The organism is Bradyrhizobium sp. 61, assembly GCF_023073075.1.
Lineage (GTDB): Bacteria > Pseudomonadota > Alphaproteobacteria > Rhizobiales > Xanthobacteraceae > Bradyrhizobium > Bradyrhizobium barranii.
The window spans coordinates 1-89,842 of sequence record NZ_JADPIU010000005.1 but is presented as its reverse complement, the minus strand read 5'-3'; the positions used below and the strand labels follow the sequence as shown (position 1 = coordinate 89,842).

Here is an 89,842-nt window from a genome sequence, read left to right as displayed (position 1 = left end):
GATGTGGCGGCCAGGCGTTGACCACGGACAGAAGCATGAGTTCGGCGGCGTGACGTTCACTCGGGAGGCTTGACATCATCGGGCCCATTACAGAAGGGCATGTACTCATTAACTTGCAGATGTCCGAGCTTCAGGGCTAAGCGGAAATATTGAGATCGATCAGAGTATACCGGTTTACCTGCTTAGGCTCTTAATCTGTTCCCTCATGATGCAGATCGAGCCCTGAATGGCTTTGAAGATCAAATGCATGCAGTTGTTGCCGGTCTAGAATGTTGATTTCGCGATGGTTGACCTCCGTAAACTCCAGTACGCCCGCCCGACGCAATCGCGACAATGCGCGGGAAACAGTTTCGATGGTCAGCCCAAGATAGTCCGCAATATCACGGCGCGTCATTGGCAGCGCCATCACAGCGGTAGCGCTGCTTCGCTGATCCATCTCTGCTAAAAAGGCCGCGACCCGTTCGACGGAATCCTTGCGGCCCAGAAGAAGCATGTGATCTTCAGCATGTTGCAGATTTTGGGTGGTTAGGCTGAGTAGTTCTCTCGCGAGGACACTGTCACTCTGGGCAACCTCATCAAGCCTTTGGCGGCTCAACAGCCGAACGGTGGTCCGAACTACAGCTTCTGTCGTGAACCGGTGCAAATCTCCGTTCACCAATCCGAAGATGTCCCCAGGCAGATGAAATGCGCCTATCTGTCGCCGCCCATCGTTGAGCATTTTGTAGCTCCGAGCGGCGCCTCGCTTAATCTGGTATATGTACTCGGCAGAATCTCCCTCGGCGAAGATTACAGTGCCTTTCTTGTAGGTGAACTCGCTCAGGCAAACGAGCTGATTTGAGCTACTCGATATACCAAAATCACCGAGCCTGGTTGGCCGATGAGCACCATCGCTGGAAGTGCGCATAAACATGGACGCCCCCAAACTTGAACCGCTTTAATTTTCGAGCCTAATTCATGCCTGTCCCCAAGGTCATTGTACCAAAGGGCATGAGGCAATTTGTGCGCTGTTTGAGATTTAGAGAACAACGGGGGGTCTTAAGCGTGCTCGCAGTCGCAATATGAGAAATGAGATTTACGCGCGCTACCTCGCGAGCGATGTCGGCTGATGGGCCCTTTTGCGACCTCGGGCTAGGTCCACTCTTCCGCAGCTGTTGGGGGTTGAGCGGACATCAGTCGGCCAAGCCGCTTAATGAGTACACGCCCTTAGTAAGCGGTCTATTCAGCAGTACCTTCTCCAATTTTAGAGTCAGCTGTTCTTCACCGGGCGGCGTCAGCTTCACGTAGGTGCCGCTTTCATGCTTCGATAACCAGCCGCGCTGAATCGCAAATTTCAGCCCGGCGCCGAACTCGCTGCCACTGCCCTTCAGCTTGAACAAGAAGGGCGCGTTGATCCTCTCGATATAGATTCGGCCGTCCTGTATGGCCTCGACGCTGGCTGCGAGCTCGACGAGCTTGCGAGCGGCCGCCTCCGGATCTGCATAGGGTCGTTCTTCGGTGTGCTTCATAGGCGTGTCCCATTGGCCGCCTGCGCGGCGGTGATATGTGCGCGGTGCTGGTAGCTCTCCGCCGGTCTCCAGCTGTCGAATGTGGTCCCGCAGACGCAGCGCATAAGCGTGCTCCGGATCTCGCTGTCGAGCTTCTCGCTCCGCGCCCGCTTGGCCGCCATCGCGGCGCGCCAGTCGCGGTCTTGGCGCCATTCGGCGAAGGCATTGTGGGTGATGTTCGGCTTTAGATCCGACCAAGCGGTCTCGAAAGCCTCGCGCGCGGCTTCGAAGGTAGCGGCTATGCCACTCCGCCATGTGCTTGGCTCCATGCCGGGATAGAAGCCGACCGACCAACCCCATTTATCGGCGTGCACAGGCACGCCGGTGCGCACGCCGATCGCGCCGATGCGGACGTCGGTAAAGTAGATATGCCAGGTCTCCTCATGCGGATTGTCGGCGCGGCGGCGGGTGAGGGCGGTGTTGATCATGGCGACAGGACAGGGGCTAGCCGAGCCTTGAGCCAGTCGCTGGGGCTTGCGCGCGGGTTTGGGCCGAGCCCAATAGGTTGGTCAATAGGCTGCCCAGAAGCCGCCGTACCGATGCGCAGCGGTTCTGGTCGTTTTGAACCCCTCGCTACCGCTTTCTTCGCTAGGCATTTTCAATTGGTCCATTTTCGGGGAATGAATCTTTGCGCAATTATTGCGAGTTGGCCCAAGCCATTCGTGCAGCTTCAACCCTCATTGCGGCCTTCTTGTCGTTCGTCATCCGCGAACGCATGTTCATCAAAGGAGATTGGAATAACAAGAAAAATTATTGCTACTAGCCTTCATCACGTAAATTTTTTCATGACCTCAAGCCCTGCAGCGATGCCGGGCTTTTCTTTTGGTCCGGCGCAAGGATAGGTCGTCTGCCATCCCGTATGATTCCGCGAGCGGCGAAAGCGATCAGCCAACGATTTCCGCAATCTCGATTGGCGCCTTCGCCGCGCAAAGGGCGCGACCAGTGCGCTATGGGTCACACCCGGAAGAACTCGGCCTGAGCATATCAAGTCTGCTTCACCCCCAAGGAGCGGACATCTAGCGGACATGCTGGGTCGACCGCTAAGGGCCACAAGCGGGAGGAGAGGGAATAAGGAACGCCAGTCCGGCCGCGGATTTAAGGACGAAGGCGTTGGTCGCTAGTGGCGCGCTAACAGCTCGCTTACATTTTCCTCACTGGCAGCTTATTGTTATGGTTTCCGAGGGTGGCCCCGGAGAGGGAATGCAGCTTGCGGTTTCTTTTTGAGGATTACGCATTGGATACCGACAGGCGCGAACTGCAGCGCGCAACAGACGTGGTTGTTGTCGCACCCCAAGTGTTCGATCTGCTCGAATACCTGATCCGAAACAGAGAGCGCGTCGTCAGCAAGGACGACCTCATCAACGCCATCTGGAAAGGTCGCATCGTCTCGGATGCTGCGCTGACGACTCGCCTCAATGCCGCCCGGAGCGCAATCGGGGACACGGGCGATAAACAGCAGTTAATCAAAACATTGCCGCGCAAAGGTTTCCGCTTCGTTGGTGCAGTGCAGGAAGCCCGGAGGCCCGCAAATGAGACGATTGGCCCGGTCGAGCGAACAGGCGACACGCCGCCGCGCCTATCCATCGTCGTGCTACCCTTCGCGAACCTGAGCGGAGATCGTGAGCAGGACTATTTCGTGGATGGTGTAACCGAGAGCTTGACCACGGACTTGTCGCGCATCAGTGGTTCATTTGTAATCGCACGGAACAGCGCCGTCTCATACAAGGGTAGAGCAGTCGATGTACGGCAGGTCGGCCGCGAATTAAACGTTCGCTACGTGCTCGAAGGCTCAGTGCAACGCAGCGGCAATCGGCTTCGGATGAACGTGCAGTTGATCGATGCCCAGAGCGGTCAGCATCTTTGGGCCGAGCGCTTCGAGAAGCCTGTCGGCGACCTGTTCGATATGCAGGACGAAATCGTGTCGAGGCTCGCCGGTACATTAGGTGCCCAGCTCATCGAGGCTGAGGCGCGACGAGCCGAGCGTACGCTGCATCCCGATGCGATGGACTTGTGCTTCCAGGGCCGGGCCTGGTTGATGAAGGGGATTAGCCTTGAATGCGTGACGCAAGCGCGGGGCTTCTTCGAGCGCTCGCTGGAGTTCGATCCCGGCAACGTCGAAGCAATGATTGGTCTGGCAAATGTTGATACGGTAGTTGGAGGTAGCTTTACGACGGATGATGGGCCCGCGCGGCTTGCGGCGGCCGAGGCGATGGTGAACAAGGTATTGTCGATTAGGCCGAACAGTGCCTCAGCCCACATGGCTCGGGGGTGGGTCCAGACCTTTACGAACCGGGCCGCCCAAGGCATCCGTGAGTTCGAACTTGCGTTGGCGCTGGCTCCGAATTTGGTCCACGCTCATGCTGCCCTTGGTTTCGCAAAATCCTACATAGGTCGCGCTGCCGAGACCGAAGGCCATATACTCGAAGCTTTACGGCTCTCTCCTCGCGACGTTTTCGCCTACCAGTGGGCGTGTTTTGCGGGCGTGGCCAAGCTGCTGCTTGGTTCAGACGTCGAAGGCGTCAGTTGGCTGCGACGAAGCACCGAGGCGAACCGTAACTTTCATCTCGCTCATATATCGCTCGCCGCTGCCTTGGCCTTGACCGGCGCGCTCGATGAGGCGCGAACTGCTGCGAGAACGGGACTTGCGCTCAACTCAGGTTTCACCATTCGTCGCTTGCTCGCAGCTCAACAAAGCGACAATCCAATTTACCTTGCCGGGCTGCAGCGCTTGTGTGAAGGCTGGCGCCTCGCTGGCGTGCCGGAAGGGTGACGAGCGCTCGGGTCAGAAGTCGACTTCAGCGCGTTCCTGACCTACGTCGGCTTTGGGTCACAAGCGGCTGTCCAGCTGGTGTCAGACCAAAGCCGACAATACGGCGATTGAGACAGATGATAGCTAAGGGCCAAGGCCGAATTACACTGTGACCAACGCAGGGATTTCCGACCGTGTGCCGCGTCTCCCATTTGTCAGCGCCGTTGACGGTAATTGCCCGGAATTGCTGTTCCGCGAACTATTGGGTGGAGTCCTTCCAACCAATCATGATGAATGTGCCTTCGCAGAACTGGTCATGGTGATTGAAGTTCGGCGCATGTGTGACCGGCTGCATTAGCGGTGTCGTGGCGCGCGATGTGGACTCCCGAGGTGAATGGCGACGTTGAAGTTAGCGCCGCCTGCACCTCCTTCCTAATGAACCAATGGCCGGCTACAGCGCGACCGGCGACGGTGTCGTCATGCTGGCGGGAGCGCGGCCGCGGATGGCATTTGGTCCAATGGCGGCAGCAGTTGATTGGCTCGACGCCTACCGAGCTGGCGATGTCGAAGCGATCGTGCAGATGTACGCCGATGGCGCTGTGACCGAATGCGCTTGCGACGGCGTGACCATCGTAGGCCGCGAGAGCTTACGCTCCTACTGGAAGCGCCGCTTGAAGGAATACCCAGCGTCGGGGCTTGATGATCTACAACCTAGCGAAGACGGCGCGACGATCTTCTATGTGGCTCGCGATGGCATCGTCAGCGCAACCCTTGAATTTGATGACCGCGGGCGCATCGCCGTCCTCCGTTGCGGGCCCATGAAGCAGGACCGCCTCAGTCGGCCGCCTCTTTTAGGGCGTGTTCTCATAAATCCGCGATGTCCGCCTATTCGCCAACAGCGGCACAGATTCCGCAATGCACATCTGGCCGAAGCTACCGGATGCTTGCGATGAAACCTTACGCCTCATTGCCGAGGTGCCCATTTCCTTGGTCCAATGGCTCCTGACTTTCATTTAGGGACTTGCCTTGAACAGTTTCCAGATAGGCGTTCATTTCGTGACGCTGGCGGCGGCGTTCGCGCTCGCCGTGCCGATTGGGTGGGACCGCGAAAAGCGGGCGCGCAGTGCGGGGCTCCGTACTTTTCCGCTGGTCGCGCTGGCCAGTTGCGGCTTCATCCAGGCCAGCGAACATCTCTTGGCGTCCTCGCCCGACGGGATGGCAAAGGTCATCGAAGGCCTAATCACCGGCATTGGCTTCATCGGCGGCGGCGCGATCCTTAAGCAGGGCAATATGGTACAGGGTACCGCGACCGCCGCGAGCCTGTGGGCAACCGGCGCGATCGGAGTCTCGGTCTGGCTCGGCAGCTACGATGTCGCGGTGACGATCGCGCTGTTCACCTTCCTGACGCTCCGGTTGTTAACTCTCGTCAAGGAAGAGGACGACCTTCAGTGACATATTTCTAAAACTGCCTGGACATCGCCGCATGTGTTCGGTTCTTCACCTTGATCCATTCTTTTGTGCGGCCGGCGATGTAGCGGCGATCGCGGCGTTTCGAAACCAATCCTTCAAGGCCCATTGCACAGGCAGCCTTAAAGAGGTCCGGCCCGACCTCTCCGCCCGCAAACGGTGCAACAAAGATGCCGTCCGGCCGGACGCGTAACAGGCGCGCTAGGTTGGTCTTGCGCATAGTCAACGGCAGCTGGCGCAGATCCTCGCCGCCAAGCGCCATAAGAAAGGGCCGCATTGCCGGTTCTGACCCGAAGCCGACCATCTTGTCCTCAGGGGCCCAAAACGGACGTCCATTCGTTTGCGTCGATCTGACACCAAGTCCGCGGGCGAGACAGAGGAACATCAATTCAGCGCGCCCGTTGAAGCCTTTCATCGAGAGGAGGCCAAAATGAAGGCGGCCACAATTCTGGTTCTCGGTTCCCTCGCCATTGGCTCAGCAGCGAGAGCAGACCAACCCGGACCTGACTGGATGCCGATGGAGCAAGTGAAGGCCAAGGTCATGGAGTCGGGCTATTCGCAGGTCACTAAGCTTGAAGCCGACGACGGCCAATGGGAGGGCGAAGGCATCAAGAACGGACAGAAGATGGAATTCCATGCCGACCCTAAGACCGGCGTGATCGTGCGCGAAAAGCCAGACCACTAGCTTTGAGAAGATGCAAGGTGGGTGGCCAGTTGTGCTTCGCATTCTGGCCGCCTCCCTGGGGGCATTACAGTATTGACGCATCAGCATCTGGCCCGAAACGACAATCGGGATCGCATTGCAAATGCGCACCAAGGATGTCACCAAGGCCGCCGCGCTCTGCATGCTCAAGAATGGTCTTGCAAGCTATAAGGAAGTCGCCGAGCTTTCCGGTCCATCACGGCAACTCATTCGCATTTGGGGCGGGAAGGTTGGTGCATCGGGAGCCCGAAAACGATATCTGAAGAAGGTCTGGACCCGCGCTAAACGGTTGCGCGGTTGACCGCTGGGTTCGAGGCCCGCAGTTGCGAGCGCGTGATCTACTTCGGAAACAACTTGTCCCGGATGTAGCGCGACGTGGGCGTGAGTCTGATGCCGCGCGGCTTGCGCCAAGACGCTTTGTCGATCTCGTTCTTATCGCCGATCCTCAGGGACCCGGACGCCTTCTTGGCCACAAAGATCGCGTCGCTCATCTGTCGTCCGGATTGACGGTTTCTTCCCTTTACCTCTTTCCAGAGCTTCACTGGCCCAAGTTTTAACTTCGGTAGTTCCTCGGTGATCTCGCGGCGTAGACACTTCCTCTCACTTTCACCCGCACGCTTACGGCCGCCCGGAAACGCCCAGCGCTTATCGCGCCGTCGTCGGACAAGAAGTACTCGCCCATTCTTCGCGGCAACAAGTTTCGAGGATTTAGCCATCTTCCTGCGAATCGATTTCACAATCCGACATCAGTTTACAGCGGGGTTCGCCCCGCAGTGAAGAGCATCGTTTCCCTATGATTGCGGAGCAATCGGTTTACGTCCAAGTCGCTGGTTCGCGCTGGGCCTGACGACTGGTCGCTGTGCGTATCGGGCGGGTGAGCGCCGAGGCGGCTCGCCCCTATCGGGATCATCATCGTGTGGACCCGCCAATGAAGTCGCCAGCGACCGTTCGGCGCTACTGCGATCAATCCCGGGCGGAGAATATCCACCGGCGCAAGGCTTGAGCCGGTGGGGCGTGGCGGTCCCGGTGTCTCAGCTCCTCCCAGCCCGGCGCTTGGGGCCGCTTTAGGGCGTGCACTCATAAATCCGCGATGCCCGCTTATTTCCCAACCGCGGCGGAGAAGAGGACATTGCACGAGGTCCGTTAAGGGCCCACAAACCGACATCCAATCAAATCGACCCGAGCACGATCTGCCATAAGTGCCGAATTCGGGAGACCCAATTGCGGGGGAGGAGGGTGGTGCGTTTGGCAGCGTCGGTGCTTAATCGCACGGTCCCCCCAACCCGCCTTCGGCGAGCGAGCAAGCCCGCCATAGCGTTGGCGTTGGCGGCAACCTGAGCTGGGATTGCGCTCTGACGAGGGCTAATGCGCTAAGAGAACGGGGCGTACCGAAGCGTTCTTAAGGATATGGCGCGTGGCCCCGCCCAGAAACATCTCGCGTAGGCGGCTATGGGAATAGGCGCCCATGATCAGCAGGCCGGCTTCATGCTCTGCCCCCACCGCGAGCAGCGTATCACCCACCGAGCGCAATTCCGGTGCAACCACCTGCGCGGTCGCATCGATGCCATGACAGCGCAAATAGGCAAGCACCTCCGCCTGCGAGGCTTGACGATTGCTGCCGTCCCGGTCAACGCTTATGACCCGCACTGATTTGGCAAGTTGCATGAACGGTATGGCAGCCGAGACCGCGTGCCAGCATTCCGGGCTCTCGTCCCAGGCGATCATCACGCTGTCGGTCAGATCACTCTGCGGGCGAGCCGGCGCCAACAGCACGGGGCGACGGGTCCGCAGCAGCGATTGCTCGGCAATGGCCATGAGCGATTCCATCACGCTGGCGCTTGCGGCGACCATTAGGTCGAAGGCAGCGGCCCGTTGCACCGCGATTTCCACATACGATCCCTCGGCTTCGCGCCAGGATGCTGCGAGCGGGCGGCCGGGCTCGTCGCTCGCCGATAGCATCGGGATGCCGACTACCGCGCAGGCCCGCGCGAAAACCTCACGCGCATCCCGCGCAGTTCGCTCCCGTTCCTCGGCGTGCCAATTTACCGGGACGGTCGCCGTTCGTCGTCCCATTTCGGTGGCCATTAGATCGGTGGCCATTAGGTCGCGCGTGACTGGCGGCGGCTCACTGATGAACAGTGCCTGGACGTGAGCCACCAGCGCCTTGGCGGCAGACAGGGCCGTTTCAATTTGACCGGTGAGACCGGCTGAGCCGGGAAGTGGAACCAAGATTCGTTTGATACTCATGAAGAGCCTCCTGCGATGCCGCGGTTTGCGACGACAGACGGCATATGTGTGTTGAGTGTGTGTTGAGCCGAAAGCGAAATCGCGATACCGCCTAATTCATAAACTCCCGGAATCACCCCAAGGTTCCGGAGACCCGCAGGTGTGCCGGTTGCCGACTTTGGTCGTCGATGTCCGGTGTGGTCAGAAGCCGACTTCGGGCCAACGGCCGGGATACGGCTGCTATGGGCCTTGGCGGATGATGCGGCCGAGAAGGCGCGTGGCGAAGGAACGACTCTCCGAAGCCCGAATTGGCTCTTTGAGATAAATTGGCCCGGCGGTCCTGCCCTTTGTGCCTCCTGCGCAAGGCAGGACCTGCGCTCTGGGAGATTTCATGATGGCCCACCCAACCGAGGAGCAGATACGGAAGCGCGCGTTCGAGCTGTGGGAGCAGGCGGGCAAACCGGAAGGACGCGAAGACGAGTTCTGGGACCAAGCGCAGAGGGAATTACAGGGAGCAGAAGAGCGTGGTGACCCCAACAAAGGGGCCGACATTTAATAATAATTCCGTTGTCGCCCTACGCTGGCACCGCACCAGTCTTAGTGCGCCGCGCCCTCGGCGTTAGCCGAGCGGGAGCATGCTCCGACCGTGCGCTGAGGTGGGTTACTCGAACGTGCATGCGTCGCATTTGTTAGCGGCCACCCGTCTCGCGCAAATGTCCGAGTTGGGTCAAAAGGCGAAATTGCCGGACTTCTTTGCATAGGTCCGCTTTATCTCGAGAAGCGGCAATATGAGTGCACGCCCTAATCCCGTATTCGTGTCAAAACTCTCTGGACATAGCGGGGTGTGTTCGGTTCTTCATTTTGATCCATTCCTTTGTGCGGCCGGCGACGTAGCGGCGATTCCGCCGTTTCGAGACTAATCCCTCAAGGCCCATGCCGCAGGCTGCTTTGAAGAGGTCCGGCCCAATTTCTCCGCCCTCAAACGGTGCGACGAAGATGCCATCGGGGCGGCCGCGTAGCAGGCGCGCCAGGTTGGTCTTGCGCATCGTCAACGGCAGCTGACGTAAGTCTTCGCCGCCGAGCGCCAGAATGTCGAACGCATAGAGCTGCACCTCGGCGCGAGTGCAGGGCGTTGAAGTCTGAGACGCCGTCGACGCCGAGCACTACGGCTTCACCGTCGACGACAAATTGCTCCTCGCGGTTCTTCAACGCTGCCTGGAGGATCCAAGGGAAGCGGTCGGTCCAGTTGTGACCATTCTTGGTGAGCAGCCGAACGTCGCGGCCTCGCCGTTCTACGCGCAGGCGTTAGCCGTCGTATTTGATTTCGTGGATCCAGTCGGGCCCGGCCGGCACCACCTTAGCGGCGGTCGGCAGGCAGAATTCGAACTCTTTCGACATAGGCGACAGATAGGCGCGGCTTCCTAGATTGCGAATCCGGAACCGCCCTAAATCGATTTCGGCTTGACTGGTAGCGTCAGGTGTAAAAATACTCGCGCAGCGTGCTGTTCGCCGGGAGGCGCCGGATGGACTGGATCGCTTATACGGTCATCGGGCTGCTGCTGCTCTTTGTGGCAGGTAAGTTGTTTTGGAAATGGCTCAACCGAGGGATCTGGCGGAGTTAACGTTCCGAAACGACGTCAGTGCCGCCATCCGTTCTTGTCGACCTCGACCCGAAAGCCTTCCGGTATCCGCGGCACTTCACCTTCGCCAGCAGTCTTGCAGGCGGGGCAGGGTGTGCCAGCGCCGCCACAGGTGCAGGCGCGTGGGCCCTCCCAGGGACGGTCCGGGTGGTTCTCGCAAACCCAGCCGAGATCGTCGCAGTTGACGCACGTCGTGGTGCCGGCGCCGGCCGCCGCCGGCTTGTCCTCGCTGGACATCAGGCGACCCCGTGCAAGGGCAGCGCGAGCTGCATGTCGAAGCGCCTTGTGGCGTTGGCGGCGACGAAGTCTTGCAGTGCAGACGAGACCTCGGCGTCCGTGTCGGCTGCGCGCTGGGCAAGTGCGTCGGCGACCTCGGAAGTCGCATCCCGCGACCACCCCTCGACGGCATTGAAGGATACAATTCGGATCGGATAGGCGTACTGGCCGGACAGGAGATTTTGCAGCACGCCCTCGAGGTCGGTGTCGGCTTCATCCGTCTCACGCCAGGCGCAACGCGCGCGCGCGCCGAAGTCTTCAAGCACCAGATAGATGTCACGGTCGAGGCGATCGGTCGGCACGATCGAGGGCGAGGAACGCATACGCTACTCCGATACGACAAGGGCGAGAGACGGCCCCGGCTCCAGGTGGGTCAAGGGGTTAGGCCGGGGCCGCTCCACCAGCAGCGACGACTCAAAAATTCGGGCGCCGTTGTAGTTCCTGTGCTAGCCGATGGGCCGTGCCGCGCCGAGCCGATCGTGCGGAACGTCGCAGCACAGGCCGCAGGAGCTGTCTTCAGGCGGCGCCCTGCGGCCTCTCATTTGGCACTTTCTTTTTGCCCCCGCATTGTACGCGATGGACGACGCTGATTTTGTCAGATACCTGCATCAAGCGCAGAATTGCTTGCATGAGGCTGAAAGGGCGACACGTGAGGTCGACAAGGAGGCGTGGCTGAAGCTTGGGGAGGAATGGATGCAGATGGCGCGCAAGGCTCGAAGGCAGAGCCCGTCAGAGCACTAAGCCACGCGGGCGTCTCCGGGCCCAAAGTTCAATCTTAGGAACTGAATCTGGCTGCGCCAGTTGTGGATTCGTTTTTTAACAAATCCAGGGGTGCGCCATGGGAGAGCGCCGCAGAGTGAAGCAAACCCGTTCCCTTGAAGAACGAATGGCCGAGCAGGCCGCCAAGCTCAAAACGATGGCCGATCGGTTGCCGGCTGGGGCCGAGCGCGAGGCGCTTCTAAAGCGAGCCAGGATCGCCGAGATCGGCGCCCATATAACTGACTGGCTGCGCTCGCCGGGCTTGCAGCCACCCAAATAAAACTTCGGAACAAGCGTTCACTTTGATACTTAGGAGCATCGACACGTCACGGTGATTCGATGCTCCAAATGATTTTGATAATGTCAGGGCTCGGGACTGCGCTGATCGGCATCATCGTCATCATATTCGAGTGGCGCGCGTTGGTCGGGCACTGGCGCCTCAAGAGGCGACCGCCTGCAAATCTCACGATGGACGTGAATAAGGCTGAGGTGGGGGCCTCCTATTTGCGAGACAGCAGATCTTCACCGAACGGCATCAGCCTCACGTAGGTGCCGCTTTGGTGCTTGATAACCAGCCGCGCTCGATCGCGTGTTTGAGCCCCGCGCCGAACTCGCTGCCGCTGCCCTTCGGCTTCAACATGAACGGTGCGTTGATCCGTTGGCGAGCGCGCCGCTGATCGCAGGTCGGGCGACGCTAATTAGTTTCGACCAAGTGAGGCCCGCGCCGGTTCACGCTGGCGGGCCTAGCACTCCCGGCGCTCTAATCCGCAATTGGATCGGCGGCCGGGAGCATTGGGGCTGGAATCGACATGCCGTGCCATGTCGACCCTCCAAGTGACAATACGTCGAAAACCGGATTCCGGTAGTTGTCCGGACTCCATTTTCGGAACGGGGTGTTCTACTGAAGGAACACCGGCGCGATTTGAGTACCAAGTTTTTTCGTTATTCCGGGAATGCCGCAGTGGGGCTGGAACCACGCTGCGGCTTTTCCCATTTGACCGCGCGTCACAGGTCACGCTTCAGGCCGGCAAGCCGACCACATCGTACTCAAAGGCCACGCCCTCCGGATCGTTTTCATCGAGCCAAACCTTGGCAGCTTCCTCGGTCGCGAACACCATCAGCTCTTTGCCTTGGTCGTAGATCCAGACGGTCATTGATCCCTCTTCAGCTTGCGCCGGCCCCAATGGGGCTCCTTTCCCTTCGGGTTGAACCCCGGGACGTAGTGGCGGTCCAATGCCCGCAAGACCCCGATACGGGCAAACATCGTCGGGCCGCCACCTTCCGCCACCAGGATCAAGGTTTCCATCGCCGCTTGCCACTCCGGTACGGCGTGCTCTTTCTTCGGCAGCGTGGCGATGTACTCGCCAGCGTCGAGCAGCGTCACCAGTACGCGATCGCCGATCGTGATCGGATCCTCGAAACGCCGACCCCAGCCTCGTTCGGTCATTCCTTCCGCTTCAGATCAGGTCCCGCGGCACCAATGGCGCGTTCAACCTCATCGGCCAAGATTGTCAGATGCTCGGCCAGCTTGGTGAACAGTTCTCGCTTCTTTGGTTCAGTTGCCAGATCACGGATCAAGGCGCACTCGGCAGCATCCGTGCGGAGCTTTTCCAACTGAGCCTGCATGTCTTTCATAGCGATCGGTCCCGTTCCCGACCTGAAACTATACCGCTTTGTACAAAAGCGGACAGAACTGATTGCCGGTTTTTTCCTATGCTCATGACCACCTGGCGACCCCATTAACGCCAAGGTAACCTCCAAACGGCCGCGGCACCTTAGTCTTTTGCTGGGGCCGCTTTTGCGCTGGTGCCGATCAGCCGGACATAGGTCCCGCTCTCGTGCAGCTCGAGCCAGCCGCATTCAACTGCATACTTGATGCCGGCCCCAAACTCCGAACCACTGGCTTTTAGCGTGTAAAGGAAGGGCGCGTTGACCTTCTCGATGTGGATGCGGCCGTCCTGGACAGCCTCAGCGCTCGCTGCGAGCTCGACGAGCTTGTGCGCGGCCGCCTCCGGCTCAGCATAGGGTCGTTCTTCGGTGTGTTTCATCGGCGTGTCCCATTGGCCGCCTGCGCGGCGGTGATGTGTGCGCGGTGCGGGTAACTCTCCGCCGGTTTCCAGCTGTCGAATGTGGTGCCGCAGACGCGGCGCATCAGTGTGCTCCGGATCTCGCTGTCGAGCTTCTCGCCTCGCGCCCGTTTGGCCGCAATCCCGGCCCGCCAGTCGCGATCGTGGCCCCATTCGGCAAAGGCAGCGTCGGGGATGGTGATCCGCAGCTCGGTCCAAGCGGCCTCGAAGGCCTCGCGCGCGGTTTCAAACGTGGCGGCTATTCCTCTCCGCCAGGTGCCTGGCTCCATGCAGGATAGAAGCCGACCGACCATTCCCATTGGTCGGCGTGCACCGGCACGCCGGCGCGCGCGCCGATGGTCCCGATGCGGACGTCGCCGGAATAGATGTGCCAACTCTCCTCGTGCGGATTGTCGGAGCGGCGGCCGGTGAGGGCGGTGTTATTGATCATGACGACAGGATAGGCGCTCATCGGATGCCGAGCCAGCCGCTGGTGCTTGCCGGAGGGACCAGGCCCGGACCCAATAGGTTGTCAATAGGCTGCCCAGGAGCCGCCGTACCGATGCACAGCGGTTCTGATCGCTTTGAGCCCTCGCTATCGCTTGTCGTTCGTCATCCGCGAACGCGTGTTCATCAAAGCATATTGGAATAAGGGGAAAAATTATTACTACTAACCTGCATCACGTAAACGTTTTTCATGACCTCAAGCCCGGCATCACTGCCGGGCTTTTCTTTTGGTCGTTTGAGGCAAGCAAATCAAACGTGCAGCTAAAAAGGCGGCAGAGTAAATCAGCGCCGCGCTCCCGCAGGGCAAGCGCCAGAGTGGGTTAAGCTTCCATGTGGCCCGCTTCGCCGGAACGGAGTTGATCGCCTCGCGGACCAAGCGCGTGGCGTCTATGCGCCCGCGCCTGATTGACGCTATCCTCACCGAGGAACCAAGCGTCGGCGAGCTCCGTTGATCGAACTTAGTCGTTCAGGAGGAGCGCCATGGACTGGAACCGCGTTGAAGGCAACTGGAAGCAGATGAAGGGCAAAGTGAAGGAACTGTGGGGCAAGCTTACCGACGATGATCTTGATGTGATCAACGGGAAGCAAGAGCAACTCGAAGGGAGATTGCAGCAACGGTACGGCTATGCCAAGGATCAGGCGCAAAAGGAAGTGGATGAATGGTACGGTCGCCAAAAATGGTGATGACGGACATTGCTGGTTGAAATCCGAAGGGCCGCTGTCTCTGAGCAGCGGCCCTTGTTCATTACTAAAGCGCCCGGAGTAGTCGGTATAGTAAAGGTCGTGAACTGCTTTGCTGCACCATTACGCCTCGCATTCCACCGTGGAAGCAACCGCGGCGCCCGCTGCCTGCCTGAGGATGTTCCGAAGGCCGAGGACGCACTGGCCAGGCCGTAGACTAGTTTGGTGGGTGGCGAGTGTTCGGTCAGGGACGCTGCCGAACACTCGCTCTAGGCGATCCGCCTACCGCTTGTATTGGTTCACCTGCTGCACGATCCAGCGGCGGGGCCGACGCGGCGCGTCCCCTGAAGAGCATGCGCGAAGCCTTTCTTTCTCATCTTGCGACCTTGAGCACACGCGAGCGGCAAGTCTTTGAACTGGTCATTCGCGGCAAAATCAACAAGCAGATCGCCAGCGCTCTGGGCACGACCGAGCGCACGATCAAGGCCCATCGCTCTAATGTAATGACGAAAATGCAGGTTCGGTCGTTGCCGGAACTTGTTTCTCTTTCGGAACGGGCTGGCATTCTTGCATCGGGCGGGCCAGACCAGTTAGCAGAATAGGAAGTAGGCCCAATCCCCAGCCGAGCTCGCGCTCGTAGGGCACCGAGCAGCACGAGCCCGCCCATCATGACGACTATGCCGCGCGCGAACCGGCTCTTCACCTCACCGCGCCGAGGAGCTCGGGGCGTGACACCAGCACTGCAGCCGCGCCAACCAGCAGCAGCATCGACGAGACCATGATGGCGATCCACCTCCTATCATCCATGGACGCCAATGCACGCGCCGTCTCGTCGTTCCAGTTACAGTGCGGACAATCAAGGCAGGTGGAGATGTCCGATGGGTGTGGCAGGCTTGCGCTTCGCGCAATTGAAGAGATCGCTCCGTGTTCGAGCGGCCCTTGTCGGCCTGCTCCCAGAGTTGCCGTTTGTCTGCCGTGGTGGTTGCAGTCGGCTCGACGGTCATGATCCTGATCAAGCTCTGCGAGGATTTGCCGCCGTGAGGCGGGCCGACCGCCAAGGCGCGCTCATGCAGCCCGTACGCCGGTCGTCCGGTCGGCGCGATCAGACAATTTCGATCGCGATATCGTTGCCAGGCCCCACCCAATCGAGTGTGGTCTCACTTACATGAATGCGACGCTCCACCACACCTGAAACAATAAGCCAAACCTCAGGCATTTGGCCTTCGCCAATGACCACCAACGCATCTTTATTTGGGAGTGCCTTCAACGTCTCAATTAATTCTCGTACGTTCATGACGACCCCCGTGCTTCAACTTCGCTGGGGCACAATCACCATTCGTCCATGCTGGCACTTTGATCGCCCACTAAAGGGGGAGGTCTGCACGTTGCAATTGATCTGCGTCAATTTCGGAGGGGCGGCCTGCACTGGTATGCTTGTCGGTTCGGGTCTCTGACAAACGGGGGAAATTGGGAGCGGGTTCGACCGGCCACCGGAATTTCAGTGGCCGCCGGTGGCCCACCTGGGATATGCTCAGTCCCGAGCTATTGCAGAGGTCATAGTGATCAACGGTAGCGTTCCTTTTTTGAGCCCGCGCGAGAAGCGCATCTTGCGGCGTTTAGCCCGAGGCTACTCTGATCGTGCCATTGCGGTTCAGATCGGCGGAAGACCAATACAAGTTGGCGAACAGCGGAAACGCCTGCTGCAGAAACTGCAAATCAGTTCCCAGTCTGAAATTGCAGAAGCCGCCGCGCAGTGGGCGTCTTGGCCATCTTACAAATTCACTACGGCCGTCGACGAGGCCGAAGCATCGCCTCCTAAACTTCGGCTTCATCAATACCGGTAAGGATATTGCCCCGGACAAATGTACTGTCCGTAGCTGTCATGTCCGGCCGGTCCTGCAACTGCAACCACGGACAATCACCGTCGCGCGGTCTCCACATAAGCCCGCGCCCTTAGAAGGACCCCGGAGGGCCAAGCCGCGCTATCGCGCGTCGCCGCGTATTAATAGGCGCAAATATAGTTTCCGTACGCATCGTAGCAACTGCGGCGGTACGCAGCAGCGCCAACGGCGGCCGCGCCTACCGCTGCCGCTCCGACACCGTAGCCCCGATAGCCGTAGCCGCGATAGCCGCCCCGATAGCCGTAGCCCCGGTAGCCTGCGCCGCGCACTGCAACAGCGCCGCCGCCCCGCGGTCCTCGAACTGCGACCGCACCGCCGCGGTAACCGCCGCCACCCCGATAGGCACCTCCGCCGCGCCGAGCCTCAGCATCATCGGGGATCAAGCAGGCGATGAGCAAAACGAAAGCGGCAAGAGGAGCGAGAATATAGCGGAGCATGACAGAAACCCTTCTATGAAGTCCTTAAGTCCCGCTCGCGAGATTGCGGCTCTCTCCGCGCAGGAGGTTGATGTAGATCAATCGAACCTGCGCACTGCGGCGCCTACGCTATGTTCCCGCACCTGTCAGGAAAAAGAATGGTCGCTTCCGAAGCGCGATCACGTTCGGCCGCCGTGTTCGGTGCGCCTTTTGACCTCTATCGTGGCGGTCACGCGCAGTATTGGACCAAACTCGTCTCTTGCCTCGACTTCGATAGGTCCTGTGCCAGCACCACAAATGATGGTTTCTCCTAATAATTCGCGCGCTAACCGTTCGACGGCCTTAAGGTCCGCAAGATCGATACCCTCATGATCAATAACGACGGCCGGACTGCGGTAGTCGAAGTAAAACCTTGGCATGCCGCACCAACTTGCACTGCCGGGCCGGGTTCCTAGTTTTCCCGGAGGCCTGGCAATGCCTCTGGTCGAGCTGCCTGGATTTTTCTACAGCCGACTGCCGAGTTTTCCCGGAGGCTTGGTGATGCTCTACTTGAGCTGACGGAACTAAGTTTGCGCGCGGCGGCTTCGGGCTCGGCGAAGGGGCGTTTCTCGACGTGTTTGTTCATGCGCCGATCCCCCGGTGAACGGTGTAGATGTGCACCTCGTACGCAATCGGGATCGGCTCGCCGCAGAAGCACCTCGACCAACCGTTGGAGTTTTGCGTCGGCATCCGGCAGCGCGGCTGAGACTGCCGTCGGGAAAGCCGGCGGCCGATTTAAGTTGTCTCGGATTGATCTGTCGCAAATGCTGACACCGGACCAAAGACTATATTGAGACCCGTTTATGGAGCTCTGCCATGATCATAGAGCGCTTATCCCAAGAGCATCTCAACATTGAGAAGCTGCTGGCCATCCTCGAGCGGGAACTCGAGGTATTCGACCGCGGCGACCGTGCTGACTACGAGGTCATTCACGCGGTTATCAGTTACTTCGAAGTCTACCCAGAAGTTTATCATCATCCTCACAGGAAGACTTGGTATTTGCCAAGCTGAGGGCACGAGATCCGGCTGCTGCTGCGAAGGTCGGCGATCTAGCTCGCGAACACGAGAAAGGGGCCCAACTTTTACGCCGCGTCGCTCAGGCGGTCGACAGCGTTCTCGCGGAACGTGGGATTCTGCGCGAAGATGTGGATCTTATCGTTCGGGATTTTATCGCACACGAGCGCCGTCACATGAGGATGGAAGATCGCGATTTTTTTCCCGTGGCACTTAAGGTTCTCAAGCCTCAAGATTGGACTGAGATCGCTTCGGCCGCAACGAGTCACAATGACCCGCTATTCAGCGACGTTGCCGAGGAGCGGTTTGACACGCTGCGCGCATATACTGTGCGGCTTGAGCAGGAGGCTGACGCGGAGCGTAAGTAATCGCTATGGCGTCGCGCCGTGCATTGTGCCGCGCGACGCTGAGGACGCTGAGGTCAAGCGTAAGGGAGAGTCAGAATTGAGCTGCGCCTTTGCTTGCGCGCTCACATACGCTTGCGGCCCGAAGCAGGAGGCTATGATGCCGCTCCACGCCGACAATCTCGAATCGACTATGCGCTATGCATTGCTGACAACGCGTGCTATAGCCCTCTGTCCTTTCCATCCCGAGGTCATGATCCGCGTCGGAGACAGCGACGCCGAAACACATGCTTATTACCGCGCCAGAAGCATCACCAAGCGTGATGGCACGTGCTGGGAGCGTGAAGATCTCATGGAGGAGATTGTGCGCCAACTCACGGATGCGGCCGACGGCGTGTGTCCTCGGTGTGCGCAGCTGGTTGCTTCCCATAACTGACGGGCCGCGCCGTCAGGACACCGGAAAGGGAAAACCGAGGCAAGGAATCTTAGTATTGGCTAGCTGACAGCACTTCGGTACACCCTGATGCCCGTTCACGCTGGTTGGCTTTCGGCAGGATCGCGGCAAGACAAACTTCACGATGGCCGGCCTTCATGGAGACGCGCGAAGACTACTTGCTCCGGCTGGCGAGTGTTTTGGATGTTCTCGCGATGGACGAGCGGCTGATAGTTCGCGGCCGATACATTGAGCGCGCGTTCGGCGGTACGCGTGCCCTCGCGATTGCAGAGGCAGGAGTCTTCGCCCGCGCGCATGGCTGCACGTTTCGTTACGACCGCATCAAGCGCCAAGGAGAGTTCACCCGTGCATATCCGGCAGGCGGCAGGGCGTGAAGTGGCTCGTCGAGAGCGCGGGTTACTGCTGGTCGTTGGGTGCGGAAAAGCAAGTCCGGCGGCCGGTTCACGCTGGCGGGCCAGAACTTCAAGTAAGCATCCAGACGGAGAAAACGACACAGAGGCAGCTTGCACCTATGAATGCGAGACCCAAAAAGAAGCGCTCGGCAAGGTCCATTTCCATGGCGTTCCCCTCCGGCTGCCCGCGATAAGTAACATTCAATTGTGATCCGAGGTTCCCGCGTTATCGCGTGGAACTTGTGTTCACTAGGGCACAGACCACGGAACTGCCCGCGCGTTAGGCTGCAACAACTCAAACCCAACGGTTAGGACCCGTAAGATCGAGGTGTGTCATGCAGCGACGCCGTCGTTTTAAACAAACTGTGTCCCTCGAAGAACGTCTTGCCCAAGAAGCCGCACGCTTAAGAGAGCTAGCCAAGAAGCTCCCTGCCGGCTTCGAGCGAGAAGCTCTCCTTCGCAAGGCCAGACAGGCCGAGACCGGCTCGCACTTGAGCGAGTGGTTGAGATCACCCGGACTGCAGCCGCCAGAATAGGAACACGCGAACATTTCTTCTATGCTCTCCCTCGAATGAGGGCGGCTTATGACCCGGTACTACTTCGACATCCGGGACGACACTGGTTTGTACCCGGAGGAGGAAGGTCTGGAAGTCGACACTCAGCAAGAGGCCGAGGTCGAAGCCGCTAGCAGGCTGTTGAAGAACTCAGCCGCGTTCGCAAACGAAGCCTGAATCGTCGCCATTATGTATGTAGAAGTGGCCGACGAGCCTGCCCGCAGCGCCGATCATAACCCATCCGCGACCGCAGGCCGGGTCATTCTCGTCGTGTCCTTCCCATGAGAACTCCGCGCAGGCCGAACCGTCTCGCGCGCCGTAGCGGACGTCGAGAAAGCCCTTCAGCGCTCCGAAGGCAATTTCGCCGTCGGACTTACCCTCGAAGGTGAGATGCGCCTCTTCGACAAGATCGAGGAAGTCGCTGTCCCAGTTGTCCATTTCGACGATGCGCCAGCGGCCGGCAAAGGCCTTGGCGAAGCCGGGTACCCTGGCCATCAGCCGGCCTCCGCTATCAGCTTCGGCAGCCGCACCAGATTGATTGGCGACATCGCCGCCTATATCGAAGAGCTTCTGAGGGCGGCCAACAGGGCTGAAAGCGAGCGACGTCAGCCTACGTAGGCTTCGTCAACCTATACACATCACCAGGCTGAAGGTTAAGCTCTTCGAACATTCGCTGCTGCTCTGCGGTGATCGGGACATCCAACACTTCCGCGGTCCAGCCTTCTGGAACGGCAGCGAGAACCATGTCAGCGCCTGACTCGGTTTAGCGAGTGCGATCCAAATTTGCGTTGTTGTGTCGTCCACCGTCATTTGAACGACCGAAAACGAACTGCCAAACGACTCTGCCATTTCGTTCAATGCGGCAACTAGCGCCCTGGTTTCTAATCCGAGGCGACTCGATCTCGCTTTGCCGGTCCTCCTACCTGCATATTCTCCAGCGCGGTTGGCGGCTGCAGACCGGGAGAGGTCAACCATTCATTGATGTGCGAGGCCGTTTCGGCCTGACGGGCGCGCCTGAGATATAGCTCGCGCTGGGTGCCGGGCGGCAATTGCGCTGCAGCCTCCCTGAACCGCGCAGCCTCCTCGGCCAATCTCTCTTCAAATGTTTTCGTATGCTTGGTTCGGTTGCGACGCTTGATGGTCATGGCTCTACTCCCTTCCGGTGAAGGCGGGAGCGCTGACCGGGCGCTCTCGTCATCGACATGTTGACCCATAATCGTCAGGTTGGCGCAGTGTTCCAACCGCACACGGCCTCCCGCTTGGCGCCAGCCGGTAGCAATCCTGCGGTCTGGCGGGCGCTCTACTTCCCGCCGTTCATGGCGTGCGTCATAGGGGCTGGGCCGCCTCGCAAATGCCTTAGCTTGGCGGGCCTTCACCGGCGCGCTCTCGCACCTCAGCTTTGGTGATTGCCTTCGTCAGCGCCTCCCAGGCAGCGCCATGGAAGGCTGTCTTGTCGTCGCCATCGTATTCGAGCTGGCGAAGGGCGATGCGACAAGCAGCGAGCAGTTCGCGCTCCAGCGCCGTGAGATCAGCCATTGCGGCGCTCCCTCACGCTGTGTGCACTGGGTGTGCACAAGGCAAAATTGCTTTTCGACGGAGCGAGGAAAATCAAAGCTAAGTCTTTGATTTGGCTTGGTGAGCGCGCTGGGGCTCGAACCCAGGACCCCGTGATTAAAAGTCACGTGCTCTACCGGCTGAGCTACGCGCTCCCATGGCCGCTGATGGCTTTCAAGATCGATCGCCATCGTCTTCGGACATTCGAGAAGCATGTCTTGCCGCTGCCTCAACTGGCGTCGCGGGGAAAAACCGGCTGTTTCCGGATCATGCTTTCGGCCCGCGCTGTGTAGGGGGACGGGGCGCTGAGGTCAATAGCGCGAGTGGCGGCCCAAACTCTTGGCGGAGGCGGGGATTCGCTCGCGCTTTCCGCCGCTTAGGCCAGAATTTTCAACTCGATTGGCGGCCCGCTATCCACGCCGGTGGCTTGCCGGCGCGGAGGTTTCACCCGCGCCGAGAGGCCGTTCGTTCGTCAGTTCGCTTCCCGCCGGACCTCGCTCGGCACCGGCTGCGGCGTGCCGCCGGGGGTCGGCAGGGCGCGACGGGGCGCAGGCCGATCAGTTCGGCGGTGCGGATCGCGCTGTCGCGCCAGAACTGGAACGAGTTGATGCGGCTGAGCTCGAGGATGGCGATCGCGACCGCGGCCAGGAACGGCAGGCTTTGCAGCACCAGGACGCCGGCGAAGATGTAGATCTCGGTGATCTGGCGATAGCTGTTGGAGGCGATCAACACGCCGGCGCCGATCACCAGCAGGGTGCCGATCACGGCCTCCCAGAATGCCTGGAACTCGATCGACATCCTGGACAGGCCGCCCTTGGAGGTGCGCGCGAACGCGATGTGCTCTGTGATCAACCCCTGCGCGACCGCGCGCGACACCGTCCATTGCACGCTCATCGCCGCGATCATCGCGCCCATCATCTGGCCGGGTTTGATCGCGACGCGCGCGCGGTACATCGACAGGAAGTGCGCGAGCGAGACGATGAAGGCGCCGATGATCGGTAGCGTCAGGATCTTGTCGGGGATGGCGATGTCGGCGAAGGCGACGATCGGGACCCAGACGAGGTTGAGCAGCGCCACCACCACGCCGAGGCTCTCGGCGCCGAGCCAGTTCAGCCAGCCCAAGCCATATTCGCGCTTCTGGTCGGGCGTCAGCCGACTGCGGCCGGGCAGGAAGTTCCGCCAGTGCTTCTTCACGATCTGGAGGCCGCCATAGGCCCAGCGGTGACGCTGCTTCTTGAAGGCCTCGTAGGTGTCGGGCAGCAGGCCCTGGCCGTAGCGATGATTGGTGTAGTGGGTGGTCCAGCCGAGTTGCTGGATCGCGAGGCCGAGATCGCTGTCCTCGCAGATCGTGTCGGACGACCAGCCGCCGGCCATGTCCATCGCGGCGCGGCGGATCAGGCACATCGTGCCATGCACGATGATGGCGTTGGCTTCGTTGCGCTGGACCATGCCGATGTCGAAGAAGCCGGCATATTCGCCGTTCATGATGTAGTGCATGATCGACAGGTCGCCGTCGCGATGCTCCTGCGGCGCCTGCACGAGGCCGACGCGCGGGTCGGCGAAAGCAGGCACGAGGTCCTTCAGCCAGTCGGGATCGACGACATAGTCGGCATCGAGGATGCCGATGATCTCGGCATCGACAGCGGTGCGGTCCATCGCGATGCGTAGCGCGCCGGCCTTGAAGCCCTGCACCTTCTCGGCGTTGATGAACTTGAAGCGTTCACCGAGCGCGCGGCAATGGTCCTGGATCGGCTGCCAGAAGGCGGGATCGGGCGTGTTGTTGATGATGACGACGCATTCGTAGTTCGGATAGTTCAGCCGCGACAGCGCATCGAGCGTCTGCTTCAGCATCTCGACCGGCTCGAAATAGGCGGGGATGTGGATCGAGACCTTCGGGTAGTAATTTTCGGGAACGTTCTCGACCGGCTTGCTCTTGGAGAGCAGCCGCTCCGGCGGCCGGCCCAAGGCCACCGCCGCGATCTCGTCGACGCGCGCCATCGCGATGAGGACAAGGGGAACAAGCAGGATCATGCCGAGCGTGAGCGCGAAGGCCGAGCCGAAGATGAAATAGTGGTCGTTCCAGAACGCGAACACGGTCGCAGCCCAGGCGCCGACGCCGTTGGCGGTCGCTGACAGCAGGAACGCCTGCCTGGCGGTCGGCCGCTCCAGCCGCAGGATCGGCAGCGACAGGAGGATGCCGACCAGCAGCGCAATTCCCATCAGCTTCCAGTAGTCGGGGTTTTCGACCGGGCCGGTCCAAGCGAATTTCGGCTCGCGGCTGGCGTTGAGGATGCCCCAGTACGGGCCGACGCCGCCCTCGAAATATTTCCAGGGCTGATCGATGGCTTCGACGATGTTGTATTCCATGCCGATGGCTTCGGCGCGGCTGACGAAGTTGCGCAGGGTCAGCGCCTGCTGGAACGGACCGGGGTCGGCGTTGCGCAGGTTGTAGCCCTGGCTCGGCCAGCCGAATTCGGCGATCACGATGCGCTTGCCCGGGAACAGGTTGCGCAGCAGGTTGTAGCGGTCGACGGCCTGGTCGACCGCCTGGTCCGAGCGGAAGTTTTCCCAATAGGGCAGCACGTGGGCGGCGATGAAGTCGACGTTGGAGGCAAGGTCGGGATTGTCGCGCCAGATGTTCCAGATCTCGCCGGTCGTGACGGGCACGCGGACCGAGCCCTTCACCTTCTTGATCATGTCGATGAGGTCTTCGACCTTCTGCTCGCCGCGGTAGATCACCTCATTGCCGACCACGACGCCGACGACGTTGCTGTTCTTGCGGGCGAGCTCGATGGCGGCCTTGATCTCGCGCTCGTTGCGATCCTTGTCCTTGTCGATCCAGGCGCCGACGGTGACCTTGAGGCCGAACTCGGCCGCGATCGGCGGCACCAGCTCGACGCCGCCGGTGGACGAATAGAGACGGATCGCGCGCGTCATCGTCGACAGCGTCTTCAGGTCGGCGCGGATTTTCTCAACGGTCGGAATGTTGTCGATATCGGGGTGGGCCGCGCCTTCGAACGGGGCGTAGGAGACGCTGGGCAGCAGGCCTTTGAAGTCGGGCGCGGGTTCCCTGTCGCGCAAGACTCCCCAGATGCCGGCGTGAAGCACGGACACAAGCAACAGAACGGCGGCGACAACGCGCATCGCGGCTAAACCAAAAGGGGCTGAGGTGGCAGGGAAGCGGATCCGACCCCGAGATCCGACCGAGTCCGCGGCAAATGGAGCATACCTCTGCCGCGCGGTTTCACAACTGTCATGGCCTCATGACCGTATGAGGGCATGACAGTTTCGGAATGAGCGGCAGTGCCAACCGCTTCTATCGCCGATCGTTCCTGAACGGCGGCTGAAACGATCGCGGCTATTTCGAGGGCGCCGGTGTCGGGCTTGCCGCAGGCGCGGGGCTCGCGGCCGGCTGCGGGGCCTGCGAATTGCCCGTGGCTGGCGCCGCCGGCTGGGAGGCGCTGGCTGACGCCTGCTGCGGCTGGGATGCCGGGTTGATCCAGCAGGCGTGCACGCGGCTGTCCAGGGTCTCGGCGACCTTGGGATCGATCTGGCCGCCAAAGCGGGTCAGGCAGCGGAAGGCGGCCTGGATGTGGCCGCCGGGGCAGCCGAAGCGGTCGTAGAGGTCGAGATGGCGGAACGCGGTATCGAGGTCGTCGCGCCACATCAGCCGCACCACGCGCCGGCCGAGCCAGACGCATTCGGGGTTGCCGGCCGGGCCGTTGATGACCTGGGCTGCTTCGGCGAACTCGTCGGTGCGGCGCTGGTTCTGGGCGGCGTCCTTGGCGGCGGCATCGGCGGGCTGGGTGGTTGCCTTGCCCTGGTCCGGGGCGGGCGTGCCGCTCTGGGCGGAGGCGCCACCGAGACCGACCATCACGACCAGGGAGGAGACGGCCAAGGTGGCGGCGAACTGCCGCAGGACCGCATTTCGTAACTCGAACACCCGTTGCCGCATGAATTCCCCAATATATCAGCTGACCACCCGCGCCAGGACCTCGCGGACTCGCCGGTGATGGCGTCCAAATGGGTCCCCAATGCGGCGGCAAAGTCCTGCCGAGTCCATGACCTGAATTTGAAATTTTGTCCAGCAAAGTCACGATCCTAGGCCTCTGTCGAACGGCCGCAGGTAAATTCCTCGGGGGAGGGAAGGATCCATCCCGGACACACCCCTTGGCAGATGGCGCGTGAGCAGGTAATCGACGGCACCTCGCGGAGGACGGAACCGATTTCTCTTCGTACGCCACTGGCGCTTCTGCTCGTTTCACTGGGTGCGATTGCTGCCGTGTGGTGGTGGCTGGCCACGCCAATCACGCTCGCGCGCGCCCCGATCGACCCGGCCGACAAGGTCCAATGCGTCTCCTATGCGCCGTTCCGCGGGGAACAGTCGCCGCTGAACGCGTGGACCCATATCGAGGCCGACCAGATCGAGCAGGATTTGCGCCAGCTCAAGGAGATCACCGACTGCGTCCGCACCTATTCGATGGAGAACGGGCTCGACCAGGTGCCGGCGATCGCCGCCAAGGTCGGCGGGCTGAAGGTGCTCCAGGGCATCTGGCTCTCCAGCAACCGCGCCAAGAATTTTGAGCAGGCCGTGCTCGCCGTCCGCCTTTCCAAGGAATTCCCCGGCATCATCACCAGCGTCATCGTCGGCAACGAGGTGCTGCTGCGCGGCGAGATGACGACGGCGGACCTCGTCTCCATCATCCGCTCGGTGAAGGCGCAGGTCAGCGTGCCCGTCACCTATGCCGACGTCTGGGAGTTCTGGCTCAGGAATCGCGAGGTCTATGACGCCGTCGACTTCGTCACGATCCACATCCTGCCTTATTGGGAGGATGTTCCGGTGAAGGCGAAGTTCGCAGCGAGCCATGTCGAGGCGATCCGCGAGCGCATGGCGGTCGCGTTCCCCGGCAAGGAAATCCTGATCGGCGAAACCGGCTGGCCCAGCGAAGGGCGCATGCGCGAGGGCGCGCTGCCGTCGCGCACCAACCAGGCGCGCGTCGTCTCGGAAATCCTGGGCCTGGCGAAAGCGAACAAGTTTCGCGTCAATCTGATCGAGTCCTATGACCAGCCCTGGAAGCGCAAGCTGGAAGGCACCGTCGGTGGCTATTGGGGCCTGTATGACTCGGTGCGCCGGAACCTGAAATATCCGCCGGGCCAGCCGATCAGCAATTTCCCGTACTGGAAATGGTACATGGGCGCCGGCATGGGCCTCTGCGTGCTGGTGTTCGCGGTCGCCGGCCTCACGCTGCGCAGGCGGCCGTGGACGCCGCGCTTCTCGGCCTGGCTCGGCGTCGCGATCTCGGCGACGTCAGCGGGCACCCTGCTCGGGATCGGCGCCGACAAGATGTACTATGAGAGTTACGGCATCGGCGGCTGGCTGCACTGGGGCGCGCTGCTTCTGGCCGGCATCCTGTCGCCGATCTTCTGCGCGCAGGCGATGGTGATCGGCCGCAGCCTTCCGACCTTCCTCGATCTGCTCGGCCCGCGCGAGGGCCGCAAATGGTCGAAGCTCACCGCCGTGCTCGGCCTGACGCTGGCGGTGACCGCGGTGATCGCGGCGCAGACCGCGCTCGCCTTCGTGTTCGACTCGCGCTACCACGACTTCCCCTACGCCTCGCTGACGATGGCCGTGGTGCCGTTCGCGGTGCTGATGCTGAACCGGCCGCAGATCGGCCAGCGTCCGATGGCGGAATCGGTATTCGCGGGCCTGCTCGCGCTGGCGGCCGCCTATGTGCTGTTCAACGAGGGCCGCGAGAACTGGCAATCGCTGTGGACTTGCGCGATCTACTTGCTGTTCGCGTTCACGCTGTGGCGGGCGCGGGCCGAGCAAATCCAAGAATGAACAGGCCGATCGCAAGGCCCGACAGCACGACATTGTAGAGCACGATGCCGAGGCCGGCGGCGACGATGCCGACGGTCAGCAGCACGATCGACGGCCGCATCAGGTTCAGCGTCGCAACCACCAGCGCGACGATGCCGAACACCGAATTCTTGAACAGCACCGTCGAGACCGAGCGCGCCTTGCAGATCAGCGTCTGCAGGCCGGCGTCACAGGCGAGGCCGACGGTCGAGTTCTCGATGCCGAGATAGCGCAGATAGATCGCATAGCCGACGGACACGAAACCGACGACGATCAGGAACTGCACCTGGTAGGGCGTGAGGCGGAAGGGCTTTTTTGTCATGGGCGCAATATGGTCGGGATGACGGGAGGGGGCAACAGGCGAGGTGGATATTTCTGATCGCTTGCGCTGTTCGACGAGTCATTGGTCGACGGCCATTGACGCTCCAATTTGATGAGAGGCCGCAGTGATCTAACTCGTACGCGTCCCTACCGCCTGAAGAACGACGACAGCGTCGATCCCGTCGAGGCCGTCTCCGGCTTCGCCGGTGCGGCCGGCGGCTGAGGCGCGGGGGCAGGCGCGGGCTCCTCGCGCTTCGACGAGCGCTTTGAGGAGTAGCTGCGGCGGCGCTTCTCCGGTTTGGCGGCGGGAGCGAGCGCTGGCGCAGTCTCGGCTTGCGGGACGGCGTCCTGGTTCTTCTCGGAGTTCTTCTCCTGAACCCGGTCCTGAGTCTTCTCTTGTCCCTTCTCCGCTCCGCCGCGCATCGACAGCCGCTGACCGTCGAACACGGTGGTCTCGCAATGGCGGTCGTTCTCGGCGAGGCCCGCGCAGAGCTTTGCGGCAGCGGCGGCATTGATCAGCGGGCCGGCCCCCAAGCGGAGCTGCATGCCGAGGCCAGCATTGCCTTCCTTGATCATGATGATCGGCCGCAGCGCCGCGATCTCGGGATTGGACTTGGTCAGGCCGCGCCAGAGCGCGCGCAGGCCGTCGAGCGAGTTGGCGCCGCCGAGGTCGATGGCGAAGCGCGTCTGCTGGACAGCGATTGCAGGGGCCTCGCTCTCGGCCGTCTCCGGCGGCTTGGCTGGCGCCGCGGCGACCTCGGTCGGGGCGGGCGCCTGTTCGGGCTTCTTCTCGGCGGCCTTCTCCGTCGTCTCGGGCTGCGTCAGCTTCGATGCGGCGGGATCGGGTGGCGCCATGATCGACTTGGATGGCACCAGCGGAAGCATCGGCAGTGCCGACGTTGTCAGCGGCGACTGCGATACCAGCGAGGCCATGGCGGCGTTCTGCGGCGGCGGGATCAACTGATCCTTTGCGGCCTCCTTCACAGCGTCTTTTGTCGGCTCCTTCGCCTGGTCCTTCGCGGTTGCCGCGCGCGGCTTGTCACTTGGGGGAGCCGGTGTCGAGGCGACCGGCGCGACGGTCGGCGCCGCGGGCTGGGTGTCAGGCGCCGGCGCGTCCTTCGGCTTCGCGCTCTGCTTTGCGATGGCGCCGGTGACGGAATCCATCCCTTGCTCGAGCATGGTGACGCGCGAATAGAGCCGGTCCCGATCGGTGTTCAACGTCTCGATGGCGGAGGCGAGGCGGCGAGCGTCGTTCTGGCTCTCCTTGGTCAGCATCTGGAGCCGGTCGGCCTGGCGCGACAGATCGGCCGACGCAACCTGGTCACGGCGCCAGCCGAGCTGGGCCTGATTGGCCATCACGGCCATCACGACGGCGCCGACGGCAACCACGCCCCACGCGCCCAGCCGCCACATCATGCTGTGGTCGACCGCGCTTTCCTCGGCCAGAAGTCCGGAGAACAGCCCGCCGGTCTCCTTGGCCCCGAAGGCGTCCGCCAGTGGGTCGGAATCCTTTGCCATGAACGTTAAGTGCCCAGCCCCGAACTGCTTCCCCGAATCAATCAGGGAACATTAACAGGAAAACCCCGTCGCACTTGAATTCCGGGCGTTTGCGGGGGTAGCAAGGCGACAGCTCATGACGGCATCGGCCTGCCGCCGCCCGTTGATTCGGCCAAGTTTGACAGGATTTCGATGACCGCCCGTTCCAGCCTCACGATCGTACTCGCCGCCGGCGAAGGCACGCGCATGCGATCGAACCTGCCGAAAGTGCTGCATCCGGTCGCCCACCAGAGCCTGCTCGCGCACGTGCTCGCCGCCACACCGAAGGGAACCGGCACCTCGCTCGCCGTCGTGATCGGCCCCGACCATCAGGCGGTCGCGGACGAGGCGAAACGCATCCGTCCCGATGCGCTCACCTTCGTGCAGGCAGAACGGCTCGGCACCGCGCATGCGGTGCTGGCGGCGCGCGAGGCGATTGCGCGGGGCGCGGACGATCTGCTGATTGCCTTCGGCGACACGCCGCTGATCTCGGCCGAGACCTTTGCGCGGCTGCGCGCGCCGCTCGCGAAGGGCGCAGCAATCGCCGCGCTCGGCTTTCGCGCCGCCGATCCCACCGGCTATGGCCGCTTCATCGTCGAGGGCGACCGTCTGGTCGCGATCCGCGAGCATGCCGATGCCAGCGCGGAAGAGCGCAAGATCGATCTGTGCAATGCCGGCCTGATGGCGATCGACGGGCGCTGTGCACTCGCGATCCTCGACAAGATCGGCAATGCGAATTCGAAGGGCGAATATTATCTGACCGACGCGGTCGGCGTCGTTCGTGAACAGGGATGGGAGGCCGTCGTGATCGAGACCAGCGAGGACGAGGTGCGCGGCATCAACACCAAGGCGCAGCTCGCGGAGGCCGAAGGCGTGATGCAGGCGCGCTTGCGCAAAGCGGCGATGGAAGCAGGCGTCACGCTGATCGCGCCCGAGACCGTTTATCTGTCCGCCGACACCGTGTTCGGCAATGACGTCACCATCGAGCCGTTCGTGGTGATCGGTCCGGGCGTGTCGATCGCCGACGGCACGGTGATCCATTCCTTCTCGCATATCGTGCAGACCACGCTCGGCAAGAACGTCTCGATCGGCCCCTATGCGCGGCTGCGACCCGGCACCTCGCTCGGCGACGGCGCGCGCATCGGCAATTTCGTCGAGACCAAGGCCGCGACGCTGGAGGCCGGCGTCAAGGTCAACCATCTCTCCTATATTGGTGACGCCACCATCGGCGCCAATTCCAACATCGGCGCCGGCACCATCACCTGCAACTACGACGGCTTCAAGAAGCACAAGACGATCATCGGGCAGGGTGCCTTCGTGGGCACCAACTCCTCTCTCGTCGCGCCCGTGAAGATCGGCAACGGCGCCTATATCGGCTCGGGCTCGGTGATCACGCGCGATGTGCCCGACGACGCCATGGCGCTGGAGCGCAACCAGCAGACCATCCGCGAAGGCGGCGCGGCGCGCTATCGCGAGATGAAGACCGGCGGCAAGAAGCCGGAAAAGAAGCCGGAGAACTGAGCGCCAACTGCGGTGTCCTCTCGCTTTGTGCGCGATCTCTTCAGTTTTCTGATCGACACATTCGTCACGGGGATGGGGCGACTGCTGCTACGGGAGATGAACGAGTACGATCCGCCCGAGATTTTGGCCCTCGTCATCGGGCTGGCGTTCTGGGCGCTCCTCATTTTCCTCGTCCGGGCCGTGATGCTGGGGTGGTAAGGCGCGCCGCTATTCGTCGTCGGAGAATTCCGAGAAGATCGCGCGCGTCAGGCGCCAGCCGCGCGGCTTGGCGCGTTTCGCAGGTTCTCCGGCGGCGTGCTTGACGAAGACGGGCTTGCTTTCCTTGCCGCGCTGGGGCGGCGGCCAATGCGCAAGGTGCGTGCCAGTGGTCTCGCTGGCGTGGGCATACATCGATGACAGGCCTTTGCGGCCGGACGAGCTTTTCATGACCTTACTCCCTGGCCGGGAATCGTTGGTCAAACTTATTGACAACAAGTTAATTCGCGCGGTTTAAGGCCGGCCAATTCGACGCAGTCGAAGCCGGATGCGAAACGGTGCTGTCTCAATCAGCAATAATTATTGAGTATCTGGTTCCTTAGGAACTTCGCTAAAGACCGAGCGGATCGTTTAGGCGATTTTTCGACGATTTGGGGGATATTGATCCGCATGTGCGGGATTGTCGGCATTCTCGGGCGCACGCCGGTTGCAGAGCAATTGGTGGATTCGCTCAAACGTCTTGAATATCGCGGCTACGACTCCGCGGGCGTCGCCACGCTCGAAGGCAAGCATCTCGAGCGCCGCCGCGCCGAGGGCAAGCTGAAGAACCTGGAGAAGCGTCTCGAGGCCGAGCCGCTCAAAGGCACGACCGGAATCGGCCACACCCGCTGGGCCACCCACGGCAAACCGACCGTCAACAATGCCCATCCGCACGCGACCGAACGCGTTGCCGTGGTCCATAACGGCATCATCGAGAATTTCCGCGAGCTGCGCGAGGAGCTCGAGAAAAAGGGCACGGTGTTCCACACCGAGACCGACACCGAGATCGTGCTGCATCTCGTGGACGATCTGCTCACGCGCGGCAACAGGCCCGTGGAAGCGGTGAAGCTGACGCTGGCGCGGCTGCGCGGGGCCTTCGCGCTCGGCTTCATCTTCGCCGGTGACGACGACCTCATGATCGGCGCCCGCAACGGCCCGCCGCTCGCGATCGGATATGGCGATGGCGAGATGTATCTCGGCTCCGACGCCATCGCGCTCGGCCCGTTCACCGACACGATCAGCTATCTCGAAGACGGCGACTGGGTCGTGCTGACGCGCAAGGGCGCCACGGTCTTCGACAAGGACGGCCACGCCGTCCAGCGCGAGAAGATCAAGCACGCCGCCTCGACCTCGCTGGTCGACAAGGCCAATTACCGCCACTTCATGGCGAAGGAAATTCACGAGCAGCCGGAAGTGGTCGGCCACACGCTGGCGCGTTATGTCGACATGGCGACCGAGCGGGTCTCGCTGCCGGTCAAGCTGCCGTTCGACTTCAAGAGCATCCAGCGCATCAACATCACCGCCTGCGGCACCGCGAGCTATGCCGGCTTCGTCGCGAAATACTGGTTCGAGCGCTTTGCGCGCGTGCCGGTCGAGGTCGATGTCGCCTCCGAATTCCGCTACCGCGAGGCGCCGTTGCGCAAGGGCGATCTCGCCATCTTCATCTCGCAGTCGGGCGAGACCGCCGACACGCTGGCCGCGCTGCGCTACGCCAAGGCTGAGGGCGTGCACACGGTGGCCGTCGTCAACGTGCCGACCTCGACGATCGCGCGCGAGAGCGAGACCGTGCTGCAGACGCTGGCCGGTCCCGAGATCGGCGTCGCCTCGACCAAGGCCTTCACCTGCCAGCTCATGGTGCTGGCAAATCTTGCGATCGCGGCCGGCAAGGCCCGCGGCGAATTGTCCGACGAGGACGAGACCAAGCTCGTTCATGGCCTTGTCGAGATCCCGCGCCTGATGTCGGACGCGCTCACCACCGAGCTCCAGATCGAGAAGCTGGCGCGTGAGATCGCCAAATCGCGCGACGTGCTCTATCTCGGCCGCGGCACCAGCTTCCCGCTCGCACTCGAAGGCGCGCTGAAGCTGAAGGAGATCTCCTATATCCATGCCGAGGGCTATGCCGCCGGCGAGCTGAAGCACGGGCCGATCGCGCTGATCGACGAGACGATGCCGGTCGTCGTCATCGCGCCCTATGACCGCGTGTTCGAAAAGACCGTCTCCAACATGCAGGAGGTTGCCGCCCGCGGCGGCAGGATCATCCTGATGACGGACGCAAAGGGCGCGGAGGAGGCGACCGTCGAGTCCCTCGTCACCATCGTCATGCCCGACATGGCGGCCGCGTTCACGCCGATGGTCTATGCCGTCCCCGTGCAGCTGCTCGCCTATCATACGGCGGTCATCATGGGCACCGACGTCGACCAGCCGCGCAACCTCGCGAAATCGGTGACCGTGGAATAGGCGGAAGGGATCAGGCCGGAACGCTAGGTAGTCTTCCAAAACCTGCTAGAAGACCCTAGCTTGAGTGCAGCGACCGACCTGGAACCCGAATGACCCCCCGCGACGACGCGCCTGCGCCGCTTGATCCCATCCCGGAACCGCATACCGGCCTGATGGGCCGCTTTCGCAATTATTTCCTCACCGGCCTCGTCGTGACGGGGCCAATTGCCATCACGCTGTATCTGGTCTGGTGGTTCGTCACCTGGGTTGACGGCGTGGTGCGGCCGTTCGTGCCACTGGCCTACCGGCCCGAAACCTATCTGCCGTATGTCGTTCCAGGTTGGGGACTGATTGTCGCATTCTTCACGCTGACGCTGGTCGGCTTCCTCGCGGCCAATCTGATCGGCCGGACGCTGGTCGATATCGGCGAGACCTTCCTCGGTCGGATTCCGGCGGTGCGCGCCATCTATCGCGGCCTGAAGCAGGTGTTCGAGACGCTGTTCTCGGGCAAGGGCTCGAGCTTCCGGAAAGTCGGCCTGGTCGAGTTTCCGTCGCCGGGCATGTGGTCGATCGTGCTGATCTCGCAGTCGCCGAACGAAGAGGTCGCGCGCAGCCTGCCGGGGCAGGAGGAGCATGTCTCCGTGTTCCTGCCGTGCTCGCCGAACCCGACCACGGGCTTCTTCTTCTACGTGCCGAAGAGCAAGATCGTCGAGGTCGACATGAGCACCGAGGACGCCGCGACGCTGATCATGTCGGCTGGCGTGGTGCAGCCGGGCTCGGCGCCCGACCCGAAGAAGGCCGCCGCGCTCGCGGGCATGGCGAATGCCGCGCGCATTGCCAACGCGTCCGCGCTCCAGCCCCAGCCCGCGAAGGTGGAGTAGGGCCATTCCCGTTTCGGATGGCCGCATTCACGCAAGCACTTTCGTCCTCTGCTAGTCTTCCGGTTGAATCGAGCGCCTCGCTCGGAATTCGACCTGGAGTGCATGATGACGAAGACCATTGCGATCCTCGCGCCCGGCGCCATGGGCAGCGCCGTGGCCCGCCGCCTCTGCGAAAACGGTGCGCGCGTGCTGACGTCGTTGAAGGGGCGCAGCGAGGCGACGCAAAAGCGCGCCGCGGATGCCGGCATGATCGGCGCCGAGGACGACGCGATCGCGGAGGCCGACATCATCCTTTCGATCGTGCCGCCGGGCGAAGCCGTGGCTTTGGCCGAACGCCTGGCGGCGCTGATCGTCCGGCGCGAGAAGAAGCCCATCGTCGTCGACTGCAACGCGGTCAATGTCGATACCGTGCAAAGAATCGAGGAGATCATCGGCTCGGCACAGGCGCCGTTCGTCGATGGCGGCATCATCGGCTTCCCGCCGCAGCCCGGCGGCAAGAGCCCGGCCTTCTACCTGTCCGGCGAGTACGCCGGGGATCTCGCGGTGCTGAAGAATCTCGGGCTCGACGTGCGGATTGTCGAGGGCCCCGTCGGTGCGGCCTCCGCGCTGAAGATGTCCTATGCAGGTATCGTCAAGGGCCTGGCCGGCATCGGCTCGGCCATGGTGGTCGCGGCCACGAAAGCGGGCGCGGCCGATGCGCTGCGCGACGAGCTCGCGCTGAGCCAGCCCGCGGTCCTGGCCCGGCTCGAAGTCGCGCTGCCGGACATGATCCCGAAGGCCTATCGCTGGGTCGCGGAGATGCGGGAGATCTCGGGTTTCCTCGGGCCCGACCATCCGGCGAGCCAGATCTACGAAGGCTTTGCGCGCTGGTTCGAGCACCTCGCCGCGGACGCGAATGGCGAAGCGGTGGATGCGGCACTGCTGAAGGCGTTCGCAGCGCGTGTCGCGCAGAAGAAGGCCTGACCGTCCAGTCCGACGTCACGGCAATGGATCACTCGCCGTGCACTGAAACCGATTCCAGAAAACCCTGGATGTCCCGGTCGCGTCTCAGGCGCACGACCGGGACATCGGGGCCATATTGAAGGCGCTCGGCCTCGATCACAGGCACGCGCTCCGTGTCGTAGCGCCACGCCTCCTTCATCAGTTTCCAGTCGAACTGTTCCGGACATCCCTCGGGAAGATCGGGGCGCGTCGTGTCGCGATCGAACGCGGAGCGCCAGAGAATGCGCCACTCGCAGAGCCAGCGCGGGCGGTCGATGACGACCAGGGTGTCGGCACGCGCAAGCGTGAGATCGAAGGCGAGCCCCGAGAAGCTGCCGTCGATGACCCATGCGTCGCCCGCGATCGCCTCCGCGACGCGTAGACGGAAGCTGGCCTTGTCGGATGGATTCCATCCCGGCCGCCAATAGAGCACGTCGAGATGCACCACGGGCAGTCCAAGCTTCCGCCCGAGATTTCGAGAGAGGCTCGTCTTTCCGCTTCCCTGAGAACCGACAACGATGACCCTGCGCATGAGCGCAAGGTTTCATAAAGTCGACCGCGGCGAAAGGGTGAGTCTTCTGAACCGGCTCTATCCACTTCGTCATTGCGAGCGCAGCGAAGCAATCCAGCCTGTCTCCGTGGGAAGATTCTGGATTGCTTCGCTGCGCTCGCAATGACGGGGAGGAGACGCCGCACGCCCCGTCTGCTATTGTTTCTGCGGAGACAGATGGATGCAATCGGAGTTCGAATGAGAGTGCTGGTGATCGGCGCAGGCGCGCTTGGAGGCTATTACGGAGCTCGCCTGGTCCGAGCAGGCGGCGACCTGACCTTTCTGGTGCGAGCGAAGCGTGCCGAGCAATTGCGGCGGAATGGACTGCAGGTCGTGAGCCCGCATGGCGACTTTGCCGTACAGCCGAAGATCATCTTGGCAGACGATCTCAAGGAGACATTCGACGTCGTGCTGGTCGGGGTGAAATCCTACTCGCTCGACGATGCGATGGCCCAGTTTGCCCCGGCCGTTGGCGCCAACACGATGATTCTGCCGATACTCAACGGATTGAAACATATCGACACCTTGACCGCGAAGTTCGGTGCTGCGCGCGTCCTCGGCGGCCTGGCGAACGTCAGCGCCGGGCTCGACGCGGATGGTCGTGTCGTTCAGTTCATGGCCAATCAGACCATCGTCTTCGGCGAGACCAACGGGGCGCTGAGCGAGCGTGCGCTCGCGCTGGAAACACTGCTCCATGTCCCCGGTATCGACGTGCGCGCCAGCGAAGCGATCATGCAGGACATGTGGGAGAAGTTCGTCCAGCTCAGCACGCTCGCCGGCATCACTTGCCTGATGCGCGCAAGTATCGGCGACATCCTGGCGGTGCCGAACGGCGAGCAGTCCATTTTCCGGCTGTTCGCGGAATGCTGTGCCGTTGCAACGGCGTCGGGTTTTGAGCCACGCGCCCCGTTCATCGAGTTCGACCGGAAACTGTTCACTACCCTGGACTCGCCGCTCAAGGCTTCGATGCTGCGCGATATCGAGCGTGGTTCGGTCACTGAAGCGGAGCATATCCTGGGCGATATGGCCAATCGCGCCCGCACGCTCGGTATCGATACGCCGCTGCTGGATTTGGCCCGCGCGCATGTGGCGGCTTATGAGGTCGGGCGCCGAAGAGCAGCAGGTTAACCCGCCCCGATCAGCGGGATCGCCTCGTCCCGCTCATAGAGATACAGCAGGCACCGTAGCGCCTCGCCGCGCTCGCCCTTCAGCTTCGGATCGTCCTTGAGGATCCGCAGCGCCTCGTCTCTAGCCTGGGTGATGAGCTGGCCGTGCACCTCCGAGCGCGCGATGCGGTAGCCGGGCAGGCCGCTCTGGCGCACGCCGAGCACATCGCCTTCGCCGCGCAGCTTCAAATCTTCCTCGGCGATGCGAAAGCCGTCGGTGGTCTCGCGGATGACCTTCAGGCGTGCCTTCGACATCTCGCCGAGCGGCTCGCTGTACAGCAAGAGGCAGGTCGAGGCTTCCGAGCCGCGCCCGATGCGGCCGCGCAGCTGGTGCAGCTGGGCAAGGCCAAACCGTTCGGCGTTCTCGATCACCATGATGGTCGCGGCCGGCACGTCGACGCCGACCTCGACCACGGTGGTCGCAACCAGAAGCCCGATCTCATGGGCGGCGAACTGGCCCATCACGCGGTCCTTCTCGGTGCCCTTCATCTGGCCGTGGACGAGGCCGACGCGGTCGCCGAAACGCTTTTGCAAGCTCTCGAAGCGTTTGGTCGCATTGGTCAGGTGCTCGGTGCCTTCAGCCTCGGATTCCTCGACCAGCGGGCAGATCCAGTAGACCAGCTTGCCCGCCTCCAGGGCCCGGCCGATGCTGTCCGTGACCTCATTGAGGCGGCTCATCGATATGGTGCGGGTCTCGATCGGCTGGCGGCCGGCGGGCTTCTCGCGCAACTCGGAGATGTCCATGTCGCCGAAATAGGTCAGCACCAGCGTGCGCGGGATCGGCGTCGCACTCAGCACCAGCACGTCGACGGCGGCGCCCTTCGAGGTCAGCGCGAGGCGTTCGCGCACGCCGAAACGATGCTGCTCGTCGACGACGGCCAGGGCGAGATCGCTAAAGATCACGTCGTCCTGGATCAGCGCGTGGGTGCCGACGAGGAGATTGATCTCGCCGGCTTCGAGTTGCGCCAACAGCTCGCGCCGTTCCTTGCCTTTCTCGCGGCCGGTGAGGATGGCCACGCGCAGCCCTGCGCGCTCCGCGAGCGGGGCGATGGTCTTGATGTGCTGCCGCGCCAAAATTTCCGTCGGCGCCATCAGCGCGGCCTGCTTGCCGACTTCGGCGACGGCGGCGGCCGCCAGCAGCGCCACCACGGTCTTGCCCGAGCCGACATCGCCCTGAAGCAGGCGCAGCATGCGCACGGGTTGTTGCAGATCGTTCGCGATGGCGGCGGTCGCTTCTCGCTGCGACGACGTCAATGCATAGGGCAGGGCGTCGATGATCTTGTTGCGCAAGTGACCGTCGCCGGCGTTGCGGACGCCGGCCGGGCGGCGCAATTGCGCGCGGATCAGGGCCAGCGCGAGCTGGCCGGCCAAAAGCTCGTCGAAGGCGAGGCGCGACCAGTAGGGTTTTTCGGGCAGGATGTCTGTCAGCTCGACCGGCTGGTGCACGCGGCTGAGCGCCTCGGTGACCGACGGAAAACTGCAGCGGCGCATCACCTCCGGGCTGATCCATTCCGGCAGGGCGGGCAGCTTCTGCAGCGCTTGCGCGACCGCGCGTCGCAGCGAGCCGAGCGCCAGACCCGTGGTCAGCGGATAGACCGGGTCGATGCCCGAGAGCTTCGAGATCGCCTCTTCGTCGAGCACGCGGTCGGGATGCACGATCTGCGGGATGCCGTCATACATCTGCAGTGTGCCCGAGACGTAGCGCTTCTCTCCCATCGGCAGCAGCTTTTCGACATAGCCGGGCTTGGCGCGGAAGAAGGTCAGCACGACGTCGCCGGTGTCGTCGCTGGCATAGACGAGATAGGGCGCGCGGGCGTTGCGCGGCGGCGGCGGGCGATGGCGATCGACGGTGACCTCCAGCGTCACCATGGTTCCCTGGACGGCGTCGCGGATCTTTGGCCGCGCGCGGCGGTCGATGACCTGGCTCGGCAAATGCAGCAGCAGGTCAACCAGGCGCGGCGTCTCATTGCGGCTGAGCAGGTACTGCAGCAGCTTGTCCTGCTTCGGACCGACGCCGGGCAGGCTGGTCACGGGAGCAAACAGCGGATTGAGCAGGCTGGGGCGCATGAGAGCGAATCTAGGATCGTTTCGGCCCGTCATGCCCGGCTTTATGCCGGGCATCCACGTCTTTTTTCGTGGCGCTCGCGCGGGCAGCGGGCCATGCCAAATCGAGGGCTGACAGGGGCGGTCCGAGTGGCTATATCACCCCGGCCCGGCACGTCCGGGCTTTCTGCGTTTGACTGGATCTGAGACATGACGGGAACGACACGATCGAGCAATGGGCTGGACGATCGCCGCAAGCGGCTTCTGTTCCGCTGCTGGCACCGCGGCACGCGCGAGATGGACCTGATCCTGGGCCGCTTCGCGGATGCCGAGATCGGCAATCTGTCCGACGACGAGCTGACCGAGCTCGAGACCCTGCTCGAAGAGTCCGATCCCGATCTCTATGCCGCCATCACCGGTGACAAGGTGCTGCCAGCTGATGTCACCGGCGCGCTGTTTGCCCGCATCAAGGCGTTCCCGATTACGGACGGCGATTTATGAAACAGGGGATGAAGTCGCCGGCCGAGCTGCTCACGCCCGGCCGCGCGCTGACGCTTGCCAATGTTGCCGAGGGCGCCGAGGGCCTCGTCATCTCCGATCTCGCCCGCGCCATCGCCGCGCGGCCGAAGAAACCGGCCGTCAGCCTTGCCGTGGTCTGCCGCGACGGTGGGCGAATGCAGCAGCTCGAGCGCGCGCTGCAATTCTTCGCGCCTGATTTGCCGGTGCTGACCTTTCCGGCCTGGGACTGCCAGCCCTATGACCGCGTCTCGCCGCATGGCGGCATCCTGGCGCAGCGCCTGACCACACTGGCGCGGCTTGCGCCGCTGACCGGCAGCGACAAGCCGCTGATCGTGCTCACCACGGTGAACGCTATCGTGCAGCGCGTGCCCACGCGCGATCTGGTCGCGGCGCAGGCGCTGTCGGTCGCGCCCGGCAATGTCGTGCCGATGGAGACCATCGTCGCCTGGCTCGAGCACAACGGCTACAACCGCTCCTCGACCGTGCGCGAGCCCGGCGAATATGCCGTGCGCGGCGGTATCCTGGATCTGTTTCCGGCCGGCCTCGACCAGCCGGTCCGCTTCGACTTCTTCGGCGACAGCCTGGAATCGATCCGCTCCTTCGACGCCGAGACCCAGCGCACGATGCTCGACATGCGCTCGCTCGACCTCGTGCCGATCTCGGAATTCCAGCTCGTCACCGACACCATCCGCCGTTTCCGCATGGGCTATGTCGCCGAGTTCGGCGCGCCCGAGCGCGACGACGCGCTGTACGAGGCCGTCAGCGAGGGCCGCCGCCATCCCGGCATGGAGCACTGGCTGCCGCTGTTCCAGGACCGGATGGACACGCTGTTCGACTATCTGCAAGGCGCAGCCATCGCGATCGAGCCGCAGGCCGAGGACGCCGTTCGCGAGCGTTTCAAGCAGATCCAGGATTACTACGAAGCCCGCCGCGATGCGATGGAGCATCCCGGCGGCGGCGCGATCTACAAGCCGCTGCCGCCCGACAGGCTCTATCTCACCGACGAGGAATGGACCAGGCGCGAAAGCGAGATGTCGCTGGTGCGGCTGACGCAGTTTTCGGTTCCGGCCGATGGTGCGACGATCGTCGATGCCGGCGCGCGCAAGGGCCGCGACTTCGCACCCGAACGCAACGACGCCACCGTCAACGTGTTCGAGTCCGTCGTCAGCCACGTGATGGCGCTGCATGCCCAGCGCAAGAAGGTCGTGATCGCGCTCTGGAGCGAGGGATCGCGCGACCGCATGACCTCGATGCTGCGCGACCACAAGCTGACCCATACCACGAGCGTCAACGCCTGGCGGACGGTGCAGGCGACCCCGCGCAACGAGACCATGCTCGCCGTGCTCGGCCTGGAAAGCGGTTTCGAGACCGACGAGATCGCGCTGATCAGCGAGCAGGACATCCTCGGCGACCGCCTGGTCCGGCCCCGCAAGGCGAGCCGCAAGCTCGACAATTTCATCTCGGAGGTGACGAGCCTCACCGCCGGCGACATCGTCGTCCATGCCGACCACGGCATCGGCCGCTTCATCGGCTTGCAAACCCTCGACGTCGCCGGCGCGCCGCATGACTGTCTTGAGCTGCATTACGCCGCCGACGCAAAACTGTTCCTGCCGGTCGAGAACATCGAGCTGCTGTCGCGCTACGGTTCCGACCAGACCGCGGTCGAACTGGATCGTCTGGGCGGCTCTGGCTGGCAGACCCGCAAGGCGAAGCTCAAGAACCGCATCCGCGAGATCGCGGGCGAGCTGATCAAGATCGCCGCCGCGCGCCATTTGCACGAGGCGCCGAAGCTGCCGGTGCAGCCGGGCCTTTACGACGAGTTCTGCGCGCGCTTCCCCTATGACGAGACCGAGGACCAGCTTGGCGCGATCGAATCGACGCTAAAGGACCTCGAACTCGGCCGTCCGATGGATCGGCTGATCTGCGGCGACGTCGGCTTCGGCAAGACCGAGGTGGCCTTGCGCGCGGCCTTTGCCGTCGCGCTCGAAGGCAAGCAGGTCGCGGTCGTGGTGCCGACCACGCTGCTCGCCCGCCAGCACCACAAGACCTTCACCGACCGCTTCAAGGGCTTTCCAGTGAATGTGGCGCAGGCCTCGCGCCTGGTCCCGACCAAGGAGCTGAACCTGGTCAAGAAGGGTATCGCCGATGGCTCGGTCGACATCGTCGTCGGCACCCACGCGCTGCTCGGCAAGGCGATCAAGTTCCGCGATCTCGGCCTCGTCATCGTCGACGAGGAGCAGCATTTTGGCGTCACCCACAAGGAACGGCTGAAGGCGCTTCGCTCCGAGGTGCATGTGCTGACGCTGTCGGCGACGCCGATCCCGCGCACGCTGCAGCTGGCGTTGACCGGCGTCCGCGAGCTCTCGATCATCGCATCGCCACCGGTCGACCGCCTCGCGGTGCGTACCTTCGTCGCCCCGCATGATCCGCTGATGATCCGCGAGGCGCTGCTGCGCGAACGTTATCGTGGCGGCCAGGCGTTCTACGTGGTGCCGCGCATCGACGACCTCGCCGAGGTCAAGGACTTCCTCGACAAGAACGTGCCGGAGATGAAGGTCGCGGTCGCGCACGGCCAGATGCCGCCCGCGGTGATCGAAGACATCATGACTGCCTTCTACGACGGCAAGTTCGACATCCTGCTGTCGACCACCATCGTGGAATCCGGCCTCGACATTCCCAACGCCAACACCCTGATCGTGCACCGTGCCGACATGTTCGGCCTGGCGCAGCTGTATCAGCTCCGCGGCCGCGTCGGCCGCTCCAAGCTGCGGGCCTATGCGCTGTTCACGCTGCCGGCGCAGCAGAAGATCACCGCGCAGGCCGAGCGCCGGCTCACCGTGCTGCAATCGCTGGAGACGCTGGGCGCTGGCTTCCAGCTCGCTTCGCACGATCTCGACATCCGCGGCGCCGGCAACCTGCTCGGCGAGGAGCAGTCCGGCCACATCAAGGAGGTCGGTTTCGAGCTCTACCAGTCGATGCTGGAGGAGGCGATCGTCAACCTCAAGGCCGGCGTGTCCGAGCCCGCCGCCGACCGCTGGTCGCCCTCGATCACCATCGGCATGCCCGTGCTCATTCCGGAAGACTATGTCGGCGACCTCTCGGTGCGGCTGTCGCTGTACCGGCGGCTCGCCGATCTCGACACCGAGGAGGAGATCGAGAACTTTGGCGCGGAGATGCGCGACCGTTTCGGCGTGTTGCCGGACGAGGTGCGCTATCTGTTCAAGGTCGCCGCGATCAAGGCGTTCTGCCGCACGGCCAATGTCGGGAAGATCGATGCCGGCCCGAAGGGCGCGGTCATCGCCTTCCGCGACAATTCGTTCGCCCACCCCGATCGCCTGGTGTCGTTCATCCGCAGCTATGGCCAGGCCGCCAAGGTGCGGCCGGACATGAAGGTGGTGTTCCTGCAGGACTGGGAGACACCGGAAGAGCGTCTCGCCGGCACCACGGAGATCATGCGGCAGCTGGCACAGCTGGCGCAGAGCAAGAAGGCGGCGTAATTGTTCCGAGCGCCACCGGAGCGGTACTTGGATACAAGACAGCGGCATATGGCCACTTGCGGAATGATCGAACGACAGCCATGTTCGATTCGTCGAGTTAGGCCGACGACTTGGCCTCCGACTTGGCCTCGCCGCTGATAGCGTGCCTGACTAATGACCTGATTCGTGTGACCCGCGACTGGTTTACCGGCCGCGGGTTTTTTGTACCGCAAAGCGGGGCTGCCCCGCCCATTGAAACTTCTGAGGTCGCGAGCGTGTCTATCAATATCGATTCAGGCCAGGAACACGGTGACGAACACGACGACGTCATGTATCCGCAGGTCCTGCCGTTCATATTGGTCCACGCGGGATGCTTCGCGGCGATCTGGTCGGGCGTCTCGTGGCAAGCCGTAGTCATTTGCGCGGTTCTGTACTGGTTGCGCATGTTTGCGATCACCGCCGGCTATCACCGGTATTTCTCGCACCGGGCTTACGCGACCAGCCGGGTGTTTCAGTTCATCCTGGCCTTCCTGGCCCAGAGCAGCGCTCAGAAAAGCGTCCTCTGGTGGGCTGCCAAACATCGCCATCACCATCTTCACTCGGATACGGCGCAGGATGTGCATTCGCCCCGGCACAAGGGCTTCCTCTACAGTCATCTCGGCTGGATCTTCTACCGGCAGCACGATGCAACCGATCTGGTGAAAGTATCGGATCTGGCGTCGTATCCCGAGTTGATGTGGCTGCACAAATTGGAGCTTCTGCCGGCATTCGTGCTCGCGGGCCTCTGCTTCCTCATTGCCGGGTGGTCAGGACTCGTGGTCGGCTTTCTCTGGAGCACGGTGCTCGTGTATCACGGCACGTTCTGCATCAACTCCCTCGCACATGTTCACGGCCGCAGGCGGTACGTGACCGGCGACGATTCCCGCAACAACTGGCTGCTCGCTCTCGTCACGATGGGTGAGGGGTGGCACAACAATCACCACGCCTATCAGGCCAGTGCTCGACAGGGCTTCCACTGGTACGAGATTGATCTCACCTATTATATCCTGGTGGCTTTGTCCTGGCTCGGGATTGTCCGGGATCTGAAGATGCCGCCCAAGCAGGTCCTGCGCAATGAGCATCGGTTGGGATCACGCGCGATCAAGCAAGCGGCCGAGCAGCTCGCCGCTCGCTTCAATCCTGAACACATCGCACAGGCGATCAAGACGTCGATCCATGAGACCGAATTGTCGGTCCGGGACGCGATCATTCTGTTGCAGCAGCGTGCCGATTTGCGTCTGTCCAGCATGCCGACTCGCGACCAGTTGCTGGCTGAAGCGCAGCGCATGTTCGCAAAGACGATGTCGCTGGACGACATCGTCGACCGGGCCCACGAGCTCCTGAACGAAACTGTCGGCTTTCTCCTGGCCACTCCCGCTCTGGCGGCCGCCCCGAAATCTAGCGCGAATGGCGGCGCTTAGCGCCACGTTGCCCGGACAAGGGGCGCGGACGAGATCAGGGATTGCTGACGCGCGACTACGACGCCGCGCGCGACGCGTCGGCTGAGAGACGCCCGAGCAGTGACCGCGCCGTATCCGACGGCGACAGCGAGTCCACGCTGACGACGGGATCGCTGCGCATCTCGTGCTTGCCATTGGAGGTGTGCCGCATCACCGCCGACAGGCGGCGGGCGATCATGTGGGCGGTGCGGAAGTCGGTCTCCGCGAACACGACGATGACGGAACCGTCTTTCTGCGCCACGCCAAAATCCATCTGCCGCATCAGTCGGCTCAGGATCCGCGCGGCGTCGAGCTGGGCACGGGAATTGCCGGGCTCGAAGGCGAAGCGCGCCACGGAGAGGCCGCCGCCGCGGGCAAGAGCCTGCTCGACCGCCTTGGCGAAATCGCGGGCAAAAGCTTCCACCGTGAGCAGGCCGCTGCGCGGGTCGAGCCAGCCGCCGGCATCGATCGAACGCAGCGTGCGGCTCAGTTGCGCTTCCATCGCGTGCTGGCGGATCAGCGGCAGCGCGTTGCCGGCGACCTTCGCCGGCTCGCCCGGGATCAGCTCGAGATTGGGCAGGTCGTAAGTCTGCGCGAGCTGGTGCGCGGTGACAACCACGGGCAGGCTGCGGAATCGGGTGTCTTCGGCGAGCACCGTGAGGAAGGCGTCGGTGACGCGCGCGGTAAAGCCTTCGGCGAGTACGACGCCATCGATGTCGCGGGTGTTGAGATGCTTGGCCGCGGCCTCGATCGAGAGCGCGCCGACGACCCCGACGCGTTCGCCGAGTGCGACGGAGAGCGCAGGATAGGCTGCTCCGCGGCCGATCAGGAGCACCGTTGCCTCGCGTGCCGGATCCCCCTCCGGCAACCCGACTTTCGCGTCCGGCAGCCGGCGCAGAACCGTCGCATGGAGAGTGCGTACGCGTAGCGCGGCGCGGAGCCGCGCGACGAGGCGGTCGGAATTGCCGCCGCGCGAGGAGAAGGGCAGGGCGTTCTGCGGCAGCGTGCCCGCAGCATCGAGCGCCACGAACGGCAGGTAGGGCGATTGGTCCGCGATCTTCCTGGCGAGCGGCGCAAGGTAGGGCTCGTGCCCGGCATGCATCGCGGCGAGAACCGCGGCCGGCTGCACCTGCTCGACCGCGCGCGCCGCGCTGGCCCAGTCGGCGTCGACGACGGGAAACAGACGGGCCTCGTCCAGTGCCGCAATGAAAGGCGGCCGCTGGGCGTTGGACACAAACAGGATCGGGCCCGCCTGGGACATCGCAAACTCTGATCACGCAACAGATGCTGCGCAATCTAGTCCGGTTGCCTTAATGCAGCGTCAATGGATGGGTCGAAACTGCGCTTAAACCGGCCCGGAGCGGTCGCGAAAAGCCTCGACCATCAGGGGGTTAAGCCCGAGTTCATTGAGCGCTTCGCGGGCGCGGCCATTGTCTTGCGCCCGTCCTGCGAGCCGGTGACCCGAGAGCCGGTCGGGCAGCGCGGTGAGCAGGGCGCCCTGGCCGAGCCGGCGCGCCCATTCCTGGAGGTCGTTGGACAGGAAGCGGTAGCCGCCGACGGCCATGATGCCGGAGGGCGGTGCGGTGATGCAGATCGCGCCGCTCGGACGGTCGAGCCGCGCGGCATAGCCGGTGTCGACGTAATCGCGCGGCGGCTGCGCCGTCAGCGTGTCGCCGACCGGCTGCGGCGGCGCGTAGGCCGCGATCGGCACCATCGCTCCGCGCAGGCCGAGCGTGCCCCTGGGTGTCAGCAGGATCTCGCCGGCGATGGAGGAACCGGACTGCTCGCGCGGGGCGCCGTGCGGCCCGGGCATCACCGCAACAGGCATGCCGTCCTCGCCGCGGCGGGCCCCGAACAGCCCGGCCTCGCCGAACAGATAGACGTCGGTCAGCGGTGCATGCGGCGCGATCCAGGCATCGCTCGCCGCCACCTGCTCGGGCGCGCGCCAGAGGCCGATGACGTTGCGCAAGCTCGGCATCCGCGCCGCGAGATCGGCATCGCCGAGCCGCAGCGCGAGCTGCGCGGGGGCGATCAGCACCTCGCATTCGTGCTCGTTGATTTGCTGTTCCAGCACGTCGTTCTCGAAGGGATGATGCAGCGCCAGCGTGCCGCCGCAGAGCAGCCACACCGCGAGCGAGGAGGCGAGGCCCGCGAACGACATCGGCGTGAACGCCGCCATCACGGTCGCGCCCTGCTTGATGTCGGCTTCCAGCGACATCGCGAGCCCGCCGGCGATCAGGCTGAAATGCGGCCGCGGCACCGGGCGAAAGCCTTCCGCGGTGACGTCGAAGGAGATCATCGCCGCCTTGCGGCCGTCCTGGATCACGGCGCGCGTGGTGCCCGGCGGGCGGGCCAGCACGTCGTCGAGCGAGGCCATGCCCTCGGGCAGGTCGGCGCCGAAACCGCAGACGTAGCGGATCGAGAAGGCCTCCGCGGCGGCGTGCATTGCGAGGTCGGAATAGCTGACGCCGTCGACCTTGCTCATGGTGACGATCGCTCGCGCCGCGGTGCGGTTCAGCGCGGCGCTCAGTTCCGCATGGCGCCAGAGCAGCGGCAGCACGGCGACCACGAGCCCGGCGCGATGCGCGGCGAGCACCGTCAGCACGAACTCGACCGTAGCAGGCAGCTGGATCGCGATGACGGAATTGGCCGGCAGGCCCGATTCGACGAAATGCGCCGACAGGGCCTCGATGGCGGTGTCGGCCTCGGCGTAGGTCATCCGCCGCGGCTGGTGGCCGGTCACGCGGGCCTTGTTGAGGGGATCGAGCAGGGCGGGCGCGTGCGGTTGCCGCATCAGCGTGCGCTGAAACAGCGTGTCGAGCGTCGGCGATACGGCTGGCTGATTCACGGCGTCACTTCGCTTGCGGCTGCCCCTTCGACCACCAGGTCTCCGGCAGGTAGCCGGACAGCGAAGTGGCCTTTGGCCGTTCTATCCGATTCCAGCGCGCGATCCATTGCTCGGATACGTTAAACAGGGGGATTGTATAGAAACCGGAGATCAGGGCGCGGTCGAGCGCCCGCACAGCCGAGACGAAGGCCGTGTGATCACGGGCCTCGAGGAGAGCGTCGATCATGGTATCGACGGCGGGATCTTTGGCGCCCATGTAGTTGCGGGTGCCCGGATTGTCGGCGGCAGCGCTGCCCCAATAGAAATACTGCTCGTTGCCGGGCGACAGCGACTGGTCCCAGCGGTTCTGGATCATGTCGAACTCGTAGCCGAGCCGGCGCTGGTCGAACTGCACGGGATCGACCGCGCGAACGCTCGGCTCGATGCCGGCGCGTTTGAGGTCGCGCTGGAACGCGAGCGCGATGCGCTCCTGGTCGCGGGTCGTCACCAGCATCTCGAAGGTGAAGGGGGCTTTTGTCGCGCGGTTGCGCAGGACGGTGCCGTCGAGATCGTAGCCGGCGTCCGACAGGAGCTTGAGTGCGGCGCGCAGCGTCGTCCGGTCGCGCCCCGAGCCGTCGGTGACGGGCAGGCGGTAGCTGCCGTCCATGACGTCGGGCGGGATCTGCGCGGCGAAGGGCGTCAGCAGCTCGCGTTCGCGCGCATCCGCGGGCCGGCCATAGGCCGACAGGTCGGAGCCGGCGAAATAGCCGGCAACGCGCGAATAGAGTCCGAAGAAGTAGTTGCGGTTGACCAGCTCGAAATCGAACAGCAGCGTCAGTGCCCGGCGCACGCGGATGTCGCCGAAGATCGGACGGCGCGTGTTGAACACCAGGAATTCGGAAGGCTGCGGCACGCCGGGCTTGATGGTGTCGCGGATCACTTCGCCGCTTTTGGCGGCTGGAAAGTCGTAACCGTCGTGCCAGCGCAGCGGCTCGTGCTCGACGCGGAAATCATAGAGGCCGCGCTTGAAGGCTTCGAACTGGCCGTTGGCCTCGCGAAAATAGTCGAGCCTGATCTCGTCGAAATTGTAGAGCCCGCGATTGATGGGCAGGCCGCGACCCCAATAGTCGGGATTGCGGGTCAAGGTCACGCTGGCGCCGGGCTTCACCGCCATGATCCGATACGGGCCCGAGCCGATCGGGCCGGTCAGCGTCGTCTCCTCAAAGGTCGCGACATCCACTGCATGCTTCGGCAGGATCGGCATCAGGCCGAGGATCAGCGGCAATTCCCGGTCGTTGGCGCCAGCCAGGTCGAAGCGGACGGTGAGAGGGTCGGGCGCCTCGGCCTTGGCGACCTTGGCGTAATATTGCCGATGGTTGGGGCGGCCGTGATCGCGCAGCAGCTGCCAGGAGAACAGCACATCCTCCGCCAGGACCGGCTTGCCGTCGGAGAAGCGGGCGCGGGGATCGAGGCGGAACGTGACAAAGCTCCGCGCGTCATCGGTCTCGACCGATCTGGCGAGCAGGCTGTAGAGCGTGAACGGCTCGTCATTGCCGCGTGCGAGCAGGCTCTCGACCACGTAGTTCCGCACCGGCTGCACGGCCAATCCCCTGACGATGAAGGGATTGAGGCTGTCGAAGGTGCCGAGAATGCCCCAGGTGAGCCGGCCGCCCTTGGGGGCATCAGGGTTGGCGTAGGGCATGTGGGTGAAATCGGCCGGCATCGCCGGCTTGCCGTGCATCGCGATGGCATGGGCTTCCTCAGCCCCTGCGCCGCTTGCGGAGAGCGCGGAGGCGAGGACGAAGGCGAGAAGACCGAGGCGGATGCCAAGGCCCTCAAGAAGGCCCTCGAGAAGGCGCTGGAACATGGACATCGGCACACGTTGATTCGAGGACCTGCGGGCCTGAATCCTATCACAAGGAATTTCACGGATCGCAGGCCAGGGAGCGGTTCAAGGCGTGGTCAAAGACGCTTGTCGGCATTGATCTTTTCGTCGACCACGTTAAGAAGGCACGCAATCGCGCAAGAGCGTCGAGCCCGTCACTTATCCGCCTCAATTGACGGGGAGAGAGCCGCGCCCAACGCGGCCAGGTTCGTCGCTTCGGAGCGGTCCGGGCACTTCCCGTTCAGAAAGGGTTTTCCGCAATGAATTTCCGTTACTTGGCCGCGTCCGTCCGGCCGCGCGGGCGACTTCTCGCCTTGTTGACGGCGACGGCGTTGGTCGTCCCGTTTGCCGCCGAGGCCCAGACCCCGGCGCCGGCCCCCGGCGCGCCTGCCGCGCCCAAGGCGGCGCCGAAAGCCGCTCCGAAGGCTGCCCCCAAGGCTCCGGCACCGGCTGCCCAGGCTCCCGCCCAGCCGGCTCCCGCGCAGGGCGCTCCGGCGCAGCAGGGCGCCGCGGCCCAGCCGGCCGATCAGCAGATCCAGCTGATCTACGCCCCCTGGACCAAGTTCTGCCTCAAGGGCCAGGACGCCAACGCCAAGCAGGTCTGCTTCACCGGCAAGGACGGCCGCATCGAGTCGGGCCAGCCGGTCATCGCGGCCGTGATCATCGAGCCGGAAGGCGAACCCAAGAAGATCCTGCGCGTGACGCTGCCGCTCGGCATGCAGCTCGTGCACGGCACCCGCATCATCGTGGACAACAATGCGCCGTTGCAGAGCCCCTACGTGATCTGCTTCCAGAATGGCTGCATGTCCGACTACGAGGCCACGCCCGAGCTCATCGGCAACATGAAGAAGGGCCAGAACCTCGTTGTCCAGGCGATCAATGCGAACGGTGCGCCCTTGACGCTGCCGCTGCCGCTCGCCGGCGAATTCCAGAAGGCCTATGACGGTCCGCCGACCGATCCGAAGGTGTTCGAGGAAACCCAGAAGAAGCTTCAGGAAGAGCTTCAGAAGAAGGCCGACGAGCAGCGCAAGAAGCTCGAGCAGAACGGTGGCGCGCCCGGCGCGGCTCCGGCCGGTCAGAAGTAAGCGGGCTAAAATCCCGGATATGAAAAAGGCGCTCGGTTCGAGCGCCTTTTTTGCTGGCCGCTTGATGGCGGCAAAACTCACTTCAGGCGCGCTGGCTCAGTTCAGCGACGGATTGCGCGGGCGATAGCCGCCGGTCTTGTCCTTGATGAAAATCTCGGCGACCTGGGAATGGCGGATCGGCTCGCCGGAATCGTCAGGCACCAGATTCTGCTCGGAGACATAGGCGACGTATTCCGACTCCGCGTTCTCCGCGAGCAGGTGGTAGAACGGCTGGTCCTTGTGAGGCCGCACCTCTTCGGGAATCGACAGCCACCACTCCTCGGTGTTGTTGAATTCCGGATCGATGTCGAAAATCACCCCCCGGAACGAGAAGATCCGGTGGCGAACGACCTGTCCGATCTGGAATTTGGCGGTCCTCGCTTTAATCATTCCCCGTCGATAGACCAGGATTGTGGCCGATGCTAGTGCCCTGACCTGGAATTGACCTTCGACTAAGGGGTGGATAGCCCCCAAATCTTCAGAAAACACTTCATCAATGATCGATATCCTCAATCTGGCGCTACCTTATTTCGGCTTGATCTTTGTTGGATTCGCGTGCGGCAAGGCCAAGTCGCTGCCGGAATCAGGCCTCGCCTGGATGAACTTCTTCCTGCTCTACGTGTCGCTGCCGGCGCTGCTGTTCGCGATCATGTCGAAGACGCCGTTTGCGGAATTGAACAACCCGCCGTTCCTGGTCGCGACCACGCTGGCCACGGTTGCGGCGTTCACCCTGGCGCTGGTGGTCGGCAAGGTTCTGGGACGGCTGGCGCTGCGCGAGGCGACGCTTGCGGGCCTCTCCGGCGGCTATGGCAATATCGGCTATATGGGGCCGGGGCTGGCGCTCGCCGTGCTTGGACCGAAGGCCTCGGCGCCGACCGCGCTGATCTTCTGCTGCGACAGCATCTTCCTGTTCACGATCGTGCCGCTGCTGATCGAGCTCTCCGACCGCGACCATCCCTCGCTGGTCCATGCCTTCGGCGTCGTGCTGAAGCAGATCGTGCTCAACCCGCTGATCATGTCGGCCTGCTTTGGCGCGGCCGTGGCGGCGCTTCATATCGAGCTGCCGGTCGCACTCGATCGCACCATCACGTTCCTTCAGAACGCAGCCGCACCGACCGCGCTGTTCGTGCTCGGCGTGACCGTGGCGCTCCGCCCGTTCAACCGGGTGCCGTGGGAGGTGCCGGGCGTGATCGCGGTGAAGCTCTTGATCCACCCGCTCGCCGTGTTCGGCCTGATGCTGGCGTTCGGACCGTTCGCGCAGCCCTGGGCCGCGACCGCCGTACTGATGGCCTCGCTGCCGCCGGCGCTCAATGTGTTCGTGATCGCCCGGCAGAACGACGCCTGGATCGAATCCGCCTCTGTCGCGGTGCTGCTCGGGACCTTCGCGTCCGTGGTCACGCTGACCAGCGTGATGTGGGCGATCCAGACCGGCCGGCTGGCGTTTCCGTAAGCGAGCCTACCGCCGCCACGTCGGGGTCAGGCCCTCGCGCATGGCGAAGCGCCGCAGCGGGCCGATGGCGCCGAGCAGGTGCATGCCGACCGCGCGGACCGGCTGGAGCGGCAGGAAATCGTTGAGCAGGGAACGGTTGGCGATGTCGATCGCGAACGTGCGGCTCAAGATATCCGGACGCCGCGCCCGGTCGTAGCGCTTGAGCACGTCGGGCGCGCCGGGATCCTGGCCCGCAGCGATCGCTTCGCCCGCGAGCCTGGCGATGTCAGCGGCATCGCGCAGACCAAGGTTGAGGCCCTGGGCGCCGATCGGCGGGACCACATGGGCGGCTTCGCCGACCAGCGCGATGCGGTCGCGCCCGAAGGATGTTGGACGTTCGATCGCCAGCGGGAATAGGTTGCGGCCCGGCTCGACCGTCATGCGTCCCAAAATGGAATGCGACTGCTTCTCGATCGCGGCGGACAGCTCCGCGTCGCTCAAGCCGCGAAGCCGCTCGGCCTCGGCGGGGGCCGAGACCCAGACGATGCTGGAGCGGTCGCCGGGCAGGGGCACGAACACACAAGGGCCATGCGGCGTGTGGAACTCGGTCGAGACGTTGCGATGCGGGCGCGCGTGGCCGACGTTGAAGGTCAGCGCGGTCTGCGTCAGGTCGCGCCGCGTCACCGCGATGCCGACGGCTTCCCGACACAGCGAGTGCCGGCCGTCGGCGCCGACCACGAGCCGGGCCGAGAGGAATTGACCGGACGCCGTGCGGACCGCGACGTCGTCGGCTTCGATGACGACGCTTTCGGCCTCGTCATCGCAACGGACGAGGTTGGGCAACTCGGCCGCGCGGTCTTCCATCGCCAGCATCAGCGAGCGATTGTCGATATTGTAGCCGAAGGCGTCGAGCGCGATTTCGTGGCAGGAGAACCGGACCTCCGGCGCCCGGAACAGCCGGCCGGTGTCGTCGACGAGGCGCATGATTTCGAGCGCGGCCGCCTTGCCCTTGCAGCGTGGCCAGACGTCGAGGCTCTCCAGGAGATCGACGGAGGCGCCGAGCAGGGCGGTGGTGCGGTTGTCGGCGTAGGGCATGCGCCGCGCCACCAGCGCGGTCCGCGCGCCGGCCTGCGCCAGTGCGATGGCGGCCGCCAGTCCCGCCGGTCCGCCGCCGATCACGGCCGCGTCATGGAGTGTCGATGCATCTGTCATGGAACGACAATTGACATGCTGCGCGGCAAATTCAAGCCCGGCTATATTTCCTTGATTTTGTGGCGAATTGTGCGACCGAGCGCCGCAATGGCGGATGTGCAAACCGGTCTCATTCTGATAGCAGAAGCCATGGATACCCAAGAGGATTCCCTGAAGCCGAGACCGGCGATCCGCGCCGCGGCTTTTTCGGTGCACATCTTCACCGCATTCGGCGCAGCCATCGCGCTGCTGGCGATGCTGGAGGCCGTGCGCGAGCATTGGGCGGCGATGTTTCAGTGGCTGGGCGTCGCCCTGATCATCGATGCGATCGACGGGCCGATCGCCCGCCTGCTGAAGGTCAAGGATGTGCAGCCGAACTGGTCGGGAGACGTGCTCGATCTCGTGGTCGACTTCGTCACCTATGTGTTCGTGCCGGCCTATGCGATCGTGGCGAGCGGGCTGTTGCTGCCGGTGGCCGCGCCGCTGCTCGGCATCGCCATCATCGTCACCAGCGCACTATATTTCGCCGATCTGCGCATGAAGGCGGACGACAATCATTTTCGCGGCTTTCCGGCGCTGTGGAATGCGGCGGCGTTCTACCTGTTCCTGCTGCACTGGCCGCCGCTGTGGTCGACGCTGCTGGTCGCGGCGCTTGTCGTGCTGACCTTCGTGCCGTTCCACGTGCTGCATCCGGTGCGGGTGGTTCGGCTGCGCTGGCTGACGATGTCGCTGATCGCGATCTGGGCCGTGCTCGGCCTCTACGTGCTGGAGATGGATTTTCGCGTCGGCACCGGCGTGACCATCGTGCTCTGCGCCATCGCGCTCTGGATCAGCTTCAGCGACGCCTTGATCCGCCTGGCAAGATCCTTCGCATGATGCACCTCCTCACTAGTCCTGAAGCCTGGGCCGCGCTGCTCACCTTGACCGCGCTCGAGATTGTGCTCGGCATCGACAACGTCATCTTCCTGTCGGTGATCGTGTCACGCATCCCCGAGAAGCAGGCCCACCGCGCCCGCCAGATCGGGCTCGCGCTGGCGCTGATCTTCCGCATCATCCTGCTCAGCTTGCTGGTCTGGCTGATCGGCCTGACCGCGCCGGTGTTTTCGTTTTCGGGTTACGGGTTCTCCTGGCGCGATCTCATCCTGATCGGCGGCGGCCTGTTCCTGATCGCCAAGGCGACGCACGAGATCCACGCCGAGGTCGAAGCCGATGACGGCGGGGGTGACCGGGAGTCCGGCGGCAGCGCGTTCTTCTGGGTGATCGTCCAGATCATCGTCATCGACATCGTGTTCTCGCTGGACTCGATCATCACCGCGATCGGCATGGCGCAGGACATCGAGATCATGATCGCGGCGGTCGTGATCGCCTGCCTGATCATGTACATTTCGTCGGGGCCGGTGTCGCGCTTCGTCGCCGAGCATCCGACCACCAAGATGCTGGCGCTGGCGTTCCTGGTGCTGATCGGCGTCGCGCTGGTCGCGGACGGATTCCAATTCCACATTCCGCGCGGCTACATCTACTTCGCAATTGCGTTCTCGGCGGCGGTGGAATTCTTCAATGTGCTGGCGAAGCGCAACCGCAGGAAAGTCCGCAAGTCGTCCGTTTAGCCGTTCCAATCTGGGTCGAGTTGACAAGGCGGGCGCGATGTCTTTCGCTCAGCGGCGAGAAGACCGAGAGGAGGTCAGGTGATGACCAAAGCCGTCCGTGTGCACAAGGTCGGAGGCCCCGAAGCCCTGGTCTATGAGAGCGTCGATGTCCCGGCGCCGGCTTCCGGCGAGGTGCGCATCCGCCAGCATGCGGTCGGGTTGAACTTCATCGACGTCTATTATCGCACCGGCCTCTACAAGGCGCCGGGGCTGCCCTTCATCGCCGGCAACGAGGCGTCGGGCGAGGTCATCGCCGTCGGGCCCGGCGTGACGCATTTTCATCCCGGCGACCGCGTGGCCTACTACCACAATCTCGGTGCCTATACCGGCGAGCGCAACATCCCCTGGGAGAAGCTGGTCAAGCTGCCCGACCACATCACGCACGAGCAGGGGGCCGTGCTGATGCTGAAGGGGCTGACGGTCTGGTATCTCCTGCACAAGACCTTCAAGGTCGAGCCGCATCATCGCGTGCTGATCCATGCCGCGGCCGGCGGCATCGGCTTGCTCGCCTGCCAATGGGCGAGGGCGCTCGGCGCGCACGTCATCGGCACGGTCGGCTCGCGCGAGAAGGCGGAGCTTGCGGAGGCCAATGGCTGCGACCACGTCATCCTCTACAACGAAGAGGATTTCGTCGCGCGCGTGAAGCAGATCAGCCGCAACGAGGGCTGCGACGTCGTCTATGACGGCGTCGGCAAGGCGACCTTCCCGGGCTCGCTGTCCTGCCTGAAGCCGCGCGGCATGTTCGTCTCGTTCGGCAATGCCTCGGGGCCCGTGCCGCCGTTCTCGATCGCCGAGCTCAACAATCACGGCTCGCTGTTTGCGACGCGGCCGAAGCTGAACGACTACGTCGGCACGCGCAAGGAGCTGCTGGAAGGCGCCGATACGCTGTTCGCCGCCGTCATCAACGGCAAGCTGCACGTGCCGATCAACCACGCCTACGCGCTCAAGGACGCCGCCAAGGCGCATATCGATCTCGAAAGCCGCAAGACCACCGGCGCGTCGATCCTGAAGCCGTAGCAAGTTGCTCCATCAAAGTCGTCATGCCCGGGCTTGTCCCGGGCATCCACGTTCTTTGTGCCGCGCCTCAAGGCGTGGATGGCCGGGACAAGCCCGGCCATGACGGCGAGGGCGTTTACGCCACGCGCCGTGCCGCACCGGCCCTGGTCAAAATCCCGTCGAGGCAATCGATCATCTCGGCGATCTCGGCCCGCGTGACGTTCAGCGCCGGCATGAAGCGCAGCGTGTCGAGCTGCGGCGCGTTCAGGAGCACGCCGGCCTCGAACGCCTGCGCGACGATGCCTGGCGCGATCGGCAGCTTGAGGTCGAGCGCGAGCAGGAGGCCACGTCCCCGCACGCCGCCGAGGCCGTGCCGGGCCGAGACCTTCTGCAACTCGCTTTCGAGCAGCAGGCCGGTCTCGGTGACCGTCTTCAGGAAGTCGGGCTTGCTGATCTCTTCCAGCACCGCGAGCCCCGCCGCGCACATGATCGGGTTGCCGTTGAACGTACCGCCCTGATCGCCGTGCTCGAAGCAGGAGGCGCGTTCGGTCGCGAGCAGGGCCGCGAGCGGCACGCCACCGCCGATGCCTTTGCCGAGCGTCATGATGTCGGGCGCGATGCCTGTGTGCTCGTAGTGGAAGAGTTTTCCGGTCCGGCCCATGCCGGTCTGGATCTCGTCAAAAATGAGCAGCAGGCCGTGCGCGTCGGTGAGCGCGCGCAGTTCCTTCAGGAACTGATCGGTCGCGGGCCACACGCCGGATTCACCCTGGATTGGCTCCAGCATCACCGCGACGGTGTTGTCGTTGATCAGCTCTTCGACCGAGGCGATGTCGTTCAGCTTCGCCTTCTTGAAGCCGGCGACCTTCGGCTCGAACAGCGGCTCGAACGCCTTCTTGCCCGAGGCCGACATCGTCGCCAGCGTCCGGCCGTGGAAGCCGCCTGCGAAGCTGATGATCTCGAACGCGCCGTTCCTGTGCAGGCTGCCGTATTTGCGTGCGAGCTTGATCGCGCCCTCATTGGCTTCCGCACCCGAGTTGGCAAAGAACACCTGGTCGAACGCGCTGTTTGCGACAAGCCGCTCGGCAAGTTTCAGGCTCGGCTCGTTGTAGAACGCCGGGCTCGGTGTCAGCAGCCGCTTGGCCTGCGCGGAAAGCGCATCGGCGATTGCGGGCGAGGAGTGACCGAGGCAATTCACGGCCCAGCCCTGCACGAAATCGAGATAGCGCTTGCGGCTGTCGTCCCAGAGGTAGGAGCCGGCGCCGCGGACGAACACGGCCTTGGGCCGTGCGGTGATGTCCATCAGCGCGTCATACGGATGCGTGGTCATGTCGAACTCCTGTGGGGACTGGGTGGAAAAAGGGGCGCAAAAAGCAGAAAGGCCGCACCTTGCGGGTGCGGCCTTTCTCGAAAACTCGGCTGAATTCAGTGGTTCAGCGGCGTCGTCGGACATGGCGCACCCTCTCGTCGTCGCGGAAGCGACGGCGGAGCATTTCGGTGCGCTGATGGGTCCGAGCGTTGATCATGGGGCGGGTCCCTACAGCCGAAGGGCAGGGCTTGTCAAGCAGGCGTTTTGAATAACACCCGTCCGGCGTGCATCGGTGAGATCGGAGCACGTCACTGAACGCCGTAGCGCGCAAAACTGTCCGCGATGCCGGCGTTGATTGCCTTGGCGGCCGCGATGTCTTGCTCAGCGCCTTCGCTGTCGCCCTTCTTTCGCTTCGCCAGTCCACGGCCGTAGAGGGAGCCGTCGAGCTCAGGCTTTGCGCTCAGCGCCGCGTCGTAATCCGCAATCGCCGCGTCGAGATTGCCGAGCTTCAGATGCGTGAGGGCGCGGCTGTCCAGCGTATAGGGTTCGTTGGGAGCCATCCGCAGCGACTGCTCGCAATCGGCCAGCGCCTCCTGCAGGCGGCCAAGGATCGCACGCGTCATGCAACGCGAATTGAACACGCCCGGATAGCTCGCATTGGCCTTGATCGAGCGATCATAATCCTCCAGCGCCTGCGCATAGTCGTGGGTGTCGAAATACATGTTCGCGCGCGCAAAGAGATCGCGATCGTTGTTCGGACTGAGCTGAAGCGATTTTGCGAAGTCGGCCAGCGCACGCGCACGGTCGCCGCGGTCGCGGAAGACGCGTGCGCGGTTGCCGTAGGCCGGGCCGTAATTCGGGGCGAGCTTGATCGAGAGATCGAAATCCGCCAGTGCGCGAGCGTCGTCGCCATGGTTGCGATAGGCAGTGCCGCGATTGAAATAGGCCAGCGCAAATTTAGGGTCGAGCTTGATGGCCTGATCGTAGTCGGCCATCGCATGCTCGTAGTCGTTCTTGTGGATGTGGGAATTGCCGCGGTTGTTGTAGTAGAGCGCGTCGCGGGAATTCAGCCGAATGGCGCGCGTGTAGTCGGCAATGGCGTGGTCGGTGTCGCCGAGATCGTCATGGGCGATGCCGCGATTGTACCAGAGGTCGGCGTCTTTCGGATCGAGATCGATGGCGCGGTTGAAGTCCGCGAGGGCACGCTCCGTGTCGCCTTTTCGCCGAAACATCTCGCCGCGATTGGCCAACGCCCGCACATTCGAGGGATCGGCCTTGAGCACGGCCGAGCAGCCGGCGATGCGCTGATCCTCGTTTCCCCCGTCGTCGTCGCCATAGCACCATTGGCGTGCCTGCGCGGCTGACGGCGATCGCGCGGTGGCGGGGGCGGACAGGGCGAACACGGCCATTGCGATGCCGATCGCAGACAGCTTGAAGAGAATCCTTGACGTTTCAGTGTGTTTCATTGTTTTCCACATCGAAACCATTGCGCCTCTAGCGCGTTTGTGATCGAAGGACGCGACTTGGTTCGAACCGAATGCATCACGGATCAGACCAAGAAGGCGGGACCAACCAGATAGTTTGAAGACCTTGTCCGATACGCCTTATCCAATCGACCTCGACAGCATTCGCGGCGCGTTTCCGCCGGGCATCGAGGCGCCATCCCTGCTGGTCGACTTTGCCGATTGGCTGAACGGGCGCCCGTGGGGCAGCGTCGGCCGTTTCTCCCTGCAAGGCCAGTTCTCCGATCAGGCGCCGATCTTCGACGGCAGTCCCTTGCGCGACAGGTTTTCACTGTTCATGCGGCTGCCGGATGGCTCGGCCGTCGGCGGCTGGTATGGCGCGGGTCTTGATCGCGACAATCCGCCGATCGTGGGGCTGGGCTCCGAGGGCGATTACGAGCTGCTCGCGCCGAGCCTCGACGGCTTGCTGGCGAAGCTGACGTCGCAGCAATTTGACAAGGCCTGGAGCGATCTCAAGCCGCATGACGAGGTCGAGTGCCAGACCGACGAGCTCGCGAAATGGCTTGCCGGGCAGCCGATCGGCGACAAGGCGGCATGTGACGACGGCGCCGCGGAGCTTCCCGACTTTCGCGGCTTCGTGGAAAAATGGAGCCGGGATCGCGAAGACTATTGGGCCAATCATCGCTTGATGGCCGAGCTCGGCTGGCGGCTCGCCGCGCATCTGCCCAAGGGCAAGAAGCCCTGGGACAAGACCCGCTTCGAGGTCGCGATCGTCGGCAAGCAGTACGAGGCCCGCGTCCTGACCCTCGGCCCGCAGCCGTTCGAGGAGGCCGCCTCGATCGAATCGCTGCTGCGCGATCTGCGCGAGGAGATGCGCAAGGCACAGCCCGAGCTCGGGCTGTGGCACGCGATGAAATTCGGCCTCTATGTTGACGGCCGCGTCATGCCGAACTTCGAATACGATGTGCGGCCGATCATCGGCGGCGAGCCGGCGCAGCTCTCCGAAGCAAAGGCCGATCTCGCGCGCGCCCCGCGCCCGGAGCGGTGGGTGCCGAAATGGCTGGCGGCATCCTGAAGCTCGGAATCCCGCGATGCTGCCGCCCAGCCGGCGCGCCGAAATCTTCTGCTGTCGTGCCAACTTGACCTCGCGGGAACGGCACCTTCGATCCCCTTGCGATCCCCCTTGACTTAGAGTGCGCTCGAAGGGGTATCTGTACGTGCGTCAGTACGAGAACGGGCACACATGAAGATCGGCGATCTCGCAAAACGAACCGGCTTGTCGACTCACACGTTGCGTTATTATGAGCGCGTCGGGCTGCTGCCATACGCAGACCGGGATCGTTCCGGCCAGCGTTACTTTGACGCATCGATCCTCACATGGATCGCATTCCTCGGTCGGCTCAAGACCACGGGAATGCCGATCCGGGACATGTTGCGTTATGCGGCGCTTCGTGATGAAGGCGATGCCACCGGGCCAGCCCGGCGGCAGATGCTGGAAATCCACCGGGAACAGGTTCGCACGCAGATTGCCGAACTCCAGGAATGCCTGCTCGTCCTTGATACCAAGATCGCCGGCTATGCCGGCGACGAACAGAGGACGAAGGAAAATGACGCACGCCCAAACACAAGCCGAAAGCCGCTTCGATCGCGGCCAGCGGGCCCTGTCACGCATTGACGGCAGAGCCGGCGAAAAGGTCGTCGCCTCACTCGCCGACATCGCTCCGGATTTCGCACGATACGTGATCGAGTTTCCCTTCGGCGACATTTACAGCCGCCCGGACCTCGGCCTGCGCGATCGAGAGATCGCGACGATCGCCGCGCTGACGGCGCTCGGAAATGCCGCGCCTCAGCTCAAAGTGCATATCGAGGCGGGTCTGAACGTCGGGCTGTCTCGCGACGAGATCGTGGAGATCATCATGCAGATGGCCGTCTATGCGGGCTTCCCGGCGGCGGTGAACGGGCTGTTCGCAGCCAAGGAGGTGTTTTCCGCGCATGACGGACGGCAGGCATCGGGAGAAGCGACATGACGAACTTCGAATACGATGTGCGCCCGACCATCGACGGCGAGCCCGCCAAGCTGACCGAAGCCCAGGCCGATCTCGCCCGCGCCCGACGCCCGGAGCGCTGGGTGCCGAAATGGCTGGTTTGACGGAGCTGTAGCCCAGCGGCGGTCTGCTCCCTGCAAGCTTGAGGCACAGAGGCTTCCACAGCGTCATGGCCGGGCTTGTCCCGGCCATCCACGCATTGCCCAGTGGCACGAAGAACGTGAATGCCCGGGACAAGCCCGGGCATGTCGACCTTCTTCATATCCGGTTGCAGCAACCCGCAAGAGAGGTGACGCGATCGTTGGCGCCGTCAGAACCCCGCGACGCTGCCGTGCAGGTCGTATTGGTCGGCACGCTCGATCTTCGCGGTGACGATCTCGCCGACGCGCAACGGGCGGCGGCTGGAGAGATAAACCGCGCCGTCAATCTCCGGCGCGTCGGCCTTGGAGCGGCCTTTTGAAACCGTCGGGCCGACCTCGTCGATGATGATCTGCTGGCGCGTGCCGACCTTGCGCTTCAGCCGGCGCGCGGAGATCTTCTGCTGGCGGGCCATCAGCGCGTTGTAGCGCTCCTGCTTGATCTCTTCGGGCACGGGGTTCTCGATCGCATTCGACGTCGCACCGGCAACCGGCTCGTATTTGAAGCAGCCGAGGCGATCGATCTCGGCCTCATCCAGCCAGTCGAGCAGATAGGCGAAATCGGCATCGGTCTCGCCGGGGAAGCCGACGATGAAGGTCGAACGCAAAGCGAGATCGGGACATTCCTCGCGCCAGCGCTTGATCCGCGCCAGCGTCTTGTCCTGCGCTGCAGGGCGCTTCATCGCCTTCAGCACCTCGGGGCTCGCATGCTGGAAGGGGATGTCGAGATAGGGCAGCACCTTGCCCTCGTTCATCAGCGCGATGACCTCGTCGACATGCGGGTATGGGTAGACATATTGCAGCCGGACCCAGGCACCGAGTTCGCCGAGCTCGCGCGCGAGGTCGAGGAATTTGGCGCGGACCTGGCGATCCTTCCACGGGCTCTCGGCGTATTTGAGATCGACGCCGTAGGCCGAGGTGTCCTGCGAGATCACCAGCAGCTCCTTGACGCCGGCACCGACGAGGCGTTCGGCCTCGCGCAGCACGTCATTGGCCGGACGCGAGACGAGATCGCCGCGCAGCTTCGGGATGATGCAGAAGGTGCAGCGGTTGTTGCAGCCCTCGGAGATCTTCAAGTAAGCGTAGTGGCGCGGCGTCAGCTTGATGCCCTGCGGCGGCACCAAATCGAGATGCGGATTGTGGGCGGGCGGCAGCGCGCGGTGCACGGCGTCCAGCACGCTCTCATATTGCTGCGGGCCGGTGATGGAGAGCACGCCGGGATAGGCTTGTTCGATTTGCTCGGGTTCCGCGCCCATGCAACCGGTCACGATCACCTTGCCGTTCTCGGCCATGGCCTCGCCAATCGCAGAGAGCGATTCCTGCTTGGCGCTGTCGAGGAAGCCGCACGTATTGACGATGACGATGTCCGCGCCGTCATGCTTGCGGGCGAGCTCGTAGCCCTCGGCGCGCAGGCGCGTGATGATGCGCTCGGAATCCACCAATGCCTTGGGACACCCGAGTGACACGAAGCTGACCTTGGGCGCAGCCGTCTGATCCATATCCAAATCTGCCTGATTGACAGGCCTGAGCTAGTCCCAATTGCCCATAATTACAACCCTTTGCATCGCCCTCCGGCATGCTATGGATGAATCGCCGGGTGGTGAGTGAGCTATGAGCGCCGAACAGTCGCCTAAAATCGTGATTGTCGACGAAAGCCCGATCCGGGCTGCGATCCTCGAGGAAGGGTTGCGGGAGGCCGGATTCACGCAGGTCGTCCATATCCGCGAGATGCAGAGCCTGCTCGCCCGTATTTATGCGGTGGATCCCGACATCATCCTGATCGATCTGGAAAACCCCAGCCGCGACGTGCTTGAGGCGATGTTCCAGGTCAGCCGCGCGGTGAAGCGGCCGATCGCGATGTTCGTGGACCAGAGCGATTCAGCCTCGATCCAGGCGTCCGTGGAGGCGGGAGTATCCGCCTACATCGTCGACGGGTTGAAGAAGGAGCGCATCAAGCCGATCCTCGACCTCTGCGTGTCCCGCTTCAACGCCTTCGCAAAACTCCAGGAGGAGCTGGAGCGCACCAAGTCGCAGCTCGAGGACCGCAAGATCATCGAGAAGGCCAAGGGAATTTTGATGAAGGTCAAGGGCCTCACCGAGGACGAGGCCTACGTGCTGCTGCGCTCCACGGCGATGCGCGAGAAGAAGAAAATCGGCGAGATCGCGCAGTCGATCATCACCGCGTCGGAGATGCTGAAATGACCGGTCCCCTCCGCATCGGGTTCATCCCGCTGGTCGATGCCGCCGCCCTGATCGTGGCCGTCGACAAGGGCTTTGCCGCCGCCGAAGGGCTCGAGGTCGAACTGGTGCGCGAGGTCTCCTGGTCCAACGTGCGTGACAAGCTCAATATCGGCCTGTTCGACGCCGCGCATCTGCTGGCGCCGGTGGCGATCGCGTCCTCGCTCGGGCTCGGCCACGTCAAGGTGCCGATCGCGGCGCCCTTCAACCTCGGTATCAACGGCAACGCGATCACGGTCTCGCCGGCGCTCCATGCCGCGCTGATGGAGGAGATCGACGGTGACCGCTTCGATCCGCTTGTCACGGCGAAAGCGCTGGCGAAGGTCGTCGCGAAGCGTCGCAAGCTAGGTGCCGATCCGCTGACCTTCGGCATGACCTTCCCGTTCTCGACCCACAATTACCAGCTCCGGTTCTGGATGGCGGCGGCCGGCGTCGATCCGGATGAGGATGTGCGCCTCGTGGTACTGCCGCCGCCCTACATGGTCGATAGCCTCGCCAATGGCCATGTCGATGCGTTCTGCGTCGGCGCGCCCTGGAATTCGGTCGCGGTCGATCTCGGCATCGGCCACATCCTGCATTTCGTCTCCGACATTCTCGTGCGCGCGGCTGAGAAGGTGCTGGCGGTTCGCCAGGTCTGGGCCGACAAGCATCCGGATGTGGTGGCAGCGCTGGTGCGCGCGGCCGTGAAGGGCGCCGAGTTCATCGAGAACCCCGCGAACCTGTCTGAGGCGGCGCGGATCCTGGCGCAGCCGGAACGGATCGGCGTCGATGCCGAAGTCATCCAGCGAACCCTCACCGGGCGCCTGAAGATTTCTCCCGACGGCACCCTCCGCGAGAGCGATCGCTATCTCCTGGTCGGACGCGAAGGGGCAGGGCGCCCCGATCCGGTTCAGGCGGCCTGGCTCTATGCGCAGATGGTGCGCTGGGGGCAGACCGCACTGACGCCGGACGGCGTCAAGACCGCGATGGCCGTGTTCAGGCCCGATCTCTACGACGCAGCCCTCGGTCAGCAATCGCCCGCTGAAGCCCCCGCGGCGTTCGGGGCATTTGCCGGCCCGGCTTTCGATCCCGGCAACATCCGGGGGCATCTGGAGGCCTTCGAGGTCGGACGCTGGAAGGCCTGATTCGGTCCTGCATTATTTTTGGGCGGACGAGATTGTCGGCTAAATTTTGGGCTGCCTGCTCGAATTTCATGAGAGTTCCGGACCGCGATTTTCCGGGCTCGTCTGTATCCATCTGAAATCAAAGCAATTTTCATTTCATCGAAGCTGGCACGCAACTTGTATGTTGCAGTGCGGCCAGCTTGTCACAGACGCCTGCTGAGCCAAGTCCCGCAGCAACGAAGCTGACCGGACCGTTGGGTGCGCAGCCGGCTTCTTGAGCCAGCCGAGTTCCTCGCGGGTCGCGCAATTTTCCGTCGATGCCACCCGGTGGCCGCAGGAGCTTCGTTACCGACCATGAAAATCGATACGCTCTCAGTCGACTTCTCCGACGAGCAGAAACGCTATCTCGAAGGCTTCACGACCGGTTTGCAGATCAGCCGGGTCGGTCGCGGTCTCGGCGGCAGCGCCGGCAAGGCCAATGCCGAGCCCACGGGCCCCGACGCCGTCCACATCAAGGCGCAGGACAAGGTCATCGCAGCCGGCAAGAAGCTCGCCGACCAGGAGAAGTTCAAGCGCGACGAGCATCCGTTCGATGCCTATCCGCGACTGCGGCAGCAGGCGCTCGACAACACGCCGCCGAGCCCTGCGGACAATTTCCGCTGGCGCTACTACGGCATCTTCTACGTCGCGCCGACGCAGGACTCCTACATGTGCCGGCTGCGCATCCCGAACGGCATCATGAAGCACTGGCAGCTGTCCGGCCTTGCCGATCTCTCCGACGATCTCTGCGGCCCGTACAGCCACGTCACGACGCGCGCCAATCTCCAGCTCCGCGAGATCCCGCCGAAGAATGCGATCAGGCTGATCGAGGGCATCCAGGACCTCGGCCTGTGCTCGCGCGGCTCCGGCGCCGACAACATCCGCAACGTGACGGGAACGCCGACCGCCGGCATCGATCCGCAGGAGCTGATCGATACGCGCCCCTATGCGCGTGAGTGGCACTACCACATCCTCAACGACCGCTCGCTCTACGGCCTGCCGCGCAAGTTCAACGTCGCCTTCGACGGCGCCGGCAGGATCGCGGTGCTGGAGGAAACCAACGACATCGCCTTCACCGCGTTCGAGGTGAAGGACGGTTTTGGCGTCGAGCCCGGAATTTGGTTCCGCCTTGGTCTCGGCGGCATCACCGGACACAAGGATTTCGCAAAGTACTCCGGCATCATCGTCAAGCCGGAGGAGGCCACCGCCGTCGCCGACGCCATCGTGCGCGTGTTCATCGATCACGGTGACCGCACCAACCGCAACAAGGCGCGTTTGAAATACGTGCTCGATGCCATGGGCCATGACGGTTTCCTTAAACTCGTCGAGGAGCGGCTGAAGACGCCGTTCACGCGCGTGCCGGAAGAGGCGTTTGCGCCGCGGCCGGCCGCGGACCGCATGGCGCATATCGGCGTGCACAAGCAGAAGCAGGACGGCTTGAACTGGATCGGCATCTCGCTGACGCTCGGCAAGATCAGCTGCGATCAGATGCGCGGTTTGGCCAAAGTGGCGCAGGACCTCGGCGACGGCGAGATCCGCCTGACCGTCTGGCAGAACCTGCTGATATCGGGCGTGCGCGACGAGAATGTCGAGCTCGCCATTGCGGCGATCAAGCAGATCGGGCTCGCGGTCGAGGCCTCGCACATCCGCGCCGGCCTGATCGCCTGCACCGGCAGTGCCGGCTGCCGTTTCGCGGCTTCCAATACCAAGCGCAATGCCGCCGAGATCGGCGACTGGTGCGAGCCGCGCGTCGCCATGGACAAGCCGGTCAACATCCACGTCACCGGCTGCCATCATTCCTGCGCGCAGCATTACATCAGCGACATCGGCCTGATCGGAGCGCGCGTGCCGATCAACGACGAAGACACGGTGGACGGCTATCACCTCTTCACCGGCGGCGGGTTCGGTCCCGATGCGGATGTCGGGCAGGAGGTCTATCACGACCTCAAGGCCGAAGACGCGCCGAAGACGGTCGAGGGACTGCTCAAGGCCTATATCGCCCACCGCTCGTCGCCCGACGAGACCTTCCTGTCCTTTGCGCGCCGCCATGATGGCGAAACGCTGCGCAAGCTTGCCGATGCACAGGTGTCCGCATGAACCAGATCACCCCTCCGCCGAAACTCGACATCATTCCCGCCAGCGCCCCGTTCTCCGACGCGCAGCGCTCATGGCTCAACGGCTTCTTTGCCGGACTGCTGTCGCCTGATGTGGCCACGCCGTTGTCGGCCGAGCAGGGCGCCGCCGTCATGCAAGCCGGTGACGGCGACGACGGTGAAGCGCCATGGCACGACCAGACCATGCCGATCGCGGACCGGATGAAGCTCGCCGAAGGCCGTCCCGTGCGCCGCAAGATGATGGCCGCGATGGCGCAGCAGGATTGCGGCCAGTGCGGCTACAATTGCCACGACTATTCGGAGGCGATCGCCACCCGCAGCGAAGCACGGCTCAATCTCTGCGTCCCCGGCGGCAAGGAAACCGCGCGGATGCTGAAGTCGCTGTACGAGGAGCTGGACAAGGCGCCGGCGGCCAAGGCGGCCGACAAGGTGGATGCGGTGGCGGCGCCGGCCGTGACGGTGACGATCGCCGAGCCCGGCCGCTCGCGCGACAATCCGATCGCGGCGACATTCCTGTCGCGGCGCCTGCTCAACAAGGGGAAGTCGGAGAAAGAGACCTATCACGTCGAGTTCGATCTCGCCGAGAGCAAGCTCGACTATGTCGTTGGCGATAGTTTTGGCGTGTTCGCACGCAATGAGGTCGGCCTCGTCGATCAGATCATCGCGCTGCTGGGCGCCTCCCACACCACCAAGGTCAACGGCAAGACGCTGCGCGAGGTGCTGATCGACGACGTCTCGCTGTCGCCGGCGCCCGACACGCTGTTCGAGCTGATCTCCTTCATCACCGGCGGCGCGCAGCGCGAGAAGGCGCGGGCGCTGGCGCAGGGCGAGGATCCCGATGGCGACGCCGCCACGCTCGACGTCATGGCGGCGCTCCAGAAGTTTTCGGGCACGCGGCCGCATCCGGAGGCCTTCGTCGAGGCGCTGGAGCCGCTCCAGCCGCGGCTGTATTCGATCTCGTCCTCGCACAATGCGACGCCCGGAAAGCTGTCGCTGACGGTGGACTCCGTGCGTTACGTCATCGGCAAGCGCAAGCGGATCGGCGTGGCCTCGACCTTCCTCGGCGAACGCATCGCCGAAGGCGAAAAGCTCAAGGTCTATGTGCAGAAGGCACACGGTTTCGGCCTGCCGCAGGATCCGAAGACGCCTGTCATCATGATCGGCCCCGGCACCGGCATCGCGCCGTTCCGCGCCTTCCTGCTCGACCGCAAGGCGACCGGCGCGCCCGGCAAGAACTGGTTGTTCTTCGGCCATCAGCGCAGCGATTGCGATTTCTTCTACCAGGAAGAGCTCAATGCGATGAAGACCTCGGGGCTGCTGACGCGCATGTCGCTGGCCTGGTCGCGCGACGGCGAGAAGAAGTTCTATGTGCAGGACCGCATGCGCGAGGTCGGCCGCGAGGTGTGGACCTGGCTCGCCGAAGGCGCGCATCTCTACATCTGCGGCGATGCCAAGCGCATGGCGAAGGACGTCGAGCGCGCACTGGTCGACATCGTCGCGCAATTCGGGGCACGTTCGACGGATGAGGCCGTCAGTTTTGTCGCCGAGCTCAAGAAGACGGGCCGCTTCCAGGCTGACGTCTACTAAGGCGCGAGCCGATCAGCGCAAATCGTCCCGGCGGCGCAACCGCCGGGCGTCGCGCCACTGGGCCGCTTCTACTGTGCATGGGGTTGTTTTCGACAATTTTGTTTGGAGGGGTCTGAATGCCTCCGCCCGACTGTCATCCCACCGTCATCCGGGCCGGTTCCAGCTGGCTCGGATCTTAACGAATAAGATTCTCGGAACCCTCGGGTGCAGAGAATTTGCGCCTGCGACGGGGCGCCTTCAGAGAACCTCCATCGCTATTTTCTCCGCCATCTTGCCTCCCGCCAGGGTTGATCCTTCATACTCCCACAAATGGGGCGTTGGAGATCGACCATGCGCGAACTATCGGCGGAAGCCAGGCTGCACTTCTACGCGCGCTCGCTCTCGCGTCGGACCGGGGCGAGCATGCACCACGTTGGGCTCTACAGCGCCTTCGCGGTCATCGCGGCCATCGTGTTCGGCACGCTCTCGGTGCACCCGTTCTGATTACGCCCCGCGCTTGAACGGCGCGACCTCGATCCCCGCATCATTCAACGCCTGACGTAGCGTGCGCGCGATCTCGACAGCGCCGTGCGTGTCACCGTGGATGCACACCGTGTCCGTGCGCATCTTGATCACCTTGCCCGTCACCGACACCACCGCGCCGTCCTGCACCATGCGCACCACGCGATCGGCAATCGCCTTGGCATCGTGCAGCACCGCGCCGGGCTTCTTGCGCGAGACGAGGTTGCCGTCGTCCTCATAGGCGCGGTCGGCGAACACCTCGTGCACCATCGGCAGATTGGCGTCTTCGCCGGCCTTCACCAGCTTCGAATTGGCGAGCACGACGAAGATCAGGCTCGGGTCGACCGCCCTAATGCCGGCGGCGATCGCCTTGGCCGTCATGTCGTCCTCGCAGGCGACGTTGGAGAGCGCGCCGTGCGCCTTCACATGCGTGACCTTGTGGCCGGCTGCGGTCGCGATCGCCTGCAACGCGCCGATCTGGTAGGCGACGAGGTTCTCGATCTCGGAGGCCTTCAGGCCCGCGATCGGATGCCGGCCGAAACCGTGCAGGTCGCGGTATCCGGGATGGGCGCCGACCGAGACGCCGCGCGCCTTCGCGAGCTCGACCGTCCGGCGCATGATGTCGGGGTCGCCGGCATGGAAGCCGCAAGCGACGTTGACCGAGCTGGCAAGGTCGATCATCGCGGCATCGTTGCCCATCTCCCACGCGCCAAAACCTTCGCCGAGGTCGCAATTGAGATCGATCGTCTTCATGGGGTGCTCTCCGCCTCTGGTCGTCTTGTGGCTTACGGCTCCGCCGTGACCTGCCAGGTCCCGGCATCCACGGCGCTCACCGCATAGCCCGCGACATTAGCATCGCTGAGCGCCTCGATGTTCAGCTCGACGGTGTCGGAAGAGCGCAGGCGATCGGGCAGGTTGCGGATGAGTTGCGCGAACTTGCGCGCCTCCTCCTGCGCCTCGGCCATGGTGACCTCGAGGAAGCGGAACGCGGTTCCCGCCGAGGTCTGTGCGAGGCGGCCGACATCAGCCGTGATCACGGTTGCGATCTTCGGATAGCCGCCGGACGTGCCGCGATCCATCATCAGCGCGATCGGCGAGCCGTTGCCGGGGACCTGGATGCTGCCGTTGACGGTACCATCGGAGACGATGTTGTGGCCATGCAGATGCTTGATCGCCGGGCCTTCGAGCCGGTAGCCCATGCGGTCGGAGGTCGCCGAGATCTTCCACTCGCTATCAAGGAACAGCGCCTTGTTGGCGTCGTCGAACTCGTCGTCCTGCGGTCCGAGCAGGACGCGGATCGGACCTGTTGCAGGCTTCGGCAGCTCGATGCGCAGCTCGGGCGCGCCGCTTGCGGCATCAACTGTGAATTCATCGCCGGCCTGCAGCGGGCGCGGGTAGGGGCTGCCGAGGCCGGCGCGGGCGTTCACCGCAAGGCTGCCGAACACCAGTTCGCCTTTGATCCCGCCTTCGATCGCCAGATAAGTGAACGCGCCGCCGCGGGCAAAGCCCAGCGTCAGCGTCTCGCCGTCCTTGAGCGTCACTGACGTGTCCATGGCCACCGGCTTACCGGCGACGTCCGCATTGCGCGGCGCGCCTGATATCGCGACGCGCACGGCGCCGTCTTTGGCAGTGAACGTGGCGCCGAAGGGGCCGATCTCGACGACGGCCGCGAACGGCTCGTTGCCGACCAGCGTGTTCGCTGCCGCCAGCGACAGACGGTCCATCGCCCCGCTGACCGTCAGGCCGTAGCGCTGCGCGCCGTGGCGGCCGCCGTCCTGAACGGAGCTTGCGGGACCGATGCTGGCGATCACGAGCCGGCTCATGCGACCACCTGCTCGGCGATGATCTCTCCGGCCTCGGCGGCGCGATCCTGTTCCTCGAAGGTCTTGTGGTCGATGGCAAAAAACGTCACGCGATCACCGGGTTCGGTGAGAAAGGTCGGATTCCGGTGGAGTTGATAGGTTCTGACGGGCGTGCGGCCGAGCAGGTGCCAGCCGCTTGGCGCGGCCAGGCACTGGATGCCGGCCTGGATGCCGCCGATCGAGATCGTGCCGGCGGGCGTGAACAGCCGCGGGCTCTGCCGCCGCGACATGTGCAGCGATTTGTCGAGGCCGCTGAGATAGGACCAGCCCGGGGTGAAACCGATCATGGCGACGCGGTAGTCGCCGGCGACGTGACGGGCGACGATGTCGTCGGGCGTGGTGTTCAGCGCCTTGGCGACATCCTCGAGGTCGATACCGTGTTCGCCGCCATAAGCGACGGGAATGCGCCAGCGCCGTGCCTTCGTGGCCGGCGGCAGCGGCTGGCTGGCGAGCGCAAGCAGCTTTTCGCCGAGCGCGTCGAAGCCGATCTTGCCGGGATCGTAGTTCACCAGCAGCGAGCGATAGGTCGGAACGGTCTCGGTGATGCCGTCGATGGGGCTTGCTGCGAGCGCCTTGTCAAGCGCGAGCACGCGCTCGTTGGCGGCGTCATCGATGGTGCGGCTGAATTCGACCGTGACGGCGCTGTCGCCACTGGGCAGAAGGCGGGGCGGGGGAAGCGTCGCGGCCATGAGCTGTCGAAGGGCTGTCGAAATCGGGCTTCTCAGGAAATGCGGGCTCAGCCTTGAGTTCCGCTTTTCCTTGCTTCGCGTAAATGCGCCCGCAAGTCCAATAAATTAATGCAAGGGGAAACGATAAAGCGTTGTTATCGCGTCGCATAACAGCCCAGCGGCCCTGCGTTCTTGCTGGCTCTTTGGCCCTTGACGCAAGGGCTGCGGCTCGCAAGATGCGCGCGTTCTTTCCCGCCCATCCGGAGCTCGTTCTCGTCCATGTCGCTGTCCCCCGAAGCCCGCAAGACCCTCGCCGGCATCACCACTGCCACCATCACCACGGTCCTGCTGAAGAAGGGCCTGCGCAACGTGTGGATGCGCGGCGCGCGTCCGCTGCGCCCGGGCCTGCCGCGCCTGGTCGGGCCGGCCTTCACGCTGCGCTTCGTGCCGGCGCGCGAGGATCTGGCGACGCCGGAATCCTGGTCCTCGCCGATCTCGACGCGCACCGCGATCGAGGCGATGCCGGACGGCTGTATTGCCGTGGTCGACGCCATGGGCATCACCGATGCCGGCATTTTCGGCGACATTCTCTGCGCGCGCATGATGAAACGCGGCGTGACCGCACTCGTCACTGACGGCGTGGTGCGGGACGTCGAGGGCGTGCTCGGCACCAATCTTCCGGTGTGGTGTGACGGCTATGCCGCGCCGCCGTCGGTTGCAGGCCTCACCTTCGTCGGCTGGGGCGAGCCGATCGGCTGCGGCGGCGTTGCGGTGTTCCCGAACGACATCGTGGTCGCCGACCAGGACGGCTGCGTGCTGATCCCGCAGGCGATGCTCGATCACGTGCTCAATGAGGGCGTCGAGCAGGAGCGCATGGAAGCCTGGATCGTCAACGAGGTGAACAACGGCGCGGTGTTGCCGGGCCTCTATCCCATGAACGCCGAAACCAAGGCGCGCTACGCCGCCAGCAAGAAGTAACAGGAAACGAGGTATCCCATGGAAATCACCGTCGCAGGCACGCGGCCGACCCGCCGCGCGCCCAAGGAAAATTTTACGGGCACCGTGTTGCAGGACCCGGTGATCATGGCGCCGGCGCCGGCGCGGCTGAACTGCTCGCGCGTTACCTTTGAGCCGGGCGCGCGCACCAACTGGCATCACCATCCGCTTGGGCAGACGCTCTACGTGATTTCGGGCGTCGGCCGCGTCCAGACCAAGGGTGGCCCCGTCAAGGAGATCCGTCCCGGTGACACCGTCTGGATTCCGCCGGGTGAACTGCACTGGCACGGCGCCTCGCCCAACAACAGCATGTGCCACATCGCCATGCAGGAGGCGCTCGACGGCGTCTATTCGACCTGGCTGGAGCCGGTGACCGACGCGGAGTACGGCGCGGCGCTGGGCTAATCTCTCGTGCCCCGGATGCAATGCAGCGCGTAAGCGCGGCGTTGCTGATCCGGGGCCCGCAAGCTTCCTCAAAGCAAGTGCCCTTAGGTCCCGGCTCAGCGCAGCAACGCTGCGCGTTGCAGCGCGTCCGGGACGCAGCAAATCACATCCGTTCCGCGGTCCACGTGCCCGTGCACAGGGGGCCGCGCCATGTGCCGGAGCCTGAAGCGCCGCTGAGCCGGCCGAAGCCGACGGCGCGTTTGATCCCGGTGCTCAAGGTGACGTTGATGCTGCCGGCATCGGCCACGCGGCCGGATGCTGAAACCACAGCGCTGCTCGATGCGATCTGACCGTTGCTGATGCCGATCGAGACCGTTGCACCGTTACCGCAAGTCTCGCTCGATGATGAGATGCGGACATTCCATGCGCCGTCGAAGGTGGAGGTCGCCGCGCCCGCCTGCGTCAGCGGGACGGCGATGGCGACAATGCTGGCGAAGAGACCTTTGCGAAATCCGTTCATGACACGCCCCGTTGGTTGACCATGGGGGGATCGTGGCATGAGCGCGGAACCCGCGATGTGAGGGCTGTCACGTGCGCAAGGGGCTCCGTGAGGTGGCGCACTCCGCAAAGAGATCGCGGACAAAAGCAAAGGGGCCCGGATCGCGGGCCCCTCGTCTCGGTTCGAACGTCGAAGTCGGACTCAGTTCACGCGCGTCCAGGTCTGGCCGCCGCAGAACATGCCGCCGAAGGCGCAGCCCTGCACGCGCAGGCGGTCGGTGCCCTTCATCGCGATCGTGGAATCGTAGGTCGAGCCGGAGTTGGGATCGAGTATGCGGCCGGACCATTTCTGATCCTTGTTCTGGTCCTTGGCGGGTTTCATGTTGATGAGGACCTGTTCGCCGTTCTGGTTCGATTTGCTGTCGACCGAATAGCCGCAGAGATTGCTGCCGCATTGCTCGATGCGGACCTTGCCTTCCTTTTCCTCGGTGAGCCAGATGCCGAGCGGTGAATTGAGATCGCGCGCGGGCGCGGCTGCGGGAGCCGGGGGAGCGACGGCGGCGGCCTGAACAGGTGCGGGTGACGGGGCAGGCGCAGGAGGCGGCGCCGGGGGGGCAGCAGCCACAGTCGGGGCCGGCGGCGGCGCCACGGCGGGCGCTGCCTGCTGCCCGACCGGAGCGGGCGCCGGAGGTGGTGCAGGTGGCGGCAACACGGCCGTTTCGGCCGGCGCGTTGCTGGCGGTTGCGGACGGCGGCGGAGCGGACGGGGGCGGAACTGCTGCGGCCGGCGCTGCAGCGGCGGGCGCCTGTTCGGTTGCGGGCGGCGCTGCGGCTGGGGCGGGAACTGGCGCCGGAGCGGCCGGCGGTTGCGGATCAACCTTGGCCTGTTGCGGCGCCTGCTGGCCCGGGGTCGTCTCGTTCTTCTTGGCTTTCTTCGCCTTGCCCTGGCCGGTGTTATCGTAGACGCCGGGGATCTGCACCGTGCCGCGGTCCGGATCGATGCGGATGGTGCGCCCGCCATATTCGAAAGTGTACTGCGCCTGAGCAGCGGTGCTCGCCAAAAGGAATGCGGCCGTGGCCAACAGCTTCCTCATTTCCGTCTCCTGAACAGCTGGTCCCCGTACCAACGCTTACGCGTCGGTTCGATCGCAAAAAGTGATCTAGATCACTGTTGTCCGTATGAGTCGTGCTCCAGCGGGTTCGGGTTCAATAACGCCGGACTCCGTCCAGAGTTGGACGGCGGCGCGGCGCACCTCTGGACGGGGTATGGGATGTGCAGGTACAACCGTTGTGGTTGAAGCTTCCGAAAGCACACGCTGATGTTCCGGCCGCGGCTTGGCGGACTTGTTCTAATCGTGGTCGCTTGCCTTGCTGCGACGCTGGCGCACGCGGCTGGGCTCCGGTTTATCGAAGTGCCGGCGGACGGCAGCGGCCCCGCGCTCACGGGCATGGTGTGGACACCTTGTGCGGCGCCGCCCTCCGAGGTCGTTCTGGGCGGCGGTGTCGTCCTGCCGGGTGTGAAGGATTGTCCGGTAGCGGGCAGTCGACTGCCGCTGATCGTCATGTCGCACGGACGGCGCGGCACGTTTTTGGGCCACGTCGACACGGCGGCCGCGTTGGCCGATGCCGGCTTCGTGGTCGCCGCGATCAATCACCCGGGCGACACTGCCAGGGACGCCAGCCGGACCGATGAGTTCTCCGTCCTGGTCGAGCGTCCCGCCGACATGAAGCGGCTTGCGGATTTCATGCTCGGCGCCTGGAAGGAAGCGGCGGTCCTGGACCCCAAGCGGGTTGGTTTGTTCGGGTTCTCGCGCGGCGCCTATACCGGTCTCGTTGTGATCGGCGGCAACCCCGATTTCGGCGCGCTCGCTCCGCTTTGCGACGGAGATGCAGCCACGACGCCAAAATGCCAGGCCATTCGCGATGGCCTTGTGCCAACAGAGGCGGCCGTACACGACTCCCGCATCAGAGCCGCCGTGCTGGCGGATCCGCCGCTTTATGAAGGCCTTTTTAACCGGGAGCGCCTCGCCAATGTGACGATCCCGATTCTCTTGTGGCGTTCGGCGCTCGGCGGCGACGGTGTCGTGCCCGCTTCAGTCGATACGCTGGAACAAATGCTTCCCGCGCGCCCTGACTTCCGGATCGTGCCGAACTCGTCGCACTTTTCCTTTCTTGCGCCATGTCCGCCCAAGCTGGCCGAAGCCGCGCCGATCCTGTGCACTGATCCGCCCGGGTTCGACAGGGAAGCGTTTCACAGCGCCTTCAACGACGCGGCCGTGAGCTTCTTCCGCAAGCATCTGGAGTGACGGACAAGATCGGTCGCTAGTCGAACCAGGCGGCGTAGATCTTCCTGTAGCTGCCGTCTTCCATCGAGATGTGCAGCCACTGGTCGACGAAAGCCTTCAGCGCCATGTCGCGCTGGAGCCAGTAGGCCTTCTCCGAGAAGTCGAACGGCTTTTCGGGATGCACCGCGCAGAGCACGCCGGAATGCTGCTTCTGCTGGTAGCGGGTCTCTGAGGCGTCCGTCATCATCAAATCGGCGTTGCCCTTGGCGATCTCGTCGAAGATCACGGTGTTGTCGGGGAAGACGTTGATCTCGGCATCCTTGATGTTGGCGCGCGCGAACCGCTCATTGGTGCCGCCGGGATTGACGATGACGCGGGTGCCCTTCTTGTCGATGTCGGAGATGGTCTGGTACTTGCCGACGTCGGCGCAGCGTGCGATCGGCGTCTTGCCTTCACGCATGATCGGCATCGAGAAGAAGCCCTTCCTCTGCCGGTCGAGCGTGACCGAGACGCCACCCATGGCGATGTCGAACTGGTCGGCCTCGAAGTCCTTCATGAGCTTCGGCCAGGCCGTCGGCACGAATTCGACCTTGACGCCGAGTGCCTTGCCGAGCGCCTCCGCCATGTCGACGTCGAAGCCGTTGAACTGCTGCGTCGCCTTGTCCAGATAGGTGAAAGGCTTGTAGTCGCCGGTCATGCCGACGCGCAAAGTGCCGCGCTTGACGATCTCGTCGAGGCGCGATGGCGCCGGCTGCTGTGCATATGCCGAAAAGTTCGCCAGCAGGACCGCGGCCAAAGCCGCCACGATTCGAACGATCATCTCTTTTCCACCCATGCCCGAGCTGTCATTGTGCAGCTCTTGAAACTTGGATTTAGACCAGATGCCCGTCGCTGGCGAGGCGGAATTGAAGGGAATTTTGGGGTGACGATCTCGATGTATGACGCCTCGGTCGGCGTCTTCGTGCCGTATCTGCGCAACCTGTCGGCGCTGCTGGACAAGGGCGTCGCCTATGCCGAAAGCCGGAAGTTCAATCCGGCCGTCCTGCTCGGCATGCGCATGGCGCCGAATATGTACGATCTGGCGCAGCAGATAGGGGAGGCGTGCCGCCATGCCACGGTCGCGCCAGCCTTGCTGGCCGACCAGGAGCCGGTGGCGTTGCCGGCGCTGGAGCACGACATCGCCGGGCTTCAGGCGCGCATTGCGACGTCAATCGAGTTCATCGAAAGCCTGTCGCGCGCCGAGATCGATAGTGCGGCGGAACGAAATGTCTTCTTCAGGCTGAAAAACGGGACCGAGCTGCCCTTCACCGGGCGGACGCTGCTGCTGACGTTCAGCGTCCCGCAATTCTTCTTTCACGTCACGACGTCCTACGACTTGCTCCGGCATGCCGGGGTCGAGCTCGTGAAGCGGGATTTTCTCGGCCCCCGCGAGCGCTAGGCTTCGCCCTTGCGCTCGTAATCGGCGAGCGAGCTGCGGCCGGCGATCTCGCTGCGCAGCTCCTCGAAGCGCCGATGTGCCTCATCCTCGTGCGCGTCGACGAAATGCACCGCGGCTTCGCTCGTCATCGGGCCGCTGACCACGGGCGCGGACTGCTCGCCGATGGTCTCGTGGACGTAGAACTGGCCGTCATCGCCGCGATGGACCGTCCATTTCAGACGGATCGCCACCATCGGCCCCGGACCGACCTTGCTGTAGCCGTCGGCATCGGTGTGCTCCGGCACCAGCGGCTGCTCCTCGACCACGGGATGCTCGTGCTCGTCGACCATCGCATGCTCGTCGACCACCACATGCTCGTCGGCGATCGGATGCTCATCGGCGACGACCTGCTCACCGTCGACCACCATTTCGGTCTCGGTCTCGCGGACGGGCTCGGGGTGCTCCAAAATGCTGGCGATGGTTGCCAGCGCGTGGTCGGTCGGGTCGATCTCTGACAAGGGTTCATCCTCCAGCTCGACGCGGCCGGCAAGTCTGTCCCACTGCCGCCGCGGCCGGACTTATTACGCGGGTTTGATTAAGGCTGAGTTGGGGCTCGATCTGCACCAAAATGGGACGCATTCTGGCGTTCCGGAGGCGGGCGGATAACCGCCCGCCCGGAGGTCGGCTCAGCCGAGCACGTCCTGGTTGATGATGTTCTGCCGGATGGGATCGCCGTCCAGCACACTCAGGATATTGCGAGCGGTCTGCTCGCTCATGCGGCTCACCGCCTCGACGGTGACGCCGGCGACGTGCGGGGCCATGATGACGTTGGGCAGCGCGAACAGCGCGTTGCTGACCGGCGGCGGCTCCACCTCGAACACGTCGATCCCGGCACCGGCAATCCTGCCGGAGACCAGGGCGTCGTAAAGCGCGGCCTCCTTCACGATGCCGCCGCGTGCGGTGTTGATGAGATAGGATTTCGGCTTCATCCGGCCGATCCGCGCCGCATCGAACAGGCCGACGGTCTCCGGCGTCTTCGGGCAATGGATGGTGACGAAGTCGGCGTTGGGCAGCGCTGCGTCGAGATCGGCAACAGGCTCGCAGCCCGCGGCCTTGATCTCGGCGGCAGGCTTGTAGGGATCGTAGACCTGCACCTTCATTTCCATCGCTTGGCAGCGCTTGGCGGTGCGACTGCCGATGCGGCCGAAGCCGATGATCAGCACGGTCTTGCCGTAGAGGTCGAACGGCAGCATGCCGAGCCGGTTGGCCCATTGGCCATCCTTGACGCAGGCGTGCATCTCATTGGCGCGCTTGGCCAGCGTCAGCATCATGAACAGCGCCTGCTCGGCGACCGAGGGCGAGTTGGCGCTGCCCGCCACCATCAGCGGCACCTTGCGGCGGGAGAGGGCGGGCACGTCGACGGCGTCGTAACCGACGCCGATGCGGGTCACCACCTTCATGTCCTTCGAGGCCTCGAGCTCGGTCTCACCGAAGGCGGTGGCACCCAGCGCCACGCCGTGAACCGGCGCGTGGTTCTTCAGCAAGGCTTCGAAATCCTTGGCCGAGATCAGGTTCGGAAACTCGACGAGCTCGATATCGTCCCGCTGGGTGAGGAGGGCGCGGGCCCCTTGCGACAAAGTTTGTGTAACGAAAATCTTCTTCTTGTTGGTCGCCATCGCTCCCCGCCTGCTTGCGTTTCTTGAGACGGCGTCACAGCACGACGCCGGTGTCTTCGTTTAGCAGGTGCATATTGTTGAGGTCCATCGCCAAACGCATGGGTGCCCCGTCCTTGGCGCCGGCGTTGGGATCGACGCGGCCACAGACGGGCGTGCCGTCGAGCCCGAAATAGACCAGGGTCTCCATCCCCATCGGCTCGGTGACGTCGAGCACGGTGTCGAAGGTCTCGACGCCCGGCCCCAGATGCGCATGGGACTCGGTGAGGTGCTCGGGCCGGAGGCCGAGCAGCAGCTTGTCGGTGCGCGGCAGCGCGTTGTAGCGCGCGGCGCGAGCCTGTGGCAGCGCAAAGGCGATGCGGTCGGTCAAACGGATCTGGAGCGCGCCGCCGACATCCTCCAGCCGGCACGGGATGAAATTCATCGCGGGCGAGCCGATGAAGCCGGCAACGAAGCGCGTCGCCGGCTTGTGGTAGAGTTCGTTGGGCGTGCCGATCTGCTCGATGCGGCCCTTGTTCATCACAACGACGCGGTCAGCCAACGTCATCGCCTCGACCTGGTCGTGGGTGACGTAGACGGTGGTGGTGCGCACCTTCTGGTGCACCTTCTTGATCTCGATCCGCATCTGCACGCGCAGCTTGGCGTCGAGATTGGACAGCGGCTCATCGAACAGGAACACTTTCGGATTGCGCACGATGGCGCGGCCCATCGCGACACGCTGGCGCTGGCCGCCGGAGAGCTGCTTCGGCTTGCGGTCGATCAGGTCGGTGATGTCGAGGAGGCGGGCGGCTTCCGTCACCCGCGCCTTGATCTCGGCCTTGGGAAAGTGCTTCAGGCGCAGCCCGAACGACATGTTCTCCGCGACCGTCATGTGCGGGTAGAGCGCGTAGTTCTGGAACACCATGGCGATATCGCGATCCTTCGGCGGTACGTCATTGACGACGTCGCCGCCGATCATGATGTCGCCGTCGCTGATGTCCTCGAGGCCCGCGATCATGCGCAGCGTCGTCGACTTGCCGCAGCCCGAAGGCCCAACCAGCACGATGAACTCATGGTCGGCGATGTCCAAGTCGATGCCGCGCACGGCTTCGACATCATCGTAACGCTTGACCACCTTCCGCAATGCAACGTCAGCCATGAGACATCAACCCTTTGTCGCGCCGGCGGTCAGGCCGGCGATGTAGTAGTCCATCAGGAAGGCGTAGATGACCAGCGGCGGAGCTGCGCCGAGCAGCGCGCCGGTCATGATCTGGCCCCAGTTGAAGACGTCGCCCTTGATCAGGGTGGTGGTGATGCCGACCGGGAGCACGAGCTGGTCGATGGACGTCGTGAACACCAGGGGATAGAGGAACTGCGCCCAGGACACCGTGAAGGCGAAGATGGTCGCGGCAATCAGGCCCGGCAGCGCGACCGGAATAAAGATCCGCGTCAGGGTCTGAAGCCACGAGGCGCCGTCGATGATCGCGGCCTCGTCGAGCTCCTTCGGGATCGAGGCGAAATAGCCGATCATGATCCAGGTACAGAACGGCACCGTCAGCGTCGGATAGACGAATAGCAGCACGTACCATCGGTTCAGGAGCGTGATGCCGGTGATGTCCTGAACCAGCGCCAGCATCTTGAACAGCGGGATGAAGAGGAGGCTGTCCGGAACCAGGTAGGTCAGGAACACGCCGGTGGCGAGCGTCGTCGAGCCCCAGAACTTCATCCGCGCGAGCGCGAAGGCGGCAGGGATGCTGATCAGCATCGTGACGAGCACAACCACCAGCGACACGATGGTCGAATTCCAGAAGAACCGGAGGAATTGGTTCGACGTCAGTAGTTCGACATAGTTCGCCAGCGTCGGGTGGAACACCCACCACGGATTGGTCGCAGCCGAGATCTCCGCGCTGCTCTTGAGCGAGGTTATCACCATGTAGAGCGGCGGCGTCAGAAAGAAGATCGCAAACAGCACCAGGAAGAAATAGGACCAGCGCAGCGCCCAGGTACGGTCGCGGCTCATGCTGCCATATTTAACCTTGCGCCGGGGGCCGGCCTTGTCGATCGCTATTGTGCTCATCAGGATTCGTTCCCGCGTTTATTGACGTCGCGCAGGATGAAGATCGCTGCGACGGCGAGGATCGGGACCATAAACAGCGAGACGCTGGCGCCGAGCGGAATGTCGTTGCTCTCGATGCCGACCCGGAACGCATAGGTGGCAAAGATCTGGGTCTGGTCGAGAGGCCCGCCTGAGGTCAGGATGCGGACGATGTCGAAATTAGCGAAGGTGACGATCAGCGAGAACAGCGTCGTGATCGCGATGATGTTGCGCATCATCGGCAGCGTCACGTACCACATCTTCTGCCACCAATTGGCGCCGTCGATTGCGGCGGCCTCGTAGAGCTGGTCCGGCACCGATTTCAGCGCCGCCAGGTACATGATCAGGAAGAACGGCGCGCCGTACCAGACGTTGACGAGGATGACGGAAAAGCGCGCCCAGGCGGCATTGCCGAGCCAGTTGATGGGACCGATGCCGAAGAAGGAGAGCGTGTAGTTGAAGGCGCTGTAGGAGGGGTCGAACAGCCACAGCCAGGCGAGCGTGCTCATCGCCGGCGGGATCACCCAGGGCACCAGCAGCATGCCGCGCCATTTGCGCTGGCCCTTGGCCGGTATGTTGTGCACGAAATGCGCGACGATGAAGCCGATCAGCGCCTTGAAGAACACGGCGGTGATCGCGAAGATGCAGGACTGCTCCACCACCATCCAGAACGTCTCGCGCTTGAACAGGAAGGTGAAGTTGCCGAAGCCGACGAATTTTTGCATCGACTTGTTCAGCGTCGCGAGGTGGATCGAGAACAGGGCAGGGTAAAGCACGAACAGCGCGATCAGCAGGATCAGCGGCAGCGTCAGGAAGAACGCCACGGTCGATTTCCGCTTCAACGCATTGTGCAGGCCCGTCCGTTTGCGCGCGCTCGCCGTGCGGGCGACGCGACCGTCCTCAACGACGACATCGGCCATGTCAGTGTCCTTGGGTCAAGCTTCCTTGCGGAATGTCCAACGGCGGAGCCGGCACCCGCGTGTCGGCTCGATCTGCTCATTCCATCGAACGGTGGGGTGCCCTGGCGGCTCACGCGGGGATGCGTGAACCGCCGTGGCACACCCCGGCTTAGGTTCGCATGAAGCCTTCACACTCGCCTTCGCCCCAGGCGAGTGCGGTCTCCAACTTTTCGCCCTGCGCAAAGCGCAGCGCCATCTTGGTCAGCGTGGCCTGCGCGTAGATCTGCTGGGCGATCTTCGGCGGCGCCGGAGAGGCCGCAATCGACAGTGTCTGATGATTGTAGGGATTCGGATAGTGATAGAGCGTGCCCTTCGGCGGGCCTACCTCGGCCCAGGTCTTCAGCGTCGTCATCTTTGCATAGGCCGGCAAATCGTAGCCGCCGCTCGCCGCGACGAACTTTTCGATCGATGATGGCTGTGACAGAAAAGCCAGAAGGCTCTTGGCCGATGCCTTGTTCTTGGAGAAATTCCAGAGACCCCAGAAATAGGGCAGGAACGGCGCATACCGGCCTTTAGGACCGGAGGGGAAGCCGTGCGTCCAGCATTGCTCGGCGACCTGCGGCGCGTCGCGCCTGGCGACCGCCCAGGCGCTCGGCGGATTCATGATGAGGGCGCCGCGGCCGGAGATCAGCCATTTGTTGTTCGAGGCGTCGTCCCAGGACGGAGCGTCCGGCGGCAGGAAGGCGATCAGCTTCTTGTAATATTCGAGCGCCTGGCGAACCTCATCGGTCTTCACCGTGACATCGCCCTTGGCGTTGACGAGTTCGGCGCCGAACGACTGGAAGATGGCGCCCGCGGTATCGACGCTGTCGGTGGTCTCGCCGAGACCGATTCCGAATGGGAAACCTGCCTTCTGGCACGCTTCCGCCGCCTTCAGGAATGTATCCATATTCCAGCTATCGGCCTTGGGCGGCGCGCCGACGGGGTACAGTTCCTGGACGTCGATCCCCGCATGCTTCTTCATGAGGTCGATGCGCGAGCAGGGCCCCTTGATCTGGCTCCCCGGGGTTGCCGGGACCGCAAGCCATTTGCCGTTGGCCTTGCCGAGATATTTGACCGTGTCGTTGACCTCACCGTTCTGCTTGATCGCCTCCTCGACAACGTCGTTCACCGGTTCAAACTGCTCGGCATACGCATGCGGCCACCAGGTGTACATCTGAAGAATGTCGTGACCGGATTTGGCCTGCGCTTCGGCCGCGACCGTCAACTCGATCTTCTTGTTGTTGCTGGTGATGTAATCGATGGAAACTTCGACCTTCTCCTTTTCAGCCCATTCCTTGACCATGGCGGTGGAGGCGTCGTTGGCACCGGGCACCCAGTGGTCCCAGAAGCCGATCGAGAGTTTGCCGGCGGCGTAAGCGCCGCGGACATAGGGCGCTGTGATCAGCGCGGCGGAGGACATTGCAGTGGCGGCTACAAATTGACGTCGCGTCAGTGTCTTGCGTGACATCTCGTTTCCTCACCTGGATGTTTTATTGTTTTCGCGTTTCCTCTGGCATTCCGAGTTTTGTTTTTGATTTTTGTTCGCGTTTCTTGGTGCTACCGCCTCGCCGTGAAATCGCGCGAAGCGCAGCAAATTGGTAGCGCGATCAGATCATGATTGATCCCGTCTGTCGAGGAAGCCGAACGACTCGCCGTCTAGAACTAACGTTGCGTCCGGGAACGCGGCGGCGCCGTCTCGCGAAGCACACCCGGAGGTGAACCTCGGAGGCGCATTTTGCGACGCACACTTCGGGTCAAGGACCACAGGACATCTCGTGCGCAATTACGCCGCAGTTTCGAATAAGCCTCCATAACCGCTTCGCGCCAAACAGTTTTCGGGCGTGGACAGCAATTGGCTGCGGCTGGACCGCGAAGCGGCGAAAACGATAGAGTTGCAACCGGCGGGTGGCCCCCACCCGGACAGGACAATCGGATCGACGATGGAGACCAGAATGATCAACCCGGCGCCGCCTGCGCGGCTTCACCTGCGGCGATGGTTCGCGCTGGGCTCCGTGCTCGCGGTGCTGCTGGGCGCCGCCGCCGTTGCGCAGGCGCAAGGCCTGGTCAAGGGCGTTCAGGATGGAGCCGCGGCCGGCAACAAGGCGGCCGGACCCGTTGGCGGCGTGCTGGGCGGTGCGATCGGCGGCGTGGTCGGTGTCTTCACCGGCGTGCTCGGCGTCAACAACAACCAGCCGGCTCCGGCTGCCAAGGACGCGAGCAAGGATGCCAGCAAGGACGCGAGCAAGGATTCCAAGCAGCAGGGTGCCGGCAAGGACAAGGGCGCCAAGGAGACCGCCAAGGCGGGCAAGGGCGCCAAGGCGAGCAAGGAAGCCAGGAATGCGCCGCAGGACAACAAGGACAATAAGGACGTCACCGTCCTCACCCAGCCCGGCGCGCCGCAACAGTCCGCCGAGCAGATCGTCGCCAACAGCGATTCCTATATCGAGCGGATCAAGACCGAGTTGAACCTGACGCCCGATCAGGAGAAGCACTGGTTCGGCTTCTCGAGCGCAATGCACTATCTGGGGCATAATGGCGCGGAGCGGCTCAACCTGCGGATCGCTCGCGCCAAGCGGGATCCGCCTGACGACATCATCGAGCAGATGCGCAACGAATCGCAATTCCTGATCGACCGCGCCGCCGACCAGCGCAACGTCGCCGATGCCGCCGAGCCGCTTTATTCGAGCCTCGACGACAAGCAGAAGCAGGTCTTCATCCAGGAGATGGTGCGCCTCAGCCACGAGCGCGGGCTGGATTGATCAAGTTGAATCCGATCGCGGGCGTCTGAATTAACGGAGCCCGCCACGAATTCGTGAATCCTCTCCGCATTTCGGGTATGGTTAGCTTCGTAAGCTGACTGCGGGGTTGATATGGCGGACGGACTCTCCGTTTTCCTGGTCGAAGACGAGGCGTTGATCCGGATGATGATCGCCGACATGGTGGAGGAACTCGGCCACCATGTCGTCGCGGAAGCGGACAATGTCCGGGACGCGAGCGCCTTTGCGATGACCGCGCAATACGATTTCGCCATCCTCGACATCAACCTGAAGGGCCTCTACGTCGATCCGGTCGCCGACCTGATCGAGCGCCGCGGCAAGCCGTTTTTGTTCGCCACCGGCTACGGGCCGGAGCTGCTGCCGTCCTTGCTCCGGCGGCGGCCTATCCTGCGCAAGCCGATTTCCCTCGACCAGCTCAAGGTGATGATCGATTCGCTGTTTCCGGACGCGGTCGCCAAAACTCCTCACTGAGAAGGCTCCTCACTGAGAAGCGCCGTACTGAGATCGCCAACGAAAATGGCCGCCCGTGAGGGGCGGCCATTTGGCGAAAGAATGTGTCGTCGTCTCAGATCAGGCCGGCGCTGAGGTCGATGCCGCGCGCCATCACGCCGAACGAGGCGACCGGGCCCATGCAGCAGAACAGCAAGATGATCTTGAACGAAGAATCGGCAAAACGGGTTTCGACGGCGGCCGGGATCGCGGCAAGCGAAATCATGCTCATGTTCATTCCCCCCTTTGTTGACCCCTGAATTGCATCAGGTAGGGGAAGCTCTTAGAGCAAAAAGTTTGACGCGAGCTTGCGAGGGATCGTTAACGGAATCGCAATCGCTCGCGTGTTTGCGCGAGCAGCGAGCGGTCCCGCAAGTCTCAGTTGCGGCCGTTCTTCAGCACGGTGGCGATGGTATGGGCCGTCATGGCGGCGCGATCAGAGGCGCGCTGCGCGGCCAGCCGGTCGCGGGCCTTTTCCTCGATCAGGAGCTCGATCAGGGCCAGCCGCTTGTTATCGTCGTCCGCCTCGGTCAGCAGGCGGTGATAGCGGTGATAGTCGAAACCGAAGTCCTGCTTACGCATGTCACGCCCCCGCAACTACGGGAATTGTTTCCCATCGGACACAGTCGGGCAAGCACGATCCTGCGTGGAACCGCGCCTTGGCTGCAATCAGCTGTGTATAGTTAACGGACTGGACGGCGTCGGAGCCGATCGCGGCTCATCAATCCGGATTGTGGTCGGCGAACATCTTCAGGCCGACGAAGCTCGCGTCGGGTTTCGTCACCAGCCTGGTCGGGATATTGCGCAAATAGTCCTGGAAGCGTCCCTTGGCTTCGAAGCGCGCCCGGAACGCGGAAGCGGCAAGGAACTCCGGAAAGCGCGGCACGATCCCGCCGGCGATGTAGACGCCGCCGCGGGCGCCGAAGGTCACCGCGAGATTGCCCGTGACTGAGCCGAGGATGGCGCAAAACATCTCCAGCGTCGCGCGGCTCAGTTCGCAACTGCCCTCCAGGGCGGCCTTGGTGATGGCGGCGGCGTCGCGGTGCGGCACCTGGGCGCCGTCGACCTCCGCCAGCGCCTCGTAGAGGTTTTGCAGGCCGGAGCCCGAAAGCGCGCCGCGCTCGATGGAGACATGACCGAGACGTCGGCGCATGGCCGCGAGCACGCGCTCCTCGCGCTCGGTCTCCGCCGGCAAAGTCGCGTGGCCTGCCTCGGTGACGACCGCCAGCCGGGCGCCGTGGCGTTCGACCAGACAGGAGACGCCAAAGCCGGTTCCAGGCCCAACCACCAGCAGCGGCTCTCCCGGGAGGCCGTCCTGGCCCCCGAGCGGGATCAAATCGGCAGGCTTCAGGGCGGGCAGGGACCAGGCCACGACCTCGAAATCATTGAGCACATGCACGCTCTCGAAGCCGAGGGTCGGCTGGAGCTCGTTGCCGTCGATGACCCACGGACTGTTGGTCATGACGCAGCGGTTGTTGGTCACGGGACCCGCGACGGCCAGCACGGCTCGTTTGGGCTGTTTGCCACCGGACCGGCGCGCAAGGACGTCGGCGATGGCTTCCCGGACGGTCGGGAAGTCAGCGACCTTCACATAGTCGATGGGACCGGCCTGGTCGCCGCTGTCCGATGCGCTTTCGCTCAGCGCGAAGCGCGCATTGGTGCCGCCGATATCGGCGAGAAGAATCTGTCCTGTCTTGCCGATACTCATGACCTTGTGGCTGCCGCGCCGTGCAGGCTCGCGGGAACCGTTCCCTCCGCTCCATCCGATCCGCAATTTGCGAACGTCTCTAGAATCCGTCCTTGGGTGAGCCTAGTCAACTCGGACAACGCCAAACCGTTGCATCCCAGGTGCGACGGGCGCGATATCGCCGCATGTGTCGATGGTTGCGAAGCCGCGCGGGAAGATCGACATTGGACGGATCGTTCGGCGCCCGTCGCGCCTGACGGCTGGAACGGGACCTTGCGATGCAGATTTCCGACCGCGACGTGCTGCTGGTGATCGACGTACAGAACGACTTTTGCAGCGGCGGAGCGCTCGCCGTTCCCGGCGGCGAGAAGGTTGTCCCGGCGATCAACCGAATTGCCGCAAAATTCACCAATGTGGTGCTGACCCAGGACTGGCATCCGGGCGATCACGTCTCGTTCGCACCGAACCATGCGGGCAAGCAGCCGTTCCAGACCATCGAGCTCGACTACGGCACCCAGGTGCTGTGGCCGACGCACTGCGTGCAAGGCACGGTGGGCGCTGAATTCCATGGGGAGCTCGAAATTACCAGGGCAAACCTCGTGGTGCGCAAAGGCTTTCGTCGCGGCATCGATTCCTATTCGGCGCTGTTCGAGAACGACCACCGGACGCCGACGGGCCTGCTCGGCTATTTGCGCGAGCGCGAGCTGAAGACCGTCTTCGTCGCCGGCCTGGCACTGGATTTCTGTGTTCGCTTCTCGGCGGAAGATGCCCGCAAGGCGGGGTTCGAGGTCGCCGTCATCGAGGATGCATGCCGCGGCATCGATCTCGACGGCTCGGTGGCCGCGACCCATCGGAGTTTTCGCGAGCGCGGTATTTCGATCGTCAGCCTGGAGGCCCTGCTGTGAGGACCTTGAGATAGTCATGGTGGAGAAGGGCGGCAAACCGCTGGGTGGATCGGATCGTCCTCCGAATGATCCGCTGCTATGGCCATTTGCGGCGGCGCGGCTCGCGATGGACGCCTGCTTCTGGTGGCTGGAGCGCGATCCGCCGGAACAAGACGCGAGCAATCTGCCGTGGACGACACCCAACACGGTCGCCTTGGAGCTTGCGACCATGCGCCTGCGCGATTGCACGCGGACGCAATCCGGCCAGCCGGCACTGGTCTGCGCGCCCTATGCGCTGCATCGGGCCCTGATCGCCGACTTCGCACCGGGCCACAGCGTGGTGCAGTCCCTGCAGAATGGCGGCATCGATCGGGTGTACCTCACCGACTGGCGCTCGGCCTCGCCGGACATGCGCTATCTCTCGATCGACAGCTATCTCGGCGATCTCAACGTCGCCGTTGACGAAATCGGCGCGCCGGTCGATCTCGTCGGCCTGTGCCAGGGCGGCTGGCTGTCGCTGCTCTATGCGGCGCGCTTTCCCGCCAAGGTGCGGCGGCTGGTGCTGGTGGGGGCGCCCGTCGATCTCTCGATCGATTCCGCGCTGTCCCGGCTCGCCCGCAATGCGCCTGAGGCGCTCTACGACCAGCTCGTGGCGCGCGGCGGCGGCAATGTCAGTGGCGACGAAATGCTGCGCTTCTGGACGAAGGCGCCGAGCCGCGACGACATTGCGGCGGCATTGCAGAGGGATCTCTCGGACGAGGAGGGCGCGGCACTGCTCGCGCGTTTCGATCGCTGGAATACCGAGACGCTCAACCTGCCCGGCACCTATTATCTGGAGATCGTCAACCGAATCTTCCGGGAGAATCGGATTGCCGGCGGCAACTTCACGGCGCTCGGCCGCGAGGTTGATCTGAGGGACGTCAAGGCGCCGGTCTTCCTGCTCGCCGGGCTCGATGACGACGTCGTGCCGGCCAGACAGGCGCTTGCGACCGCCGGTCTGCTAGGAACGCCGCCGGCCTTCATTGCCGCGGCCTCCGAGCCCAGCAATCATCTCGGCCTGTTCATGGGGGCGCGCACCCACGCCCATGCCTGGCCCCGAATCGCCGAGTGGCTGCGCAACGACCTCTCCGGAGTGCTGGCCCGCAGCGCCTGACCTTGTCAGGTGCCTTGGCCCGGCCGGGCCGGCGAACACGCAAATCCGTTATGCATGACGGCGGATGGCCTGCACGGGGCCCGGTCGATGGGTTACATATCATGGGGAACTGGCGGCTGCGGCCGCGACAAGATTAAGGGTACCGCGCTCGATGAGCTTCCACTCGATCTACGCCCACGGATTTGCGCGCGTGGCGGCCTGCGTCACCACCTCCCATGTGGCCGATCCCACGGCCAATGCGAAGGCGATCCTGGCGGCGGCAGGCGCTTGCCATGAACAGTCGGTGGCGGTTGCCGTGTTTCCGGAGCTGTGCCTGTCCGGCTACGCGATCGAGGATCTCGTCAAGCAGGACCCGCTGCTCGATGCGGTCGAGCGCGGGCTCGCCTCAATCGTCGAGGCCTCCTCGGCGCTGATGACCGTCCTGATCGTCGGCGCGCCGCTGCGCTTCGGTCATCGCATCTACAATTGCGCCGTCGTCATTCATCGCGGCAACGTCCTTGGTGTCGTGCCCAAGTCTTATCTGCCGACCTATCGCGAATTCTACGAGGGACGGCATTTCGCCTCCGGCGCCGGCGTGGCCGGAGAGACGATCGCGTTTGGCGGGCTGCACGCACCGTTCGGCGTTGACCTCCTGTTCGCGGCCGAGGATGTTCCAGGCCTGATCATCGGCGTCGAGATCTGCGAGGACATGTGGATTCCGGTGACGCCGGCTTCCGAACTCGCGCTTGCCGGCGCCAGCGTGCTGATCAATCTATCCGGCAGCCCGATCACGATCGGCCGGGCGCGCTCGCGCGCACTGCTGTGCCAATCGACGTCGGCGCGTTGTCTTGCGGCCTACGTCTATTCCGCCGCCGGGGCAGGGGAATCGACCACGGACCTCGCCTGGGACGGCCAGACCTCGATCTATGAGAACGGCGTGCTGCTGGCCGAGGGCGAGCGGTTCCGCCAGGACGGCCAGATCACGCTGGCCGACGTCGATCTCGATCTGCTCAGGCAGGAACGCGCGCTGATGGGCACGTTCGACGATAATCGCCGGCAACGCGAAGCCTTTTTCCGGAGGATCACCTTCGCTCTGAAGCCGCCGGCCACCGACATCGGCTTCCTGCGCAAGATCGAGCGCTTCCCGTTCGTGCCGAGCGACGAAGCCCTGCTCGAGCAGGATTGCTACGAGGCCTACAACATCCAGGTCGCCGGCCTCGTGCAGCGCATGCGCGCGACCGGAACCAAGCGCGTGGTGATCGGCGTCTCGGGCGGGCTCGATTCCACCCACGCCCTGATCGTCGCCGCCAAGGCGGTCGACCTGCTCGGACTGCCACGCAGCAACATCCTGGCCTACACGATGCCGGGCTTTGCCACCGGCAGCGAGAGCAAGACCAATGCACTGGCGCTGATGAAGGCGTTGCAGACGGAGTGCCAGGAGCTCGACATCCGTCCCACGGCGACGCAAATGCTGAAGGACATCGGCCATCCCTTCGGCAAAGGCGAGAAGGTCTACGACATCACCTTCGAGAACGTGCAGGCGGGCCTGCGGACCGACTATCTGTTCCGGCTCGCCAACCATCATGGCGGCATCGTCATCGGAACCGGCGATCTCTCGGAGCTCGCGCTCGGCTGGTGCACCTACGGCGTCGGCGACCAGATGGCGCATTATAATGTCAACGCCGGGGTGCCGAAGACGCTGATCCAGCACCTGATCCGCTGGGTGATCGCCTCAAAACAGTTCAGCGACGACGTCAACCGGACGCTTACGTCGATCCTGTCGGCCGAAATCTCGCCCGAGCTGGTTCCGGTCAAGCCCGGCGAGAAGCCGCAGAGCACGGAAGCTTCCGTCGGGCCCTACGAGCTGCAGGATTTCAACCTGTTCTACACGCTGCGGTTCGGCATGCGGCCCTCCAAGATCGCCTTCATGGCGCAGCACGCCTGGAATGATGTCGCCAAGGGCGAATGGCCGCCGGCGTTCCCGACCGACAAGCGCAGGGCCTATGATCTGCCGGAGATCCGGCGCTGGCTGGAAGTGTTCCTGCGCCGCTTCTTCGCCTTCAGCCAGTTCAAGCGCTCGGCGATGCCGAACGGGCCGAAGGTTTCGGCCGGCGGCTCGTTGTCGCCGCGCGGCGACTGGCGCGCGCCGTCGGATTCAAGCGCGGCGGCATGGCTTGAGGATCTCGAGCGGAACGTTCCGAAGTGATTAGGCAAGACTGATCGGGCAGGGCGCCTCAAAACGACTTCGCGCCGCGCGGCTCATACAGCCGGCGGCGCGAAATTGCGTTCAATCTAGAAAGTTCCGAGGTCCGGAGTGCCTAGGAGTCCGGACCTCGTCACCTTGCCCCAGCCTTTGATCCCCCCGCCCCATGCGGT

The 89,842-nt window shown here is 63.7% G+C and carries 97 protein-coding genes, 1 tRNA gene and 1 pseudogene; 49 read left to right on the top strand and 50 right to left on the bottom strand.

Annotated features, from left to right (window positions below):
• Positions 1 to 190: 190 nt before the first annotated feature.
• The 3 genes from IVB46_RS01765 to IVB46_RS01755 all read right to left on the bottom strand — a co-directional run bounded on the left by IVB46_RS01765 (position 191) and on the right by IVB46_RS01755 (position 1,972).
• Positions 191 to 910 (bottom strand): helix-turn-helix domain-containing protein, encoded by a 720-nt coding sequence (locus IVB46_RS01765; RefSeq protein ID WP_247310119.1) that lies wholly within the window; start codon positions 908 to 910, stop codon positions 191 to 193.
• Between the two features lie 259 nt (positions 911 to 1,169).
• Positions 1,170 to 1,505 (bottom strand): hypothetical protein, encoded by a 336-nt coding sequence (locus IVB46_RS01760; RefSeq protein ID WP_247310121.1) that lies wholly within the window; start codon positions 1,503 to 1,505, stop codon positions 1,170 to 1,172.
• The gene (locus IVB46_RS01755; RefSeq protein WP_247310123.1) at positions 1,502 to 1,972 is read right to left on the bottom strand and encodes a hypothetical protein; all 471 of its coding nucleotides are present in this window, start codon (positions 1,970 to 1,972) and stop codon (positions 1,502 to 1,504) included. Before IVB46_RS01755 ends, IVB46_RS01760 begins: the two co-directional genes overlap by 4 nt.
• A gap of 779 nt (positions 1,973 to 2,751) precedes the next feature.
• Between IVB46_RS01755 and IVB46_RS01750 the strand changes: the two genes are divergently transcribed.
• From IVB46_RS01750 to IVB46_RS01740, 3 genes are all read left to right on the top strand, one after another.
• Positions 2,752 to 4,314 (top strand): winged helix-turn-helix domain-containing protein, encoded by a 1,563-nt coding sequence (locus tag IVB46_RS01750; RefSeq protein WP_247310125.1) that lies wholly within the window; start codon positions 2,752 to 2,754, stop codon positions 4,312 to 4,314.
• A gap of 422 nt (positions 4,315 to 4,736) precedes the next feature.
• On the top strand, positions 4,737 to 5,246 hold the full coding sequence (locus IVB46_RS01745) for a nuclear transport factor 2 family protein (protein ID WP_247310127.1): 510 nt from the start codon (positions 4,737 to 4,739) through the stop codon (positions 5,244 to 5,246).
• Positions 5,247 to 5,319: 73 nt separating this feature from the next.
• The gene (locus tag IVB46_RS01740; protein ID WP_247310129.1) at positions 5,320 to 5,745 is read left to right on the top strand and encodes an MgtC/SapB family protein; all 426 of its coding nucleotides are present in this window, start codon (positions 5,320 to 5,322) and stop codon (positions 5,743 to 5,745) included.
• A gap of 7 nt (positions 5,746 to 5,752) precedes the next feature.
• Here IVB46_RS01740 and IVB46_RS45030 read toward each other — a convergent pair whose 3' ends face one another.
• Positions 5,753 to 6,175, bottom strand: coding sequence for a hypothetical protein (locus IVB46_RS45030; protein WP_346016104.1), 423 nt, complete (start codon positions 6,173 to 6,175; stop codon positions 5,753 to 5,755).
• A 15-nt stretch (positions 6,176 to 6,190) separates the two neighbouring features.
• Between IVB46_RS45030 and IVB46_RS01730 the strand changes: the two genes are divergently transcribed.
• Together IVB46_RS01730 and IVB46_RS01725 are read left to right on the top strand one after the other, a co-directional pair.
• Positions 6,191 to 6,445 carry a PepSY domain-containing protein gene (locus IVB46_RS01730; protein WP_247310131.1) on the top strand — a complete coding sequence of 85 codons (255 nt, stop codon included), beginning with the start codon at positions 6,191 to 6,193 and terminating at the stop codon, positions 6,443 to 6,445.
• A gap of 121 nt (positions 6,446 to 6,566) precedes the next feature.
• Complete coding sequence (locus tag IVB46_RS01725) at positions 6,567 to 6,764, top strand: hypothetical protein (RefSeq protein WP_247310133.1); 198 nt, start codon at positions 6,567 to 6,569, stop codon at positions 6,762 to 6,764.
• Positions 6,765 to 6,801: 37 nt separating this feature from the next.
• Here the strand turns inward: IVB46_RS01725 and IVB46_RS01720 are convergent, their stop codons facing one another.
• Both IVB46_RS01720 and IVB46_RS01715 read right to left on the bottom strand, forming a co-directional pair.
• Positions 6,802 to 7,179: an NUDIX hydrolase gene (locus IVB46_RS01720; RefSeq protein WP_247310172.1), complete on the bottom strand. Its 378-nt coding sequence runs from the start codon at positions 7,177 to 7,179 to the stop codon at positions 6,802 to 6,804.
• Positions 7,180 to 7,825: 646 nt separating this feature from the next.
• Positions 7,826 to 8,710 carry a universal stress protein gene (locus IVB46_RS01715; protein ID WP_247310135.1) on the bottom strand — a complete coding sequence of 295 codons (885 nt, stop codon included), beginning with the start codon at positions 8,708 to 8,710 and terminating at the stop codon, positions 7,826 to 7,828.
• Positions 8,711 to 9,083: 373 nt separating this feature from the next.
• Between IVB46_RS01715 and IVB46_RS01710 the strand changes: the two genes are divergently transcribed.
• Complete coding sequence (locus IVB46_RS01710) at positions 9,084 to 9,245, top strand: DUF2934 domain-containing protein (protein ID WP_247310174.1); 162 nt, start codon at positions 9,084 to 9,086, stop codon at positions 9,243 to 9,245.
• 262 nt (positions 9,246 to 9,507) lie between these two features.
• Here IVB46_RS01710 and IVB46_RS45025 read toward each other — a convergent pair whose 3' ends face one another.
• The 3 genes from IVB46_RS45025 to IVB46_RS01695 form a co-directional block, all read right to left on the bottom strand.
• Positions 9,508 to 9,801: a hypothetical protein gene (locus IVB46_RS45025; RefSeq protein WP_341850584.1), complete on the bottom strand. Its 294-nt coding sequence runs from the start codon at positions 9,799 to 9,801 to the stop codon at positions 9,508 to 9,510.
• A gap of 525 nt (positions 9,802 to 10,326) precedes the next feature.
• The gene (locus IVB46_RS01700; protein WP_247310137.1) at positions 10,327 to 10,566 is read right to left on the bottom strand and encodes a hypothetical protein; all 240 of its coding nucleotides are present in this window, start codon (positions 10,564 to 10,566) and stop codon (positions 10,327 to 10,329) included.
• Positions 10,566 to 10,928: a hypothetical protein gene (locus tag IVB46_RS01695; protein WP_247310139.1), complete on the bottom strand. Its 363-nt coding sequence runs from the start codon at positions 10,926 to 10,928 to the stop codon at positions 10,566 to 10,568. Before IVB46_RS01695 ends, IVB46_RS01700 begins: the two co-directional genes overlap by 1 nt.
• Before the next feature lie 563 nt (positions 10,929 to 11,491).
• Between IVB46_RS01695 and IVB46_RS01690 the strand changes: the two genes are divergently transcribed.
• The gene (locus IVB46_RS01690) at positions 11,492 to 11,644 is read left to right on the top strand and encodes a hypothetical protein (RefSeq protein WP_346016103.1); all 153 of its coding nucleotides are present in this window, start codon (positions 11,492 to 11,494) and stop codon (positions 11,642 to 11,644) included.
• Between the two features lie 739 nt (positions 11,645 to 12,383).
• Here the strand turns inward: IVB46_RS01690 and IVB46_RS44805 are convergent.
• The 6 genes from IVB46_RS44805 to IVB46_RS01665 form a co-directional block, all read right to left on the bottom strand.
• Positions 12,384 to 12,518: a hypothetical protein gene (locus IVB46_RS44805; RefSeq protein ID WP_256468536.1), complete on the bottom strand. Its 135-nt coding sequence runs from the start codon at positions 12,516 to 12,518 to the stop codon at positions 12,384 to 12,386.
• The gene (locus tag IVB46_RS01685) at positions 12,515 to 12,811 is read right to left on the bottom strand and encodes a hypothetical protein (protein WP_247310143.1); all 297 of its coding nucleotides are present in this window, start codon (positions 12,809 to 12,811) and stop codon (positions 12,515 to 12,517) included. Before IVB46_RS01685 ends, IVB46_RS44805 begins: the two co-directional genes overlap by 4 nt.
• A complete protein-coding gene (locus IVB46_RS01680) occupies positions 12,808 to 12,999 on the bottom strand; it encodes a hypothetical protein (protein WP_247310145.1) in 192 nt (63 codons plus the stop codon). The genes IVB46_RS01685 and IVB46_RS01680 overlap by 4 nt, the downstream gene beginning before the upstream one ends.
• Positions 13,000 to 13,139: 140 nt before the next feature.
• A complete protein-coding gene (locus IVB46_RS01675; RefSeq protein WP_247310147.1) occupies positions 13,140 to 13,412 on the bottom strand; it encodes a hypothetical protein in 273 nt (90 codons plus the stop codon).
• A complete protein-coding gene (locus IVB46_RS01670) occupies positions 13,409 to 13,720 on the bottom strand; it encodes a hypothetical protein (RefSeq protein WP_247341734.1) in 312 nt (103 codons plus the stop codon). Before IVB46_RS01670 ends, IVB46_RS01675 begins: the two co-directional genes overlap by 4 nt.
• Positions 13,690 to 13,902, bottom strand: a complete 213-nt coding sequence (locus tag IVB46_RS01665; protein ID WP_247310151.1) for a hypothetical protein — start codon at positions 13,900 to 13,902, stop codon at positions 13,690 to 13,692. The genes IVB46_RS01670 and IVB46_RS01665 overlap by 31 nt, the downstream gene beginning before the upstream one ends.
• Positions 13,903 to 14,417: 515 nt before the next feature.
• Here IVB46_RS01665 and IVB46_RS01660 point away from each other — a divergent pair.
• Both IVB46_RS01660 and IVB46_RS01655 read left to right on the top strand, forming a co-directional pair.
• Positions 14,418 to 14,621 (top strand): CsbD family protein, encoded by a 204-nt coding sequence (locus IVB46_RS01660; RefSeq protein ID WP_247310153.1) that lies wholly within the window; start codon positions 14,418 to 14,420, stop codon positions 14,619 to 14,621.
• A gap of 350 nt (positions 14,622 to 14,971) precedes the next feature.
• Positions 14,972 to 15,220 carry a LuxR C-terminal-related transcriptional regulator gene (locus tag IVB46_RS01655; protein ID WP_346016102.1) on the top strand — a complete coding sequence of 83 codons (249 nt, stop codon included), beginning with the start codon at positions 14,972 to 14,974 and terminating at the stop codon, positions 15,218 to 15,220.
• 500 nt (positions 15,221 to 15,720) lie between these two features.
• Here IVB46_RS01655 and IVB46_RS01650 read toward each other — a convergent pair whose 3' ends face one another.
• Positions 15,721 to 15,912, bottom strand: coding sequence for a hypothetical protein (locus IVB46_RS01650; protein WP_247310155.1), 192 nt, complete (start codon positions 15,910 to 15,912; stop codon positions 15,721 to 15,723).
• A 265-nt stretch (positions 15,913 to 16,177) separates the two neighbouring features.
• Here IVB46_RS01650 and IVB46_RS01645 point away from each other — a divergent pair, with 265 nt between their 5' ends.
• The 6 genes from IVB46_RS01645 (at position 16,178) to IVB46_RS01620 (ending at position 19,714) form a co-directional block, all read left to right on the top strand.
• Positions 16,178 to 16,462 carry a LuxR C-terminal-related transcriptional regulator gene (locus IVB46_RS01645; RefSeq protein WP_247341732.1) on the top strand — a complete coding sequence of 95 codons (285 nt, stop codon included), beginning with the start codon at positions 16,178 to 16,180 and terminating at the stop codon, positions 16,460 to 16,462.
• A 1,328-nt stretch (positions 16,463 to 17,790) separates the two neighbouring features.
• A complete protein-coding gene (locus IVB46_RS01640; protein WP_247310157.1) occupies positions 17,791 to 17,985 on the top strand; it encodes a hypothetical protein in 195 nt (64 codons plus the stop codon).
• Positions 17,967 to 18,356 (top strand): hemerythrin domain-containing protein, encoded by a 390-nt coding sequence (locus tag IVB46_RS01635; RefSeq protein WP_247310159.1) that lies wholly within the window; start codon positions 17,967 to 17,969, stop codon positions 18,354 to 18,356. The genes IVB46_RS01640 and IVB46_RS01635 overlap by 19 nt, the downstream gene beginning before the upstream one ends.
• A gap of 136 nt (positions 18,357 to 18,492) precedes the next feature.
• Complete coding sequence (locus IVB46_RS01630) at positions 18,493 to 18,768, top strand: hypothetical protein (protein ID WP_247341729.1); 276 nt, start codon at positions 18,493 to 18,495, stop codon at positions 18,766 to 18,768.
• 155 nt (positions 18,769 to 18,923) lie between these two features.
• Entirely contained in the window at positions 18,924 to 19,160 is a 237-nt protein-coding gene (locus IVB46_RS01625) for a hypothetical protein (protein WP_247310163.1), read from the top strand.
• Positions 19,161 to 19,513: 353 nt separating this feature from the next.
• A complete protein-coding gene (locus tag IVB46_RS01620) occupies positions 19,514 to 19,714 on the top strand; it encodes a hypothetical protein (protein WP_014494431.1) in 201 nt (66 codons plus the stop codon).
• 168 nt (positions 19,715 to 19,882) lie between these two features.
• On the opposite strand, the gene IVB46_RS01615 is transcribed toward IVB46_RS01620, so the two are convergent.
• The 6 genes and pseudogenes from IVB46_RS01615 to IVB46_RS01590 all read right to left on the bottom strand — a co-directional run bounded on the left by IVB46_RS01615 (position 19,883) and on the right by IVB46_RS01590 (position 25,241).
• Positions 19,883 to 20,227: a hypothetical protein gene (locus tag IVB46_RS01615; RefSeq protein ID WP_247310177.1), complete on the bottom strand. Its 345-nt coding sequence runs from the start codon at positions 20,225 to 20,227 to the stop codon at positions 19,883 to 19,885.
• Between the two features lie 386 nt (positions 20,228 to 20,613).
• Positions 20,614 to 20,877 carry a hypothetical protein gene (locus IVB46_RS01610; RefSeq protein ID WP_247310009.1) on the bottom strand — a complete coding sequence of 88 codons (264 nt, stop codon included), beginning with the start codon at positions 20,875 to 20,877 and terminating at the stop codon, positions 20,614 to 20,616.
• Positions 20,878 to 21,088: 211 nt separating this feature from the next.
• Positions 21,089 to 21,268, bottom strand: a complete 180-nt coding sequence (locus tag IVB46_RS01605) for a hypothetical protein (RefSeq protein WP_247310007.1) — start codon at positions 21,266 to 21,268, stop codon at positions 21,089 to 21,091.
• A 97-nt stretch (positions 21,269 to 21,365) separates the two neighbouring features.
• Positions 21,366 to 21,441: transfer RNA gene (locus IVB46_RS01600), tRNA-Lys, on the bottom strand.
• Positions 21,442 to 21,758: 317 nt separating this feature from the next.
• Positions 21,759 to 24,430 (bottom strand): annotated as a pseudogene (locus IVB46_RS01595) (glycosyltransferase).
• A gap of 214 nt (positions 24,431 to 24,644) precedes the next feature.
• On the bottom strand, positions 24,645 to 25,241 hold the full coding sequence (locus IVB46_RS01590; RefSeq protein ID WP_063983204.1) for a hypothetical protein: 597 nt from the start codon (positions 25,239 to 25,241) through the stop codon (positions 24,645 to 24,647).
• A 222-nt stretch (positions 25,242 to 25,463) separates the two neighbouring features.
• Here IVB46_RS01590 and IVB46_RS01585 point away from each other — a divergent pair, with 222 nt between their 5' ends.
• Positions 25,464 to 27,128 carry a beta-(1-6) glucans synthase gene (locus tag IVB46_RS01585; protein WP_247310004.1) on the top strand — a complete coding sequence of 555 codons (1,665 nt, stop codon included), beginning with the start codon at positions 25,464 to 25,466 and terminating at the stop codon, positions 27,126 to 27,128.
• On the opposite strand, the gene IVB46_RS01580 is transcribed toward IVB46_RS01585, so the two are convergent.
• A complete protein-coding gene (locus tag IVB46_RS01580) occupies positions 27,088 to 27,468 on the bottom strand; it encodes a hypothetical protein (protein ID WP_247310001.1) in 381 nt (126 codons plus the stop codon). The two genes, IVB46_RS01585 and IVB46_RS01580, sit on opposite strands and share 41 nt — an antisense overlap.
• A 146-nt stretch (positions 27,469 to 27,614) precedes the next feature.
• Positions 27,615 to 28,985, bottom strand: coding sequence for a hypothetical protein (locus tag IVB46_RS01575; protein ID WP_247309999.1), 1,371 nt, complete (start codon positions 28,983 to 28,985; stop codon positions 27,615 to 27,617).
• A gap of 171 nt (positions 28,986 to 29,156) precedes the next feature.
• Here IVB46_RS01575 and glmU point away from each other — a divergent pair, with 171 nt between their 5' ends.
• Positions 29,157 to 30,524 (top strand): bifunctional UDP-N-acetylglucosamine diphosphorylase/glucosamine-1-phosphate N-acetyltransferase GlmU, encoded by a 1,368-nt coding sequence (gene glmU / locus IVB46_RS01570; RefSeq protein WP_247309998.1) that lies wholly within the window; start codon positions 29,157 to 29,159, stop codon positions 30,522 to 30,524.
• A 12-nt stretch (positions 30,525 to 30,536) separates the two neighbouring features.
• Positions 30,537 to 30,722, top strand: a complete 186-nt coding sequence (locus IVB46_RS01565; protein ID WP_247341726.1) for a hypothetical protein — start codon at positions 30,537 to 30,539, stop codon at positions 30,720 to 30,722.
• A gap of 9 nt (positions 30,723 to 30,731) precedes the next feature.
• Here the strand turns inward: IVB46_RS01565 and IVB46_RS01560 are convergent, their stop codons facing one another.
• On the bottom strand, positions 30,732 to 30,950 hold the full coding sequence (locus IVB46_RS01560) for a hypothetical protein (RefSeq protein ID WP_028158733.1): 219 nt from the start codon (positions 30,948 to 30,950) through the stop codon (positions 30,732 to 30,734).
• A gap of 219 nt (positions 30,951 to 31,169) precedes the next feature.
• Here IVB46_RS01560 and glmS point away from each other — a divergent pair, with 219 nt between their 5' ends.
• The 3 genes from glmS (at position 31,170) to IVB46_RS01545 (ending at position 34,819) form a co-directional block, all read left to right on the top strand.
• Positions 31,170 to 32,996, top strand: coding sequence for a glutamine--fructose-6-phosphate transaminase (isomerizing) (gene glmS / locus IVB46_RS01555; RefSeq protein WP_247309994.1), 1,827 nt, complete (start codon positions 31,170 to 31,172; stop codon positions 32,994 to 32,996).
• Positions 32,997 to 33,085: 89 nt separating this feature from the next.
• Positions 33,086 to 33,856, top strand: a complete 771-nt coding sequence (locus IVB46_RS01550) for a DUF502 domain-containing protein (RefSeq protein ID WP_028147884.1) — start codon at positions 33,086 to 33,088, stop codon at positions 33,854 to 33,856.
• Positions 33,857 to 33,961: 105 nt separating this feature from the next.
• On the top strand, positions 33,962 to 34,819 hold the full coding sequence (locus IVB46_RS01545; RefSeq protein WP_247310081.1) for an NAD(P)-dependent oxidoreductase: 858 nt from the start codon (positions 33,962 to 33,964) through the stop codon (positions 34,817 to 34,819).
• 28 nt (positions 34,820 to 34,847) lie between these two features.
• Here IVB46_RS01545 and IVB46_RS01540 read toward each other — a convergent pair whose 3' ends face one another.
• Positions 34,848 to 35,285, bottom strand: a complete 438-nt coding sequence (locus IVB46_RS01540; protein ID WP_247309992.1) for an AAA family ATPase — start codon at positions 35,283 to 35,285, stop codon at positions 34,848 to 34,850.
• A gap of 300 nt (positions 35,286 to 35,585) precedes the next feature.
• Between IVB46_RS01540 and panE the strand changes: the two genes are divergently transcribed.
• Positions 35,586 to 36,515 carry a 2-dehydropantoate 2-reductase gene (gene panE / locus IVB46_RS01535; RefSeq protein ID WP_247309990.1) on the top strand — a complete coding sequence of 310 codons (930 nt, stop codon included), beginning with the start codon at positions 35,586 to 35,588 and terminating at the stop codon, positions 36,513 to 36,515.
• Here the strand turns inward: panE and recG are convergent.
• Entirely contained in the window at positions 36,512 to 38,620 is a 2,109-nt protein-coding gene (recG, locus tag IVB46_RS01530) for an ATP-dependent DNA helicase RecG (protein ID WP_247309988.1), read from the bottom strand. The genes panE and recG overlap by 4 nt on opposite strands.
• A 186-nt stretch (positions 38,621 to 38,806) precedes the next feature.
• On the opposite strand from recG, the gene IVB46_RS01525 reads away from it, so the two are divergent.
• The 3 genes from IVB46_RS01525 (at position 38,807) to IVB46_RS01515 (ending at position 44,051) form a co-directional block, all read left to right on the top strand.
• Complete coding sequence (locus IVB46_RS01525; protein ID WP_028147879.1) at positions 38,807 to 39,097, top strand: succinate dehydrogenase assembly factor 2; 291 nt, start codon at positions 38,807 to 38,809, stop codon at positions 39,095 to 39,097.
• The gene (mfd, locus tag IVB46_RS01520; protein WP_247309987.1) at positions 39,094 to 42,612 is read left to right on the top strand and encodes a transcription-repair coupling factor; all 3,519 of its coding nucleotides are present in this window, start codon (positions 39,094 to 39,096) and stop codon (positions 42,610 to 42,612) included. The genes IVB46_RS01525 and mfd overlap by 4 nt, the downstream gene beginning before the upstream one ends.
• 308 nt (positions 42,613 to 42,920) lie before the next feature.
• A complete protein-coding gene (locus IVB46_RS01515) occupies positions 42,921 to 44,051 on the top strand; it encodes an acyl-CoA desaturase (protein ID WP_247310079.1) in 1,131 nt (376 codons plus the stop codon).
• 55 nt (positions 44,052 to 44,106) lie between these two features.
• Here IVB46_RS01515 and IVB46_RS01510 read toward each other — a convergent pair whose 3' ends face one another.
• The 3 genes from IVB46_RS01510 to IVB46_RS01500 form a co-directional block, all read right to left on the bottom strand.
• Positions 44,107 to 45,330 (bottom strand): GGDEF domain-containing protein, encoded by a 1,224-nt coding sequence (locus tag IVB46_RS01510; protein ID WP_247341722.1) that lies wholly within the window; start codon positions 45,328 to 45,330, stop codon positions 44,107 to 44,109.
• 84 nt (positions 45,331 to 45,414) lie between these two features.
• Positions 45,415 to 46,917, bottom strand: coding sequence for a class I adenylate-forming enzyme family protein (locus tag IVB46_RS01505; protein ID WP_166096622.1), 1,503 nt, complete (start codon positions 46,915 to 46,917; stop codon positions 45,415 to 45,417).
• A 4-nt stretch (positions 46,918 to 46,921) separates the two neighbouring features.
• Positions 46,922 to 48,769: an extracellular solute-binding protein gene (locus tag IVB46_RS01500; RefSeq protein ID WP_247309983.1), complete on the bottom strand. Its 1,848-nt coding sequence runs from the start codon at positions 48,767 to 48,769 to the stop codon at positions 46,922 to 46,924.
• A gap of 272 nt (positions 48,770 to 49,041) precedes the next feature.
• On the opposite strand from IVB46_RS01500, the gene IVB46_RS01495 reads away from it, so the two are divergent.
• Entirely contained in the window at positions 49,042 to 49,866 is an 825-nt protein-coding gene (locus IVB46_RS01495; RefSeq protein ID WP_071913782.1) for an invasion associated locus B family protein, read from the top strand.
• A gap of 96 nt (positions 49,867 to 49,962) precedes the next feature.
• Here the strand turns inward: IVB46_RS01495 and hspQ are convergent, their stop codons facing one another.
• Complete coding sequence (gene hspQ, locus IVB46_RS01490; RefSeq protein WP_014495177.1) at positions 49,963 to 50,295, bottom strand: heat shock protein HspQ; 333 nt, start codon at positions 50,293 to 50,295, stop codon at positions 49,963 to 49,965.
• Positions 50,296 to 50,401: 106 nt separating this feature from the next.
• On the opposite strand from hspQ, the gene IVB46_RS01485 reads away from it, so the two are divergent.
• On the top strand, positions 50,402 to 51,355 hold the full coding sequence (locus IVB46_RS01485; protein ID WP_247309981.1) for an AEC family transporter: 954 nt from the start codon (positions 50,402 to 50,404) through the stop codon (positions 51,353 to 51,355).
• Positions 51,356 to 51,361: 6 nt separating this feature from the next.
• Here IVB46_RS01485 and IVB46_RS01480 read toward each other — a convergent pair whose 3' ends face one another.
• Positions 51,362 to 52,546 carry a UbiH/UbiF family hydroxylase gene (locus IVB46_RS01480; protein WP_247309979.1) on the bottom strand — a complete coding sequence of 395 codons (1,185 nt, stop codon included), beginning with the start codon at positions 52,544 to 52,546 and terminating at the stop codon, positions 51,362 to 51,364.
• Between the two features lie 87 nt (positions 52,547 to 52,633).
• On the opposite strand from IVB46_RS01480, the gene pcsA reads away from it, so the two are divergent.
• The 3 genes from pcsA (at position 52,634) to IVB46_RS01465 (ending at position 55,188) form a co-directional block, all read left to right on the top strand.
• Positions 52,634 to 53,401: a phosphatidylcholine synthase gene (pcsA, locus tag IVB46_RS01475; RefSeq protein ID WP_247309977.1), complete on the top strand. Its 768-nt coding sequence runs from the start codon at positions 52,634 to 52,636 to the stop codon at positions 53,399 to 53,401.
• Positions 53,398 to 54,132 (top strand): TerC family protein, encoded by a 735-nt coding sequence (locus IVB46_RS01470; RefSeq protein ID WP_071913788.1) that lies wholly within the window; start codon positions 53,398 to 53,400, stop codon positions 54,130 to 54,132. The genes pcsA and IVB46_RS01470 overlap by 4 nt, the downstream gene beginning before the upstream one ends.
• Before the next feature lie 81 nt (positions 54,133 to 54,213).
• The gene (locus IVB46_RS01465; RefSeq protein ID WP_014495182.1) at positions 54,214 to 55,188 is read left to right on the top strand and encodes a quinone oxidoreductase; all 975 of its coding nucleotides are present in this window, start codon (positions 54,214 to 54,216) and stop codon (positions 55,186 to 55,188) included.
• 115 nt (positions 55,189 to 55,303) lie between these two features.
• Here IVB46_RS01465 and IVB46_RS01460 read toward each other — a convergent pair whose 3' ends face one another.
• Positions 55,304 to 56,494 (bottom strand): acetylornithine transaminase, encoded by a 1,191-nt coding sequence (locus IVB46_RS01460; RefSeq protein WP_247309975.1) that lies wholly within the window; start codon positions 56,492 to 56,494, stop codon positions 55,304 to 55,306.
• Between IVB46_RS01460 and IVB46_RS01455 the strand changes: the two genes are divergently transcribed.
• A complete protein-coding gene (locus IVB46_RS01455) occupies positions 56,493 to 56,741 on the top strand; it encodes a hypothetical protein (protein ID WP_247309973.1) in 249 nt (82 codons plus the stop codon). The genes IVB46_RS01460 and IVB46_RS01455 overlap by 2 nt on opposite strands.
• A 40-nt stretch (positions 56,742 to 56,781) precedes the next feature.
• Here IVB46_RS01455 and IVB46_RS01450 read toward each other — a convergent pair whose 3' ends face one another.
• Entirely contained in the window at positions 56,782 to 57,939 is a 1,158-nt protein-coding gene (locus IVB46_RS01450) for a tetratricopeptide repeat protein (RefSeq protein WP_247309971.1), read from the bottom strand.
• A gap of 124 nt (positions 57,940 to 58,063) precedes the next feature.
• Between IVB46_RS01450 and IVB46_RS01445 the strand changes: the two genes are divergently transcribed.
• The 4 genes from IVB46_RS01445 (at position 58,064) to IVB46_RS44800 (ending at position 60,085) form a co-directional block, all read left to right on the top strand.
• Positions 58,064 to 59,011 (top strand): hypothetical protein, encoded by a 948-nt coding sequence (locus IVB46_RS01445; RefSeq protein WP_247457617.1) that lies wholly within the window; start codon positions 58,064 to 58,066, stop codon positions 59,009 to 59,011.
• A gap of 168 nt (positions 59,012 to 59,179) precedes the next feature.
• A complete protein-coding gene (locus tag IVB46_RS01440; RefSeq protein WP_247309968.1) occupies positions 59,180 to 59,611 on the top strand; it encodes a MerR family transcriptional regulator in 432 nt (143 codons plus the stop codon).
• Positions 59,544 to 59,963 (top strand): carboxymuconolactone decarboxylase family protein, encoded by a 420-nt coding sequence (locus IVB46_RS01435; RefSeq protein ID WP_014495189.1) that lies wholly within the window; start codon positions 59,544 to 59,546, stop codon positions 59,961 to 59,963. Before IVB46_RS01440 ends, IVB46_RS01435 begins: the two co-directional genes overlap by 68 nt.
• Positions 59,960 to 60,085: a hypothetical protein gene (locus IVB46_RS44800; RefSeq protein ID WP_256376405.1), complete on the top strand. Its 126-nt coding sequence runs from the start codon at positions 59,960 to 59,962 to the stop codon at positions 60,083 to 60,085. The genes IVB46_RS01435 and IVB46_RS44800 overlap by 4 nt, the downstream gene beginning before the upstream one ends.
• Positions 60,086 to 60,291: 206 nt before the next feature.
• Here the strand turns inward: IVB46_RS44800 and rimO are convergent, their stop codons facing one another.
• Positions 60,292 to 61,617, bottom strand: a complete 1,326-nt coding sequence (gene rimO, locus IVB46_RS01430; RefSeq protein WP_063983228.1) for a 30S ribosomal protein S12 methylthiotransferase RimO — start codon at positions 61,615 to 61,617, stop codon at positions 60,292 to 60,294.
• Positions 61,618 to 61,729: 112 nt separating this feature from the next.
• On the opposite strand from rimO, the gene IVB46_RS01425 reads away from it, so the two are divergent.
• From IVB46_RS01425 to IVB46_RS01405, 5 genes are all read left to right on the top strand, one after another.
• Positions 61,730 to 62,320, top strand: a complete 591-nt coding sequence (locus IVB46_RS01425; protein ID WP_027559205.1) for an ANTAR domain-containing protein — start codon at positions 61,730 to 61,732, stop codon at positions 62,318 to 62,320.
• On the top strand, positions 62,317 to 63,480 hold the full coding sequence (locus IVB46_RS01420) for a CmpA/NrtA family ABC transporter substrate-binding protein (RefSeq protein ID WP_247309966.1): 1,164 nt from the start codon (positions 62,317 to 62,319) through the stop codon (positions 63,478 to 63,480). Before IVB46_RS01425 ends, IVB46_RS01420 begins: the two co-directional genes overlap by 4 nt.
• Before the next feature lie 333 nt (positions 63,481 to 63,813).
• A complete protein-coding gene (locus IVB46_RS01415; protein WP_247309964.1) occupies positions 63,814 to 65,595 on the top strand; it encodes a NirA family protein in 1,782 nt (593 codons plus the stop codon).
• Positions 65,592 to 67,199, top strand: coding sequence for a sulfite reductase subunit alpha (locus IVB46_RS01410; protein WP_247309962.1), 1,608 nt, complete (start codon positions 65,592 to 65,594; stop codon positions 67,197 to 67,199). The genes IVB46_RS01415 and IVB46_RS01410 overlap by 4 nt, the downstream gene beginning before the upstream one ends.
• Positions 67,200 to 67,529: 330 nt before the next feature.
• Positions 67,530 to 67,682 carry a hypothetical protein gene (locus IVB46_RS01405; RefSeq protein WP_014495196.1) on the top strand — a complete coding sequence of 51 codons (153 nt, stop codon included), beginning with the start codon at positions 67,530 to 67,532 and terminating at the stop codon, positions 67,680 to 67,682.
• Here the strand turns inward: IVB46_RS01405 and IVB46_RS01400 are convergent, their stop codons facing one another.
• From IVB46_RS01400 to pxpB, 3 genes are read right to left on the bottom strand one after another with little or no spacing between them, the layout of a single operon-like run.
• Entirely contained in the window at positions 67,683 to 68,453 is a 771-nt protein-coding gene (locus IVB46_RS01400) for a 5-oxoprolinase subunit PxpA (protein WP_247309960.1), read from the bottom strand. It abuts the gene before it with no gap.
• A gap of 32 nt (positions 68,454 to 68,485) precedes the next feature.
• Entirely contained in the window at positions 68,486 to 69,523 is a 1,038-nt protein-coding gene (locus IVB46_RS01395; RefSeq protein ID WP_247309958.1) for a biotin-dependent carboxyltransferase family protein, read from the bottom strand.
• On the bottom strand, positions 69,520 to 70,251 hold the full coding sequence (pxpB, locus tag IVB46_RS01390) for a 5-oxoprolinase subunit PxpB (protein WP_247309956.1): 732 nt from the start codon (positions 70,249 to 70,251) through the stop codon (positions 69,520 to 69,522). Before pxpB ends, IVB46_RS01395 begins: the two co-directional genes overlap by 4 nt.
• 258 nt (positions 70,252 to 70,509) lie before the next feature.
• On the opposite strand from pxpB, the gene IVB46_RS01385 reads away from it, so the two are divergent.
• The gene (locus IVB46_RS01385) at positions 70,510 to 71,208 is read left to right on the top strand and encodes a ribonuclease activity regulator RraA (RefSeq protein WP_008129640.1); all 699 of its coding nucleotides are present in this window, start codon (positions 70,510 to 70,512) and stop codon (positions 71,206 to 71,208) included.
• 18 nt (positions 71,209 to 71,226) lie between these two features.
• Entirely contained in the window at positions 71,227 to 71,631 is a 405-nt protein-coding gene (locus tag IVB46_RS01380; protein ID WP_014495201.1) for a cupin domain-containing protein, read from the top strand.
• A gap of 142 nt (positions 71,632 to 71,773) precedes the next feature.
• On the opposite strand, the gene IVB46_RS01375 is transcribed toward IVB46_RS01380, so the two are convergent.
• Both IVB46_RS01375 and IVB46_RS01370 read right to left on the bottom strand, forming a co-directional pair.
• Positions 71,774 to 72,130, bottom strand: a complete 357-nt coding sequence (locus IVB46_RS01375; RefSeq protein WP_247309954.1) for a hypothetical protein — start codon at positions 72,128 to 72,130, stop codon at positions 71,774 to 71,776.
• 180 nt (positions 72,131 to 72,310) lie between these two features.
• The gene (locus tag IVB46_RS01370) at positions 72,311 to 73,201 is read right to left on the bottom strand and encodes a DUF2147 domain-containing protein (protein ID WP_247309952.1); all 891 of its coding nucleotides are present in this window, start codon (positions 73,199 to 73,201) and stop codon (positions 72,311 to 72,313) included.
• A 225-nt stretch (positions 73,202 to 73,426) separates the two neighbouring features.
• Between IVB46_RS01370 and IVB46_RS01365 the strand changes: the two genes are divergently transcribed.
• Positions 73,427 to 74,413 carry a dienelactone hydrolase gene (locus IVB46_RS01365; RefSeq protein WP_247309950.1) on the top strand — a complete coding sequence of 329 codons (987 nt, stop codon included), beginning with the start codon at positions 73,427 to 73,429 and terminating at the stop codon, positions 74,411 to 74,413.
• Between the two features lie 16 nt (positions 74,414 to 74,429).
• On the opposite strand, the gene IVB46_RS01360 is transcribed toward IVB46_RS01365, so the two are convergent.
• Positions 74,430 to 75,212 (bottom strand): transporter substrate-binding domain-containing protein, encoded by a 783-nt coding sequence (locus IVB46_RS01360; RefSeq protein WP_247309948.1) that lies wholly within the window; start codon positions 75,210 to 75,212, stop codon positions 74,430 to 74,432.
• 114 nt (positions 75,213 to 75,326) lie between these two features.
• Here IVB46_RS01360 and IVB46_RS01355 point away from each other — a divergent pair, with 114 nt between their 5' ends.
• Positions 75,327 to 75,830: a DUF1993 domain-containing protein gene (locus IVB46_RS01355; RefSeq protein WP_028158770.1), complete on the top strand. Its 504-nt coding sequence runs from the start codon at positions 75,327 to 75,329 to the stop codon at positions 75,828 to 75,830.
• Here the strand turns inward: IVB46_RS01355 and IVB46_RS01350 are convergent.
• The 6 genes from IVB46_RS01350 to IVB46_RS01325 all read right to left on the bottom strand — a co-directional run bounded on the left by IVB46_RS01350 (position 75,827) and on the right by IVB46_RS01325 (position 81,965).
• Positions 75,827 to 76,327: a hypothetical protein gene (locus tag IVB46_RS01350; protein WP_071913817.1), complete on the bottom strand. Its 501-nt coding sequence runs from the start codon at positions 76,325 to 76,327 to the stop codon at positions 75,827 to 75,829. The genes IVB46_RS01355 and IVB46_RS01350 overlap by 4 nt on opposite strands.
• 168 nt (positions 76,328 to 76,495) lie before the next feature.
• Positions 76,496 to 77,485 carry a hydroxyacid dehydrogenase gene (locus tag IVB46_RS01345; protein WP_247309946.1) on the bottom strand — a complete coding sequence of 330 codons (990 nt, stop codon included), beginning with the start codon at positions 77,483 to 77,485 and terminating at the stop codon, positions 76,496 to 76,498.
• 34 nt (positions 77,486 to 77,519) lie between these two features.
• Positions 77,520 to 78,620 (bottom strand): sn-glycerol-3-phosphate ABC transporter ATP-binding protein UgpC, encoded by a 1,101-nt coding sequence (ugpC, locus tag IVB46_RS01340; protein ID WP_071913821.1) that lies wholly within the window; start codon positions 78,618 to 78,620, stop codon positions 77,520 to 77,522.
• 6 nt (positions 78,621 to 78,626) lie between these two features.
• Positions 78,627 to 79,538: a carbohydrate ABC transporter permease gene (locus IVB46_RS01335; protein ID WP_063983243.1), complete on the bottom strand. Its 912-nt coding sequence runs from the start codon at positions 79,536 to 79,538 to the stop codon at positions 78,627 to 78,629.
• Positions 79,538 to 80,476, bottom strand: a complete 939-nt coding sequence (locus IVB46_RS01330) for a sugar ABC transporter permease (protein ID WP_085399008.1) — start codon at positions 80,474 to 80,476, stop codon at positions 79,538 to 79,540. Before IVB46_RS01330 ends, IVB46_RS01335 begins: the two co-directional genes overlap by 1 nt.
• Positions 80,477 to 80,624: 148 nt before the next feature.
• Entirely contained in the window at positions 80,625 to 81,965 is a 1,341-nt protein-coding gene (locus IVB46_RS01325) for an extracellular solute-binding protein (RefSeq protein WP_063983245.1), read from the bottom strand.
• Between the two features lie 484 nt (positions 81,966 to 82,449).
• Here IVB46_RS01325 and IVB46_RS01320 point away from each other — a divergent pair, with 484 nt between their 5' ends.
• Together IVB46_RS01320 and IVB46_RS01315 are read left to right on the top strand one after the other, a co-directional pair.
• Entirely contained in the window at positions 82,450 to 83,256 is an 807-nt protein-coding gene (locus tag IVB46_RS01320; protein ID WP_247309944.1) for a Spy/CpxP family protein refolding chaperone, read from the top strand.
• A 111-nt stretch (positions 83,257 to 83,367) separates the two neighbouring features.
• On the top strand, positions 83,368 to 83,745 hold the full coding sequence (locus tag IVB46_RS01315) for a response regulator (protein ID WP_014495213.1): 378 nt from the start codon (positions 83,368 to 83,370) through the stop codon (positions 83,743 to 83,745).
• Between the two features lie 94 nt (positions 83,746 to 83,839).
• On the opposite strand, the gene IVB46_RS01310 is transcribed toward IVB46_RS01315, so the two are convergent.
• The 3 genes from IVB46_RS01310 to glk form a co-directional block, all read right to left on the bottom strand.
• A complete protein-coding gene (locus IVB46_RS01310) occupies positions 83,840 to 83,995 on the bottom strand; it encodes a hypothetical protein (RefSeq protein WP_247309942.1) in 156 nt (51 codons plus the stop codon).
• Between the two features lie 146 nt (positions 83,996 to 84,141).
• Complete coding sequence (locus IVB46_RS01305) at positions 84,142 to 84,345, bottom strand: hypothetical protein (protein ID WP_247309940.1); 204 nt, start codon at positions 84,343 to 84,345, stop codon at positions 84,142 to 84,144.
• 139 nt (positions 84,346 to 84,484) lie between these two features.
• On the bottom strand, positions 84,485 to 85,471 hold the full coding sequence (gene glk / locus IVB46_RS01300; protein WP_247309938.1) for a glucokinase: 987 nt from the start codon (positions 85,469 to 85,471) through the stop codon (positions 84,485 to 84,487).
• A 257-nt stretch (positions 85,472 to 85,728) separates the two neighbouring features.
• On the opposite strand from glk, the gene pncA reads away from it, so the two are divergent.
• From pncA to IVB46_RS01285, 3 genes are all read left to right on the top strand, one after another.
• Positions 85,729 to 86,355 carry a bifunctional nicotinamidase/pyrazinamidase gene (gene pncA / locus IVB46_RS01295; protein WP_063986366.1) on the top strand — a complete coding sequence of 209 codons (627 nt, stop codon included), beginning with the start codon at positions 85,729 to 85,731 and terminating at the stop codon, positions 86,353 to 86,355.
• A 16-nt stretch (positions 86,356 to 86,371) separates the two neighbouring features.
• Positions 86,372 to 87,487 (top strand): alpha/beta fold hydrolase, encoded by a 1,116-nt coding sequence (locus IVB46_RS01290; protein ID WP_247309936.1) that lies wholly within the window; start codon positions 86,372 to 86,374, stop codon positions 87,485 to 87,487.
• Between the two features lie 151 nt (positions 87,488 to 87,638).
• On the top strand, positions 87,639 to 89,672 hold the full coding sequence (locus IVB46_RS01285; RefSeq protein ID WP_247309934.1) for an NAD(+) synthase: 2,034 nt from the start codon (positions 87,639 to 87,641) through the stop codon (positions 89,670 to 89,672).
• Positions 89,673 to 89,842: the final 170 nt, after the last annotated feature.

Excerpts from the sequence above, each read along its gene's own strand:
- IVB46_RS01695 (WP_247310139.1), bottom strand. The coding sequence starts at position 10,928 with ATGCGTTCCTCGCCCTCGATCGTGCCGACCGATCGCCTCGACCGTGAC.
- IVB46_RS01640 (WP_247310157.1), top strand. The coding sequence starts at position 17,791 with ATGATCATAGAGCGCTTATCCCAAGAGCATCTCAACATTGAGAAGCTG.
- glk (WP_247309938.1), bottom strand. The coding sequence starts at position 85,471 with ATGAGTATCGGCAAGACAGGACAGATTCTTCTCGCCGATATCGGCGGC.
- IVB46_RS01335 (WP_063983243.1), bottom strand. The coding sequence starts at position 79,538 with ATGAGCACAATAGCGATCGACAAGGCCGGCCCCCGGCGCAAGGTTAAA.
- IVB46_RS01455 (WP_247309973.1), top strand. The coding sequence starts at position 56,493 with ATGTCGAACTCCTGTGGGGACTGGGTGGAAAAAGGGGCGCAAAAAGCA.
- IVB46_RS01425 (WP_027559205.1), top strand. The coding sequence starts at position 61,730 with ATGAGCGCCGAACAGTCGCCTAAAATCGTGATTGTCGACGAAAGCCCG.
- IVB46_RS01405 (WP_014495196.1), top strand. The coding sequence starts at position 67,530 with ATGCGCGAACTATCGGCGGAAGCCAGGCTGCACTTCTACGCGCGCTCG.
- IVB46_RS01500 (WP_247309983.1), bottom strand. The coding sequence starts at position 48,769 with ATGTCCATGTTCCAGCGCCTTCTCGAGGGCCTTCTTGAGGGCCTTGGC.
- IVB46_RS01395 (WP_247309958.1), bottom strand. The coding sequence starts at position 69,523 with ATGAGCCGGCTCGTGATCGCCAGCATCGGTCCCGCAAGCTCCGTTCAG.
- IVB46_RS01745 (WP_247310127.1), top strand. The coding sequence starts at position 4,737 with ATGGCCGGCTACAGCGCGACCGGCGACGGTGTCGTCATGCTGGCGGGA.
- IVB46_RS01680 (WP_247310145.1), bottom strand. The coding sequence starts at position 12,999 with ATGAAAGACATGCAGGCTCAGTTGGAAAAGCTCCGCACGGATGCTGCC.
- IVB46_RS01765 (WP_247310119.1), bottom strand. The coding sequence starts at position 910 with ATGTTTATGCGCACTTCCAGCGATGGTGCTCATCGGCCAACCAGGCTC.
- IVB46_RS01450 (WP_247309971.1), bottom strand. The coding sequence starts at position 57,939 with ATGAAACACACTGAAACGTCAAGGATTCTCTTCAAGCTGTCTGCGATC.
- IVB46_RS01620 (WP_014494431.1), top strand. The coding sequence starts at position 19,514 with ATGCAGCGACGCCGTCGTTTTAAACAAACTGTGTCCCTCGAAGAACGT.
- ugpC (WP_071913821.1), bottom strand. The coding sequence starts at position 78,620 with ATGGCTGACGTTGCATTGCGGAAGGTGGTCAAGCGTTACGATGATGTC.
- IVB46_RS01525 (WP_028147879.1), top strand. The coding sequence starts at position 38,807 with ATGACGGGAACGACACGATCGAGCAATGGGCTGGACGATCGCCGCAAG.
- IVB46_RS01670 (WP_247341734.1), bottom strand. The coding sequence starts at position 13,720 with ATGGAGCCAGGCACCTGGCGGAGAGGAATAGCCGCCACGTTTGAAACC.
- mfd (WP_247309987.1), top strand. The coding sequence starts at position 39,094 with ATGAAACAGGGGATGAAGTCGCCGGCCGAGCTGCTCACGCCCGGCCGC.
- pcsA (WP_247309977.1), top strand. The coding sequence starts at position 52,634 with ATGGCGGATGTGCAAACCGGTCTCATTCTGATAGCAGAAGCCATGGAT.
- IVB46_RS01760 (WP_247310121.1), bottom strand. The coding sequence starts at position 1,505 with ATGAAGCACACCGAAGAACGACCCTATGCAGATCCGGAGGCGGCCGCT.
- IVB46_RS45030 (WP_346016104.1), bottom strand. The coding sequence starts at position 6,175 with ATGAAAGGCTTCAACGGGCGCGCTGAATTGATGTTCCTCTGTCTCGCC.
- IVB46_RS01720 (WP_247310172.1), bottom strand. The coding sequence starts at position 7,179 with ATGGCTAAATCCTCGAAACTTGTTGCCGCGAAGAATGGGCGAGTACTT.
- IVB46_RS01345 (WP_247309946.1), bottom strand. The coding sequence starts at position 77,485 with ATGGCGACCAACAAGAAGAAGATTTTCGTTACACAAACTTTGTCGCAA.
- IVB46_RS01730 (WP_247310131.1), top strand. The coding sequence starts at position 6,191 with ATGAAGGCGGCCACAATTCTGGTTCTCGGTTCCCTCGCCATTGGCTCA.
- IVB46_RS01420 (WP_247309966.1), top strand. The coding sequence starts at position 62,317 with ATGACCGGTCCCCTCCGCATCGGGTTCATCCCGCTGGTCGATGCCGCC.
- IVB46_RS01330 (WP_085399008.1), bottom strand. The coding sequence starts at position 80,476 with ATGGCCGATGTCGTCGTTGAGGACGGTCGCGTCGCCCGCACGGCGAGC.
- IVB46_RS01605 (WP_247310007.1), bottom strand. The coding sequence starts at position 21,268 with ATGGCTGATCTCACGGCGCTGGAGCGCGAACTGCTCGCTGCTTGTCGC.
- IVB46_RS01320 (WP_247309944.1), top strand. The coding sequence starts at position 82,450 with ATGATCAACCCGGCGCCGCCTGCGCGGCTTCACCTGCGGCGATGGTTC.
- IVB46_RS01485 (WP_247309981.1), top strand. The coding sequence starts at position 50,402 with ATGATCGATATCCTCAATCTGGCGCTACCTTATTTCGGCTTGATCTTT.
- IVB46_RS01755 (WP_247310123.1), bottom strand. The coding sequence starts at position 1,972 with ATGATCAACACCGCCCTCACCCGCCGCCGCGCCGACAATCCGCATGAG.
- IVB46_RS01685 (WP_247310143.1), bottom strand. The coding sequence starts at position 12,811 with ATGACCGAACGAGGCTGGGGTCGGCGTTTCGAGGATCCGATCACGATC.
- IVB46_RS01400 (WP_247309960.1), bottom strand. The coding sequence starts at position 68,453 with ATGAAGACGATCGATCTCAATTGCGACCTCGGCGAAGGTTTTGGCGCG.
- panE (WP_247309990.1), top strand. The coding sequence starts at position 35,586 with ATGAGAGTGCTGGTGATCGGCGCAGGCGCGCTTGGAGGCTATTACGGA.
- pxpB (WP_247309956.1), bottom strand. The coding sequence starts at position 70,251 with ATGGCCGCGACGCTTCCCCCGCCCCGCCTTCTGCCCAGTGGCGACAGC.
- IVB46_RS01580 (WP_247310001.1), bottom strand. The coding sequence starts at position 27,468 with ATGACAAAAAAGCCCTTCCGCCTCACGCCCTACCAGGTGCAGTTCCTG.
- IVB46_RS01700 (WP_247310137.1), bottom strand. The coding sequence starts at position 10,566 with ATGTCCAGCGAGGACAAGCCGGCGGCGGCCGGCGCCGGCACCACGACG.
- IVB46_RS01725 (WP_247310133.1), top strand. The coding sequence starts at position 6,567 with ATGCGCACCAAGGATGTCACCAAGGCCGCCGCGCTCTGCATGCTCAAG.
- IVB46_RS01630 (WP_247341729.1), top strand. The coding sequence starts at position 18,493 with ATGCCGCTCCACGCCGACAATCTCGAATCGACTATGCGCTATGCATTG.
- rimO (WP_063983228.1), bottom strand. The coding sequence starts at position 61,617 with ATGGATCAGACGGCTGCGCCCAAGGTCAGCTTCGTGTCACTCGGGTGT.
- IVB46_RS01625 (WP_247310163.1), top strand. The coding sequence starts at position 18,924 with ATGGAGACGCGCGAAGACTACTTGCTCCGGCTGGCGAGTGTTTTGGAT.
- IVB46_RS01650 (WP_247310155.1), bottom strand. The coding sequence starts at position 15,912 with ATGAACGTACGAGAATTAATTGAGACGTTGAAGGCACTCCCAAATAAA.
- pncA (WP_063986366.1), top strand. The coding sequence starts at position 85,729 with ATGCAGATTTCCGACCGCGACGTGCTGCTGGTGATCGACGTACAGAAC.
- IVB46_RS01410 (WP_247309962.1), top strand. The coding sequence starts at position 65,592 with ATGAACCAGATCACCCCTCCGCCGAAACTCGACATCATTCCCGCCAGC.
- IVB46_RS01310 (WP_247309942.1), bottom strand. The coding sequence starts at position 83,995 with ATGAGCATGATTTCGCTTGCCGCGATCCCGGCCGCCGTCGAAACCCGT.
- glmU (WP_247309998.1), top strand. The coding sequence starts at position 29,157 with ATGACCGCCCGTTCCAGCCTCACGATCGTACTCGCCGCCGGCGAAGGC.
- IVB46_RS01360 (WP_247309948.1), bottom strand. The coding sequence starts at position 75,212 with ATGATCGTTCGAATCGTGGCGGCTTTGGCCGCGGTCCTGCTGGCGAAC.
- IVB46_RS01710 (WP_247310174.1), top strand. The coding sequence starts at position 9,084 with ATGGCCCACCCAACCGAGGAGCAGATACGGAAGCGCGCGTTCGAGCTG.
- IVB46_RS01440 (WP_247309968.1), top strand. The coding sequence starts at position 59,180 with ATGAAGATCGGCGATCTCGCAAAACGAACCGGCTTGTCGACTCACACG.
- IVB46_RS44805 (WP_256468536.1), bottom strand. The coding sequence starts at position 12,518 with ATGACCGTCTGGATCTACGACCAAGGCAAAGAGCTGATGGTGTTCGCG.
- IVB46_RS01715 (WP_247310135.1), bottom strand. The coding sequence starts at position 8,710 with ATGAGTATCAAACGAATCTTGGTTCCACTTCCCGGCTCAGCCGGTCTC.
- IVB46_RS01510 (WP_247341722.1), bottom strand. The coding sequence starts at position 45,330 with ATGTCCCAGGCGGGCCCGATCCTGTTTGTGTCCAACGCCCAGCGGCCG.
- glmS (WP_247309994.1), top strand. The coding sequence starts at position 31,170 with ATGTGCGGGATTGTCGGCATTCTCGGGCGCACGCCGGTTGCAGAGCAA.
- IVB46_RS01550 (WP_028147884.1), top strand. The coding sequence starts at position 33,086 with ATGACCCCCCGCGACGACGCGCCTGCGCCGCTTGATCCCATCCCGGAA.
- IVB46_RS01460 (WP_247309975.1), bottom strand. The coding sequence starts at position 56,494 with ATGACCACGCATCCGTATGACGCGCTGATGGACATCACCGCACGGCCC.
- IVB46_RS01590 (WP_063983204.1), bottom strand. The coding sequence starts at position 25,241 with ATGCGGCAACGGGTGTTCGAGTTACGAAATGCGGTCCTGCGGCAGTTC.
- IVB46_RS01575 (WP_247309999.1), bottom strand. The coding sequence starts at position 28,985 with ATGGCAAAGGATTCCGACCCACTGGCGGACGCCTTCGGGGCCAAGGAG.
- IVB46_RS01435 (WP_014495189.1), top strand. The coding sequence starts at position 59,544 with ATGACGCACGCCCAAACACAAGCCGAAAGCCGCTTCGATCGCGGCCAG.
- IVB46_RS01690 (WP_346016103.1), top strand. The coding sequence starts at position 11,492 with ATGGCCGAGCAGGCCGCCAAGCTCAAAACGATGGCCGATCGGTTGCCG.
- IVB46_RS01365 (WP_247309950.1), top strand. The coding sequence starts at position 73,427 with ATGTTCCGGCCGCGGCTTGGCGGACTTGTTCTAATCGTGGTCGCTTGC.
- IVB46_RS01470 (WP_071913788.1), top strand. The coding sequence starts at position 53,398 with ATGATGCACCTCCTCACTAGTCCTGAAGCCTGGGCCGCGCTGCTCACC.
- IVB46_RS01290 (WP_247309936.1), top strand. The coding sequence starts at position 86,372 with ATGGTGGAGAAGGGCGGCAAACCGCTGGGTGGATCGGATCGTCCTCCG.
- IVB46_RS01495 (WP_071913782.1), top strand. The coding sequence starts at position 49,042 with ATGAATTTCCGTTACTTGGCCGCGTCCGTCCGGCCGCGCGGGCGACTT.
- IVB46_RS44800 (WP_256376405.1), top strand. The coding sequence starts at position 59,960 with ATGACGAACTTCGAATACGATGTGCGCCCGACCATCGACGGCGAGCCC.
- IVB46_RS01660 (WP_247310153.1), top strand. The coding sequence starts at position 14,418 with ATGGACTGGAACCGCGTTGAAGGCAACTGGAAGCAGATGAAGGGCAAA.
- IVB46_RS01480 (WP_247309979.1), bottom strand. The coding sequence starts at position 52,546 with ATGACAGATGCATCGACACTCCATGACGCGGCCGTGATCGGCGGCGGA.
- IVB46_RS01355 (WP_028158770.1), top strand. The coding sequence starts at position 75,327 with ATGTATGACGCCTCGGTCGGCGTCTTCGTGCCGTATCTGCGCAACCTG.
- IVB46_RS01545 (WP_247310081.1), top strand. The coding sequence starts at position 33,962 with ATGACGAAGACCATTGCGATCCTCGCGCCCGGCGCCATGGGCAGCGCC.
- IVB46_RS01675 (WP_247310147.1), bottom strand. The coding sequence starts at position 13,412 with ATGAAACACACCGAAGAACGACCCTATGCTGAGCCGGAGGCGGCCGCG.
- IVB46_RS01585 (WP_247310004.1), top strand. The coding sequence starts at position 25,464 with ATGGCGCGTGAGCAGGTAATCGACGGCACCTCGCGGAGGACGGAACCG.
- IVB46_RS01370 (WP_247309952.1), bottom strand. The coding sequence starts at position 73,201 with ATGAGGAAGCTGTTGGCCACGGCCGCATTCCTTTTGGCGAGCACCGCT.
- IVB46_RS01385 (WP_008129640.1), top strand. The coding sequence starts at position 70,510 with ATGTCGCTGTCCCCCGAAGCCCGCAAGACCCTCGCCGGCATCACCACT.
- IVB46_RS01325 (WP_063983245.1), bottom strand. The coding sequence starts at position 81,965 with ATGTCACGCAAGACACTGACGCGACGTCAATTTGTAGCCGCCACTGCA.
- recG (WP_247309988.1), bottom strand. The coding sequence starts at position 38,620 with ATGCGCCCCAGCCTGCTCAATCCGCTGTTTGCTCCCGTGACCAGCCTG.
- IVB46_RS01415 (WP_247309964.1), top strand. The coding sequence starts at position 63,814 with ATGAAAATCGATACGCTCTCAGTCGACTTCTCCGACGAGCAGAAACGC.
- IVB46_RS01665 (WP_247310151.1), bottom strand. The coding sequence starts at position 13,902 with ATGAGCGCCTATCCTGTCGTCATGATCAATAACACCGCCCTCACCGGC.
- IVB46_RS01375 (WP_247309954.1), bottom strand. The coding sequence starts at position 72,130 with ATGAACGGATTTCGCAAAGGTCTCTTCGCCAGCATTGTCGCCATCGCC.
- IVB46_RS01285 (WP_247309934.1), top strand. The coding sequence starts at position 87,639 with ATGAGCTTCCACTCGATCTACGCCCACGGATTTGCGCGCGTGGCGGCC.
- IVB46_RS01515 (WP_247310079.1), top strand. The coding sequence starts at position 42,921 with ATGTATCCGCAGGTCCTGCCGTTCATATTGGTCCACGCGGGATGCTTC.
- IVB46_RS01655 (WP_346016102.1), top strand. The coding sequence starts at position 14,972 with ATGCGCGAAGCCTTTCTTTCTCATCTTGCGACCTTGAGCACACGCGAG.
- IVB46_RS01610 (WP_247310009.1), bottom strand. The coding sequence starts at position 20,877 with ATGACCATCAAGCGTCGCAACCGAACCAAGCATACGAAAACATTTGAA.
- IVB46_RS01380 (WP_014495201.1), top strand. The coding sequence starts at position 71,227 with ATGGAAATCACCGTCGCAGGCACGCGGCCGACCCGCCGCGCGCCCAAG.
- IVB46_RS01315 (WP_014495213.1), top strand. The coding sequence starts at position 83,368 with ATGGCGGACGGACTCTCCGTTTTCCTGGTCGAAGACGAGGCGTTGATC.
- hspQ (WP_014495177.1), bottom strand. The coding sequence starts at position 50,295 with ATGATTAAAGCGAGGACCGCCAAATTCCAGATCGGACAGGTCGTTCGC.
- IVB46_RS01305 (WP_247309940.1), bottom strand. The coding sequence starts at position 84,345 with ATGCGTAAGCAGGACTTCGGTTTCGACTATCACCGCTATCACCGCCTG.
- IVB46_RS01615 (WP_247310177.1), bottom strand. The coding sequence starts at position 20,227 with ATGGCCAGGGTACCCGGCTTCGCCAAGGCCTTTGCCGGCCGCTGGCGC.
- IVB46_RS01560 (WP_028158733.1), bottom strand. The coding sequence starts at position 30,950 with ATGAAAAGCTCGTCCGGCCGCAAAGGCCTGTCATCGATGTATGCCCAC.
- IVB46_RS01465 (WP_014495182.1), top strand. The coding sequence starts at position 54,214 with ATGACCAAAGCCGTCCGTGTGCACAAGGTCGGAGGCCCCGAAGCCCTG.